Origin of the sequence: Aeromonas sp. S11(2024) (assembly GCF_041402345.1) — a bacterium.
Lineage (GTDB): Bacteria > Pseudomonadota > Gammaproteobacteria > Enterobacterales > Aeromonadaceae > Aeromonas > Aeromonas veronii.
In genome coordinates this window covers 114406-229748 of record NZ_JBGLRC010000002.1, presented here as the reverse complement: position 1 = coordinate 229748, position 115343 = coordinate 114406, and the positions used below count along the sequence as shown (strand labels likewise).

The window sequence follows — 115343 nt, the reverse complement described above, 5'->3', positions numbered from 1 at the left end:
ACCAGTTGTTTCATTTCGCGATCTTCAGAGGCAACCTTAACCTTGATCAGCTCGTGATGGTTCAGCGCCAGATCGATCTCGGCCAGTACACCTTCGGTCAGACCATGCTGACCCAGCAGGACGACAGGCTTGAGGCTATGGGCAAGGCCCTTGAGGTACTGTTTCTGTTTATTGTTGAGAATCATCGCAATTTCTTCATAAGTCAGGGTTGAAAGGGGCGTATTCTACCCCCACTTAGCCCTTAATACTAATAACCCTTGTGGTTTTTTAAAGTCGATTATCATGACCCAGAAAAAACGTTCCCCCAGTTCAACCCGCTGGTTAAAAGAACATTTCGACGATCAATACGTCAAAAAAGCCCAGAAAATGGGCCTGCGTTCTCGTGCTGTTTTCAAGATTGACGAGATCCAGGGCAAGGATCGCTTGCTGAAACATGGCATGACCGTAGTGGATTTGGGAGCAGCCCCCGGTGGTTGGTCCCAGTTCGCGGTTGAACAGGTTGGTGATTCGGGTCGCGTCATCGCATGTGACATTTTGCCGATGGATCCCATTGCTGGTGTCGATTTCCTGCAAGGAGACTTTCGGGAGGAAACTGTACTCGGCGCTTTGCTGGAGCGAGTGGGTCCCGACAAGGTTGATGTCGTGATGTCTGATATGGCGCCCAACATGAGCGGTACCCAGCAGGTGGATCAGGCTCGCGCCATGTATCTGGTCGAGCTGGCGCTGGACATGTGCAATCAGGTATTGCGTAGTGACGGCAGTTTCGTAGTGAAGGTGTTTCAGGGAGAGGGCTTTGATGCCTATCTCAATGAAATTCGTAAACTTTTCTCCGCTGTCAAAATTCGTAAACCAGACTCATCCCGCGCCAGATCACGGGAAGTCTACATTGTGGCTACCGGTTTTAAACTGTAGTACCCTAACCTTCATCGTTAACTGTCAGTCTGCGAGGTTACTGATTTGAGTGACATGGCGAAAAACTTAATCCTGTGGCTGGTCATCGCCGTCGTTTTGATGTCGGTGTTCAATAGCTTCAGCCCCAGCGATACCACCAGTCGCCAGCTGGACTATTCCAGCTTCGTTAAAGAGGTGACCCAAGAGCAGATCCGTGAAGTGCGGATGGACGGTAAGGTCATTAATGGCGTCAAGCGTACTGGTGAACGATTCACCACCATCATCCCTGCGCCGGATCCCCAGCTGCTCAACGACATGCTCAATCACAATGTCAAAGTGATGGGCGAGAAGCCGGAAGAGCCGTCTCTGTTGACCTCTATCTTCATCTCCTGGTTCCCGATGCTGCTGCTGATCGGTGTCTGGGTCTTCTTCATGCGTCAGATGCAGGGCGGCGGTGGCAAAGGTGCCATGTCGTTCGGCAAGAGCAAGGCTCGCCTGATGAGCGAAGATCAGATCAAGACTACCTTTGCTGATGTTGCAGGTTGCGATGAAGCCAAGGAAGAGGTGAAGGAGCTGGTCGACTATCTGCGCGACCCGAGCAAATTCCAGAAACTGGGTGGCAAGATCCCGACCGGTGTGCTGCTGGTGGGTCCTCCTGGTACCGGTAAGACCCTGCTGGCCAAGGCCATTGCGGGCGAGGCCAAGGTGCCGTTCTTCACCATCTCAGGTTCCGATTTCGTGGAGATGTTCGTCGGTGTCGGTGCCTCCCGGGTGCGTGACATGTTCGAACAGGCCAAGAAATCTTCCCCCTGCATCATCTTCATCGATGAAATTGATGCGGTCGGTCGCCAGCGTGGTGCCGGTCTGGGTGGTGGTCATGATGAACGTGAGCAGACTCTTAACCAGATGCTGGTCGAGATGGATGGCTTTGAAGGCAATGAAGGCATCATAGTCATTGCTGCCACCAACCGTCCTGACGTACTGGATCCGGCACTGCTGCGTCCGGGCCGTTTCGACCGTCAGGTTGTGGTCGGTCTGCCGGATGTCCGTGGTCGCGAGCAGATCCTGAAAGTGCACATGCGCAAAGTTCCGTTGGCGGATGACGTGAATCCGGCGCTGATTGCCCGTGGTACCCCCGGTTTCTCCGGTGCGGACTTGGCCAACCTGGTCAACGAAGCTGCCCTCTTCTCTGCCCGTGAGAGCCGCCGAGTGGTCTCCATGGCCGAGTTCGAGAAGGCCAAGGACAAGATCATGATGGGTGCGGAACGCCGCTCCATGGTGATGAAAGAGTCCGAGAAGGAGATGACGGCGTATCACGAAGCCGGTCACGCCATCATTGGTCGTCTGGTTCCGGATCATGACCCGGTTTACAAGGTCTCCATCATTCCGCGCGGTCGAGCACTGGGTGTGACTATGTATCTGCCGGAGCAGGATCGCTGGAGCCACTCCAAGCAGCATCTGGAGTCGATGATCTCCAGTCTGTATGGCGGCCGTCTGGCAGAAGAGCTGATCTACGGTGCCGAGAAGGTATCGACCGGCGCGTCCAACGATATCGAGCGGGCGACCGACATTGCACGCAAGATGGTGACCCAGTGGGGTATGTCCGAGCGTCTCGGCCCAATGCTCTATGCGGAAGAAGATGGCGAGGTGTTCCTCGGTCGCAGCATGGCCAAGGCCAAGCATATGTCCGACGATACCGCTCGCGTGATCGATGCCGAGGTCAAGCAGGTCATCGACCGCAACTACGCCCGTTCCAAGCAGATCCTGCTGGATAACATGGACGTGTTGCACAGCATGAAAGATGCGCTGATGAAGTACGAGACCATCGACGCCAAGCAGATCGATGATCTGATGGCGCGTCGCGAGGTACGTGCTCCGAGCAACTGGCATGACGAGCACGGTGATACCCCGCAAGGCGGTTCCACTGTAGCTGCCGAGACCAAGGCGGCCGATGAGGTTGCACCGGTGGCGGATGTCACTATCGACAAAGCCAACGACGCTCCGGCCAAATAATCGTGACTCTCCAAACCCCGGGCTTGCCCGGGGTTTTTCTTTATCAGATGGACGTGAAAATGCAGTTAACCAGCAAGGGGCTTAGCCTCTCCCTCGATCGTCCCCATGTGATGGGGATCCTCAATGTGACGCCCGACTCCTTCTCCGATGGCGGCCATTTCAACCAGTTTGAACGGGCAATGGCCCATGCGCGCCAGATGGTCTCTGACGGTGCGACCCTTATCGACATCGGTGGCGAGTCAACCCGCCCTGGTGCGCCCGATGTGAGCGAGCAGGAGGAGCTGGACAGGGTCATTCCTGTCGTAGAGCAGATGGCCCGTGAGCTGGATGTGATGATCTCCCTCGATACCTCCAAAGCTGCTGTGATGCGGGAGGGTTGCAAGGCGGGTGCCCATCTGATCAACGATGTGCGGGCACTGCAAGAACCTGGAGCACTGCAAGCCGCGGCCGAAGCGCGGGTTCCGGTCTGTCTGATGCATATGCAGGGGCAGCCGAGAACCATGCAGGTCGAGCCCCACTATGACGATCTGGTCGGGGAGGTTCGCGCCTTTTTTGATGAGCGCATTGCGGCTTGTCTGGCGGTCGGGATCCGGCGTGAAGAGCTGTTGCTGGATCCGGGATATGGCTTTGGCAAAACCCTCGCACACAACTATCAGCTGTTGGCGGCTCAACAGGAGTTGCTTGATTATGGCTTGCCGCTATTGGTGGGGATGTCGCGAAAGTCTATGATAGGCAACTTGCTGGGCCGTCCGGTGGATGACCGTCTGGCGGGCAGTCTGGCATGCGCCCTTATCGGCATGCAGCATGGGGCTCGCATCATCAGGGTACACGATGTACGGGAGACCATGGACGCATTGCGCGTCGGTTGGCTGGCAATGACGGGACAAGATTTTATTTCCAAATAATAAGTCGGTTGGCTGGCAATGACGGGACAAGATTTTATTTCCAGATAATAAAGAGAACAGACAATGGCAAGAAAGTATTTCGGTACCGATGGTGTGCGCGGCAAGGTTGGCGAATACCCGATCACCCCTGATTTTGTAATGAAATTGGGTTGGGCTGCCGGCAAGGTGCTCTCCAAGAAGGGCACCAAAAAGGTGCTGATTGGCAAAGATACCCGCATCTCCGGTTACATGCTGGAATCCGCGCTGGAAGCGGGGCTCTCTGCGGCAGGCCTCAAGGCCATTCTGATGGGACCCATGCCTACGCCGGCGGTTGCCTACCTGACTCGCACTTTCCGTGCCGAAGCTGGCATCGTCATCAGCGCTTCCCACAACCCCTTCTATGACAACGGCATCAAGTTCTTCTCCGCCGATGGCACCAAACTGCCTGATGATGTCGAGCTGGCTATCGAAGCCGAGCTGGATCACGAGCTCAAGTGTGTCGAGTCGGCCGAACTTGGCAAAGCGGTGCGCATTGATGATGCCGCCGGTCGCTATATCGAATTTTGCAAGAGCACCTTCCCCTCCCACATGAATCTGGATGGGGTGAAAATGGTGGTCGACTGTGGCCACGGCGCCACTTACCACATTGCGCCGTCGGTTTTCCGCGAGCTGGGCGCTGAAGTGATAACCATGGGCTGTGCCCCGGATGGTCTCAACATCAACGATGGTGTCGGTTCGACTGCGCCTGACGCTCTGGTTGCCAAGGTACTGGAGTACAAGGCCGATCTGGGGGTTGCCTTTGATGGTGACGGCGACCGTCTGATCATGGTTGACCATACCGGCTATCTCATCGACGGTGATGAAGTGCTCTATATCATCGCGCGCGATACCCTGCGCAATGGTCGCCTCAAAGGCGGTGTCGTCGGCACCCTGATGGCCAACATGGGTCTGGAGCTGGCGCTGCAAACCCTGGGCATTCCGTTTGCCCGTGCCAAGGTGGGTGACCGCTATGTGCTGGAGATGATGGAAGAGAAGGGCTGGCGTATCGGTGGAGAGAACTCCGGCCACATAATCTGTCTGGATCAGACCACTACGGGTGATGGCATCGTAGCCGCCTTGCAGGTGCTTACCGCCATGCGCAGTGCCGAGATGCCGCTGGCCAAGCTGCGCTCCGGCATGAGCAAGTTCCCGCAGGTTCTGGTGAATGTTCGCTTTGCCGAAGGCAAGGATCCGCTGGCCGCGGATGCTGTCATGGCTGAGGTTGCCAAGGTGGAACAGGAGCTGGCTGGCCGTGGTCGCGTACTGTTGCGCAAATCAGGTACCGAACCGCTGATCCGGGTCATGGTCGAAGGGGAGCACGAACAGCAGGTGCGTGACATGGCTCAGCGCATCGCCAAGCAGGTTGAATCGGCGTTTTAATGAACAACCAGGGCGGCTTTTTAGCCGCCCTGGTTGTATCTTGTTCAAACGATTCAAAAATTTAAAAATAGCACTTGTCAGCTGAGCATCCTCTGGATATTATCAGCCCCGCTTTCGCAAGGGAGTTGCCGATGGGACATCGCAAGCCGTTTGTAGCAGCCAACTGGAAGTTGCACGGTAGTAAGTCGCAGTTAGAGCAGTTTACGAGTCAGTGCCTAAACGGCGTTGACGGAAAAGTAGATGTGGTTCTCTGTCCTTCCCATGTGCATCTCGACTTTACCGCTTCACTGCTCAACGAGCAGAAAGTAATAAGGTTGGGGGCTCAGAATGTGAGTCAGCACGCTACTGGCGCTTACACTGGAGAAATCTCGTGTCAGATGCTGGTTGAGGCAGGGTGTCGTTACGTATTGGTAGGGCACTCCGAGCGCAGGCGTCTCTTTGGTGAGACCAGTTTTATCGTCGCAGAGAAGTTTGCGGCAGCCAGAGCGGCAGGCTTGATTCCCATCCTCTGTTTAGGTGAGTCAGGTGCGGCGAGGCAGGCGAGAAGAGCCTTCGAGGTGATCGCTGAAGAGCTGGATATCGTCATAGAGAAAAATGGCGCGATGGCTTTCGATAATGCTATCATCGCCTACGAGCCGATTTGGGCTGTAGGTACAGGTAAATGCGCCACACCCGAGCAGGCACAAGAGGTTCATTCCTTTATACGTGGTCGCTTGGCGGAGGATACTCCGGTAATAGGTGAAAAAGTTAGAATCATCTATGGTGGGAGCGTAACGCCGAGCAACGCGAGAGATTTGTTTGCACAGCCCGACATTGATGGCGGACTGATTGGTGGAGCAAGCCTCGATAGCGCTGCGTTTTTAGGAATTGTTGAAGCGGCAAAGGGTGCAAGTTAAATGTACGAGATTCTTTTAGTCGTTTATCTGCTGGTTTCACTGGCTCTGATTGGTTTGGTGATGATTCAGCAAGGTAAAGGGGCTGATATGGGCGCCTCCTTCGGCGCAGGGGCATCGAACACTGTATTCGGCTCCGGTGGTTCAGGCAGTTTCCTGACCCGAACAACAGCAATTTTGGCTACTCTGTTTTTTGTTATCAGCTTGGTGCTCGGCTCTATGTCCAGCAACAAGGTCAAGCAGGGTAGTGAATGGGAAAATCTGCAACAAACCCAACAGGTTGAGCAGACCAAAGCGCCAGTGAAGAAAGATACTGACGTTCCCGAGTAAGAGTTTTGCCGTGGTGGTGGAATTGGTAGACACGCTATCTTGAGGGGGTAGTGCTCTAGGGTGTGCGGGTTCGAGTCCCGCCCACGGCACCAATTAAGCAGTGAGCTCGGGAAACCGAGTGTATTATAGCCAGTCAGTCTTGTATCGAGAGAGTGAAGTGGCTATAATCTCGCACGATTTCGGACGCGGGGTGGAGCAGCATGGTAGCTCGTCGGGCTCATAACCCGAAGGTCGTCGGTTCAAATCCGGCCCCCGCAACCAAATTTCACGCATTTCCTACGCTCAGGAAGGCGGTCGCTGCGAGGCGACAATCAGGGTAAAGCGCCAAGCCCCGATTTGACATCGGGGCTTTTTGTTATGTGCAATTTACTCTGAATCGATATCTATCTGGGCTTTATGCCCTTTTTTTGTTTTTCGGAGGGTGACTTTGGCTACGTTGGAACAACGTTTGACCGATCTGCTCGAGGCTCCGGTCGTTGCCTTGGGTTTTGAACTTTGGGGTATTGAGTTTATCCGTGCGGGTAAACACTCCACCTTGCGTGTCTATATCGACGGCGAGCAGGGTGTGACTGTCGAGAACTGTGCTGAGGTCAGCCATCAGGTTGGCGCCATCATGGACGTCGAAGATCCCATCACCGAGGAGTACTACCTCGAGGTGTCCTCCCCCGGCCTGGATCGTCCCCTGTTCAAGGTTGCCCATTTCGAAAAATACGTTGGCCAAGAGGCGGCGGTAACGCTTCGGATGGCAACAAACAACCGCCGCAAGTTCAAAGGCGTAATCAAAGCTGTGCAAGGCGACATGATCACCCTGACAGTAGATGGTAAGGACGACGTGTTGGCTTTCACCAATATCCAAAAAGCGAACATAGTGCCGAACTTTGGTTAACGAGGCTATCGGATATGAATAAAGAGATTTTGCTGGTCGTTGACGCAGTATCCAACGAGAAAGCGGTACCCCGCGAGAAGATCTTCCAGGCTCTGGAAACCGCGCTGGCGACTGCGACCAAGAAGAAATATGAAGGCGAGATTGAAGTTCGGGTCGAAATCGATCGCAAGACCGGTGACTACGACACTTATCGCCGCTGGGTAGTCATTGCGGATCAAGCCGCGATGGAGAACCCCTACGCGGAAATCACCCTGGAAGCGGCGCAGATCGATCAGCCGGAAATCCAGATCGGTGAGTATGTTGAAGACCAGATTGACTCTGTGACCTTCGATCGTATCACTACCCAGACCGCCAAGCAGGTTATCGTGCAGAAAGTGCGCGAAGCCGAGCGTTCACAAGTAGTTGATCAGTTTAAAGATAAAGAAGGCACCATCATCAGTGGTGTGGTCAAGAAGAGCAACCGCGACAACGTCATCCTGGATCTGGGCAGCAATGCTGAAGCCGTGATCTTCCGTGATGACATGCTGCCGCGTGAAACCTTCCGCCCGGGCGACCGTGTCCGTGGCCTGCTGTATGCAGTGCGTCCGGAAGCCCGTGGTTCCCAGCTGTTTGTCAGCCGTTCCAGCCCGGACTTCCTGAAAGAGCTGTTCCGTATCGAAGTACCGGAGATCGGTGAAGAGATGATCGAAATCATGGGCGCTGCCCGTGATCCGGGTTCCCGCGCCAAGATCGCGGTGAAGACCAACGATCGTCGTATCGACCCGATCGGTGCCTGTATCGGTATGCGTGGTGCCCGTGTGCAAGCTGTCTCCGCCGAGCTGAGCGGTGAGCGTGCAGACATCGTGCTGTACGATGACAACCCGGCCCAGTACGTGATCAATGCCATGGCACCTGCCGATGTGGCCTCCATCATCGTTGATGAAGACAACCACACCATGGATATCGCCGTGGAAGCTGCCAACCTGGCTCAGGCCATCGGTCGCAATGGTCAGAACGTGCGTCTGGCCTCCCAGCTGACCGGTTGGGAGCTGAACGTGATGACCGTTGAGGACATGCGTGCCAAGCACCAGGCCGAAAACGACCGCATCATGAACCTGTTCACCAGTACTCTGGATATCGACGACGATTTCGCCGGTCTGCTGATGGAAGAGGGCTTCTCTACCCTGGAAGAGATCGCCTTTGTACCGGTCAACGAGCTGCTGGCTATCGACGGTCTGGATGAAGACATGGTCGAAGAGCTGCGCAAGCGCGCGAAAGATGCCCTGACTACCAAGGCACTGGCCAAAGAAGAGTCTTTCGATGGCGTTGAGCCGTCCGAAGAGCTGCTCAATCTGAACGGTCTGAGCCGCGAACTGGCTTACGCTCTGGCGGGCCGTGGCGTGGGCACCCTGGAAGATTTGGCTGAGCAAGGTATCGATGACCTTGCTGATATTGAAGGGCTGACTGCCGAGAAGGCAGGTGAGCTCATTATGGCTGCTCGCAATATCTGTTGGTTCGGAGAAGAGCAGTCCGAGTAAGATCAAACGGAGGAAAATGAATGGCAGAAGTATCAGTCAAACAACTTGCCACTGACATCGACACACCGGTTGATCGTCTTCTCCAGCAGTTTGTCGATGCCGGTATCAGCAAGAGCAAGGCCGACGACATGGTCAGCGAGTCTGAGAAACAGGCTCTGCTGGCACACCTGAAGAAACAGCATGGAGGTGACGAGGTCGCCGCTCCTGCCCGCATGACCTTGCAGCGCAAGACCAAGAGCACCATCAGTGTTCAGGGGACTGGCGGCAAGAACAAGGAAGTGCAGGTAGAAGTGCGCAAGTCTCGCACCTATGTAAGACGCTCGGCGCTGGAAGATGAACAGCGTCAGGCGGAAGCCGAGGAAACAGCGCGTTTGGAAGCAGAAGAAAAAGCTCGTCGCGAGGCCGAAGAGAAGGCTCGCCTCGAAGCTGAAGAGAAGGCTCGCCGTGAGGCTGAGCAGGCTCGTCGTGAAGCTGAGGAAAAGGCGCGGATCGAGGCACAATCAAAGGCTCGACAGGCTTCACAGCCCGCCAAAGCAGCCAGTAGCACAGCTCAGCAAGAGGCAGAAAAGATGGCCAAGCGCGAAGCAGAAGAACTGAAGCGCCAACAGGAACAAACAGCTTTGAAAAAAGCTGAAGAACTCGCCGCGAAGAAAGCCGAAGAGGCTCGTCTCATGGCGGAACAGAACGCAGCCCGCTGGGCTGAAGAAGAGGCCGCTCGCGCCAAAGAAAGCAGCGACTACCATCTGACCACCAACAAGCATGCGCAAGCCGCAGAAGACGAGTTGGATCGGAAAGAAGAGACCAGCCGCCGCACTGCCGCAGCTGCCAAGGCACCGAAGAAAGCCGGTCGTCGTGAAGATGATCGCGACTCTCGCAACCCGCGTGCCCGTAAAGGCAAGCGCGGCAAGGTTGCCATGCCGAACGCCATGAAGCACGGTTTCAACAAGCCGGCTGCCGTGGTGAACCGCGACGTCGTCATCGGCGAGACCATCACTGTGGCCGAGCTGGCCAACAAGATGGCCGTTAAGGGCGTTGAAGTCATCAAGGTGATGATGAAGATGGGTGCCATGGCCACCATCAACCAAGTGATCGACCAGGAGACCGCTCAGCTGGTCGCCGAGGAGATGGGTCACAAGGTTGTGCTGCGTCGTGAGAACGAGCTGGAAGAGGCGGTGCTGTCCGATCGTGACGAGACCTCCGAAGCCAAGCCGCGCGCGCCGGTCGTTACCATCATGGGTCACGTTGACCACGGTAAGACCTCGCTGCTCGACTACATTCGTAAAGCCAAGGTTGCTGCTGGCGAAGCCGGTGGTATTACCCAGCATATCGGTGCTTACCACGTCCAGACCGACAGTGGCATGATCACCTTCCTGGATACCCCGGGTCACGCGGCGTTTACCTCCATGCGTGCTCGTGGTGCCAAGGCGACCGATATCGTTGTTCTGGTTGTTGCAGCTGACGACGGCGTGATGCCGCAAACCATCGAAGCTATCCAGCACGCCAAGGCTGCTGGTGTGCCGCTGGTTGTTGCTGTCAACAAGATCGACAAGCCGGAAGCGGATCCGGATCGCGTCAAGACCGAACTGGCCCGTTACAACGTCATGTCCGAAGATTGGGGTGGAGACTGCCAGTTCGTGCACGTGTCCGCCAAGTCTGGCGAAGGCATCGACGACCTGCTGGAAGCCATCCTGATCCAGGCCGAAGTACTGGAGCTGAAAGCGGTGGTTGATGGCATGGCCAACGGCGTCGTGATCGAATCCTTCCTGGATAAAGGTCGTGGTCCGGTTGCTACCGTACTGGTACAAGAAGGTACTCTGCGTCAGGGCGACATCGTTCTGTGTGGTCTTGAGTACGGCCGAGTTCGCGCCATGCGTGACGAACTGGGTCGCGAGATCAAGGAAGCGGGCCCGTCCCTGCCGGTGGAAATTCTGGGTCTGTCCGGCGTTCCCTCTGCCGGTGACGAAGCCACCGTTGTCCGTGACGAGAAGAAAGCCCGTGAAGTGGCGCTCTATCGTCAGGGCAAGTTCCGCGAAGTCAAGCTGGCTCGCCAGCAGAAGGCCAAGCTGGAAAACATGTTCGCCAACATGACCGAGGGCGAAGTGTCCGAAGTGAACGTGGTGATCAAGGCCGACGTACAAGGTTCTGTGGAAGCGATCTGCGATGCGCTGGTCAAACTCTCCACCGACGAAGTGAAGGTGAAGATCGTGGGTTCCGGCGTAGGTGGTATCACCGAAACCGACGCGACCCTGGCTGCTGCTTCCAGCGCCATCCTGGTTGGTTTCAACGTCCGTGCCGACGCATCTGCGCGCAAGGTCATCGAATCCGAGAGCCTGGATCTGCGTTACTACTCCGTCATCTATGACCTGATCGACGAAGTGAAGCAGGCCATGAGCGGCAAGCTGGCCCCTGAGTATCGTCAGGAAATCATCGGTCTGGCTGAAGTGCGTAGCGTCTTCAAGTCTCCGAAGTTCGGCGCAGTTGCCGGCTGTATGGTTACCGAAGGTGTGGTCAAGCGTTCCAACCGTATCCGCGTTCTGCGTGACAACGTGGTTATCTATGAAGGCGAGCTGGAATCCCTGCGCCGCTTCAAGGATGACGTCAACGAAGTTCGCAACGGCTACGAGTGTGGTATCGCGGTCAAGAACTACAACGACGTGCGCGAAGGCGACCAGATCGAAGTTTACGAGACTGTTGAAATCCAACGGACTTTGTAAGCCGAGAGTTAGACAAAATAGGGGGCCGCGGCCCCCTTTTATCGCAGGATAGAATATGGCCAGAGAATTCAGCCGGACCCGTCGGGTCGGACAGCAGATCCAGCGTGAAATTGCGCTGATCCTGCAGCGCGAGGTGAAAGACCCGCGCATCGGCATGGTGACCGTTTCCGATGTGGAAGTGTCCCGTGACCTCAACTATGCCAAGATTTACGTCACCTTCTTGCAGCTGGAAAATGATGCCGAGCGCATCAAGGAAGGCTTGCAGGGTCTGACCGAAGCAGCCGGATATATCCGTAGTCTGCTGGGCAGTGCCATGCGTCTGCGCGTGGTGCCCGAGCTGCGTTTCTACTACGACCAGACCCTGGTCGAGGGGATGCGTCTCTCCAACCTGGTGACCAACACTGTGCGTGAAGACAAGCGTCGCATGGCCGAATCCGGCCGTGACGAAGAAGCTGAATCCGCACCGGATGACACGACTGAGGATAAAGCCTGAGATGACCCGAAGACGTCGTTTCAAGGGCCGTGATGTGCACGGCATTCTGCTGCTGGACAAGCCGACCGGCCTGACCTCCAACGATGTGTTGCAGAAGGTCAAGCGCATCTACAACGCCGCCAAGGCCGGTCACACCGGCGCACTGGATCCGCTGGCGACCGGCATGCTGCCGATCTGCCTCGGCGAGGCCACCAAGTTCTCCCAGTATCTGCTGGAAGCGGACAAGCGCTATGAGGTGACCGCCAAACTGGGCGAGCGCACCAACACCAGCGACTCCGACGGTGAGGTGGTCTCCACCCGTCCGGTGAACGTGGCTGTCGGTACCCTGATCGAGGCGCTGGACCAGTTCCGCGGCCCCATCATGCAGGTGCCGTCCATGTACTCCGCGCTCAAGCACAACGGCCGTCCGCTCTACGAATATGCCCGCGAAGGCATCGAGATCGAGCGAGAAGCCCGTCCCATCACCGTATTCGAGCTCAAACTGCTGAGCTTTGAAGGTGATGAAGTGCGCCTTGAAGTGCACTGCAGCAAGGGTACTTATATTCGCTCGCTGGTGGATGATCTGGGTGAAGTACTGGGCTGTGGCGCCCACGTGACCCAGTTGCGCCGTACCCAGGTGGCCAGCTATCCGTATGAGCGGATGCTGACTCTGGAGCAACTCGAGTGCATCTTCGAGCAGGCCAAGGCCGAGAGTATCCCGCCGCGCGAGCAGCTGGATCCGCTGTTGCTGCCGATGGACACCGCCGTGGCAAGCTTGCCCGAGGTGAACATGCTGGCGGTAGTCGCCGCCTATGTGAATCAGGGTCAGGCGGTGCAGGTACCGGGGGCTCCGGCCAGCGGTCAGGTTCGCATGACTGTCGGCCCGGAGCGCGAGTTCATCGGGGTTGGCGAGATTGATGACGATGGCCGCGTCGCTCCCAAGCGACTGGTGCGTTATCACGACGAGGAGTGATCCTCAGGCGGTATCAGGGAGTCTTTCCCGTTTCGCCTCTTTATCGTTGCGAAATGGGGCGGGGACGATTATGATACCGCCCTCATTTCACGGCTGAATTAGAGATTGGCTGTGAACCTTTAAACACTCTACTGGAGTATTACCATGTCTCTAAATGCTGAGATCAAAGCTCAAATCGTTGCTGACAACGCTCGTTGCGCCAACGACACCGGTTCCCCCGAAGTGCAAGTTGCCCTGCTGACTGCCCAGATCAACCATCTGCAAGGTCACTTCAAAGAGCACTCCAAGGACCACCACGGTCGTCGCGGTCTGCTGCGCATGGTTTCCCAGCGTCGTAAGCTGCTGGACTACCTGAAGCGTAAAGATTCCGAGCGTTATGCTGCTCTGATCGCCAAGCTGGGTCTGCGTCGTTAATCGACCATCAGATTTCGCGAAAAAGGGGAACCGTCAGGTTCCCCTTTTTTATTGCTCTTCAAGCCGTTGTCTGCCTCACAGAATTCGCGTCGCCGCTTACCTTTTGCATCGAATCAAGTATACTTGTGCGCGAATTTAAAGAGCCAAATTGTAAAAAGGAAATTCAAGTGAATCCTATTGTAAAGTCATTCCAGTACGGTCAACACACCGTCACTCTGGAAACCGGTGTGATGGCCCGTCAAGCCACTGCGGCCGTTATGGTCAGCATGGACGATACCTGCGTATTTGTGACCGTAGTCGGCAAGAAAGAGGCCGATCACGGCCGTGATTTCTTCCCGCTGACTGTCAACTACCAGGAGCGTACCTATGCTGCTGGTCGTATCCCGGGTGGTTTCTTCCGTCGTGAAGGCCGTCCGAGCGAAGGCGAGACCCTCATCTCCCGTCTGATCGACCGTCCTATTCGTCCGCTGTTCCCGGAAGGCTTCCTCAATGAGGTTCAGGTCGTTGCGACCGTAATGTCCGTGAATCCGGCCGTATCCCCCGACATCGTTGCCATGATCGGTGCCTCTGCTGCACTGGCCATCTCCGGTATCCCCTTTGGCGGCCCGATCGGTGCTGCTCGCGTGGGTTACATGAACGGTCAGTATGTGCTGAACCCGACCACCACCGAACTGCCGCAGAGCGATTTGGATCTGGTGGTTGCCGGTACTGCCAACGCGGTACTGATGGTTGAGTCCGAAGCGGCCATCCTCTCCGAAGAGGTAATGCTGGGTGCCGTTGTGTACGGTCACGAGCAGATGCAGACCGTGATCAATGCGATCAACGAGTTTGCCGCTGCTGTCGGCACCAAGCCGTGGGACTGGACTCCGCCTGCCGTCAACGAAGCGCTGAAAGCCAAGGTTGCCGAGCTGGCCAGCGCCGAACTGGGTGAAGCCTACCGCATCACCGAGAAGGCTGTTCGTTACGAAACCATCGCTGCCATCAAGGGTCGTGTGGTTGAGCAAGTTATCGCTTCTGGTGTGGAAGAAGATGCCAAGAAGATCGGCGAAGAGTTCCACAGCTTGGAAAGCCGCATCGTTCGTGGTCGCGTAGTACGTGGTGAGCCGCGTATCGATGGTCGCGATCCGGAAATGATCCGCGCCCTGAGCGTAGGTACCGGTATTCTGCCCCGTGCCCACGGTTCTGCCCTGTTCACCCGTGGTGAAACTCAGGCCATCGTGGTCGCCACTCTGGGGACCGAGCGTGATGCCCAGAACATCGACGAGCTGACCGGCAACCGTGCCGATCGCTTCATGCTGCACTACAACTTCCCGCCATACTGTGTCGGTGAGACCGGCATGATGGGTAGCCCGAAGCGTCGTGAAATCGGTCACGGCCGTCTGGCCAAGCGCGGCGTTGCTGCCGTGATGCCGAGCGCCGCCGAGTTCCCGTACGTGGTGCGCGTGGTCTCTGAAATTACCGAATCCAACGGCTCCTCCTCCATGGCGTCTGTCTGTGGTTCCTCTCTGGCGCTGATGGATGCCGGTGTGCCGATCAAGGCCTCCGTTGCCGGTATCGCCATGGGGCTGGTGAAGGAAGAAGAAGGTTTCGTCGTGCTGTCCGACATTCTGGGTGACGAAGATCACCTGGGCGACATGGACTTCAAAGTAGCCGGTACCACCGAAGGTGTGACCGCGCTGCAGATGGACATCAAGATCGAAGGCATCACCAAAGAGATCATGGAGATTGCTCTGAAGCAAGCTCGTGGCGCTCGTCTGCACATCCTGAAAGTGATGGATGAAGCTATCCAGGCTCCCCGTGCCCAGATCTCCGATTTCGCACCGCGTATCCACACCATCAAGATCAATCCTGAGAAGATCAAGGACGTGATCGGTAAGGGTGGTTCTGTGATCCGTGCGCTGACCGAAGAGACCGGCACCAACATCGAGCTGGACGATGACGGTACTGTACGTATCTCCGCCGTGGCCAACGAAGCCGCCATGGAAGCGATCCGTCGCATCGAGGCCATCACCGCCGAGATCGAAGTGAACCGCATCTATGAAGGTAAAGTTGTCCGTCTGGCCGATTTCGGTGCATTCGTCAACATTCTGCCGGGCAAAGATGGTCTGGTACACATCTCCCAGATCACCGACGCTCGCGTGCAGAACGTGGCTGACCACCTGACCATCGGTGACGTGGTCAAGGTGAAGGTACTGGAAGTGGACCGTCAGGGGCGTGTACGTCTCTCCATCAAGGAGGCGAACGCCCCGACCGAAGCGGCTGCACCTGCTGCTGACGCAGCTCCGGTCGCAGAAGAAGCGCCTGCTGCAGAGTAATCTGCTCGCCTGATACCGGATTGGTTCCGGTTGATGTAAAAAGTCCGGCTCTCCTTGGGGAGCCGGACTTTGTTTTATGGCAGGATCAGCGGTGGCTGGTTGACATCCGGCAGCGGTTGGCAGCTGCCATCCGGCAGACAAACCTTTCCTTGGCGACTCCTCATCTGGCGCACAAAGTTACCCCACTCGGTCAATAGCCACTGGTTGGGAGCAAACAGCAGCGACTGTTGGGCCGAGGCATCTGCACCCACTGTCGGAGGGGGGTGAGCGTGATCTGCCAGCCGATCTCCTTGCAGGAGAAGGGCTGGTTGAGGGCAACCGGCTGGTTGTTTGCAAGGCAGACCAGCGCGGGGGAAACCAGCGTGGCACTGCCCGGCAACTGACGAGCGGGGAGCAGGGTAAAGGGAGGCTTGCCCTGCATGGTGAGGCGCACTTGCAGCACATTGGCGCTGGCGCCCTGCTCGATAAGGTAGCGGGGGCCGCTCGCGTCATTGCCAGCGCAGGCCCACAGCGGCAGCAGCCACAGGGCAAACAGGGTGATATGACGACTCATAAGGGGGTTAGTGCTCCTGCTCGTAGCCCAGCAGATCGCCGGGCTGGCAATTGAGTTCACGGCAGATGGCCTCCAGAGTGGAGAAGCGCACCGCCTTGGCGTGGCCATTCTTGAGGATCGAGAGGTTGGCCTCGGTGATGTCGATGCGCTGGGCCAGCTCGCGGGCGGTCATTTTACGCTCGGCCAGCAGGGCATCGAGTCGGATGATAATGGGCATACGTTCCTCACACCGTCAGTTGCTGTTCATCGGCCAGCAGTTTTGCCTCGCGCATGACCAGTGCCAGCGCCAGTACGATCAGTCCCGCCAGCAGTACCCGGAAATCGGAGGTACTCAGCGCTATGGTACCGAGTACTTCCGGGCCTCTCATGGTGAGCACCGTATCCAGCAAGGGGGTCAGGATCAATTCGACCAGGAAGGTTGTACAGAGCAGCACTCCGATCTGCCGATAGCGGCGGATCTGCTCGAAGGTGAAGAGCAGACCGGCGCGGTAGCCACGAAACAGCTGGCGCAGTTGCCAGAGCATCATCATAAAGACCAGATCCGGCAACAGCTGTACCAGGGTGCCTAGCAGCCGGGTGGAGAAGTGAAGGGGATAGTCGGCAGGATTGATGCCGGGGCGGCTCAAGATGGTGTTGAGCTTCTCCTGCAGAAAATCGGCGCCACCGAAGGGGGTCCACACCTCCAGCAAGGTGATCAAAGGGGTCGCCAGCAGTGCCAGCAGTAGCAGCCATTCGATCAGCATGCTCGAGCGTTCGAGTTTGTTGGAGATCATCTCATTCCTCACTGTGATGGTTTTATCTGAAAGGTAAAGTTTATCGTTTATCAATATTTACATCGGCAATATTTATTGTTTTACGATATACAGTCAAGATGAAACTTATTGAAAAACGATAATTTCAATCTCTCCGAAGGGGATGACTTTTGGCTGCAGCCTCTCTAGACTGGCGAGGTTGTATACAAAAACTCAACATGGACAAGGAGTTATCGATGCACCAGGGATGGCTGCTGATCGGATTGTCGCTCACCTATCTGGGGCTGCTGTTTCTGATCGCCTTCGTGGCTGACAAGCACAAACGGCACCGTCTCAAGGGGCAACCGCTGCTCTACAGCCTGTCGCTGGCGGTCTACTGCACCTCCTGGACCTTCTTCGGCACCGTGGGGCAGGCGAGTGAATCGCCCTGGTCGCCGGTGCCCATCTACCTTGGCCCCATGCTGGTCTTTCTGTTTGGCTGGCGGCTGCTGGCCCGCCTTATTCTGGTGGCCAAGCGCGAGCACATCACCTCCATCGCCGACTTTATCGCCGCCCGTTACGGCAAATCCCAGCGGCTCGCCATGGTGATCGCCCTCATCGCCATCATGGGGATCCTCCCTTATCTGGTGTTGCAGCTCAAAGCCATCGTCACCGGGCTGGATCTGCTGATGGTCAACAGCGGCGGCATCAGCCCGACCAGCAATACCAGCGAGCTGGCGCTCGGGGTCACCCTGCTGCTGGCGCTGTTCAGCATCCTGTTCGGTACCCGCCATCTCGATGCCACCGAGCACCACAGGGGGATGGTGGTGGCCATCGCTTTCGAGTCGGTGGTCAAATTGCTGGCCTTTATCGCGGTGGGGGGCTTCGCCCTCTGGCTGATCCTGAGCAAACCGGGCGAGGCTTACGAACAGGTGACCCGCGACTTCTTTGCACAGGTGGTGGCGGTGAGCCCCGGCAACCTGCTGGAGCTTGCCATCTATACGGTGCTGGCGATGTGCGCCGTTATCTGCCTGCCGCGCCAGTTTCATGTGACTGTGGTGGAGAACAATCAGGGGCAGGATCTGCACTGGGCGCGCTGGATCTTCCCGCTCTACCTGTTCGTGATGGGGCTCTTTATCTGGCCGCTGGCACTGGCGGGCAAACAGTGGGTGGGGGCTGACATGGCCTCCGACACCTATGTGATCAGTCTGCCGATGGCCCTCGGTTTCGATGGCATGGCGATGCTGGCGTTTCTCGGCGGCACCTCGGCGGCCACCGGCATGGTGATCGTCTGCACCATCGCGCTGGCGATCATGGTGAGCAACGATCTGGTGCTGCCGGTGCTGCTGCGCCGCTTCTGGCGGCAGGGGCGCGACGAGCGGCTGGTGCGGCTGCTGCTGCAGGTGCGCCGTGGCGCCATCCTGCTGATCTTGCTGGCGGCCTGGGGGCTCTACCTCTGGCTCGGCGATCTCACCAGCTTGTCGCGCATCGGTTACCTCTCCTTTGGCGCGGTGGCCCAGTTTGCGCCCGCCCTGCTGCTCGGCCTCTACTGGCGTCACGGCAATCGCAAGGGGGTCTATCTTGGGTTGAGCCTCGGGGTGAGCCTCTGGTTCGTCACCCTGCTGGTGGAGAGCGGGCTGTTGGCCGGTTCACCGCTGGCCGAGCTGCTGGCGCCGCCGGACTGGCCCGCATTTCGCGAGCTGAGTCTCGGGGCCTGGTGCATCTTCCTGAGCCTGCTCTTCAACCTGCTCGGCTATGTGGCAGGCTCGCTGCTCTCCCGTCCGGCGGTGAGCGAGCGGCTGCAGGCGGCCAACTTTGTCGGCAAGCCGAGCCGCGATACCGCCGCCCTCTATCAGGCGCGGGTCTCGGTCAAGGAGCTGGAGATGCTGGCGGCCCGCTTTGTCGGCTCAAGCCGGGTCAAACGCGCCTTTGGTCGTTTCGCCGGTGAGCGCGGCGGCACCTTGGCGCCCCAGATGCAGGCCTCGGCCGAACTGATTGCCCACACCGAGCGGCTGCTGGCGGGGGTGTTTGGTACCTCGTCGGCACGGCTGGTGCTTGCCTCTGCCCTGCAGGGGCGCAACATGCAGCTCGAGGAGATCGCCACCATAGTCGATGAGGCTTCCGACGTGTTTCGCTTCAACCGCGGCCTGCTGCAGGGGGCGATCGAGCATATCGGCCAGGGGATCTCGGTGGTGGACAGGGAGCTTCGGCTGGTGGCCTGGAACCGCCGTTACATCGAGCTGTTCCACTATCCGCCGGGGCTTATTCAGGCTGGGCGTCCCATCGAGGAGATCATCCGCTACAACGCCCAGCAGGGGCTCTGTGGCCCCGGCGATATCGAGGATCACGTGGCGCGGCGGGTCGCCTTTATGAAGCGCGGTAGCGCCCATATCTCGGCGCGGGAGCGCCCGGACGGGCGGGTGATCGAGATGCAGGGCAACCCCATGCCCGCCGGCGGTTTTGTCATGACCTTTACCGACATCACGCCGTTTCGCGATGCGGAGCGGGTGCTGCGCGAAGCGAACGAACATCTGGAGGCGCGGGTGGCCGAGCGCACCCGTGAGCTCTCCGAACTCAACCGCCAACTATTGCTGGTGAACCAGCAGGTGGAGCGGGCCAATCAATCCAAGAGCCGTTTTCTGGCGGCGGTCAGCCATGATCTGACCCAGCCCCTCAACGCAGCCAAGCTCTTTACCTCCTCCCTGCTGGAGATGTTGCCCGATGCTGGCGAGCAGGCCCGCATCGCCCGCCATATCGACGATGCGCTGGGGGCGACCGAGGATCTCATCACCGATCTGCTCGATATCTCGCGGCTCGAAGCGGGCAAGTTCAAGGCCAAGAAGCTCGACTTTGCCCTGCGCGATCTGCTCGACAACCTCAAGGCGGAGTTTGGCGTGCTGGCCCAGGCGGGGGGGATCCACTTCTCGGTTGTGGAGAGCAAGCACGCGGTGCACAGCGATGTGCGGCTACTGCGCCGGGTGCTGCAGAACTTCCTGACCAATGCGTTTCGCTACAACCCGGGCGGCAGGGTGCTGCTTGGTTGCCGCCGGATGGGGGACAAGATCCGCATCGAGGTGTGGGATAACGGCCCCGGCATCCCGCAGGACAAGCAGGAGGCTATTTTTGACGAGTTCTCCCGTCTCGATCACTCCCGTACCGCCAAGGAGCAGGGGCTGGGTCTGGGGCTCGCCATCGCCCGCGGCATCTCGCTGGTGCTCGGTCATCAGCTCACATTACAAAGCTGGCCGGGCAAGGGGTCGGTCTTTGCGGTGACCCTAAATCTGGCAACCCGGCCGGTCACGGCCCATCATCTGGCGGCGCCGGTGGTGCGTGACAGCCAGCTGGAAGGTGTAGCCGTGCTCTGTATCGACAACGAGCGGGACATTCTGACCGCCATGAGCACACTGCTCGGCCGTTGGGGCAGCGAAGTGCGCTGCGCCGTTGATCTGGCCGAAGCCGAGGCGCTGATAGCAGAGGGGTTTGTGCCGAGACTGGTGCTCTCTGACTACCACCTCGACGATGGCAAGACCGGGTTGGAGGCGCTGGCTGCCCTGCAGCGGGTGTGTGGCGACGAGCTGGGAGGCATCATCATCAGCGCCGATCGCAAGAGCGAGCTGCAGGCGCAGATCCGCGAGCGGGGGTATGGCTACATCAGCAAACCGGTCAAACCGCTCAAACTGCGGGCCCTGATGAACAGCCTGCTGCTGCGCTAGTCGCAGCCGGGGCGGCTAGCCGTGAACCGGCTCACAAAACCGTAGAATGATCCTGTGGCCCGTGGTCATGGATGAATGCCGAAAACAGAGATTTATTGGCGAAGATCTCTTCATCTCCCTGCGCAATCGCCGCCAGTTACAGTATTGGCTTGCCACTGTCGGTGAACGCCGACAGTGGCAGACCGGATTGGCTCACTCTATAGTCGGGATGCGATTTTTTGCATCGCAAATGAAGTAACCGAAGGGCAAACCGATCGCAAGATCGGGACGCAAAGCTTCCGGTCCAGGGATGAGCCGTACTTGAGATAGCGGGGCCACCACAGGTTGTTGTGCACCTTTGCCAAGAGGCCGCACTGCCGTCTGCGTTACCTGTCAGGGCGTAGCCCTTTTCGTTGCCAACATAACGAAATAGGGAAATATAAAAATGCTAAGTCCAAAGCCTACCATGCTGGCCCTTGCGGTCGGTCTGTGCTGCGCCTCGTCCGCTTATGCTGCGGCGCCCGGCAAGCCGACCATCGGATGGGGCCCCACCAAGTTTTCCATCGTTGAAGTCGATCAGGCGGCCACTGCCTACAACAATCTGGTCAAGGTAAAGGATGCCGCCGATGTGGAGGTGAACTGGAACCTCTGGAGCGGCGATCTGGGCCAGAGTGCCAAGGTACTGCTCAATGGTCAGGAGGTGTGGTCCGGCCCCTCGGCCGCAGCGGGCAGCGCCAAATTCAAGGTGAAGAAAGGGGGGCGCTACCAGATGCAGGTGGCGCTGTGCAACGCCGATGGCTGTACCCTCTCTGATGCCAAGGAGATCGTGGTCGCCGATACCGATGGTAGCCATCTGGCGCCACTCAAGGCGCCGCTGCAGGAGAACAACAAGCCCTACGCCAACAAGTCCGGCAAGGTTGTGGGGACTTACTATGTGGAGTGGGGGGTCTATGGCCGCAAGTTTACGGTGGACAAGATCCCGGCCCAGAACCTGACCCATATCCTCTATGGTTTCACCCCCATCTGCGGCGGGGATGGCCTCAACGACAGCCTCAAGGAGATCGAAGGGAGCTTCCAGGCGTTGCAACGGGCGTGCGCCGGTCGCGCCGACTTCAAGGTGGCGATGCACGATCCCTGGGCCGCCATCCAGATGCCGCAAGGCAACCTCACTGCCCATGACGAGCCCTACAAGGGCAACTTTGGCGCCCTGATGGCGCTCAAGCAGGCCTATCCGAACCTCAAGATCCTCCCCTCGGTCGGTGGCTGGACCCTCTCCGATCCCTTCTACTTCCTCGGTGACAAAACCAAGCGCGATGTGTTTGTCGGCTCGGTGAAAGAGTTCCTGCTGACCTGGAAGTTCTTCGATGGTGTGGATATCGACTGGGAGTACCCGGGCGGACAGGGTGCCAACCCGAAACTGGGCAGCCCGAGTGATGGTGCCACCTACGTGGCCCTGATGAAGGAGCTGCGGGCCATGCTCGACGAGCTGGAGGCCGAGACCGGTCGCCAGTATGAGCTCACCTCGGCCATCGGGGCGGGGGGCGACAAGATCCAGGATGTGGACTACAAGGCGGCCCAGCCCTACATGGATCACATCTTCATGATGACCTATGACTACAACGGTGCATGGAGCAACACCGAGCTGGGCCACCAGACCAACCTCTATGCAGCGAGCTGGGACCCCGCAACCAAGTACACCACCGACAAGGCGGTGAATCAGCTGCTGGCGCAGGGGGTTGAACCGGGCAAGCTGGTGGTCGGTGCCGCCATGTATGGCCGTGGCTGGACCGGCGTGAGCGGTTATCAGGGCAACAACCCCTTCACCGGCAAGGCGACCGGCAAGGTGAAAGGCACCTGGGAGGACGGGGTGGTGGATTACCGCGACATCGTCAACAACCGGATGTGGGCGGGCTGGGAGAAGGGCTACGACGAGGTGGCCGAGGCGCCCTATCTGTTCAAGGCGGCGACCGGCGACCTCATCACCTATGACAACGAGCGCTCGGTCAAGGCCAAGGGGCAGTATGTGCTGGCCAACAAGCTCGGTGGCCTCTTCTCCTGGGAGATCGATGCCGACAACGGCGACATCCTCAACGCCATGCATGAAGGGCTGGGCCACGGCGAGGGGACGACTCCACCAGCCAACAAGCCGCCGCTGGCCAACGCGGGCAGTGACCTCAAGGTGACCGGCCCGACCGAGGTGACGCTGGATGGGTCAGCCTCCCACGATCCGGAAAACAGCGCGCTCAGCTACAGCTGGAAGCAGATCTCCGGCCCGCAGGCTGCCCTGCTCGATGCCACTCAGGCCAAGGCCCGTGTTGTACTCGATGCCGTGTCCGCCGACATCAATCTGGTGTTCGAGCTGACAGTGACCGATGACCAGCAGTTGAGTGCCAAGGATCAGGTGGTGGTGACCAACAAGGCGCCGCAGGCCAATCTGGCGCCGGTGGTGAGTCTACCTGCCACGGCCTCTGTGGAGGCGGGCAAGCAGGTGACCATCAAGGCGACCGCCTCTGATCCGAACGGTGATCCGTTGACCTATCAGTGGAGCGTGCCGGCAGGCATCACCGCAACGGGTCAGAACAGCGCCACTCTGGTGGTCACCGGCCCGAGCGTCACCAGCGACACCGGCTATGACCTCAGCGTCACCGTCTCCGACGGCGGGCTGGATGCCAGCGCGGCAACCCATCTGACGGTCAAACCGGCCAGCAGCGGCGGTGGTTGCACGGCGACCGATCCGGATGCGGTCAATTGGCCAGTCTGGAAAGCGGCCAGCACCTATAACAGCGGCGACAAGGTGAGCCACAACCAGCTGGTATGGCAGGCCAAGTACTGGACCCAGGGCAACGAGCCGAGCCGCACCGCGGATCAGTGGCTGCTGGTGAGCAAGGTGCAACTGGGTTGGGATGCCAATGTGGCCTACAACGGTGGCGAGCTCACCACCCATAACGGCCGTCAGTGGAAGGCGCAGTACTGGACCAAGGGCAATGAGCCCGGCAAACACGACGTCTGGCAGGATGTGGGAGCCGCCAGCTGTAAATAAGCATTGAATGATGGCGGGGCATGCCAGTCATGCCCCGTTTTTTCTCCCCGCTTCGCCACATTCTGGCGGGTCTGCCAATCGGTTTCCCCAGCTTCTCTCGTGTCCCTGCAAAGTGCTCACTCTTGCCTAGTGATTAATGCTCTCCCCGATAGCTGGCATCTGTGCCGCACGCTGCCCTTTGCCAGCCATTGAGGCTGTTGATAAGCCAGATCATCCCGGCCAGTGGCAAGGCATAAATCGTCAAACGAACAAATTTGTCGTATCTGGATAACCGGGTGCGTGAGGGCAATTCGCTGGGCATGAAGACACCTGCTGGCCATGCAAAGCGGCGATTATAAATTCATTAGTTGCGATACAGATGGGTCTTTTGTCGCATATTGTTCTTACTCATTGATTTTTCTCAATTTGGTGTGATGCAGATCAAAAAAATGGTGTGAGGTATCTGGTTGGAGGTGATGAGATTAGGTCTGCATATCTGGCTGTTTTTTAAATATTAATTTCTTGAAAGTGGGTAATTATCGGGGTTGGAAACCGGTGGGCTGGCAATGGTTCGATTTGCTTACTTATCAGAATTTCCCTACAGTCAATCGGCGATTATTTTGCGATTATTTATCGCCAGAAATAACGTTGTGACAAGGGCAAACCGATTGAAAAGTCGGGACGCAAAGCTTCCGGTCTAAGGGTCAAGACGACCTAGGATAGCGGGGCCACCACAGTAGAATGCAGGCTGCCTTTGCCAAGGGGTGGCCGTTTTTGTGTCACCTGTCGTGTTGCGTTGCCCTTTCGTTTTTCCCATAACGAAACGAAAAGGAAAGCAATATGCTAAGTCCAAAACCTGCACTGCTGGCCATGATGGTCGGTACCCTGCTCGCCTCCTCAGCCGCTTATGCGGCAGCTCCCGGCAAACCCGCTATCGGTTGGGGCCCCACCAAGTTTGCCATCGTCGAAGTCAGCCAGTCCGCGACCGCTTATAACGAGCTGGTCAAGGTGAAGGATGGCGCCGATGTGACCGTCACCTGGAATCTCTGGAACGGCGATATCGGCCAGAGTGCCAAGGTGCTGCTGGATGGCAAGGAAGTCTGGTCCGGTCCCTCTTCCGCCGCGGGTACCGCCACCTTCAAGGTGCACAAGGGGGGCCGCTATCAGATGCAGGTCGCGCTGTGCAACGGCGATGGCTGTACCCTGTCTGATTCCAAGGAGATCGTGGTCGCCGATACCGACGGCAGCCACCTCGCACCGCTCAAGCCTGCCCTGCAGGAGCACAACAAGCCTTACGTCAACAAGTCCGGCAAGGTGGTCGGCACCTACTATGTGGAGTGGGGGGTCTATGATCGCAACTTCACCGTGGACAAGCTGCCGGCCCAGAACCTGACCCATATCCTCTATGGCTTCACCCCGATTTGTGGCGGTGATGGCCTCAACGACAGCCTCAAAGAGATTGCCGGTAGCTTCCAGGCGCTGCAACGTGCCTGTGCAGGGCGCAAGGATTTCCAGGTCGCCATTCACGATCCCTGGGCCGCGCTGCAAAAAGGGCAGGGGTCACTGGTTGCCTGGGATGAGCCCTACAAGGGCAACTTCGGCAACCTGATGGCCCTCAAGCAGGCTTATCCGGACCTGAAGATCCTCCCCTCCGTCGGTGGCTGGACCCTCTCCGACCCCTTCTTCTTCATGCATGACAAGGCCAAGCGTGACGTGTTCGTCGCCTCGGTCAAAGAGTTCCTGCAGACCTGGAAGTTCTTCGACGGTGTCGATATCGACTATGAGTTCCCGGGCGGCGACGGTGCCAACCCCAATCTGGGGGACAAGACCAAAGATGGTGAAACCTATGTGCTGATCATGAAGGATCTGCGCGCCATGCTCGACGAGCTGGAGGCCGAGACCGGTCGCACCTATCAGCTCACCTCCGCCATCGGTGCCGGTTACGACAAGATTGAGGATGTGGATTACAAGGCTGCCCAGCAGTACATGGACCACCTCTTCGTGATGAGTTACGACTACAACGGTGCCTGGAGCAATACCTCCCTGGGTCATCAGGCCAACCTCTATCAGGCTACCAACGGCTCGGCCAACAAGCGCTACAACACTGATGCAGCGGTGCAGCAACTGCTAGCGCAGGGGGTCGACTCCGGGAAGCTGGTGATCGGTGCCGCCGCCTACGGTCGCGGCTGGAAAGGGGTGAGCGGTTATCAGGGCAATGACCCCTTCACCGGCACCGCCACCGGCAAGATCAAGGGCACCTGGGAAGATGGCGTGCTGGACTATCGTCACATCGTCAACAGCCATATGGGCGCAGGCTGGGAGTACAACTACGACGAGACTGCCGAAGCGGCCACCCTGTTCAAGCCATCCACCGGCGAGCTGATCACCTATGACGACGAGCGCTCGGTCAAGGCGAAAGGCCAATACGTGCTGGCCAACAAGCTGGGCGGGCTCTTCTCCTGGGAGATCGATGCCGACAACGGTGACATCCTCAACGCCATGCATGAAGGTCTCGGTCACGGTGAAGGGGTTACTCCGCCAGCCAACAAGCCGCCAGTAGCCAACGCGGGCAGCGATCTGAGTGTCACCGGTCCGACCGAGGTGACGCTGAACGGCTCCGCCTCCCACGACCCGGAAAATGGCACCCTCACCTATAGCTGGAAGCAGGTCTCCGGCCCGCAAGCCACCCTGCATGATGCGACTCAGGCCAAGGCCCGGGTTGTACTCGATGCCGTGTCCGCCGACATCAATCTGGTGTTCGAGCTGACGGTGACCGATGACCATCAACTGACCGCCAGGGATGAGGTGGTGGTGACCAACAAGGCGCCACAGCCCAACCTGCCTCCGGTGGTGACTTTGCCTACCAGCGTCAAGGTGGAAGAGGGCAAGCAGGTGAGCATCACCGCCAAGGCATCCGACCCCAATGGCGACGAGCTGATCTACCAGTGGCAAGTGCCTGCCGGTATCACGGCGACCGGCCAGAACAGCGCCACCCTGGTGGTCACCGGCCCGGCGGTGGATGTCGAAACCGGTTATGACCTCTCTGTGACCGTCTCCGATGGCGCACTCGATGCCAACGCGGCCACCCGTCTCACCGTCACGCCAATCAACGAAGGTGGTGAGGGTGGCTCTTGCAACACCACAGATCCGGAAGCGGCGAATGTTCCCGCATGGCAGGCCAGCAAGGTCTACAACGGCGGTGACAAGGTGAGCCACAACCAGCTGGTATGGCGTGCCAAGTACTGGACTCAGGGCAATGAGCCGAGCCGCGCCGCCGATCAGTGGGCGCTGGCGAGTCAGGTTGATCTGGGTTGGAACGCAGCCGTTGCCTACAACGGCGGGGATCTCACCAACCACAACGGCCGTCAGTGGAAGGCCAAGTGGTGGACTCAAGGCAATGAGCCGGGCAAGCACGATGTCTGGCTGGATGTCGGGGCGGCAAGCTGCCCCTAGGTTGAGTCCATGATGAAGATGGCGGAGTCTGTTCAGGCGGGCTCCGCCTTTTGCCACAAAACCATAGAGAGCAACAATAATGAAAAAAAACCGCATCACCCTTCTGCTTGCCAGCATGATGCTGAGCGGCCACCTGTGGGCGGCCGAGGCATATGACATCAACAAATCCTATCCGGGCGGCAGCCAGGTCAATTACAACGGCCAGGTTTTTGAGGCCAAGTGGTGGGTCAACCCGGGTCAGACTCCCGGCATGGCGGCCGCCAATGAGTGGGATACCCCGTGGAAGCTTGTCGGCGAAGAGGAAGTGACCCCGCCGGATACCGGTGGCGATGACAAGCCCAATCCGCCGACGCCAACTCCGCCGGATGGCAGCACCACCCCCGTCTATATGAGCCAGGCCGAGCTGGATGCCAAAGAGAAGGCGCTGACCGACTTCCCGGCGATGGAAGCGGTCAAGGCCTCCATCGCGACCCGGGACAATCTGGTGGTCGAGGCGGTGCAGCCGGGCCGTGCCGACAACCCGGGCAACGTCAAGCGGGTCGAAAGCCTGCTGAGCGAGGGTCAGTTCAACTACCTCTTCTCGCTGCGCGCCCCCGAGTACACCTATCGCGGTCTGCTGCAGGCGGCGGCCAAGTTCCCGGCCCTGTGCAGCGATTACAGCGATGGCCGCGATGCCGATGCTATCTGCCGCAAGACGTTGGCGACCATGTTCGCTCACTTCGCCCAGGAGACCGGTGGCCATGAAAACTGGCGCCCGGAGGCCGAGTGGCGTCAGGCGCTGGTCTACGTGCGCGAGATGGGATGGAATGAGACCATGCGCGGTGGTTACAACGCCGAGTGCCGCCCCGATGTGTGGCAGGGTCAGCAGTGGCCGTGCGGTACGTTCGACAATGGCGAGTTCAAGAGCTACTTTGGTCGCGGCGCCAAACAGCTCTCCTACAACTACAACTACGGCCCCTTCTCCGAGGCGATGTTCGGTACGGTGCGCACCCTGCTCGACCGTCCCGATCTGGTGGCCGACACCTGGCTGAACCTCGCCAGCGCGGTGTTCTTCTATACCTATCCGCAGCCGCCCAAGCCCTCCATGCTCCATGTCATCGATGGCACCTGGCAGCCAAATGACCATGACAAGCAGAACGGTCTGGTGCCGGGCTTCGGGGTCACCACCCAGATCATCAATGGTGGGGTGGAGTGCGGCGGCCCGGTCGAGCACGCCCAGTCCCAGAATCGCATCAACTACTACCGCGAGTTTGCCAACTACCTCGGGGTGGCGGTGCCATCCGATGAGGTGCTGGGTTGCAAGAACATGAAGGTGTTTGACGACAATGGCGCCGGTGCCTTGCCCATCTATTGGGAGCAGGACTGGAGCTATGTGGCAGAGAACCCCAACGGCGGCAAGAGTTACGCTTGCAAGCTGGTGGGCTACCAGACCCGTTTCAGTGCCTTCAAGGCAGGGGATTACAGCCGCTGCGTTCAGCACTTCTATCCGGAGGTGGTGATCGAGGATAACGGCGGTGGCACCAACCTGCCGCCGGTGGCCAATATCACCGGCCCGGCGCAGGCCGAAGGCGGCAGCAAGGTGACCCTCTCCGGCCAGCACTCCAGCGATCCGGAAGGTAAGCCACTGACTTATGCCTGGACTATTTCGGCTGGAGCTTCTGCCCCGGCACTGGATCAGGTGACCTTGGAGTTGACCCTGCCCAAGCCGGCCAGCGATACCAAGCTGGAGATCAAACTGACGGTGACCGATGAAGGGAGCTTGAGCCGTAGCGCTACCCATAGCCTGCTGGTGAAAGGGGAGGAGGGGGGCGTAACGCCGCCTGACTATCCGGCCTACAAAGAGGGGACTCCCTACAAGGCGGGCGAGCGGGTCAGCAACGGCGGTGCCAGCTACGAGTGCAAACCGCACCCCTACACCGGCTGGTGCGCAGGTGCCGCCTGGGCCTATGAGCCGGGCAAGGGTACGGCCTGGGCCGATGCCTGGATCAAGCTCTGAGCCGTTTCAGGGTTACAAGGTTTGCCGACAAGCCAGCTGACAATCCGGAGCAATAAAAGATGGGGCCTGCGGGCCCCATTCTTGTTTGGTGGAGTTCAGGTTTGGCCGTGGAACATCTGGCCCGGACAGGACAGCGCCTCGAAAGGGCTGTGTGATGATGTGTGTTGTTGTTTTATTACATTTTCCGTGAAAGGCTTTCAGCAATTATTTGCCGTAGCGGAAGTAGTATTCACGGGTGGAGGGGGCATAGGCATCTTTCTCTACAACGCCGTTCTTGGTGGTTGCACCGCGCAGGTGGAACAGGACTGCCAGATTCTCAAACATGGTTTACCTCATCGCTCTGTCATTTATGTTTATGGTGTGTGACCTGGGTCACGGTTTGATCCTATGGTCATTTGTGAGCCAGATCAACTTTCTGTGTTGTAAATTTACAAAAATCATGGAAAGGGTTTTCAAATGCAATGCCCTTTATGGAAAGGCTTTCCCGAGGTGACGGGGGAGAAGCTGACGATCAGCCTGCAAAAGATGCCTGAGAGCGGGGGCGTTGCACGGGGAAAAAGGCTTGCTGCACGGCCTCTCCTGTATAGGTGCTTGAGCCGATTTGTGACATAAAACAGAGAGATAGCACGCGTCTTGCTGGTAAAAACAGCGAACTGCTGCAATTTTGACTAAACGAATCAGTCGTGGTTATTTTAGGGTTGACAGCAAAGCGGGTGATGCCTATTATGCGCCTCCGTTGCCGGAGATAACTTCGTCAGCGCCGAGGTGAGTTGGGGTTATAGCTCAGCTGGGAGAGCGCTTGCATGGCATGCAAGAGGTCCGCGGTTCGATCCCGCGTAGCTCCACCAAATTCTCCTCGAACAATCTGGAATCAAAGGGGTTATAGCTCAGCTGGGAGAGCGCTTGCATGGCATGCAAGAGGTCCGCGGTTCGATCCCGCGTAGCTCCACCAGGTTCCTGATTGACATGAAGTACCCAGGGCAGTGTGGTGTGTATCACCCAAGCCGACCTTTGTGGGGTTATAGCTCAGCTGGGAGAGCGCTTGCATGGCATGCAAGAGGTCCGCGGTTCGATCCCGCGTAGCTCCACCATTATTTAGGATGAATGGCCGCCAGAACCATTCATTCAGTACCGAATTTGGGGTTATAGCTCAGCTGGGAGAGCGCTTGCATGGCATGCAAGAGGTCCGCGGTTCGATCCCGCGTAGCTCCACCAAATTCAGAGTGACTACTGTCATTCACACAAATCGGGGTTATAGCTCAGCTGGGAGAGCGCTTGCATGGCATGCAAGAGGTCCGCGGTTCGATCCCGCGTAGCTCCACCAAATTCTTGTTACAAGAAGCAATAAGGCCACCGCATAGCGGTGGCCTTTTTGTTTTCTCCATCATTTATTTTCTCCATACGTCCGCGCCTTTCATTTGTAAATCCAATGACCTGAATGAAAAAGCCCGCGAGAGTCGCGGGCTTTGCTTGCACTATTCAAATTCGCCTGTGGTTAACGGCGACGTCGCCAGGCCAGTGGCAACAGGGCCAGCAGGCCGAGTCCCAGTGCACCACCGCCTGAGGAGGTGTCCGGTTTGGTGGCATCGCTCTCCAGTCTCAGATCGACGATGATGGGGTCATGGTCGGAGGCACTGAAGGGGTTGTCAGACTTGAGCAGGGAGCCTGTGTACTGGCTGCCGTATTCGAACAGGGAGCTTTCGAAGGAGTTGATGTGCCAGTCGGCGACACCTGCCACCTTGCTGGCCAGCGCCGGGTTGGCGAGGGCGTAGTCCAGGGTGCCCAGCTCCCCGTCGTAGCTGTAGGAGATGGCTTTCTCCTTGTTGAATTTGACGTTGAGATCGATCAGGCCGTAGCTGCGAGTCACTTCGCGACCGAGCTGTTCATAGGACTGCTCACCGATAAAGGTGTGGGAGGCCGATACGATCTTCCGCTCGCTGGTGGCCGGGTTGTAGTCGGTCAGTACCCGGATCGGATCTTCCTTGGCGTAGGAGTTGAAGTCGCCCACCAGCAGCACCTGGCCCGGCAGTTTGCTGACAGCCTCACCCAGCACCTTGGCGGCAGAGACCCGGAACTCGGTGCACTTGCCCTGCAGGTCGGCCGGTTCTGTCTTGCCATCGCCATTTTCGTAGCAGCCTGACCCCTTGGATTTGAGGTGGTTGACCACCAGCGTCAGCGGCTCCTTGCTCTTGGCGAGGGTGAAGGTCTGAACCAGAGAATCGCGCTGACCAGCTGTCTTGGCCACACCACCTGTGGTGTAGCGCTGCTCCGGCAGCTTGATGACGCTGGCATCTCCGCTGGGGGTGAGCAGGGTAGGGCGGTAGATCATCGCCACCATGATGGCGTCGCCGCCGAAGAACTTGCCATCGGTAAGGGCAGTGACCGGCAGACGCACATAGGCGTAGTGTTTGCTCGCATCCTTCTGCTGTTCGTTGAGGCGGGTCACCAGATTGTGGAGGGCCGAGTTATCCTCGAAGCCGTTGTTCTCCATCTCCATCAGGCCAAGCAGATCGGCATCCATTGCGGTAATGGCATTGACGATCTTGGTGCGCTGCTTCTCGAACTCGGGCTGGCTCTTGGCACCCCGGTTGCAACCTTTGGCGTTATCGGCATCCGCCTGATCCTTGCACAGGATATTGAGTGCGCCGCCAATGCTGGAGTGGCTGGTGAAGTAGTTGAGCACGTTGAAGCTGCCGATCCGCAGATCGCTACCAGCGAGGCGAGCCGGCGCGTCTTGACGATCCTCTTCAGGGCTGCGCAGCAGAGCACCGGCAGTCAGGGTGATATCGCTCGGTACCACCAGACGGAAGGCATCCTTGTTGTATACGATCACCCCCTCCAGCCCGGTCAGTTGATCACCGATGCGCAGATAACCCTGATCGGCATCCCAGCTCGGGAACCAGGGCAGTACGCCATCCGGCGCTTTGTAATCAGACTCGACCACCAGACGGTTGCTGCCATTTTTGGTGGCTAGTGCGACAGCGTCCGCACTGCTGGCAACATGAAGTTGGGTCGGTTTGAGCAGCGGGGTTTTGTGGGCCAACTCTACGTTGTTGCGATAGACCTTGTAGTCGAAGCCGTAGTTGCGGGTCAGGTGCAGGTCACTGCTGCTGTCGAGACGTACCCGCATCCCTTCGTGGCGATTGAGCGCTTGCGCCAGCGTCTCCCCTTCATTGACCTGCAATACGCTGGTCGGCACATTCAGCCCTTGTGCGGTGACTTGCAAGTGGGCTTTTTTGGTGGCCTTGTCGACTAACGGGGTCAGCTGGGTGCCGCCGTAAAACTCTTGCACCTGTGCTTCCAGACAGACTTCGCTCCCCGGTTTGACGTCTTTATATTTGGTCGCGAAGTCCTTGTCGTTCAGATAGACAAAGATGCCATCAGAGGTGGCCGGATTGCCATCGCCCACCGGGTCGGTCAGATAGAAACCCTTGGTCAGGCTTTGGCCCAGCGTCGTCACGATACCGCGAACGTTGAAGGTGCCCGTGCTGATTTTGCCGGTCACATTGCCGTTCTTGTCGGTCACGGTCTGGGTAGCCAGCGTGCTGGCGGAGCCTGTGCCCTGAATGGTCGGGATGGGGGTGAGTTGAGCCGGATCGGACGGGCAGACAAATGCCGCATGGGCGCCTGAGGATGCAAGTGCCAGCCCCACGGCCAGCGACAGCAGGGTACGAGTACCTTTCATAGGTGTTCCTTTTTTATTTTTGCCAGTGATTCCATAGCCTTGGCTCGTTGACCAAGGGCGCGCATTGTCACATTTCTGGCATGTCATACCAGTGAGCCAACGCACATTAAATGAATCTGGGAAGGTGCGGGAAAGCGTTTTCATGATCCCAGTAACGATATGATTTTTTTGATAATTAAATCAATTTTAACCCTGTGATCATGACGCTTTCGTGGCAGGGGATAATTCTCTTTGAGAATAAAGATTGAGGGGATCTTGTCGCCTTCCTATACTGGGTTCGTTCCTCACGGAACCCAGGTAAAGGGCAAACCGGCAGTGATGCTGGGGCGCAATGCTTCCGGTCTCGATCGTGGATCCAGATAGCGGGGTTTCCCTGGGTGAGGGGTGGTTTTTGTGGCAGGTCCATTGCCAGTTGTCTGCGCCCATCATGCAGGTTGCGATTGTTCTTTGCCTTGGTGACCAAGCCAAGACAAAACAAGGAAGATAACAATATGCAACAGCTCTTCAGACCCAGCAGGCTTGCCATGCTGGTCGCCCTTGCGGCTGCGCCCGTGTTGGCTCATGCCGCTTATCCCGCCTATAAATCCGGTACTGCCTACAAGGCTGGCGATATCGTCAGCAACGTCGGTGCCCTCTACGAGTGCAAAGAATTTCCCTATTCAGGCTGGTGCGGGGCATCCCCCTATCACTATGAGCCGGGTGTCGGGGTGGTCTGGGCAGATGCCTGGAAGCCCTATGGTGGCGAGGTGCCTCCTCCTGCACTCGGCGTAGCCATCAGCTCACCGGCTGCCGGTTCCAGCTTCAACGAAGGTACCAGCGTGGCGCTGGCGGTGAGCCTGAGCGGCCCGGTAACGGCCTTGGCCCGGGTGGAATATCTTGTCGACGGCAAGCTGGTCGCCACGGCGAGCGCCTCCCCCTGGAGTGCCAGCTGGAGCGCCGCCGGAGTGGGGGCCCATACCCTCAAAGCTCGCGCGCTGGATAAAGATGGCAAGGTGCTGAGCGAGGCGGATTCGAGCTTCAACGTCGCCGCCGTGGTCGCGCCAGAGGCGCCCAAGGCGAACATTAGCAGCCCGGCCAATGGCGCCAAGGTGACGCTGGGTCGCAGTGTGGCGGTGAGCGGTAACGTCACCGATGCCAACAACGATGTGGCCAAAGTCGAGCTCTATGTCAACGGCAAGAAGGTGGGCGAAGATACCACTGCCCCCTGGCAGGTGAACTGGACACCGGATGCCAAAGGCAGTGCCGCCCTCAAGCTGGTGGCCACTGACAAGACCAATCTGAGCGGTGAGTCGGCGGCGGTGACCGTCAATGTCGAGGAGGCCGCGCTGCCGCCCACCGGTGGCAACCTCTCTTGTGACATTCGCCAGATCTATCGCCCGGATGGCTACGAGTGCATGGGGGATGACCATGCCCGCCGGGTCATCGGCTACTTCACCTCCTGGCGCACCGGCAAGAACGGCCTGCCCGCCTATCTGGTGAGTGATATTCCATGGAACAAGATCACCCACATCAACTACGCCTTCGCGGCGGTGGATGAGCAGAGCCACACCATCAAGGTGGACGATGCAGCCACCAAGATGACCTGGGATGGCGTGCCGGGTGCCGAGATGGATCCTGAATTTGCCTACAAGGGCCACTTCAACCTGCTGTCGAAGTACAAGAAGCAGTATCCGGACGTGAAGACCCTCATCTCGGTCGGGGGCTGGGCCGATACCCGCGGCTTCTACACCGCCACTACCAAAGGCGACTGCTCGGTCAATACTGCCGGTATCAACACCCTGGCTGACTCGGCGGTGAGTTTTATCCGCCAGTACGGCTTTGATGGGGTCGATATCGACTACGAATACCCCACCTCGATGAAGGATGCGGGCAATCCCAACGACTTCCCGCTCTCCAACCAGTGCCGGGCCAAGCTGTTTGCCAACTACGAGGTGCTGATGAAGACCTTGCGGGCGCGGCTCGACAACGCCGGTAACGAAGATGGCCGCAAGTATATGCTGACCATCGCCTCACCGGCCTCGGCCTATCTGCTGCGCGGGATGGAGAACTTCCAGGTCACCCAGTACCTCGATTACGTCAACCTGATGACCTATGACTTCCACGGTGCTTGGAACCACTTTGTCGGTCACAATGCGGCCCTGTTCGACAACAATGCTGACCCCGAGCTCTCCCATTGGGGCGTCTATACCCAGACCCAGTTTGGCGGTATCGGTTACCTCAATGCCGCCTGGTCTGCCCACTACTTCCGCGGTGCGCTGGCGGCTGGCAAGATCAACGTTGGCGTGCCCTATTACACCCGCGGTTGGCAGGGGGTGAGCGGTGGCAGTCACGGGTTGGGTGGCAAGGCAGCCCTGCCGAGCCAGAACGAGTGCCAGCCGGGCACTGGTGGCAGCACCATTCCGTGCGGCAACGGGGCGGTCGGCATCGACAACATCTGGCATGATCTCGACAAGAACGGCAAAGAGATCGGCGGTGGCGCAGTGCCCATGTGGCATGCCAAAAACCTGGAGCATGCAGCCAGCCTCGGCATCACCACGCTGCCGAGTTATGGCACAGCCTGGGGTCTGGATCCCAACAATCCGGCTCACGTGATGCAGGGCAAGTATGTGCGTTACTACGATGAGAAGGCTCACGCGCCCTGGCTGTGGAATGAAGAGAAGAAGGTGTTCCTCTCAACCGAAGATGAAGAGTCCATGGGCCACAAGCTCGACTACATCATCAAGCGCGGTCTGGGTGGCGTGATGTTCTGGGAGATGGCGGGTGACTACGCCTTCGATCCGGCCAAGAACGAGTACGGCATGGGCAGCACCCTGACCACCCTGGCTTACGAGAAGTTTGCCAAGGCAACTCCGTACAACACCAAGCAAAACGATCTGGCCGCGCCGAGCGCCCAGCTCGACATCCAGGTCAGCCTCTCCGGCTTCAAGGAAGGAGACTCCAACTACCCGATCAACCCGAAACTCAAGCTGATCAACAAGTCGACCCAGACCATTCCGGGCGGCGCGCGCATCGAGTTTCTGGTGCCCACCTCCACCTCTGATACCATCACGGATCAGAGTGGCATGGGGCTGAAAGTGGTGGAGAGCGGTGGCAACGACAACTCGGAAGGCATTGCCAACGAGAAGGACTTCCACAAGGTCGCCATGAACCTGCCGGGATGGCAGACTCTGGCACCGGGGGCCGAGATTGAAGTCGCCATGACCTACTACCTGCCCGCAGCTGGCGTGCCGAGCGGTATGCGCATCATCAGCGGCAGCCAGACAATTGGTCTCAAGGCCGAGTTCCCGACCTTGCCGGAGGCCGTGTTGGGCTCGGGTGGTGGCGAGAATCCGGGTACCAGCTGCAGCAGCCAGAACGTCAATCCGGCGGCCTACAAGGCCTATCCGAGCTGGCCGCAGGGGGATCATGCCAATGGCGGCGATCGCATCACCCATAACAAGGTAGTGTGGCAGGCGAACTGGTGGACCAGCAGCGAGCCCAAGGCAACCGATGGCAGCTGGAAGTCTGTCTGTAGCTATTGATTTTAAAATCAATGAGATAAGTGAGGCTTCGGCCTCACTTTTTTTGTCTGGTTGGTCGCTCTGGTTGAAAATGCGCCTGCCTTTCCTGGCGGGCAGCCTCTATAATAGAGTCGATTAATAATCAGATGGATATCAGCGTATGGCGAGTATATTGGATTCCGTTGATCAACGAACTCAACTGGTGGGTGAAAACCGCCTCGAGTTGTTGATGTTTCGTCTCGGCACCCGTCAGATGTTCGCCATCAACGTCTTCAAGGTACGGGAAGTGGTCAAGTTGCCCCATCTGAGCAAGATGCCGGGCTCCCATCACAATATCAGCGGGGTGGCCAATATCCGCGGCACTTCGATCCCGGTGATCAACCTGCGTAGCGCCATCGGTATGCGTCCCATGCCCATCGACAGTGAATCCAACCTCATCATCACCGAGTACAACCGCACCATTCAGGGCTTTCTGGTGGGGCAGGTGGCCAATATCGTCAACATGACCTGGAAGGATATCCTGCCGCCGCCGCGCTCCGCCGGGCGCGCCAACTACCTCACCGCCATCACCCGCATTCCCGAAGATGGAGTGGAGCAGATCGTCGAGATCATCGATGTGGAGAAGGTGCTGGCGGAGATCATCACCTATGACATCCGGATCTCTGAAGAAGTGCTGGACCGGGAGATCCTGCCCGAGATGCATGGACGCAAAGTGCTGATCGTCGATGACTCCAGCACCGCCCGCAATCTGGTGCGCGAGACCCTGGGCCAGCTTGGGCTTGAGGTGATCGAGTGTCAGGATGGTTTGCAGGCGCTGACCCTGCTCAAGGGATGGTGCGATGCTGGCAAGAAGGTGACAGACGAGATCCTGCTGGTGATCACCGATGCCGAAATGCCGGAGATGGACGGCTACCGCCTGACCCATGAGGTACGCAGCGATCCGCGTATGTCCGACCTCTTTATCACCCTCAACACCTCTCTGAGTGGCAACTTCAACGAAGCCATGGTCAAGAAGGTGGGGTGCGACCGCTTTATCTCCAAATTCCAGCCCGACTTGCTGGTCGGCGTGGCCCAGGAGCGGCTGCGCCAGGTACTGGAAAGCTGAGAAGCTGCCTGCCGGTTATGCTAAATCAATAACAACACATCCCGCTTCGGCGGGATGTGTTGTTATTGGGTATTGGCGATGGATTGGTTGAATCAAGGTGCCACGCAGAGATCGTCGACCGCTCAAAACATCCGATTTTGGCGGGATATTTTGTTATGGGATATTGGTCATAGACGGCGGGCTTATTGGCTGAGCAGCGGTTCCATAAAGCGGGCGACTTTATCGCGGATTTGGGGCTGGGCCGCCGGGGTGGGATGAATGCCATCGTTCATCATAAGTTCAGGGCGCAGCGCAATATCATCCATAAAGAAGGGCAGCAGCGGCAGATCGTTAGCCTGGGCCAACTCGGGAAAGATCTGTTCGAACTGGCGCAGATAGCGGGCACCGTAGTTGCGGGGCAGCTGGATTTGGGTCAACACCACACGGGTCTGCTGCTCCTTGGCGAGCGCGATCATGCTGGCCAGATTCTGGCGGGTAATGGTCGGTGCGAAGCCGCGCAGGCCATCGTTGCCCCCCAGTTCGATCAGCAGCCAGTCCGGCTTGTGTTCCTTCAGCAGAGCAGGCAGACGGGCCAGCGCCCCCTGGGTCGTTTCACCGCTGATGCTGGCATTGAGCAGGGTGTGTTTGCCCCCCTCCTCCTGCCATTTCTGGTTGAGCAGGGCGGGCCAGCTCTGCTCAACCTGCATTTGATAGCCTGCGCTCAGGCTATCTCCCAGTACCAGCAGGGTCTGGGCCTGAGCCGACGAGAGCTGGCTGCCGAGGCCAACGAACAAGGCAAACAGAATACGCACCATCAATTCAACTCCCGCTATGGATTGTCATCAAGGGATTGGAACAAAGGATACAGAGCATGAGTTCAACCCCCATTATTGTCGTCAAGGGCCTCGGCAAATCGGTTCGCCTCGGCCAGGAAAGCCTCACCATCCTTGAAGGGATCGATCTGCAAGTCAATAGCGGCGAGACGGTGGCGCTGGTCGGTGCCTCCGGCTCCGGCAAGTCCACCCTGCTGGGGCTGCTGGCCGGGCTCGATCTGCCGAGTCAGGGGGATATCGAAATCCTCGGCAAATCCTTGGGCGAGCAGGATGAAGAGGGGAGGGCCAGATTGCGCGCCGAGCAGATCGGCTTTGTGTTCCAGTCGTTCCTGCTGCTCCCGACCATGACGGCGCTGGAGAATGTGATGCTGCCTGCCGAGCTGCGCGGGGAGCGGGATTGCGAACCAAGAGCCCGCGAGCTGCTGGCGGCGGTCGGACTTGGCGAGCGGTTGCATCATCTGCCGCCACGGCTCTCCGGCGGTGAGCAGCAGCGGGTGGCCATTGCCCGCGCCTTTATGACTCGTCCCAGCCTGCTGTTGGCGGACGAGCCGACCGGCAACCTCGACAGCAAGACCGGCGAGAAAGTGATCGAGCTGCTGTTTGAACTCAATCGCAAGCACGGCACCACGCTAGTGGTAGTGACCCATGACCATCAGCTGGCCGAACGCTGTCAGCGACAAGTGGTCATGACGGCGGGTCGGCTGGATCGCGAGGTGACCCATGATGTGGTGTAACGGGGTGAGCTGCGGGTCAGGTGGGAGATGCAAGGGATGATGCAGTGGCGATTGGGATGGCGACTGCTGCGCCGGGAAGGTTTTAGCGGCGAGCTGCGCTGGTTTGTGCTGGCGCTGGCCCTGAGCGTGGCGTGCGTCTTGAGTGTGGCGCTGGTAGCTGATCGGCTCGATGCCGGACTCAAGGCGTCGGGCCGCGACTTTATCGGGGCGGATCGGGTGCTGCGCACTGCCGCTGCGCTGCCGAATGGTTGGCTGGAACGAGCGAAACAGGATGGCTTGGCGGTGCAGACCACCGTCAGCTTCAACAGCATGCTGTTTCACGGCGACGCGCTGCAGCTCGCCTCCATTCGGGCGGTGCCCGACGGTTTTCCCTTCTACGGCAAGCTCACTCTGGAACCTGCCCGTGCCCCGGCTCCCGGCGAGATCTGGCTCTCCGCCCGGGTGATGCAGCTGCTCAAGGCCAAAACGGGGGATGAGCTGGAGGTGGGCAATACGGTGCTCAAGGTGGCGGGCCTGCTTGGCGAGGAGCCGGATCAGGGCTTCAGCCCCTTCCTGCTGGCGCCGCGGGCGCTGATCCACAGTGCCGATATCGAGGCGACCGGCGCCCTGCTTCCCGGTAGCCGCCAGCAGTGGCGCTATCTGTTCAAAGGGCCGAGAGAGGCGCTGGCCCGTTACGAGCAATGGTTGTTGCCGCAATTGCAGGCCGGACAGAAGTGGATCAAACCGGATGACAGCGAATCCCAAGTGGGTCGCTCGCTGGCCAATGCCGAGCGTTTCTTCCGGCTTGCCTCGCTAAGCGGGGTGTTGCTGGGGGCGTTGGCGATGGGGATTGCGGTGCGCCACTTTGCCGAGCGCCAGACCAATATGGTGGCGCTGCTCAAGACCCTGGGGGCATCCCGTCGCTCGCTCTGGCAACTGATGGGAACCCTGCTGCTGTCGCTGACGCTGATCGGTGCGCTGCTGGGTCTGGTGGCGGGCACAGCCATGCAGTGGATCACCTTGCAGCTGCTGGGGGACCTGCTGCCGCCGGATCTGCCGCCCCCCTCCTGGCGCCCTTTTGCGCTGGGGGTGGCGGTGGCGCTCTTTATCACCCTGCTGCTCGCTTTTGTGCCCTTCTTGCGGCTGCTGAAGGTGCCGCCGCTGCGGGTATTACGCCGGGAGTTGGAGGCGGGGATTCCCCCCTGGCTGGCCCTGCCGGTCGGCCTGTTCGGGCTGTTTGCGCTGGTCTGGGGCTTTACCGCCGATGTACGGCTGGCGCTGGGTCTGGTGGGTGGCATGGGCTTGCTGATGGGGCTGCTGGCCCTGCTGGCGGCGCTGATGTTGCGGCTGGGAGCGAGAGTGAGCGGGCCTCATGCCTTGCGGCTGGCGCTGGCCCACCTGTCGCGCGAGCGCAGCAGCGGCCTGTTGCAGCTGGCGGGCTTTGCGCTGGCATTGATGCTGTTTGGTCTGTTATGGGCGGCCCGGGTCGATCTGCTGGATGAGTTTTCGGCCCGTCTCCCGGTTGATGCGCCCAACCGTTTTCTGGTCAATGTGGCGGAGAACGAGCGGGAGGGGATCCTGAGCGAACTGGCGGCAGCCGGGGCCAACACTTCCGATTTCTATCCCATGGTGCGTGGCAGGCTGACCCATATCGCCGGTGAGGCGGTGGGCGAGGGGGCCAGCAGTGGCCGCGAGGGGGTCGATCGGGAGCTCAACTTCACTACCACGGCAACCCTGCCAATCGACAACAAGTTGGTGGCCGGGAAATGGCTCGCTGGGCCCGGCGAGGTGTCGGTGGATAGCGAGTTGGCCAAGCGACTCGATATCAAGCTGGGGGACATGCTCGCCTTTACCATCGAGGGGCGCAGCTTCGGCGCCAGGGTCACCAGTTTGCGCAGCATCAAGTGGGACAACATGCGCCCCAACTTCTACATGATCTTCTCCGAGGATCTGCTGGCACCCTTCTCCCGAACCTGGCTTGGTAGTTACCGATTGCCCGAGGCGGGGCGCTCTGCCGAGGTGGAGTTGATCCGCCGTCACCCCACGGTGAGCCTTATCGATGTGGATGACCTGATTGCGCGGCTTACTCAGGTATCGGAGCAGGTGAGTAGGGCGCTGGCGCTTATGCTGGGGCTGGTGACAGTGGCGGCGCTCTTGGTGCTGCTGACTCAGACTCAGGCCAGCATGGCCCAGCGTCGGCGCGAGCTGCTGCTGATGCGCACTCTGGGTGCCAGCAGCGATCTGCTCAGGAAGATGCTGCGCTGGGAGCTGGTGGCCAGTGGTGCGCTGGCGGGGCTCTGTGCCGCCATGGTGGTGGAGCTTTGCTCCTTTGGCCTGCAATGGTGGTGGTTCGAGGGGCAGTGGCAGTTCCACTGGGCTATCTGGCTCGGCCTGCCGACGCTGGGGGCACTGCTGGTGACGCTGGCGGGGCAGGGGATGCAGCGCCAGCTGCTGGCTGGCACCCTGAGCGATCGGCTGCGAGGGCTGGGTCAGGGGTTGTTGTAATCCCGCCAACGCGAGCCGATGCACACAAGGTGCAATAGCGCAGCCACCATAAACAAGCAGCCCGGCCATTGGCCGGGCTGCTTGCTATGCGAGGTGCTGACGAGTGGACGCAGCGAGCGGGTGTGAGTTAGCGGGGCTCACGCAGCAGATTGGTGAGGGCGCTCGGCAGATCGGGATAGCTGAAGTGAAAACCGGCCTGTTGCAGCCGTGCTGGTATCACCTTTTGTCCGGTCAGCAGCAGATCGGCCGCTTCACCCATCACCAGTTGCAGCAGGGGGGCTGGCACGAAAAAGAGGTGCGGGCGGTGCAGCGTGGTGGCAAGGGTCTGGCTGAACTCCCGGTTGCTGACCGGATGGGGCGCAGTGCCGTTGAAGATGCCGCTGCACTCTTCGTGATCCAGCAAGAACAGCATGGCGCGCACCAGATCCTGCACATGGATCCAGCTCATCATCTGGCTGCCTGACCCCATGGGGCCGCCGAGTCCGAGTCGGTAGGGAGGGAGCATTTTGGGCAGGGCGCCGCCATCCATGCCAAGCACCAGCCCGATCCGCACGATACAGACCCGGGTTTGGCGGCTCTGGGCCTCCTGCGCCAGGGTCTCCCACTGCTGGCACAGCTGGTGGGTGAATTCGTCGTTGGGAGAGCGGCACTGCTCGTCGAGGGTTTCTGTGCCTTGTCTGCCATACCAGCCGATGGCGGAGGCGTTGATCAGCACCTTGGGCGGCGTGCTGGATAGCTTGATGAGGTCCACCAGTTGCTCGGTCAGTAGCCAGCGGCTATCGCAGAGCAGCTGTTTGCGCGACTCGCTCCAGCGTCCGGCGGCGATGGGTTCACCGGCCAGATTGATCACTGCGTCCACGTCATTGAGGTCATCAAGCCGGTCGAGGTTATCCAATACCTTGATATCGTGACCGAGCTGGGAGTAGGCGCGGCTCCCCTGCCTGCTCAAGACCACGACCTCGTGATTGACCTTGAGATGGGCAACCAGCTTGCGGCCGATAAAGCCGGTTCCTCCGGTAATAAGAATCTTCATCGCTGCATGCTCCTGCTGCCGTTTGCTCAACTTTAATGGTGTGGCTTCCCTTCAACAAGTGAGACGTGCTTCGGGAGTTTTCTGTTTGACGTTTGTTAACTCTATCCTCTTCTTACGACATATTGTTGAACAATAGTTTGAATTGATTGATTTTTGTTGGGTGGACATTTGTTGAACAATCGCTATTATGGCGACCCTTTTCGCCTGTCCACCGAGGCTGTCACCCATTATCCGAGCATCAAAGAGGCCGCCATGCCATTTCGTCGTTTGAAACTTCGCCAGCTTTACTCGAGGATTCTGTTGGCGCTGCTGATGGGGGGCGGGATCCTGCTGCTGGGGGTTATTGCCGTTATCTGGCAGACGGTGACGGAGACAGAGCGTGATGCCGATTCACGGTTGCAGCATGCCCGTGTGATGTTTGAGCGCTCCATCGGCCATGCCCAGCAGGCGGCCATCAATGTGAAGGGGATGCTTGGTCACTCGTGCAAGGAGGCGGCACAACTGCTGCGCGAACAGGTGGCCACGGTGCCTTATGTCCGTTCCGCCAATCTGGCTGTAGGCAGCCACATCTATTGCACCTCGCTCTATGGTGACTACGATGGCCTCTTCAATCCCGACCGCTATGTGGATGGCAGGTTGCAACTGCTGCCAGGCAATGAGGTCACTCCGGATCGCCCCTTGATCGTGCTGCGTCATGAAACGGACAAGGGGAGTGTGCTGATCGGTGTAGATGGCTACTACCTGCGCAATACCCTGGAGATCTCCAGCAAGAACTCCCCGATGGCTCTGGTGGTGGGGCAGAGGGCACTGTTTGGCTCAGGTCAGGTCGGGGCGGCGCCCTCTCCGACAGAAGAGGGTTATATTGCCCTCGCTTCGGCCGATTTCCCCTATCAGGTCGTCACCCGGGTCACGGTGCATGACTACTGGAGCCACGCATGGCGATACTCCAGATATACCTTGTTCCTCTCTCCGTTGCTGGCGCTGCTGATTGGATTCGGCACCTTCAGGCTGATGGGGCGTAGCAGCTCACCAGCGGAAGAGCTAAAGCGGGCGTTGATCGAGGAGGAGTTTATCCCCTATCTGCAGCCGGTGGTCTCCGGTGAGGATGAGCAGTGGCGTGGCTGTGAGGTGCTGATGCGCTGGCAGCATCCCAAGCAGGGGATGATCTCGCCGGATCGCTTTATTCCGCTGGCGGAAGATAGCGGGCTTATCGTGCCCATGACCAGCCTGTTGATGGCGCAGGTGCGCGACCACTTCTCCCCTTATGCCCGCAAGCTGCCGGCAAAGTTTCATTTTTGCTTCAATATCAGCGCCAAACACTTTCAGGATCTCGACCTGTTGGCTGACTGCAAGGCGTTTCTCGACGCGTTTAAGGACAATCCCGTTGATTTGGGGCTGGAGCTGACTGAGCGTGAACTGCTGGTGGCTGATGAGACAACGGCCCGGATGTTTGCCGAGTTGCGCAAACTGGGCGTGTTGATCTCTATCGATGATTTTGGCACCGGTCACTCCAGTCTCACCTATCTGCAACAGTTTCAGGTCGATGCAATCAAGATTGACCGGAGCTTTGTAGAGATGATCGGCACGGATGCACTCTCCAGTCATATCGTTGAAAACGTGATTGATCTGGCGAAGCGACTTGAATTGATCCTGATCGCGGAGGGGGTCGAGAAGCAGTCGCAGGCGGACTACCTGCGGGCGCGCCACGTTGACTATCTGCAAGGGTATCGTTACAGCCGCCCCATTCCGATGAAGCAGTTTTGCAAGACCCTGTTTGGCTGAACGGTTGAATGGGGAGCATAAAAAACCAGCGATCACTCGCTGGTTTTTTTGTTGATACGGTTTGGCTTGGGCGATCAGAGCATGCGCTGGAGGGCGCGGGCCAAGCGTTTGACCCCCTCCTCGATGGTCGCTTCATCGACGCAGGAGAAGCTCAGGCGCAGGGTGTTCTTGATCTCGGGTCGCACGTAGAAGGGGGCGCCGGGTACGAAGGCCACCTTCTCCTTGATCGCCTCGTCAAACAGCGCCATGGCACTGATGCGGGCTGGCAGGGTCAGCCAGAGGAACATACCCCCTTCCGGTCGGGTGTAGCTGACGCCGGGCGGGCAGTGACGGGCCAAAGCGGCCTCCATGGCAGCGCGCTGGCGGCCATAGACCTCCTTGATCTTCTCCAAGTGAGCGTCGAGGGAGTTGTCGGTCAGGAAGCGGTGCAGCACCTGCTGGCTGAAGGCGTTGCTGTGCAGATCGGTCGCCTGCTTGGCTATGGTCACCTTCTTGCGCAGCCACTCCGGCATCACCATCCAGCCCAGACGGAAGGCGGGCACCACGGTTTTCGAGAAAGAGCCGAGCAGCACGGTATTGTTTGGCGCCAGCTTGGCAATGGGGGGGAGATGCTCCCCTTCGAAACGCAGCTCGCCGTAGGGATCATCTTCCACCATCAACAGCTCGTGGCGCACCAGTCGCTCGGCCAGTGCCTCGCGGTTGGCACGGCTATAGGAGACACCGCTCGGGTTCTGGAAGTTGGGCACGCCGTAGAGCAGTTTGGCACTGGATCCGCTTGCCAGCAGCGCATCCAGCGCCGCCAGATCCAGTCCCTCTTCTTCAAGGGTGATCGGCTTGAAGGTGGGCTGGTAGACAGAAAAGGCCTGAATGGCGCCAAGGTAACCCGGCTCTTCGATGATGAGATCCTGACCCTCGTCGATCAGCACCTTGCCCAGCAGATCCAGCGCCTGCTGGGAGCCGCTGGTGATCAGGATGTTGTCCGGATTGACCTGCATGCCGTGGCGGGTCAGATAGCGGTCGGCAATATACTGGCGCAGCGGGGCGAAGCCCTCGGTCGCCGCATATTGCAGGGCGGCAGCCCCCTGTTCGCGAAGTACATCCTGACAGGCCTGATCGATCGCCTTGACCGGAAACAGGTGGGGATTGGGCAGGCCACCGGCGAAGGAGATGATCTCCGGATTGGCGGCAACTTTGAGGATTTCACGGATAAAGGAAGGCTCGACCTTCTTGAAGCGCTGGGCAAAAAACGGCTGCATAGACAATTCTCTCGGCATGTGGGCGGTCGCTCCATTCGACCGCCAGGTTATCCGTTTGTATCAGATTTCAGAAATGAGGCAATGATTGTCACAAAAATCGCCAAAAAAGGGCTGGAACGACTCTACTGCGGATTATATTGGACGGTTAGTCGGTGTGGTGATGCCAGTGAGGGGGCAGGGAAGTGGATGGCCGGAATATTTGTTGCGCGAAACACTTGCGCCTTGGGCCTATCTTGGGATAATTCGCTCCCCTGTTTTCGCGGGTCGATGAAATGCCGAGCCGCGAGCGGTCCCGCTCGGGATCGAACACAAGATGTATTACCCGGATTGATGAAATAACGAGACCATTATGCCTGTGACCCAAGATGTATTTAACGAAGACGGCAAGTTCATGCGCAAGATCCGCAGCTTTGTCCGTCGCGAAGGCCGCCTGACCAAAGGGCAGGAGAAGGCCCTGGAAGAGCTCTGGCCGGTCATGGGCATCGATTTCGAGCCAAAGCAGCTCGATCTGGTCGCACTGTTTGGCCGTGAAGCACCTGTGGTGCTGGAGATCGGCTTTGGCATGGGCGCCTCTCTGGTGGAGATGGCCAAGAATGCCCCCGAGAAGAACTTCATCGGCATCGAAGTGCACTCCCCGGGCGTGGGCGCCTGTCTGGGTACCGCTCAGGAAGCGGGGGTCACCAATCTGAAGGTGATCTGCCACGATGCGGTCGAGGTGCTGGAGCACATGATCCCGAACGGCTCACTCTCCTGCCTGCAGCTCTTCTTCCCGGATCCCTGGCACAAGAGCCGTCACCACAAGCGCCGCATCGTACAGCCTGCGTTTGCCCAGGATATTCGCCAGAAGCTGGCCATCGGTGGCGTGTTCCACATGGCGACTGACTGGGAAAACTATGCCGAGCACATGCTGGAAGTGATGAGCGCCGCCGAGGGTTACGAGAACACCTCTGCCACCGGCAACTGGGTGCCTCGTCCGGACTGGCGTCCGCTGACCAAATTTGAACAACGTGGCCACCGTCTTGGCCACGGGGTTTGGGATCTGATTTTCAAGCGTGTCAGCTAAGCTGGCACGTCAACACACCTAGCGTATCAACTAACTTGAGGAGCTATCATGGCCAATCGTAGCCGCCGCCTGCGCAAGAAACTGCGCGTCGATGAATTCCAGGAAATGGGTTTCGACATCAGTTTCAACTTCCCGGTCGGCACTGCCGAAGAGACCATCGATGCGGTAGTCGATGCGATGATCGATGAGGTTGTTGAACCCCGTAAACTGGCTTTTGCCGGCTCCGGTCACCTGGCCTGGGAAGGGATGATCTGCACCCAGCAACTGGGCAAGTGTACCGAAGAAGACCGCGCTGCCGTCAAATCCTGGCTGGAAGGCAAGGGGATGGAAGCCGTGGTCGTTACCGAGCTGTTCGACCTCTGGTACGGTGAACCGGCCTGATACAAGGCTGCCGCATCTGGCGCCTTGTTGTGGGTAACTGAAAAATCCCGCCGCTGGCGGGATTTTTGTCAGTGGGGATGGGATCTCCACCGCTGTTTTAGTCATGGAATCGCTTATTGCTTATGGTGTTGTCATCCGAATTACTGGCCAGCATCCTTGAAGAGGTGCGCCCGTTGCTGGGACAAGGCAAGGTGGCCGACTACATTCCGGCACTGGCTCAGGTGCCTGCCGATCGGCTCGGTATCGCAGTCTGTACCGTCGAGGGGGAGCTGTTCACCGCCGGTGACGCTTTTGAACCCTTCTCCATCCAGAGTATCTCCAAGGCCCTGAGCCTGACCCTGGCACTCACTCTCTATCAGGAGGAGGAGATCTGGGCCCGGGTTGGCAAGGAGCCCTCCGGCCAGCCCTTCAACTCGCTGGTGCAGCTCGAGTTCGAGCAGGGAATTCCCCGCAACCCCTTTATCAATGCCGGAGCGCTGGTGGTGAGCGATCTGCTGGAGACCCGCCTCACTGCGCCGCGTCAACGTACCCTCGAGCTGGTGCGCCGCCTTTCCGGCAATCCGGCCATCATGGCGGATCAGGTCGTCGCTCGCTCCGAATATCAGCACTCTGCCCGCAACGCCGCCATCGCCTATCTGATGAAGGCCTACGGCAACTTCGAAAACGAAGTGGACAAGGTGCTGCAAAGCTACTTCAATGCCTGTGCCATTCGCATGAGCTGCGTCGATCTGGCGCGGGCATTCATCTATCTGGCCAACCGTGGTGTGCCATTGGGCGAGAGCGTGCCGCTGCTGCCCGCCCGCACCACCAAGCAGGTCAACGCCCTGCTCGCCACCTGCGGTCTCTATGATGAGGCGGGGGATTTTGCCTATCGGGTCGGCATGCCGGGCAAATCGGGGGTCGGTGGCGGTATTATCGCCCTGATCCCGGGCGAGCTCTGCGTCTGTGTCTGGTCGCCCGAGCTCAACAAAGCCGGCAACTCGCTGGCGGGCACGGCGGCGCTGGAGCTGCTGGCCGAGCGACTGGGTCGCTCCATTTTTTAACCATGTTCACTATGAATCGAGAAATCACCATGAAACGACATCTTTGCTTCCTGCAGGCCGCGCTGGCGACCTTACTGCTCTGGTGTGCCCTGCCCGCCGTGGCAGGGGAGTTGCCACCGCTCTCGCTGGCCGATGCCAAGGCCAAACAGGCTGTCATCCTGGATACCCGCGCCAGCTACTTCTATCAGGGGTGGCCGATGGAAGGGGAGAAGCAGGGCGGTCATGTGGCTGGTGCAGAGAACCTCTCCGCCGAGTGGAAATACAGCGATGAAGAGTGGCCCAAGGCGCTCGAGATCAAGGGGTTGAAGGCCGATCGTCCGGTTGCCCTCTACGGTGCGTCCCGCGAAGTGGCCGAGGTGGCGCGTCTGCTGCGCAAGCAGGGGATCAAGCAGCTGTTCGAGCTGCAAGGGTGGCAAGCCGCACCGCGCGAGTCGCTGGCACGCTGGCAGCAGCTGGTCTATCCGCGCTGGTTGGCGGATCTGCAGGAGGGCAAGCCGGTCGCCGCAGCGCCCAAGGGCGACTGGAAGCTGTTTGAAGTGGATTGGGGTTCACCCAAGGCCTACCTCATCAGCCACATCCCGGGGGCCGGCTATATCGATACCAACAGCCTCGAAGAGGAGCCGCTGTGGAACAAGGTCTCTGACGAAGCGCTCAAGAAGCTGCTGCTGGATAACGGCATCCGTTACGACACCACCGTCATCCTCTATGGTCGAAACACCATGGCGGCCGCCCGTGCCGCGCACCTGATGATGTATGCGGGTGTGGAAGATGTGCGCCTGCTGGACGGTGGTCTGGATGCCTGGTTTATCCAGCACCTGCGCACCGAAACCGGTCTGCCCAACAAATATGAGCCGGTGAAGGAGTTTGGCGTTGCCATTCCCGCTCACCCCGAGTACTACACCACGTTAAGTCAGGCAAAGGAGCTGCTCAAGCAGCCCGATAGCGCACTGGTCAGCGTGCGTACCTGGGACGAGTTTGTCGGTAACACCTCAGGTTACAGCTACATCAAGCCGAAGGGCGATATCCCGGGGGCCAAGTGGGGTCACGGCGGGGTGGATGCCAACAGCATGAGCGATTTCCACAACCCGGACGGCACCATGAAGCCGGCCCGCGAGATCCTCGCCATGTGGGACCAGTGGAACATAGAGCCAACTCAGCAGGCTGCGTTCTATTGCGGTACCGGCTGGCGCGCCTCCGAGGCTTTCTTCTACGCTTGGCTGATGGACTGGAAACAGATCAGCGTCTACGACGGCGGTTGGTACGAGTGGAGTTCAGATCCCAAGAACCCGACCGTGACCGGTGAGCGTCAGCCCGCCAAGTCATGATTGCGTTCTTGCGCTTGAAAGAAGAGGCCGGACAGAGATGTCCGGCCTTTTTCATTGCGCTCGCCACCCGGCCAGATAACTAGGCTAAGTCGCTGATTATTGACGGCGATCCCGCTTTGCTCATCGCACCATCCCGTGCCGTGCGATTGAACTAGGCTTCAAGAAACATCCTCGTGGTGAGGATGATCGCAGAAGAGGCCGCAATGAAAAAACTGATGATGATCCTGGTGTGCGCGCTGGGGCTGGTGGCATGCAGCTCCCAATACATCATGAGCACCAAGGATGGCAAGATGATCACCACAGAGAGCAAGCCCAAGCTGGACGAGAGTACTGGCATGTATCGCTATTACGATCATGAAGGGCGCGAGGTGATGATCAAGAAAGATGACGTGACCCAAATCATGGAGCGCTAAGCGCTCTCTTGTCGCAAAGGCCGCTATCTGCGGCTCTTCTCTTTTTGCCGAAAAGTAGTACTGTTTTCTCTGTTGACCCCCGCACATTCGCAGCAAATTCAGCTGTGATACAGCTTCCGTTATGGTTTAGCCCTTATCATCACACTCCATTTTTAATTGGAGGTGTTATGTCCTTGATGTCTATCTGGAATTCCCGTTTTTCTGCACGCAGCTTGCTGGGTGGTGCCTTGCTGGTGGTGGCGTCAGCCAGCCATGCCGGTGACGATCAGTTCACGCTGGGGCGGACTATTTTACTGGGAGCCGGTGATCATGGTGCGACAATTCCTTTGGTGGTTTGCCGTCAGACCAAATATATCAAGGTGAAGGCGGAGCGTGATTTGACCCTGGATCGGGTGGTGGTGACCTATGGTGGTGATCGTACCAAGACCATTCGTTTCGATCGGGAAATGAGCAGCGATAAAGAGACCGAGTGGAAATCACTGGGCTCGCGCCGTTGTGTGAAAAAAATCGAAGTGTACGGTCATTCAGAGCGCAGCAAAGCGGGCGTAAAAGTATTCGGCCGCAAATAATTGATGCGGTTTTTCTGCGCAGACAGATGAGTTAAAAATAATGGCGAGCCGTGGCTCGCCATTATTTTTTATGGTCGGGTTCGCTATTTTTTCGGCCGAAATGGCTTGATGACAGTTTCATCGCACTCGAGATACGGCCCTTCCATCAAATCGATGCAGTAGGGGATGGCGGGGAAAACTGCATCCAGACATTCGCGGATTGATTTGGGCTTGCCCGGCAGATTGACGATCAGGGTATCGTCGCGCAGTCCGGCAGTCTGGCGCGACAGAATGGCAGTCGGCACAAACTTGAGGGATTCGGCCCGCATCAGCTCGCCAAAGCCAGGCATCATGCGATCACATACCGCCTCGGTCGCTTCCGGCGTGACATCCCGCTTGGCCGGACCGGTGCCGCCTGTGGTGACGATGAGACAACACTGCTCCTCATCCGCCAGCCGGATCAGGGTCGCTTCAATCTGATCCTGCTCATCGGGGATCACCTGATAGACAGGTTCCCACTCCGAGGTCAGATAGGCGTTCAGGGTGTCGATGATGGCCTTGCCGGAGAGGTCTTCATAGATGCCCGCGCTGGCGCGATCGCTGACGGTGACGATACCGATTTTTGCCTTGCTCATGGTCTGCTCTTGAATGTCCGATAAAAGTGGCAATTAAAATAACATAATCAGTGAGATATGTTAAACCGTCAGGAGATGACGCGGGTCGGTGAGGGAAGAATAAAGTGTCGAATGAAGCAAAATAAGGCCACCCGGATTTTTATTTGCAATAAAAAACAGAAAATCACAACCTAAAATGTATAAGTGTTTTATCTCGCCTGAATTAAAAACAATCGCTTGTTTCCAAACACAATTAAAATAGATAGACACCCTCGTAGTGACCATTGTCCGGTTTAGTCGCCAGTGGATGGATTGAACCCTTTTTAGCCGCGTCGTATATACAGATTTATATGGCTGGGACGTGATGGTGTGGTACCGCAGTGTGTTGCCAGCAATAGTCGCCAAGGAGGGCATATGGAGTTGCCTGATTTTGACACCCTGAAGGAGTTGGCTGCGAGTGAGCCCTCCCGGCTGGATGCGATTCTGGAGCAGCAGATCGACCAGTTGATGGCCCGTGCGAGCCCCGATCAGCAGCGCCGTCTGCGCGGGTTGCAGTTCAAGATTGATGGTCAGCGCCGTCTGGCGAAAAACAATCTTGATAGCTGTATCCGAATTACCAACATGATGCGGGAATCTTTTTATTTGATGCGCAGCGAAATGAGCCAGTTCAGAGAAGAGGGGGACCCTCCGCCTGAAAGCGATGGCAGTGGTAAAATAATCCATCTGACGGACTATCGACGTCGCAAATAATCTGCAATAACCCCCTTGGTTGATATTTCAGCTAAATCGGTGAGGCCATAATAAGGAGAATTGCTGGCGACCTGATTGTTATGGTTTTTAATGTTAGTCGTAATGTATTTGTGATGTAATCTCTTTTCTCCTTCTTGTAATAACTTATTAGTCAGGTTGTGATAGGGGTGGATGAATAACAGTAAAAGTTAGGCTAATATGGCCGAAATTTTTATTGCTACGACTCGAAGGGATTATGAGAAGTATCACACCAAGACGGGTGTTGTCGCGGGAGCAACAGACAGAGATCACCCGCATTATCGTCAAGGTGGGTCAGATGTTGGCCCAGTTCGGGGCGGAGAGCCGGATCATCGAGCAGACCACGGTGCGGCTGGGGATGGCGCTGGGGCTGGAGAGTGTCGAAATGGCCATCTCTTCCAGTGCCATCGTGCTCACCAGTCTCTATCAGGGGGGTTGCGTCACCACTACCCGGCGGGTGCGCGAACATGGCATCAATATGCAGGTGGTGTGCGAGATCCAGCGGATCTGCATCATGGCGGAAAAAGAGCTGATCGGTGCCCGTGAAGTGCGTCAGCGCCTCGAAGCCATCGTCCCCTTCCACTATCACCCTTGGTTGGTGGTCCCCATGGTGGGGTTCTCCTGTGGTGCCTTTAGCCTGCTGTTTGGCGGTGACTGGCCCATCTTCCTGGTGACCTGCTTCTCATCTGCCGTGGCGATGCGGGTGCGCCAGCTGATGGCTCGCCATCACCACAGCCCGCTCATCAACTTTGCCGCCACCGGCTTTATTGCCACCCTGATCTCCTCCAGCGCCACCTTCTTCAACTGGGGTGACCAGCCTTATCTCGCCATGGCGGCCAGCGTGCTGCTGCTGGTGCCGGGCTTTCCGCTGATCAATGCGGTCTCCGACATGGTGAAGGGCTACTTCAACATGGGGCTGGCCCGCTGGGGGACAGCGACCCTGCTGACCATCAGCGCCGCCATAGGTATCATTTTGGCCATGTCGGTCACGGGGATCTGGGGGTGGAAAGTATGATGGATTTGCTCTGGCTACTGGCCAAGGATGCCTTCTGGTCCTCCATCCCGGCGGTGGGGTTTGCCATGCTGTTCAACGTGCCGCCACGGATGCTGAAGTATTGCGCCATGGGCGGCGCGCTGGCTCACAGTCTGCGTACCCTGCTGATCCACTATGGCATGCCCATCGAGTGGGCGACGCTGGCGGCGGCGACCACGGTCGGCTTTGTCTGCGTCTACTGGTCGCGCCGTCTGCTGGCGCCGCGTCCGGTGTTCAGCGTTGCCTCGATTATTCCGATGATCCCGGGCAGTTATGCGTTCAAGACCATGATTGCGGTGGTGGAGCTCAACATCAACGGCGTGACCATGGAGTTGATCCAGAGTGCGGTGGAGAACGGCCTCAAGGCGCTCTTTATCGTCGGTGCCCTCAGTTTCGGTTTGGCGATCCCCTCTCTGGTCGTGTACCGTAACCGCCCCATAATCTGACAGACGGTGAGAGGCCCCATGAAGATTTCCATGATTGCCGCCATGGCCCACGACAGGGTGATAGGCAAGGACAACCAGATGCCCTGGCATCTGCCTGCCGATCTGGCTCACTTCAAGCGTGTCACCCTCGGCAAACCGGTATTGATGGGGCGCAAGACCTTCGAATCCATCGGTCGACCTCTGCCCGGACGGCGCAATCTGGTGATCAGCCGCAATCCCGATTATCAGGCTGAGGGCATTGAGGTGGTGGGCTCCGTCGAGGCGGCGCTGGCTCTGTTGGCTGGTAGCTCGGTGGAGGAGTTGATGGTGATCGGTGGTGGTCATCTCTATGCCGAGATGTTGCCGAGCGCGGATTGCCTCTACCTGACGCAAATCGATCTGGCGGTGGAGGGAGATACCCGTTTCCCCGCTTTTGACGATGGCCAGTGGCAACGCGTTGATTGCGAGAGCCACCCTGCCGATGAGAAGAACCCGCACCCCTATAGCTTCGAGACCTGGCAGCGCCGCTGACGGACGAATGCTAATGGGCAAATAACAACAAGGGCATCTTCGGATGCCCTTGTTGTTCTGTTGGGTTTTCAAGACGGGATTAGATGCCTGAGCCGTCGTTCTCGCCATTCTCCTCGTGCAAACCGCACTCGCGCTTGAGGCCGAAGAAGCGGGTCTGCTCCTCGCTCATGCCCGGCTCCCACTTGGCGGTGGTGTGGACATCGCCCACCGACAGGTAGCCCTGCTCCCACAGCGGGTGGTAGGGGAGGTCGAACTCCTTGAAGTAGTAGAAGACATCCTTGTTGCTCCAGTCGATCACCGGCAGGAACTTGAAACGGCCGCGCTGGATGCCCAGCACCGGCAGCTTGCCACGGCTGCCGGACTGCTCCCGGCGCAGGCCGGAGAACCAGGTCTGGGCCCCCAGCTCACGCAGGGCACGGTCCATCGGCTCCACCTTGTTGAGCTGGTTGTAGCGGGTGATCCCCTCTACCCCCTGCTCCCACAAGAGACCAAATCGCGCCTCCTGCCAGGCAGGGCTGAGCTCGGCCCGATAGATTTTCAGGTTGAGCGCGAGGCGCTCGGTCAGCTCGTCGATGAAACGGTAGGTCTCCGGGAACAGATAACCGGTATCGGTCAGCACCACGGGCACGTCGGCCCGCTCGCGGCTTACCAGATGGAGCATCAGCGCCGCCTGAATGCCGAAGCTGGATGAGAGCACATGCTCCCCCGGCAGATTTGCCAGGGCCCAGCGCACCCGCTCGGGGGCACTCATGGTATCCAGCTCCCGGTTGAGGGGGGCCAGCGCCTCGACTTGCTCCTCACGGCCGAGGGCCAGCAGTGCCTGCAGGTCAAGGCGGCCATCTTCAGTGACATTAAGCGGCAGATTAAGCGGCATAGAAGTCCCTCGCAGAATCGATAACGGGCGCAATCACCCCAACCCGGATCACGAAGTCGCCGAAGCACTCACCCTGATTTCGCTCGGTGGCCCAGCGGCCGATCAACGCGTCGAGTTCGGCCACAATCTGCGGCTCGGTGATGTTCTCCTGATAGAGGCGCGGAATGCGGGTGCCTTCCAGGTTGCCCCCCAGATGGAGGTTGTAGCGGCCAGGCGCCTTGCCCACCAGACCCACTTCCGCCAGCATGGCGCGGCCGCAGCCGTTGGGGCAACCGGTGACCCGGAAGATGATGGCGTCATCCGCCAGCCCATGTTTGGTGAGCAAGCCCTCGATGTCGGTGACAAACGCCGGCAGCATGCGCTCCGCTTCAGCCATCGCCAGCGGGCAGGTAGGCAGTGCCACACAAGCCATGGACTGCTTGCGCTGCTCGCTCACGCCGTCATCCAGCAGGCCGTATTGGCGCGCCAGCCCTTCGATGCGGGCTTTTTCGCTGGCAGGTACCCCGGCGATGATCAGGTTCTGGTTGGCGGTCAGGCGAAAATCCCCCTGATGCACCTTGGCGATCTCCAACATGCCGGTTTTGAGCGGCTTGCCCGGGAAGTCAAGCAGGCGGCCATTCTCGATAAACAGGGTGAGGTGATGCTTGCCGTCGATCCCCTCGACCCAACCGAAGCGATCGCCACGGCTGGTGAATTCATAGGGACGAACCGGCCCGAACTGGATGCCGGCGCGGCTCTCGACCTCTGCCTTGAAAGCCTCGACGCCAACGCGCTCCAGGGTGTACTTGGTCTTGGCGTTCTTGCGGTTGACCCGGTTGCCCCAGTCGCGCTGGGTGCTGACGACGGCGGCCGCCACCTCCAGCACGTGAGAGAGCGGAATAAAGCCAAAGTCGCTCGCCTTGCGCGGGTAGGTGCTGGTGTCGCCGTGGGTCATGGCCAGACCCCCGCCCACCAAGACGTTGAAGCCAACCAGCTTGCCATGCTCGGCAATGGCCACGAAGTTGAGATCGTTGGCGTGGATATCCACGTCGTTGTGAGGCGGGATCACCACGGTCGTCTTGAATTTGCGCGGCAGGTAGTTGGAACCCAGGATCGGCTCCTCATCCTGCCCCAGTTTTTCACCGTCCAGCCAGATTTCCACGTAGGCGCGGGTCTTGGGCAGCAGATGCTCGGAGATCTTCTTGGCCCACTCGTAGGCCTCCTGATGCAGCTCGGACTCCACCGGGTTGCTGGTGCAGAGCACGTTGCGGTTCACGTCGCCTGCGGTGGCGATGGAATCGATGCCGGTGCTGTTGAGGGTCTGGTGCATCAGCTTGATGTCGCGCTTCAATACCCCGTGGAACTGGAAGGTCTGACGGGTGGTCAGGCGGATGCTGCCGTAGAGGCTGTGCTCTTCGGCGAACTTGTCGATGATCTGCCACTGGGCCGGGGTGATGATCCCACCCGGCAGGCGGGCACGCAGCATGACGTTGTGCAGCGGCTCCAGCTTCTGGGCGGCGCGCTCCGGGCGGATGTCGCGGTCATCCTGCTGGTACATGCCGTGAAAGCGGATCAGCTGGAAGTTGTCGCCGTTAAAGCCGCCGGTGAGCGGGTCCTGCAGATCTTGCTCTATGGTGCCGCGCAGGAAGTTGCTCTCGCGCTTGAGGCGCTCGTTGTCGGCCAGCGGCCCTTCGACCGGTCCCGCTTTTGGGTGAGAAAGAGGTTGTTTGCTCATCAATAGACATCCCTTTGATAACGTTTGGCACGACGCAATTCGCTCAAATACTCTTCTGCTTCCTCACGGCTCTTGTGGCCGTGTTCGGCAATTACATCCAGCAGGGCCTCCTGCACATCCTTGGCCATTTTGTTGGCGTCACCACACACATAGAAGTGAGCGCCTGCTTCCAGCCACTGGTAGAGCTCAAGCCCTGCCTCGCGCAGGCGGTCCTGCACATAAATCTTGTTGGCCTGATCCCGGCTGAAGGCTAGCGAGATCTTCGACAGCAGCCCCGATTTCACATAACGCTGCCACTCCACCTGATAGAGGAAATCCTGGGTAAAGTGGGGGTTGCCGAAGAAGAGCCAGTTCTTGCCTTCCGCGCCCTGCGCTTCCCGCTCCTGCATAAAGGCGCGGAACGGGGCGATGCCGGTGCCCGGGCCCACCATGATGACGGGGGTGTCGGGGTTTTGCGGCAGGCGGAAGTTGTCGTTGTGCTCGATGAATACCCGCACCTCGCCATCCTCAATCAGCCGATCCGCAAGATAGGAGGAGGCTGCGCCAGAGCGCACAGTGCCATCTTCCTGTGGATAGCGCACCACGCCGACGGTCAGGTGCACCTCCTCTTCCACCTCGCTCTGGGCGGAGGCGATGGAGTAGAGGCGCGGGGTGAGGGGTCGCAGCAGGCCAACCAGCTGCTCGGCTGTGAGGGTGGTCGGGAAGCGTTTGAGCACATCCACCACCTGGGCAGAGGCCACCAGTGCATTGACCTGGGCCTTGTCACCGGCCAAGTCTTTCAGCGCCGCGTTCTCCGATATGTCAGCGAGTCCTGTGATAAAGCCGCCGTGCAGCCGGGTCAGTTCGAAGTGACCGGTCAGGGCGGCGCGCAAGGTGCCGTGGGCCGTGGCTTCATCACCAGAGAGGCCGGTCAGGGCCAGCACTTCGCCCACCAGTTCGGCGTCATTGTCGAACCAGACACCGAGGGCATCCCCCGGCTGATAGGTGAGGCCGGAGTCGGCCAGATTGATCTCGATATGGCGGATATCCTTGGTGGAATCCCGGCCGGTGATCTTCTGATTGACCGACAGGCGGGCAGGGAAGGGGTTCTCCTTGCTGTACTGGCTGTGGCCAACCGCCTGCTGCACCGCGCTGGCTACGCTGCTGCTGGCCGCTCCGGTAGAGAGGGTCGCGGTGATGGCGTTGAGCGCCTGTTCGCCCCAGCTCTTGGCTGCATCCTGATAATCCACATCGAGGCTGGCGAGCTCATAAATGCGCTCGGCCCCTGCTTTGGCGAGGAAGTCGTCAAAATCTTTGCCGGTCTGGCAGAAAAATTCGTAGGAGCTGTCACCCAGCCCCAGTACCGCGAACTTGAGCCCGTCCAGCTTGCCAATCTTGCCTTTTTTAAGCTGCTCGAACAGATCGACGGCGCTCTCCGGCGGTTCACCCTCCCCGTAAGTGCTCACTACCACCAGCAGGTGGCTCTCTTTCTTGAGCTGCTTGGGTTTGTAGTCGGCCATCGACGCTAGGGTGACGGGTAGGCCGCGGGCCTCGGCCTGCGCCTTGATGGCAGTGGCGACCCCTTTGGCGTTGCCGGTCTGGGAGCCGTAGAGAATGGTCAGGCTGCCGCTGGGAGCCGCGACTTCTGCGCCTGCGGTCGCAACGGGCTGGACGACCGCCTGGGAGAGGCCGTAGAGATAACCGCTCACCCAGGCCAGTTGCTGGGTATTGAGGGTCGAGAGTACCTGGCCCAGCTGACGTTGCTGCTCGTCAGAGAGAGGGGAGAGGTTGAATGGGGAATCCTTCAATTGCATCACACGCGTCTTCCATGGTCTGATTTTTGGCCAGATTAAAGGGCGTGTTGGCTAACAACAAAGAATAAAAATATCTTCTTTATTCCATTATTGAATTTATAAAGTGATTTGGCGGTAAAGAAGATAGAAAAACGCCCCGCTGTTGCGGGGCGTTTTCAAGCTATCGCGCTCGGGATGGATCCCGGCGGGCATGAACCTTACTTCTGCGGACGCAGGGCCGGGAACAGAATGACGTCACGGATGGTGTGGCTGTTGGTGAACAGCATCACCAGACGGTCGATACCGATACCCTGACCGGCAGTCGGCGGCAGGCCGTGTTCCAGTGCGGTGACAAAGTCGGCGTCGTAGAACATGGCTTCGTCGTCGCCTGCTTCTTTCTGATCAACCTGATCCTGGAAGCGCTTGGCCTGGTCTTCTGCATCGTTCAGCTCGGAGAAGCCGTTGGCCAGCTCGCGGCCACCGATGAAGAATTCGAAGCGGTCGGTTACGTCCGGGTTCACGTCGTTGCGACGAGCCAGCGGAGAAACGGCAGCCGGGTACTCGGTGATGAAGGTCGGTTGCAGCAGCATGTGCTCCACGGTCTCTTCGAAGATCGCGGTGATCACGTGGCCCAGCTCCCAACCCTTCATCAGCTCGATGTGCAGACGCTTGGCAACGGCCTTGGCGCTCTCGAGGGTAGCCAGATCGTCCAGAGTTACGTCCGGGTTGAACTTCAGGATGGACTCGACCATGGTGAGGCGCTGGAACGGCTGACCGAAATCGATGGTCAGGCCCTCTTCGCCCTCTTTGGCGTAACGGATCTTGGTGTCGCCCAGGATGTCCTGCGCCAGGGTGCGCAGCAGCTCTTCGGTCAGGTCCATCAGATCGATGTAGTCGGCGTAGGCCATGTAGAACTCGATCATGGTGAACTCGGGGTTGTGACGCACCGAGATACCTTCGTTACGGAAGTTGCGGTTGATCTCGTAGACACGCTCGAAACCACCGACCACCAGACGCTTCAGATAGAGCTCCGGAGCGATACGCAGGTACATGTCGATGTCCAGCGCATTGTGGTGAGTGACGAACGGACGCGCGGAGGCACCACCCGGGATGACTTGCATCATCGGGGTTTCCACTTCCATGAAGCGCTTTTCATTGAAGAATTTACGGATACCGGCAACCACCTGGGTGCGGATCATGAAGGTCTTGCGGGACTCTTCGTTGGCGATCAGATCCAAGTAGCGCTGGCGGCAGCGAGCTTCCTGGTCGGTCAGGCCTTTGTGCTTCTCGGGCAGCGGACGCAGCGCCTTGGTCAGCAGGCGGATATCGGAAACGTGAACGGAGAGCTCACCGGTCTGGGTCTTGAACAGGGTACCTTCGACACCCACGATGTCGCCCAGATCCCACTTCTTGAACTGCTCGTTGTAGAAACCTTCCGGCAGGTCGTCACGGGTGACGTAGACCTGGATCTTGCCGGCCATGTCCTGCAGGGTGGCGAAAGAAGCCTTGCCCATGATCCGGCGGGTCATGATGCGACCGGCAATCTTCACCCGTTTACCCAGGCTCGTCAGCTCCTCGGCGCTTTTGTCGTCGAACTCTGCGTGCAGATCGCCAGAGAGGCTGTCGCGACGGAAGTCGTTGGGGAAAGGATTACCCTGGGCGCGCAGGGCGGCCAGCTTGGAACGACGCTCGGTCATCTCGTTGTTGAGTTCGAGAGTTTGGTCGACTTCCGGAGTGATGGTTTGTTCAGACATGGTGATTCCTGCTTGTTTACAGACCTGATTTCAGGCTGGCTTCGATAAACTTGTCCAAGTCACCGTCGAGCACCGATTGGGTATTACGGGTTTCGACGCCGGTGCGCAGATCCTTGATACGGGAGTCATCCAGCACATAGGAACGGATCTGGCTGCCCCAACCGATATCAGACTTGGTCTCTTCCAGGGCTTGTTTCTCAGCGTTCTGCTTCTGAATTTCCAGCTCGTAGAGCTTGGCTTTCAGCTGCTTCATACACTGGTCTTTGTTTTTGTGCTGGGAACGGTCGTTCTGGCACTGTACCACGACACCGGTCGGAACGTGGGTAATACGCACCGCGGATTCGGTTCGGTTAACGTGCTGACCACCGGCACCGGAGGCACGGTAGACGTCGATCCGCAGATCCGCCGGGTTGATCTCGATATCGATATCGTCGTCGATCTCGGGGTAGACGAACACAGAACAGAAGGAGGTGTGACGGCGGCCACCGGAATCGAACGGAGACTTGCGAACCAGACGGTGTACGCCGGTTTCGGTACGCAGCCAGCCGAACGCATATTCGCCGGTGAACTTGATGGTGGCGGATTTGATACCAGCCACGTCGCCTTCGGAGCATTCAATCAGCTCGGGCTTGTAGCCGTGGGCATCGCCCCAGCGCAGGTACATGCGCAGTACCATGTTGGCCCAATCCTGTGCCTCGGTACCACCGGAGCCGGATTGAATATCGATATAGCAGTCGGAGCCGTCGTGCTGACCGGAGAACATGCGGCGGAACTCGAGATCCACCAGCTTGGCTTCCAGTTGTTCGGATTCGGCGATGGCTTCGTTGAAGGTCTCTTCGTCTTCCCCTTCCACGGCCAGGCTCACCAGCATCTCGACATCATCCACGCCCTGGGTCAGGGTGTCGATGGTGCCGACCACGTTTTCCAGCGCGACGCGCTCTTTGCCCAGCGCCTGTGCGCGCTCGGGCTCATTCCATACGTCCGGCTGTTCCAGCTCGGCGTTGACCTCTTCTAGACGCTCTTTCTTGGCGTCATAGTCAAAGGTACCCCCTAAGAAGCTCGGTCCGCTCAGACAGCTCCTTAAGTTTATTTAATACGGGATTAACTTCGAACATCGTGAAAACTCTCAGGGTCGATGTGATTTAAAAACGGGATATTCTAGCCAATTGTGGAAGGAATAAACAGGGTTGCCTTGGCTTGTGCGGCTCATGCCGTCAATTTCTGGTGCACTTTTCTCCACCTCGGTAGAAAATATCGCCCGCCGACCCATTTTCAGGTTCAGTTTTGGCCATTCGGGTCGCTAATGACTACGTGTAGTGTTGTGCAATTTAGGGAAAACCCGCTCCTCACCTCAATAAGAAGAACACATGATGAAAAACCTGTCACTCAAGCAGAAGATACTGTTGTCAGTGGTGATCGCCCTTTCGTTGGTGATTTTGTTGCTCTCCTGGCAGAGCTATAGCAGCCAGAAGTCCCTGTTGCTGCAAGGCAGCCAGGAGCAGTTGCAACGGCTGGGTACCCAGCAGGCCGAGCGTGTCAGCGACTGGCTCGCCGCCCGTCGCGACGTGATCCAGGCGCTCGGCAACAAGGCCGGTGCCGAACCCCTCAATGCCTTGCAACAGGCACAAGTTTCCGGCCGTTTCCAGCTCACCTATTTCGGTGAGAGCAGCGGCAAGATGAATGACTCCGATCCTTCCATCAACCGCGATGGCTACGACCCGCGTTCCCGTGGCTGGTATCAGGAGGCGATGAGCAAAGGTGGCCTGATTGTCACCAAACCCTATCTCGACGTGGCTTACAACATCATGGTGGTGACCCTGGCCCAGCCGGTTTCTGGCGGGGTAGTCGGTGGTGACCTCTCCATCGCTTCGCTGGTGGAAGACGTGACCAAGATGCAGCTGCCTGCCGACGGTTTCGCCATCATGATGCACAAGGATGGCACCATCATCGCCTACAAGGATGCCGCCAAGGCGATGAAACCGGCCAGCGAGATCGACAACGATCTGACCAATGCGCTGATCGAGCAGAGCAAGACCAGCAACAGCCTGGTGCCGGCCTACTTCGACAACGAAGGGCGCGACAAGCTGCTGTGGGCGGCTGATATCCCTGACACGGATTGGGAGCTGGTGCTGGTGCTGGACAAGGCCGCGCTGGAAGCGCCGCTCTCCTCCCTGCTGATGACCCAGCTGGGGATGGCGCTGCTGGTGCTGGTGGGCAGCATCCTCGCTATCTCCTGGCTGGTCAGCATGCTGCTGGGCCCGCTCACCAAGGTATCCCAGGCGTTGGCCCGCATTGCCGATGGTAACGGTGATCTGACTCAGCGCATCAAGATCGACGCCAACGACGAAGTGGGCCAACTGGCCAACAGCTTCAACCGTTTCGTCGGCAGCCAGCATCAGCTGATCGGCAATATCCGCCAGCTGGCCAACGAGTTGAACGCCGATGCCGAGCGCAGTCTGGTGACCAACCAGGCTGCGGTGGACGAGCTGCAGCGTCAGCAGCAGGAGGTGACCATGGTCGCCACGGCGGTCACCGAGATGGCGAGCGCCACCATGGAGATCGCCGGTAACGCCGAGAACACCGCCGCCGCTGCCCAGCAATCTGCCCAGAGCAGTGAGCAGGGCAAGATGCTGGTCAACAAGACCCGCCAGTCCATCAATGGTCTGGCCGAAGAGGTGGGGCAGGCGACCGAGGTGATCGGCGAGCTGAGCCGTCACGCACAGGCCATCACCAGCATCCTCTCCACCATTCAGGGGATTGCCGAGCAGACCAACCTGCTGGCGCTGAACGCAGCCATCGAAGCGGCTCGCGCCGGTGAGCAGGGGCGTGGTTTTGCGGTGGTTGCTGACGAGGTGCGGGTGCTGTCGCGCCGTACCCAGGACTCCACCCAGCAGATCCAGTCCACCATCGAGACTTTGCAGCAGACCACCGCCCGTGCGGTGAGCCTGATGCAGACCAGTCAGGGGCTGGCAGACAACAGCGTGCAGGATGCGGATCAGGCGGTGCGCGCACTGGAAGAGATCACCAGCGCCATCTCCCTCATCTCCGACATGGCGGGCCAGATCGCCACCGCCGCCGAGGAGCAGACTCAGGTGACCGGCGAGATCACCCAGAACACCACCGCCATCAAGGATGTGAGTGACGAGATCACCGCCGCCGCCATGCGCGATCTGGATCAGGCCCACAGCCTCAAAGGGCGTGCAGCTGACCTTAACCAGCAGGTGTCGACCTTTATCCTGTAAGGTGCAACTCACGGCCTGTTCCGGCTGAGATAAACAAGCCCCGCCCTCTGTCGAGTGCGGGGCTTTTTGTTGTTCGGGGGATTCTGGGTAGTTCGGGTTGCTCGCGGGTCATCCTGGTGCCGGATACGAGCCCCGGCTCTGCCTGCGTCAGCTGGCGAGTAGAGAGCAAGCAAAGAGCCCACCGAAAGGTGGGCTCTGATCATATACGTCTGACGGAAAGGGAATTACAGGAATGGCATCGCCATAAACAGCTTGATCACCATGGCGTTGATGATGTCGATAAAGAAGGCGCCCACCATGGGCACCACCAGAAACGCCAGGTGGGAGGGACCGAAGCGCTGGGTAATGGCCTGCATGTTGGCGATGGCTGTCGGGGTGGCCCCGAGGCCAAAGCCGCAGTGACCTGCCGCCAGCACGGCCGCATCGTAATTTTTGCCCATCACCCGGAAGGTGACGAAGATGGCGTAGAGCGCCATTGCCACTGTCTGGGCGGCCAGCAGGATGAAGATGGGCAGCGCCAGGCTGGCCAGATCCCACAGTTTTAGGCTCATCAGTGCCATGGCGAGGAACAGCGACAGGCTGACGTTGCCCAGCAGGGAGACCTCGCGATCGCTCACTTCATGCCAGTTCAGCAGGGTCAGGACGTTGCGCAGTAACACGCCGACAAACAGCACGCAGACGAAGATCGGCAGCTCGAAGGCGCCTCCTTTGAGGGAAGCAGAGAGCAGCTCGCCGCCCTTGAGGCTGATGGCGATCAGCGCCAGCGTCTCGATGACGCTGAAAGTGGTGAGGGGGCGCTCCATATCGGGCATTTCGAAGCCCTGGGGGGCCTCATCCTGATTGTGCTCCTCACCGGGCACCTGCACTTTCTTCACCAGATAGCGAGCGACGGGACCACCGATCAGGCCGCCCAGCACCAGACCGAATGTGGCACAGGCGATGGCGAGCTCAGCGGCGGATTGCACGCCGTATTTCTCGGAGAAGGTGGCACTCCAGGCTGCCCCGGTGCCGTGGCCGCCGGAGAGAGTGATGGAGCCGGCCAGCAGCCCCATGTGGGGATCCAGACCGAGCAGGGTCGCCAGACCTACGCCCAGACTGTTTTGTACCAGCAGCAGGCCGGTGACCACCATCAGGAAGGTAACCACCGCCTTGCCGCCGCGTTTCAGGCTGGCGAGATCGGCGGAAAGACCGATGGAGGCGAAGAAGGCCAGCATCAGCGGGGTTTGCAGACTGGTATCAAATTGCAGCTCCATCTGCAGGGTGGAGCGCAGCAGTAGCAGTACCAGCGCGACCACCAGGCCGCCGGCTACCGGTTTGGGGATGTTGAAGGTACGCAGCAGCCCGACTCGGGTAACCAACACCCGGCCAAGCAGCAATACCAGAGTGGCAGCGACCAGCGTTGCGTAGGAATCAAGTTGTAACATTCAGTACTCCCATGTTGATTGGCTGTGTCTTTCATAGCAAAAGACTTACAGATTCAGCCGGGATGAAAACAGTGTGGCTTATGTGCCAGCAAAGAAGGGGAAACATCTCCCCGCCCCAGGAAAGATGGGGCTTGTGCGGGCCTGAAATGCTCAGGCATCCAGATGAGATTTTAGTAAAATCCGGCGGATTGTAGCAAAAAGCATCGTTTAATTCCATCTTTGTCGTATTAATGCTCGTTTTAGTCGTTTATTGTGACATTTAACACTATGTAGGTAGAGGGCAGAAAAGCCGAAAAGGGTGCATGGAACGGCTGTCATTTGGGGCGCCAGTCTCTATAATTCGCCGGTTTCCGCTGCACGCAGAGGCGCTGGCGGGCGTTGACATTGTGGTTCACCCCGACATGGTTCATGTTTTGGCGGTGTTCACTTCATCAAGAGGAGAGGGTGTGAAGAAGTCTATCTACATTGCCTACACAGGCGGCACCATTGGGATGCAGCGTTCCGATCACGGCTACGTGCCGATGGCGGGCTTTATGGAAGACTGTCTGGCGCGGATGCCCGAGTTCCACCGCCCCGAGATGCCGGATTACCATATCCACGAATATGCGCCCCTCATCGACTCCTCCGACATGACCCCGGTGGACTGGCAGCGTATCGCCGAGGACATTCGCGACAACTACGAGAAATACGATGGCTTCGTGATCCTGCATGGCACCGACACCATGTCGTTCACCGCCTCGGCGCTCTCTTTCATGCTGGAAGATCTGCACAAGCCGGTCATCATCACCGGCTCCCAGATCCCGCTGGCCGAGTTGCGCTCCGACGGTCAGCAGAACCTGCTCAACGCCCTCTATATCGCGGCCAACTACCCGATCCACGAGGTGACGCTGTTCTTCAACAACCAGCTCTATCGCGGCAACCGCAGCAAGAAGGTGCACGCCGATGGCTTCCACGCCTTCGATTCGCCCAACTATCCGCCGCTGCTCAATGCCGGGATCGCCATTTCGCTGGAGGCGGGCGAGCTGGGCGTGCCGTCCGAGCGGCCGCTGGTGCTGCATGACATCACCCCCCAGCCCATCGGCGTGGTGACCCTCTATCCGGGGATCTCCAGCGAGGTGATCGCCAATATCCTGCAACAGCCGGTGAAGGCGCTGATCCTGCTCTCGTTCGGGGTCGGCAATGCGCCGCAAAACCCGGCCATGCTGGCGCTGCTCTCCGAGGCCTCGGCCCGCGGCGTCATCATCGTCAACCTGAGCCAGTGCTTGCACGGCAAAGTCAATATGGGGGGTTATGCCACCGGCAATGCCCTGTCGCGGGCCGGGGTGATCTCGGGCTTTGACATGACCGCCGAAGCGGCGCTCACCAAGCTGCACTTCCTGCTGAGCCAGGACTTGCCATCCCACCGTATTCGCGAGTTGATGCAGCAGTCCCTGCGCGGGGAGCTGACTCCCTGAGAAACTGTCCGCGACCTTACTGCGAAGCCGTGATCAAGGCTCATGTGCTGCTCGGAATCCTCACGTATATCTATACGCTCCGGGTCCTGCGCGGCTCTTCACCTTGCTGACGTCTTCTCGCTACAGGTCGTGAACAGCTTCTGACCTCCCCACCATGGGGAGAGTGGAAAAAGAGGGGAGCCATCATGGCTCCCCTCTCTGTTGTGGCCGCTGCGAGCGGCCTGCCGGGTCAGGTTCAGTGGTTGAGGTCGACCCGCACTATCTCTTCCTCGTCGCGATACTGACGCTTGAGCTCGCTCTTGCTCTTCATCACGATCTCGCCGTCGCGGCCGATGTTCATATGCTCCGGGTTGTCGAGATGCATCGCCTGCCAGGCCATCACGGCTTGCAGGGAGGTGGCCTTCTGCTCGTCGGTGAGGGGCTTGCCATCGGGCCACTTGCCCAGCTCGACTGCGGTTTTGAGCCGCTCGTACACCTCTTCGGGCATCTGCCTGATTGCTTGCAAAAACTCACCCTGTTGAAACGACATCCGGCCTTCTCCTTGAACTATTGAGCCATAAACTTCGGGGTCAGCCCGGCAGATCCTGGCGGGCTATGCAGGCAGATCCTGGCGGACTACGCCAGCCATCTGCTCCATCACCCGCACTACCTGACAACTGTACCCGAATTCGTTGTCATACCATACGTAGAGCACACAGTGATCCCCCTCGGCGATGGTCGCCTGGGAGTCGACGATGCCCGCATAACGGGAACCTACCATGTCGGAGGAGACCAGCTCGGTACTGGCGCTGAAGTCGATCTGGCGGTGCAGGGCCGAGCTTAGCGCCATCTGCTGCAGATAGGCGTTGAGGCTCTCCCGATCGGTGGCCTGCTCCAGCGACAGATTGATAATCGCCAGCGACACATTGGGGGTCGGCACCCGGATGGCGTTGCCGGTCAGCTTGCCCTTGAGTTCGGGCAGCGCCTTGGCCACTGCCTTGGCGGCGCCGGTGCTGGTCATCACCATATTGAGGGCCGCGCTGCGACCGCGGCGCTCGCCTTTGTGGTAGTTGTCGATGAGGTTCTGATCGTTGGTGTAGGAGTGGACCGTCTCCACGTGGCCGTGGCGGATGCCGAACCGCTCCTGCATTACCTTGAGCACCGGGGTGATGGCGTTGGTGGTACAGGAGGCGGCGGAGATGATCCTGTCATCCGGGCCTATCACCTCATGGTTGACCCCGAACACCACGTTCTTCATCTCCCCCTTGCCGGGAGCGGTCAGCAGCACCTTGCCAGCACCGCGCGCTTTCAGGTGCTCGGAGAGGCCTGCCTCGTCACGCCAGACGCCGGTGTTGTCGACGATCAACGCATCGTGAATGCCGTAGGCTGTGTAGTCGATGTCGGCCGGGCTATTGGCGTAGATCACCTGAATGAAGGTGCCGTTGGCGATGATGGCGCTGCGCTCCACATCCACCTCGATGGAGCCATTGAAGGGGCCGTGCACCGAGTCGCGGCGCAGCAGGCTGGCACGTTTCTCCAGATCTCCGTCGCGACCACCGCGTACCACGATGGCGCGCAGACGCAGCGGATTGGCAGCGCCGGTGCGCTCGATCAGCAGGCGGGCCAGCAGGCGGCCGATACGGCCAAAGCCGTAGAGCACCACGTCGGTCGGCTGCGGCATCTGGCTGCGGCCAAGGGCCGGTGCCAGTCGCGCTTGCAGATAGTCCTCGATCCCCGCTTCATCCTGATGATCCTGCCAGTAGCCGACTGCTAGCTTGCCAAGGTCAACCTCGGCGGCGGTGGGTTTGAGGGCAACGATGGCCTGAAGCAGGGGGAAGCTTTGCTGGATGGGGAGGGGGGCGCCCTGGTGGCGGCGGACGACCCGGTGGGCCTTGAGGATATCGATGGTGGAGGCGTTTTGCAGCGGGCGGCCGTAGAGGGTGATCTCGACCCCTTGTTGTCGGTAGAGGCGACCAATCAAGGGCTGCATGGCTTCGGCGAGCTCCTGGCTCTCCTGCCACGCTTGCAAGTAGTGCTCGTGGGTCATTGACCAGATCCTTTATTTCACGTTGTTGGTGTAAATAGAAAATTCGTCGAATGCAGATCAGTGTAGGGGTGTATATTTCGTTATATTATTCTGCAATCGCGGCCTTATATGGCGCGCGCATTGTAATGGATATGTAACCGGTTTGCTAGCCGGAGGTGGCCCGTAAAGGCGCCAGTTGTTACCAACCCGCGTTACCAACAAGATGTGAACCATGGCCAATTTCCCCCTGCGACAGACCTCCATCATGCTTTCAGTCGGCCTTGCCGTGGCTGGCTGCAATGACGACCGGATCCACAACATCTGTGGCAATCATCCCGAGCTCTGCCAGGATCTGGTGGACGATGGCTGGTGTCGCTACGAGCGTACCGATGTGATCCGCAGTCGCTTCTATCTCAAGGAGGAGGGGACGGATCGGCGCAAGTACGAGCTGATGCGCAACCTTGAGCGCTATCTCAAATGTGCCGAGCGCTCCACCAGCATTGAATACAAGAATGCCCGCGAGCAGAAGAGTCCAAGGGTCGAGGGCATGCTGGCGGCCGGGGATCAGCTGGCCCAGCTCGATGCGGCGACTCGCAATTCACAAGATCCCTACCTGTTGCTCTGGCACTGGACCAACAACACCAACGAGCTGGCTCGCCAGCAGTTTATGGCTCTGGAAGGCACCAAGGCGCTGGATGAACCCGAGCTGCAACTGGCGCTCGGCGGTATCTACGCCAAGAGCGACCCGGAAAAGGCCATTGCCACCCTGCAGCACGGGCTCTCCCTCTATCAGGAGGGGGACAAGATAAACAGCCGCCTGCTCACCTCCCTCAGCACCCTCTATATGGGCCAGAAACAGTACGGGTTGGCCTATCTGTGGGGCAAGGTGAGCGAATCGTTTCAGGATGCGCCAGAGGTCTCTGCCAAGCGTTTTGGCATCTATCACTCCCTGAGCAAGACTGAGCAGGATGGTTACGATGTGCGGGCTGCCGAAATTGTCGAGCAGCTCAAGCATGGCAACTACCGGCCCTGAGGCAGTGATGACGACGTTCTCTCCGGCCAGCTGCTGGCCCAATCCGTTCGATCTCTCTTTCGTTCATGGCGAGGTACTTACCGATGGCCGTACTCTGGAGCGCCTCACGGTGCGCGCCGTGGTGCCCCGTGGCGACGAGCTGCTGCTGGTTCACTCCCGGGTCAACGGCGATCTGATGTTCCCCGGGGGCGGCATTGAAGCGGGGGAGAGCCACCATGTGGCGCTCGCTCGCGAGCTGCTGGAGGAGTGCGGTGCCGAGCTGCGGGAAGTGGGGGGCTTGCTTGGCGAGACCCGTGAATATCGTGCCGCCCGCGAGCCGGGGTTCGATGCCTACTGTATCCGCTCGCTCTACTACTTGTGCCGGATTGGCGATCAGCTGGTGGCCCCGCAGCCGCAGCCCTACGAGATCCGCCTTGGCTTCGTGCCCGGCTGGTTTGCCCTCGACGAAGCGCTGCAGACCAACAAGACTCAGCTGGCGGGACCCTGTCCCCAGTGGACGGCGCGAGAGACCCGGGTGCTGGCCCAGCTGCAACGCTGGCATCAGCAGGGAATCTTCGACCACGGCTACTGAAGTAGATCAAGCCGCAACGGTCAGTGATACCAACAAAAAGAGCGCCAATAGGCGCTCTTTTTCATTGCGAGGGAGGAAGTTATTTGGCCTCCCTGTCGTACGAGATCATTTGACCTCTTCGCCCTTGGCTTGCAGATCAGCATGGTAGGAGGAGCGAACGAAAGGACCGCAGGCGGCGTGGGTAAAGCCCAGCTCCATGGCGACATCTTTCAGCTCGTCAAACTCTGCGGGCGGCACGTAGCGCTTGACCGGCAGGTGGTGGCGGCTCGGCTGCAGATACTGACCCAGGGTCAGCATGTTGACGCCGTGGGCGCGCAGATCCTTGAGCACCTCGACGATCTCTTCGTTGGTCTCGCCAAGGCCCATCATCAGACCGGACTTGGTCGGTACGTGGGGGTGCATCTCTTTGATGCGGCGCAGCAGCTCCAGCGACCACTTGTAGTCGGCACCCGGGCGGGCGACGCGATACATGCGCGGCGCGGTTTCCAGGTTGTGGTTGAAGACATCCGGCGGGGTTTCGCGGAACACCTCCAGCGCCTGCTCCATCCGGCCACGGAAGTCCGGAGTCAGGATCTCGATGCGGGTCTGCGGGCTGTGCTCGCGGATCTCGCGGATGCAGTCGGCGAAGTGCTGGGCACCGCCGTCGCGCAGATCGTCGCGGTCCACCGAGGTGATCACCACATACTTGAGGTTCATCTCCTTGATGGTCAGTGCCAGCTTCTTCGGCTCTTCTGGATCGAGTGCCAGCGGGCGGCCGTGGGCCACGTCGCAGAAGGGGCAGCGACGGGTGCAGATGGCGCCCATGATCATGAAGGTGGCGGTGCCGTGGTTGAAGCACTCCGCCAAGTTGGGGCAGGAGGCCTCTTCACACACCGAGTGCAGCTTGTTCTTGCGCAAGGTGCTCTTGATGTGTTCGATCTTCTGGCTGGAGGGGGGCAGCTTGATCCGCATCCAGTCCGGCTTGCGAAGGAGTTCTTCGTTGGGATCCGGCATGAATTTCACCGGGATCAGGGCCATCTTGTCGCCATCGCGCAGCTTGACGCCCGGCTCCATACGAACGGGTTTGCTCATGATTCACTCTCGGTGTTTGTTATTGTTTGATAGCCAATCAGGCGGGCCAGCTCGGCCACCAGAATGGATTGCGCCTCGGCCACGCTCTGCGGGCCGCCCAGGGCGCTGGTCTGGGTCATGGCCATGCCCGCATAGCCGCACGGATTGATGTGCAGGAAGGGGGTCATGTCCATGTTGATATTGAGGGCCAGCCCGTGGAACGAGCACCCCTTGCGGATGCGCAGACCCAGCGAGGCCAGTTTTGCCTCCATGCCAAGGTCATTTTTCACATAGACCCCGGGGGCATCGGCCTTGGCATAGGCCTGGATATCGCTTTTCGCGAGGGTGTTGATGATGGCTGTCTCCAGCGCGGTCACCAGCTCGCGAACCGAGAATTTGCAGCGGCGGACATCCACCAGTACGTAGAGCACCAGCTGGCCCGGGCCGTGATAGGTCACCTGACCGCCGCGATCGCTCTGCACCACCGGGATATTGCCCGGATTGAGCAGGTGTTCGGCCTTGCCGGCCTGGCCCTGGGTGTAGACGGGATCGTGCTCGACCACCCAGAACTCGTCCGGGGTGTCGCTGGTGCGGTTGTCGGTGAAGGCTTTCATGGCGTCCCATACCGGCTGGTAGGGGCGGCGACCCAGCTGCCTGACAATCAGGCTGGACTGGGCGGGGATCTGGGATGACATGGCGTCCTCGCGGCGTGCTGCGGCCAAAAACAGTCGCCCCGCAGAACGGGGCGAGAGAGAAATTACAGTACGTATTTCACCAGCTCGATCTTGCCAAGGGCGTGGTACATCGCTTCGATGTGCTCTTTGCTCTGGGCAGTCACGGTCACGCGGACCGAGTGGTAGTTGCCCTTGGAGCTGGGCTGGACGGTCGGGCTGTAGGTGCCGGGGGCGTGCTGCTGCAGCACTTCAACCACCATTTCCGGCAGTGCCGGGTCGGCAACGCCGAGTACCTTGAACGGGAATTTGCAGGGAAATTCCAGCAGTTCATCAAACTTGGTATTCATTTACTCACCTTTTGCGTCATCACCGGGATGACTTCATCTTGGATGGCTAGTGGCCGATGGCCCGTGGAGGCCGCCATTTCAAGTCTATATGGGCACGGCTCATAACTATATGGGCGCTGCCCGGACCGGGATCAAGGCCAGGATCGGTCAGACAAGGATGGAAGTGCTGCTTTTTACCACAAATCAGGGTGAGGCGGAACCTGCAGTTTACAGGGTTATTCACTGCCTTTGCCGGTCACAGACAGCAGCGGCGCCTGTTGGCGCCGCTGTTTGGTGAGGATTGTGCGTTGGATTACTTGAACCAGCTGGTGACCAGCAGTACCAGATAGTCCCACAGACGGCTCATCAAGCCACCTTCCTGCACCTCTTCCAGGGCTACCAGCGGCACCTGCTTGATCTCTTTGTCACCCTGTTTCAGGAACACGGTACCGACGCGCTGACCCTTGGCCAGCGGCGCTTTCAGCTCGCTGTCGAGCTGGAAATCAGCCTTCAGGTTGTTGCCCTGACCGCGGGTGACCAGCACGGAGACATCTTTATCGACGCCCAGTTTCACTTCCGGTTTGTCGCCCATCCAGATCTTCTGGGTGACCAGCTCGGTGCCTGCCTTGTACGGGGTCAGGCTTTGGAAGAAGCGGAAGCCGTAGGTGAGCAGTTTTTTGCTCTCGGCGGCGCGGGAGGCTTCGCTGCTGGCGCCCAGTACCACGGCGATCAGGCGCATGCCTTCGTTGTTGGTGGCAGAGGAGACCAGGTTATAGCCGACCTGGCTGACGTGGCCGGTCTTGATGCCATCCACTTGCAGGGATTGATCCCACAGCAGGCGGTTGCGGTTGTGCTGGGTGATGCCGTTGAACACGAAGGATTTCTGGGAGTAGATCTTGTACTCCTCCGGCAGGTCGCGGATCAGCGCCTGACCCAGACGGGCCATGTCGTGAGCGGTACTGTAGTGACCTTCCGCATCCAGACCGTGCGGGTTCATGAAGTGGCTGTCGTTCATGCCGAGCTTGGCGGCCCAGCTGTTCATCAGGCTGGCGAAGGAGTCGGTGCTGCCCGCCAGGAACTCGGCCATGGCGACGCAGGCATCGTTGCCGGACTGGATGATGATGCCCTTGTTGAGATCATCGACGGAGACCTGCTTGCCCACCTCGATAAACATCTTGGAGGAGTCAGAGTAGTTCTTGGACCAGGCGTTCTGGCTGATGGTCACCATATCGGTGCGCTTGATGTTCCCCTTCAGCAGCTCCTGGCCGATGATGTAGGAGGTCATCATCTTGGTCAGACTGGCGGGCGGCAGACGCTCTTCGGCGTTCTGCTCGGCCAGCACCTGACCTGAGTAGTAGTCGATCAGAATATGGGCCTTGGCGGAGATCTCCGGCGCGGCGGGAACCACCATGGGCATGGCATTCGGGGTCGGTGTCGGCACCGGCGTATTGGCCTGGGCGGTTACGCTGATCAGTGAGGCCAGAAGAACTGAACGGGCAAATTTGGACATCTTGAAATTCCTGCGAGCCAGATGGGGATAAAATGCGGGCCTAACTATACCAGATGCGCCCGCAGGTTATAGCCCGAGATGGCAATCAGAACTGGTTTTTTATCCATCACTCCCTGTCATCACGCCATAAAACGACGTGATGACAGTGAGTAAGCGGTTAGTCACATCCGCGGCAAAAGGGGGCGATCAGGGCACGATAAAGGCCTGTTCCAGTCCGCCCTGACGTACTTTTTCCAGCACACTTGTCTGCTGGTCGGCGGCGACCGGGCCAATCAGCACCCGGAAAATGGCGCCATGGGCATCGATCCGGTAGGGCACGCCGTAACGCTGGGTCATCACCTTGCCCATTGCCTCGGCCCGATCCCGGGAGCCGCTGGCCAGTACCTGGATCATCTTGCCATCCCCACTGCTGGCGGGCGCTGCAGCCTTGGCTGGTGCTGGCTTGACAGGTGCTGCTTTGGCGGGCTTGGCGGCGGGTGCCTTGACGGGAGCGGGTTCGGCAGCGGGAGTGGCCATCGCCAGTGCGGTCGGTTCACCCAGGAAGCCATCTTGCGACAGCGTGTTGGAGGCCGCAGCCGGAGTGGTTGGAGTCATTTCGATGGGCTTCATCGGCTCCATGATCACCATCTGATCCGGGGTGTCGCTGATCAGCTCCAGCCGTACTCGGGCCTCACCGCTATCGACCATCTCCAGCTGCTTGGCCGCTGCGTAGGAGAGGTCGATCAGGCGCGGGCTGTTGAACGGGCCGCGGTCGTTGATCCGCACTATGGTCTCCAGCCCGTTGTCCAGATTGGTGACCCGCACATAGCTAGGGATGGGCAGGTTGCGGTGGGCGGCACTGAACAGCTTGCTGTCCAGCACATCGCCGTTGGCGGTCTTCTGGCCGTCCAGATCCGGCGACAACCAGCTGGCGGTGCCCTCTTCGCTGTAGTGTTTGATGTCGCGCCACACCTCGTGCTTCTGCTTGCCGATCCAGTAGTCCCGGTTGCCGCTGGCACTCAGGGGCTCGGGGCGCGGAATGGCGCCGGTGGCTTGCGGGATCTCGATAACGGGTGGTTTGCTGACCGGTGCTTGCGGCTCGATGGGGGCGCTCTGTTCCGGCTGGCTGCTACAGGCGGCCAGCAACAAGCTCAGGCTGAGCGGGAGGAGTTTGTGACGAAGATGCATACGCTTCCTGAATGGCTTGGCTAAGTTGATACACCGCCATCGCATAGAGTGGGCTGCGATTGTAACGGGTGATCACATAAAAGTTATGCCGTGCGACCCAGTATTCCGGTCCATCGGCTTGGGCAAACGCCAGCAACTTGACCGGCGTCTGTGGGGCCAGCGGCGTGGCGAGCTCAATCCCTGCCGCCGCCAGTTCTGACCACTGTTGTGTTAACTCGGGCTCAGGCCTGAGTAGAGGTTCGACTGCCATCAACCCGATCTGGGCCGGTTCCACCACGGATTCACCCCAGCGCCACTGGTGGCTGGCAAAATAGTTGGCCACGCTGCCGATGGCATCGACCGGGTTGGCAAACAGATCCCGCTTGCCATCCCCGTCAAAATCGACGGCGTAGTGGCGATAGCTGGAGGGCATGAACTGCCCCATCCCCATGGCGCCGGCATAGGAGCCCTTGAGGGCATCGAGTTGCCACCCTTCCTCTTTGGCCAGCACCACCAGCTGGGCAAACTCCTTGGCAAAGAAGTCGCTGCGTTCCGGGTAGTGGAACCCCAGGGTGTATAGGCTATCGAGCACCGGATGATGGCCCATCTGGCGACCGTAGAAGGTCTCGACCCCTATGATGGCCACGATGAGCGAGGCGGGCACCCGATAGGTCTGCTCAGCGCGGGCCAGCGTCTGGGCATGTTGCTGCCAGAACTGCTGGCCATCACGGATGCGATCCGGGGTAACGAACAGCGGCCGGTAGCGATGCCAGGGTTTGGCCTCCCACGGCTTGCTGATGGTGTCGAGCACCTCCTGCCGTAACTGAGCGCGGGCGACGGCAGCCTGCAGCTCCGCCAGCGGCACCTGCTGCTGGTCGGCGAGCAGGGCCAACCGATCCGGCGCCACGGCGGCGGTCGCCATCGTGGTGGCGAGCGAGAGCAGCAATCCAACCCGTCTCATCAGGCGAGCAGTCTTCTATGAGTCTGGATGGACATCAGGATACCGAATCCGGCCATCAGGGTCACCATGGAGGTGCCGCCATAGCTCACCAGCGGCAGGGGCACCCCCACCACCGGCAAGATGCCGCTCACCATGCCCATGTTGACGAACACATAGACGAAGAAGGTGAGGGTGATGGCGCCACCCAGCAGTCGCTCGAAGCTGTTCTGGGCCTGCATCGAGATAAACAGGCAGCGGCTGATGACGTAGAGGTAGAGCACCAGCAGCAGGGCAACCCCTACCAGACCGAACTCCTCGCTGAATACCGCGAAGATGAAGTCAGTATGGCGCTCGGGCAGGAACTCCAGCTGGGACTGGGTCCCTTGCAACCACCCCTTGCCAAAGACGCCGCCGGAGCCGATGGCAATCTTGGACTGGATGATGTGGTAGCCGCGGCCGAGCGGGTCTTTCTCCGGGTCGAGCAGCATCAGCACTCGCTGGCGCTGGTAGTCGTGCATCAGGAAGAACCAGAGCACCGGCATAAAGGCCAGCATCAGCAGGACCGCCAAGCCGATCAGCCACCAGCTGAGCCCCGCCAGGAAGATGACGAAGAAGCCGGAGGCGGCCACCAGAATGGAGGTGCCAAGGTCAGGCTGGGCGGCGATCAGCAGGGTGGGCAGCAGCACCATGATGAGGGCGATCACCACATGGCTGAACTTGGGTGGCAGCGAGTGGCGACTGAGCCAGGCGGCCACCATGATCGGCATGGAGAGCTTCATCACCTCGGAGGGCTGGAACTTCATAAAGCCCAGATCGAGCCAGCGCTGGGCCCCCTTGCCGATATGGCCGAATACGTCCACCGCAATCAGCATCAGCACCACCACGGCGAACAGCGGCACCGACCAGCGGGCGTAGAGGGAGGGGGGCAGCTGGGCCAGGCCGATCATCAGAGCAAAGGCGAGACCGCCGCGCACCAGCTGGCGCACGATGGAGTCCATATCCTGACCGGAGGCGGAGTAGAGCACCACCATGGAGAGGGTCATCACGGCCAGCAGACCGAGCAGCAGGGGCAAGTCGATATGCAGCTTGTACCAGATGCTCTGCTGGCGGGCAGAATTACTCATTGGGAGCGACCTCACTCGGTTGGGACGGCTTTTCCGGTGCCGGTGGCAGTTGCGGATCAGGGGGCAGCAGATAGGCATCCAGCATCTGGCGAGCAACGGGGGCCGCATTGGTACTGCCACCACCGGCGTTCTCCAGCACCAGAGCTACGACTGCCTTGGGGGTTTCATAGGGAGCAAAGGCGACAAACAGGGCATTGTCGCGGTGCTCCACTTTCATGGCTTTGGCGTTGTAGACCTGATTCTCTTTCATGTTGACCACCTGGGCGGTGCCGGACTTGCCTGCCGCCACATAGGGGGTGTTGGCAAAAGCGCGACGGCCGGTACCCTCGTGGCCGTTGATCACTCGCCACATCCCCTCACGCGCCACCTGCCAGTAGCTGTCGCTCTTGGTTTTGAGCGCCATGTTCGGGTTGATCGGAGCATCGACCACTCCCGCTTGAGAGGCGGTGCTCTTGAGCAGGTGCGGGGTCACATCGTGGCCATTCTGGGTCAGGATGCTAATCGCCTTGGCCAGCTGGATTGGCGTGGCGCTCCAGTAACCCTGACCGATACCGATGGAGATGGTGTCCCCCTGATACCAGGGCTGGCGCCAACGGGCCATTTTCCAGTCACGGGACGGCATGACCCCCTTGGTCTCTTCATAGAGGTCGACGCCACTGTACTGACCGAAGCCGAACTTGGTCATGTAGCTGTGGATCTTGTCGATGCCGACACGATAGGCGAGATCGTAGAAATAGGTATCTGCCGAGACCTCGATGGCGCGATAGACGTCGAGCCAGCCATGACCCCAGCGGCGCCAGTCGCGAAACTTCTTGGTGGTGCCGGGAATGGAGAAGCTCGGGCCGCCGAAATAGCGGTAGCCCGGGGTAATGGCCCCCTCGTTGAGCCCCATTACCGACATCATGGGTTTGACGGTGGAGGCGGGGGCATAAATGCCCTGAGTGGTGCGGTTCACCAGCGGCCGCGCCGGATCGTTGAGCAGCGCCGAGTAGTTGGCGCTGGAGATGCCGGTCACGAACAGGTTGGGGTCATAGCTGGGGCTCGACTCCATGGCGATGATGGCGCCGGTTCTCGGGTCCATCATCACGATGGCGCCGCGCTGGCCGGCCAGCAGTTGCTGGGCCTTGAGCTGCATCCGGACGTCGATATTGAGGTAGATATCCTTGCCGGGAATAGGCGGCTGGAACTTGAGGGTACGGACAATCCGGCCGCGGTTGTTCACCTCGACCTCCTGATAGCCCGCCACACCGTGCAGCTCATCCTCGTAATACTTCTCCACCCCCTGCTTGCCGATATCCTTGGTGGCTGCATAGTTGGCGAGTTTTTCTTCCTTCTCGAGGCGCTCCACGTCACGGGTATTGATCTTGGCCACATAGCCCAAAGCGTGGGTGAGGGTGTCACCAAACGGGTAGTAGCGCTTGAGGTAGGCCTCGATGCTGGCGCCCGGGTAGTTATGCTGATTGACCGAGAAGAGGGCCACCTGATATTCGGTCAGCTTCTCGTAGAGGGGGACCGGCTTGAAGCGGCGCTGGCGCTTCACTTCGGCGAGGAACTTCTCCTTGGTGCCCTCCGGCAGACCCAGCAGGGTGATCAGCTGGTCGGCGGTTTTTTCGAGATCTTTGGTCTCTTCCGGCACAATTTCCAGACTGTAGACCGGGCGGTTTTCCGCCAGCAGCACGCCGTTGGCGTCATAGATGAGGCCCCGTGGTGGCGCCACCGGTACCACGCGGATACGGTTGGAGTTGGAGCGAGTCTGGTAGGTGTCGTAGGACTCGACCTGCAGATAATAGAGATTGCCCAGCAGCACCAGCATCAGCACGACGATACCGATGTAGGCTACCAGGGTGCGCCGGAAGAACAGATTGCCCTCGGCACTGTGATCGCGCATTTCGATGCGTTGTTTCAGCATGCCTTTACCTCAAGACCCTTGGGGGCAATAAGAGCAGGAACTGCATTGTTCACTCTCTGTGATAGGGGTGAATATGAGAGGTGAGACTCCAGAGACGCATGGCTCACTCTCTATGATACGGATGATTGGTGGTGATGCTCCAGGCCCGATAGAGGCTCTCTGCCACCAGCACCCGTACCAGTGGATGGGGCAGGGTGAGCGGTGACAGTGACCAGCTCTGTTCAGCGGCAGCCTTGCACTCGGGGGACAAGCCTTCCGGCCCGCCTACCAGCAGCGCGACATCGCGGCCATCGAGTTTCCACGCCTCCAGCTGGGTAGCCAGCTGCTCCGTGGTCCAGGGCTTGCCCGGAATGTCGAGGGTGACGATGCGCGAACGCCCCGCAGCCGCCAGCATGGCTTCCCCTTCCTTCTGCAGGATGCGGGGAATGTCGGCATTTTTGCCCCGTTTGCCTGCGCCGATCTCGACGAGTTCAAACGGCATGTCTTTGGGGAAGCGGCGACGATACTCTTCGAAGCCATGCTCTACCCAGGCGGGCATCTTGGTGCCCACCGCAATCAACTGGATCTTCATGGTCGTTACACTTGTGCTCTTATTGCGTATTCATTTGAGCGGCACCGCTCCACAGCTTTTCCAGTTGGTAGAAGTCACGATGTTCATCCTGCATCACATGCACGATCACCGAGCCCATATCTACCAGCACCCATTCACCGCTCAGTTGTCCTTCCACGCTCAGCAGATCCAGACCCGCGTGGCGGGCCTCGCTGGCCAGATGGTGGGCAATGGCGCTGACGTGACGACTGGAGTTGCCGGAACAGATGATCATGGTGTCAGTAATGCTGGATTTGCCGCGAACATCGAGGGTGATGATGTCGCGGCCTTTCATGTCATCGATCTTGTCGATGATAAAGGCATGCAATTCTTGGCCTTGCAATGAGTCTCTCCTGTATTCCGGCGCGCAGCGTTTGCGTCAGGGCGGCGGATTATATCATGGTCACTCCCGTTTCCCATCGGATGGGGCGGGATTACGACAGGGGCTAGCAGCGGTTGGCGCGGTAGAGCCCCTGTTGATCAATATAGTGCGCAACCGACTCGGGCAAGAGGTAGCGGGTGTCTTGTCCCGCATCCAGCAAGGCTCGCAGTCGGGTGGCTGACAGTTCGATAGGCTGGTTGTCCGCCAGCCAGATATGACCGGCCAGACGCAGATGCAGCGCGTTGGCATCCGCGGTGTGATGGCGCGCCAGCAACTGCGCCACCTCGGCCGGATAATCCGGTTGCCAGCCCGGCCGCACGCTCACCACCAGGTGGGCATGGTCGAGCAGCTCCTGCCAGCGGTGCCAGCTTGGCAGGTTCAGCAGGGAATCCATCCCCATCAGAAAACAGAGCGGCGTATCGGGCAGTTCATGACGCAGCTCGATCAGGGTATCGATGGTGTAAGAGGGCTTGTCCCGTCTCAGCTCCCGCTCATCTACCACAAAGTGGTGGTTCTCCGCCGCCGCCAGTTTGACCATGGCAAGGCGCTGTTCGCTGGAGCAGAACGGATTGGCGCGGTGGGGCGGGATATGGTTCGGGATCAGCCGCATTTCGGCCAGCCCGAGGGAATCGCGCGCTTCGATGGCCGGGCGAAGATGACCGATATGGATGGGGTCGAAGGTGCCGCCAAGCAAACCGACAGGCGCCTTCAGCACGGGCTGCTCTCCATCACCAGCGGCAGCGGGGTGCCATCACGAAAGCCGAGGGCAATGGTCTGCAGCATCAGCCACGCCTGTTCGGTATCGAAGCGGCGCTGGGCATCGTCCAGCTGGGCCATCAGTTGCCACAGTTGCTGCAACTTGGCAAACGGCAGTCGGGTCAGTGCTTGCTGAATGAGCTGCTGGCGGCTCTGCCAGATGCGCAGGCGGCTGAAGTGCTCCCCCAGTGGCTGGCCGTTGCGCATCGCCAGCGACAGCTCGGTCAGCTGCTCCAGCTCGCGGCAAAGGGTCCAGGCCAGCATCCCCGGCTCGGTGCCTTCGGCCCGCAGGGCGGCCAGAATGCGCTGGGCCCGGTTCACCTTGCCCTCCAGCAGGGTATCGAGCAGCTGGAACGGGGTGAAGTGGGCGTGGCGGATAATGGTCTCTTGCAGATAGGTGACGCTGATCGGCTGGGGCGGCGAGAGCAGGGTCAGCTTCTCGATCTCCTGACTGGCGGCCAGCAGGTTGCCCTCGTAGGAGTGGCACATGAAGTTGATGGCATCCGGCAGCGCCTTGAGGCCGAAACGCGCAAAGCGGGTACTCATCCAGCGCGGGAAGAACTTGGGCTCCGGATGGTTGACCGGCACATAGGTGCCAATCTGGTAGAGCTTGTCGAACCAGGCTGCCTTCATCTGGGTCTGGTTGAGGCGACCGCCACTCAGCACCAGCAGCAGGTCGGGATGAAGCTGTTTGCCAATTTCGCTGATGCGGGCGGCCAGATCCTTGTCCACCTTGGCGGGCAGCTCCAGCTCGATGATCTGGCGGGCGGAGAAGAGGCTCATGGCCTGACAGGCATCGTAGACCTGATTCCAGTCCAGCCCCTGTTCCACCACGAAGGTGTGGCGCTCATCGAAACCCTGCTTGCGGGCGACCTGACGGATGGCATCGATGGCCTCCAGTCGCAACAGGGGCTCGTCGCCAAAAACGAGATAGCAGGGCCGAAGCCCTGCTTTGAGGTGGTCACCAAATTGTTCCGGGTAGATCCGCATCAGAAGCTGACCTGACTCAACTGCCGGATCACCTGATTGGCCGCCTGCTCCTGCATCTCGCGGTTGAGCTGCTCCTGCTCACGGGAGGAGGCGAGCGCTGCATCCGGCTTGTTGAGGAAGCTGCGGTTGAAGTTGATGGGGAAGACCTGAGTCGGCTTGCCCGGTACCGAGATGGTGAACTGGGTACCAAAGCCCAGCACATATTCGGTGTCCGTCCCCAGCGCGTTGACCGAGGCGACCTGACTGGTGCTGCCTACGCCGCCCAGAGTGAGCACCGGAATGCCCTCCTTGTCGGCCAGGGTCACGCCAGAGGCCTTCAGGCGGGTGGTAACCATCCGGTAGAAGTCGCTCTTGTTGTCGCCCACGACCTTCATGGTCATCAGCTCGCTCGGAATGCCGTTGCCGCGCATGTGAAAGCCGCAGCCTTGCAGCAGCAGACCAGCCAGCACGATGGCCATCCAGCGGGTGAAGATGGTGCCCATAGAAAATCCTCTTTGCATTAAGGGAAAGCGGCGGGCGCAGGGCCCGCCGTTATCATCCGTTTGCTGTTACAGATTGGCAATGATCAGTTGGTAACCAATCAGTTGGCAGCCAATTAGTTAGCGACAATATTGAGCAGCTTGCCAGGTACATAGATCACCTTGCGCACGGTCAGCCCGTCGGTGAACTTCTGTACCGAGGCATCGGCCATCGCCAGCTTCTCGACGTCGGCCTGGCTGATCTCGGCCGGAACGGTCAGTTTGCCGCGCATCTTGCCGTTGATCTGCACCACCACCAGCTTCTCGGTCTCGACCATGGCCGCTTCATCGGCCACCGGCCAAGCTGCGTGATCGATGTCGTCGCCCTTGCCCAGCATCTTCCACAGCTCGAAGCCGATGTGCGGGGTGATGGGGTAGAGCATAACAACGACAGCTTCCAGCGCTTCCTGCATCAGGGCGCGGTCCTGCTCGTCGTTGCCGAGCTTGGCCAGATTGTTCATCAGCTCCATGATGGCGGCGATGGCGGTGTTGAAGGTCTGACGGCGACCCACGTCATCACTCACCTTGGCGATGGTCTTGTGCAGTTCACGGCGGACCGCTTTCTGCTCGTTGGTGAGAGCCGCCACATCGAGTGCGGCAACGGAGCCACCGGAGACGTGTTCGAAGGTGACGCGCCACAGGCGACGCAGGAAGCGCTGGGCACCCTCTACGCCGGAGTCGGACCACTCCAGGGTCATCTCGGCCGGAGAGGCGAACATCATGAACAGACGGACGGTATCGGCGCCATAACGCTCGACCATCAGCTGCGGGTCGATGCCGTTGTTCTTGGACTTGGACATCTTGGTCATGCCGGAGTGCATTACCTCACGGCCTTCGTTGTCGATGGCCTTGGTGATACGACCCTTCTCGTCACGCTCTACCTTGACGTCAGTCGGGCTGACCCAGACGTTGCCGCCCTTCTCGTCTTTGTAGTAGAAGGCGTCGGCCAGCACCATGCCCTGGCAGAGCAGGCGCTTGAACGGCTCATCGCTGTTGACCAGACCCGCGTCACGCAGCAGCTTGTGGAAGAAGCGGGCGTAGAGCAGGTGCATACAGGCGTGCTCGATACCGCCGATGTACTGATCCACCGGCAGCCAGTGGTTGGCAGCCGCCGGATCCAGCATGCCCTTGTCGTAGTCCGGGGAGCAGTAGCGCGCGTAGTACCAGGAGGACTCCATAAAGGTGTCGAAGGTATCGGTCTCGCGGAACGCTTCCTGACCGTTGTAAGTGGTCTTGGCCCACTCGGCATCAGCTTTGATCGGGCTCTGGATACCATCCATCACCACATCTTCCGGCAGCAGCACCGGCAGTTGGTCTTCCGGCGTCGGCACCACTGTGCCGTCAGCCAAGGTCAGCATCGGGATGGGGGCACCCCAGTAACGCTGACGGGAGACGCCCCAGTCACGCAGACGGTAGTTGACGGTGCGCTTGCCTTTGCCCAGCCCTTCCAGCTTGCTGGCGATGGCATCAAAGGCGCCCTGGAAGTCGAGACCGTCAAACTCGCCAGAGTTGAACAGCACGCCCTTCTCGGTGTAAGCGGCTTCGCTCACGTCGACGTCGCCATCAACCGGCTTGATCACCGCCTTGATGTCGAGGCCATATTTGGTGGCGAACTCGAAGTCACGCTGATCGTGGGCCGGAACCGCCATTACGGCGCCGGTGCCGTAGTTCATCAGCACGAAGTTGGCGACCCAGACCGGTACCTTGCAGCCATCCAGCGGGTGAATGGCATAGAGGCCGGTGGCCATGCCCTTCTTCTCCATGGTGGCCAGTTCCGCCTCGGCTACCTTGGTGTTCTTGCACTCTTCGATGAAGGCGGCCAGCTCAGGATTGTTCTGGGCTGCTTGCAGCGCCAGTGGGTGACCGGCGGCGATACCGACATAGGTGACGCCCATGAAGGTGTCCGGACGGGTGGTATAGACCTCCAGCTGCTCAGCCTGACCCTCGATATTGAAGCTGATGTTGACCCCTTCGGAGCGGCCAATCCAGTTGCGCTGCATGGTCTTGACCATCTCCGGCCAGCCTTCCAGATTGTCGATGTCGTTGAGCAGCTCTTCGGCGTAGTCGGTGATCTTGATGAACCACTGGGGGATCTCTTTCTGCTCCACCGGGGTGTCACAGCGCCAGCAGCAGTTGTCGACCACCTGCTCGTTGGCCAGCACTGTCATGTCGTTCGGGCACCAGTTGACGGAGGAGGTCTTCTTGTAGACCAGACCCTTCTCGTAGAGCTTGGTGAAGAACCACTGCTCCCAGCGGTAGTAATCCGGCTTGCAGGTGGCGACTTCACGATCCCAGTCATAACCCAGACCCAGCATCTTCAGCTGGTTCTTCATGTATTCGATGTTTTCGTAGGTCCAGGGCGCCGGCGCGGTATTGTTTTTGATCGCGGCGTTCTCGGCCGGCAGACCGAATGCATCCCAACCTATGGGTTGCAGCACGTTCTTGCCATTGAGGCGTTGATAACGGGAGATCACATCACCTATGGTGTAGTTACGAACGTGCCCCATGTGTAGTCGACCAGACGGATAGGGGAACATGGACAGGCAGTAGAACTTCTCCTTGTCTACCTTCTCCACGGCCTTGAAGGTTTTCTTGGCATCCCAGTGCTTTTGCACTGCTGGTTCGATTGATTGGGGAACGTATTGCTCTTGCATTGGTGACATCCGGATCTGTGAAATGAATAGATAAATCAGCTGGGAAATCGCAATAGAATACCCATATCCTGCGGCGGCAACAACCGCCAGCGTCCCTTGGGCCTTAAGCCGGGCCAGATCAGGGTTTAGTAGAGGAGTTAGAGCCATGGACAAACGTCAAAAAGGGTACGAAGCCTTCATTGCCGAGCTGCAAAAACAGTGGCAAGAGACTGAAGAGTTCCAGGGGGAGCGCCTCAACCGGATGATTGCCAAGGTGCAGGCCTATCTGGAGGCGGCCAGCGACCTGACTCAGGACGAACTGGCGCTGATCGCCGAGTACGTGAAGCGGGATCTGGGCAACTATGACGAGGGGCGCCATGAAGATAGTGCGCAGGTGGAAGAGTCTGCCTTTATGCTGGCCCTCAAAGACACAGCCTGGTCCTGGCTGGCGGATGTGACCGACCGCGCCCAGGTGGAGTGGCGGGAGCTGGCCGACGAGCTGGAGCACAAGGGTGTTTACGAAGCGGGTGACTGGGTGGGGCTCGGGGTCATGGTGTGCGACCAGTGCGGCTGGCGTCATACCGTGCTGCATCCCCAGCAGCTCGATACTTGCCCCGAATGCGGCTGCGCCGAGTATCATCGCGAGCCGCTCTCGCCCTGAGTCATGCCATCAATGCGGACGAGATAACGAGCAAAAAGGCGCCATCAGGCGCCTTTTTCTTGCTTGCAGGTTTCGTCGGGGCGTTTACTTGCCCGCGACGGAGAGACCGCCAAAACGGATCTGCGGGGCGTAGAAGCCCTTGCCATCGTTGTGGTGCAGGGTGTCACCGACCGCTTCCAGCTCGCCCAGCAGGCGGTAGAAGTTGCCTGCTACCGTGATGCCGCGCACCGGCTGCAGTCGCACCCCATCGCGGCAGAGGAACCCTGACGCGCCAAAGGAGAAGTCGCCGCTCACCGCATCGGCACCCGAATGCAGGCCATCCAGCTTGACCAGCTCCAGATAGTCGCCGCTCTGCACTTCCGCTTCGCAGTGGGGGCCCGCGCCAAACACCAGATGGCGAGCGATCACATCGAGGGCGCTGCGGGCACCGCGAGCGGCCGAGCCGTTGCTGGCGACGCCAAAGTGGCGGGCCGTGGCGCTGTTGTGGAGCAGGGTCTTCAGCTCCCCTTCGCCAATCAGCAGCAGATCCGAGCTGGCCGCCCCCTCGCCATCAAACGCCTTGATGTTCATGCCGCCAGGCATATAGACCCGGCTTTCCAGAGTGAGCCAGCGTGACGCCACGCTCTGGCCGACCTTGCTGCGCCAGGGGTTGATCCCCTGCTGGGCCCACTTGCCCGACAGCACGCCCTGAAAGCAGCCAAACAGGCTGGCGAAGCAGTTGGTACTGAAGATGACGCTGTAGCGACCGCTCGGCACCGCTTCACCGGGCAGCAGACCATCGGCGATGGCGTAGATCTGCTCGATCAGGGCCTGACTATCCAGCTCGTCGAAGCGACGGCCATACTGCCCCTGCGAGTGCATCGACTGGCGGCCATCCCGTTCCACCAGCGCCGAGGTGTAGCAGCCGACGCTGAACTCGCCGTGCTGGCAGAGGGTGCCCTGACTGTTGGCGAGCCAGAGCTGGCTCTCACCTTCGAAGAAGCTGTTGTAGGGGGCGCCGCTCACATCGGGCATGGCCAGCATGTCTGATTCGAGGCGTAGGGCCAGAGCGATCTTCTCCTCAACGGGCGTGGTATCGGGCTGGTTGATCTCGGCGCAATCTGTGGTGATCCGGCTATTGGCCACCGAGATGCGCTGGTCCGCATCCACCTTGGCAAAGCGGCTGGCATCGAGCGCATCCTGCAGCATGGCATCCAGCGCCAGCTCATCGAGGGATTCCGAGTAGGCGATGCCGACCCGACCCTCTTTTATCAGGCGAATACCGAGTTGCTGGCTGCTGGTGACCTTGTATTCACCCAGCTCGCCCTTGTCTGCCTTGAGGGAGAAGGCTCTCTCCTGATTGGCGATGATGTCTGCCTCGGCACCGAGGTCGGCCACTTTATCCAGCAGGCGGGTGAGCAGTTGATTCATGTCGAGCTGGCTCATCATGCGTTCCCTCCCACCAGAATATTGTCCACTTTCAGCGCCGGCTGGCCCACCGAGGTGGGGACCGAGCCCGAGACCGAGCCGCACATACCGGCGGCCAGCGCCAGATTGCGGCCCACCATGGAGATCTCTTTCAGCACCTGCGGGCCGGTGCCGATCAGGGTGGCTGACTTGAGCGGTTTGGTTATTTTGCCGTGCTCGATGAGGTAGGCCTCCTGCACATTGAAGTTGAATTCACCGGTGCCGGGCTGTACCGAGCCGCCCCCCATCTTCTTGGCGTAGATGCCATGTTCGACGGTGGCCAGCATATCGTCGAGGCTGTGGTTGCCCGGTTCGATATAGGTGTTGCGCATGCGCGAGGTGGGGGCGTACTTGTAGGATTCGCGCCGCCCCGAGCCGGTGCGGGCGTAGCCCGTCTTGAGGGCCCCCATTCTGTCCACCAGAAAGCCGGTCAGAACGCCGTCCTTGATGAGCTGGGTATGCTGGGTCGCCATCCCCTCGTCATCGACGTTGATGGAGCCCCAGGCGTTGCTCTGCAAGCCTTCATCCACCGCATTGACCACCGGATTGGCGATGAGCTGGCCCATCTTGTCGTGAAACACCGACGCCTTCTTGGCCACCGAGGTGGTCTCCAGCAGATGACCGCACGCCTCGTGGAAGATGACGCCGCCAAAGCCGTTCTCCATGATGACCGGTAGGGTGCCGCTCGGGCAGGGAGCCGCCCCCAGTTTCACCAGTGCCTGACGGGTGGCGGTGAGGGCCAGCTCGCGCGGATCGATGCGATCGGCATGCTCCCACCCCATCAGGGCGCCGGGGGCCTCGTAACCGACGCTCTGCTCGCTCCCTTCCATGGCGATAGTCTGGGCCATGATGCGGTTGTAGTGGCGGCGATCGGCCACTTGCACTCCTTCGCTGTTGAAGATTTCCACCTCCTGCTCCCAGCCCAGCACGTTGCCGGAGAACTGGCTCACCTTGTCGCTCTCGGCGCGGGCCGCCGCATCCATGGCGTGCAGATAGGCGATCTTCTGCTCCAGCAGCTTGTCTGCCGAGAGCGGCAGCGCCACCGGGTTGCGATCGCTCAAGCGGGTGAAATCGAAGGCGGTGGCGGTCACCACGGGGTCGCGGCGGTCTTTGGCCGCCAGCAGGGTGACAATGCGCAGCAGCTCGTGGCGGCTGGCCAGATTGGTGTAGCCGTAGAGCACCTTGTGGCCGTAACAGAGGCGCACGCCGATACCGAAATCGAGGCCGCCGCTGATGTTCTCTATCTGGCTGGAGAGTAGGCTGAGCTGGCTGCGGCGCTTGCGCTCCACAAACAGCTCGGCAAAATCGGCACCCAGCGCCAGCGCGTGATCGAGCACGTCACGGGCGATGGCGGGGGCCAATAGGGAGAATGGAGTCATAGAATATCCTTTTCTGGTCTGTCCGTTTGCTTCCGACATCCGGCTCTGATTGTTATGGGATGTCGAGTCCATTGTTGCAGACCAGCACAAAAAAGTCGCTATAGCGTCATGCGATGATACCGATTGAGAAAATCGGTGCGATAACTGCGCCCGGCGGCCAGGGCCAGGCGCTCAGGGTCGTTTTGCCAAAACGTGGGAAAGATCAGAGCAGGGCGTGGATTTCGCTCAGGATCTGCTCGACCCACTGCTCGATGCGCGGATCGGTCTGGTCATATTGGTTGGCATCATCGAGGGCCAGCCCGACGAAGTGACGGCCATCATCGATCAGTGCCTTGGAGGCATCGAATTCGTACCCTTCGTTGGGCCAGTAGCCCACCAGCTTGACCCCTTTTGGCACCAGCTGATCGTGCAGCATGCCGAGGGCGTCCTGGAACCATTCGCCATAACCGAGCTGATCGCCGAGGCCAAACAGTGCCACGATGCGTCCCTCCAGATGGAGATCGGCGATATCTTCCCAGCGGGACTCCCAGTCCTCCTGCAGTTCGCCAAAATCCCAGGTGGAGATGCCGAGGATCAGGATCTCGTAATCCTCCATCCGGCGCAGGGAGACATCCTTGATATTGTGAATATCCACCAGCTCGGGGCCGATGAGGGCGCGGATCTTCTCGGCAGCCATCTCGGTGTAGCAGGTGGTGGAACCGTAAAACAGACCAATCTTCATCGCTCTACTCTCTGTTGGCGCTTTCTCGCTTGCTTTTGGCGCGTTCTCGCATGCTCGTGTGGGCTGCGCCATGTTGGCAACACGATGGGTAACGTAAGGGGAGGGCGCCAGTCTAGCAGATTGCCATTCGACCTTCACCGCCCGGCAAGGGGTGTGGCAAACGTGCCTTATCTTTCCAATGAAAGTGCCTTGTCTTTCCAAGGAGTTGGCGCGTTACAATGGGCCATCTTTCCCCTTATTGCAGCGCACCATGAGCAAGCCTGACCCCCATCCCTTGATTGAACCCTTCCTCGATGCCCTCTGGCTGGAACGGGGATTGTCTGACAACACGGTCAGCTCCTATCGCAGCGATCTGGAGAAGTTCTCCCTCTGGCTCGACGAGCAGGGGAGCTCGCTGCTGCTGGCGGGGATGGACGAGATCCAGCACTACCTCGCCTGGCGGGTCGATCACCAGTTTGCGGCCAGCAGTACGGCCCGCTTCCTGTCGGCCCTGCGCCGTTTCTATCAATATCTCAACCGTGAGAAGCTGCGCAGCGATGATCCGACCGTGCTGCTGGAGGGGCCCAAGCTGCCGAAAAAACTCCCCTCCGATTTAAGCGAAACGGAGGTGGATGCGTTGCTGAGTGCGCCGCTGGTGGATGACCCGCTGGAGTTGCGGGACAAGGCGATGCTGGAGCTGCTCTACGCCACCGGGCTGCGGGTTTCCGAGCTGGTGGGGCTCACTGCCGAGCATGTTAGTTTGCGTCAGGGCTTGGTGCGCGTAGTGGGCAAGGGCAACAAGGAGCGGCTGGTGCCGATGGGCGAGGAGGCGATGCACTGGCTGGAGCGTTACTACCGGGAGGCCCGCACCCTGCTGCTGGGGGGCACCAGCTCGGATGTGGTGTTTCCCTCCAAGCAGGCCCGTATGATGACTCGCCAGACCTTCTGGCATCGCATCAAGCTCTATGCCCTGCGGGCCGGGATTAACGGCGAGCTATCCCCCCATACCTTGCGCCACGCCTTTGCCACCCATCTGCTCAACCACGGCGCAGACCTGCGGGTTGTGCAGATGCTGCTGGGTCACGCGGATCTCTCCACTACCCAAATCTACACCCATGTGGCCAACGAGCGACTCAAGGCGCTGCACGGGGAGCATCACCCCAGAGCTTGAGTGGCTGGCCTCCCAAAAACAAAAAACCGCCAGCAGGCGGTTTTTTATCTCTACACGACAGGAGATGGCGCTTATTTCCCTTGCTGGGATTTCAGCAGATCACGGATCTCGGTCAGCAGCTCCTGATCCTTGGTTGGGCCTGCCGGGGCGGCGGCTTCCTCTTCCTGCTTCTTCTTGAGGGTGTTGATGGCCTTCAGTCCCATGAAGATGGCAAAAGAGATGATCAGAAAGTCGATGATGGTCTGGATGAACTTGCCATAGGCGATAACTACGGCGGGTGTTGCACCTTCTGCGGCCTTCAGAGTGACCGCCAGGTCGCTGAAGTCCACGCCGCCCAGGATCAGGCCGATGGGCGGCATGATTACGTCACCGACAAAAGAGGAGACAATTTTGCCGAAGGCGGCACCAATGATGATACCGACCGCCATATCGATGACGTTGCCGCGGGCGGCAAAGGCTTTGAACTCTTGAATCAGACTCATTATTTCCTCCGAAATTAAACAAGATAGCGCGTTGATTACCCTTGCCAAAGGGCGAACTCTTGTCAGGAAAAACAGAGGCTAAGCCGCGTTGTTCCTGTCGTCCTGACTAGCTTGCGGGCGTTATGAGTCCTTGGCAATCGGGGGGAACCATTTTTTTGGTACAAAGTGATATTAATTTTTTGGTAAGTAGCTGGTTGAATGATGAGCTGTGCTGCTGTAGTTTGCTGGGTCGATTCATTCATACCACGTGAGTAAACAAGTGAAGTATTTACTACTGGGAATGATGCTTTTGTGCACATTTGCTGCCAGAGCGGGGATGGATACCCAAGCCTTGAAACAGACCATCACAGCCCGGCTGGGGGTTCCCGTCTATCTGGTTGAACCGACCCCGATCGCGGGGTTGTATATGCTGGGCACCTCGCAGGGGGTGCTCTACAGCGATGCCAAAGGGGATTATGTGGTGCAGGGGGTCATGCTGGATATGACCCGCGACATGAAGAACCTGACCATCTCGGGTATGCGCGAGCAGCGCCGACTTGGCTTGGCACAGGTGGCCCATGCCCCCATCGTGCTCAAGGCTCGGGATGAGCGTCACCGGGTTGCGCTGTTTCTCGGTGAGCAGGATGCCAAACGTCGTCAGCTCTCCGGCACCTTGCAACACCTGCAGGCATCCGGGGTGAGCGTGGCACTCTATCCGGTGATTGATCACGCCGAACGGGCCGCCGACTGGTGCAGCGATCCCCTGCTGCAAAATGATCCGTTAAAAGCCTATTTGCCTCAAACGGCATGTAGTGAGACCCTTATCCAAAATATTGGCCTGAGCCAATGGTTGGGGGTCAAGGTACTGCCGGCCTGGGTCTCCTCCGACGGGGATCTGGTGCGCGGGTATCAGAGCCCCGAACAGCTGCTCAAGATACTGGATCATATTGATGTCCCTGCAAATCCGTCGTCGTCCGCGAGTTGATGATTCCCATCTGCCTGCCACCCTGCATCCCCTGCTTCGCCAAATCTTCGCCAGCCGTGGCGTAGAGGATCCCGCCCTGCTGGAGCGCAGCGCCAGCCAGCTGTTGCCGCCCCAGCGCCTCTATGGGATGGAGCAGGCTGTGCCGCTGCTGGCGGATGCCCTGACTGCCCAGAAACGGCTACTGATTGTCGGCGATTTCGACTGCGATGGCGCCACCAGCTCTGCCCTGTGCGTGCTGGCCCTGCGCGCCATGGGGGGGCGCCATATCGATTTTCTGGTGCCCAATCGCTTCGAGTTTGGCTACGGTCTCACCCCCGAAATTGTCGAGCTGGCGGTGGCCCGTGGCGCCGAGTTCCTGATCACGGTGGATAACGGCATCTCCAGCATCGCCGGGGTGGCGGCTGCCAAGGCGGCCGGCATGCAGGTACTGGTTACCGATCACCATTTGCCGGGTCAGGAGCTGCCTGACGCCGATGCAATCGTCAACCCGAACCAGCACGGCTGCGATTTCCCCTCCAAGTCCCTGGCCGGGGTGGGGGTAGCCTTCTACCTGATGGCGGCCCTCAACACCCATCTGCGTCAGCTTGGCTGGTACGAACGGCAAGGGTTGCGCGCCCCTAATGTGGCGGATTATCTCGATCTGGTGGCGCTTGGCACGGTGGCCGATGTGGTGGCGCTCGATGGCAACAACCGCATTCTGGTCCATCAGGGCTTGCAGCGGATCCGGGCCGGGCGTTGTCGCCCCGGCATTCAGGCTCTGGTGGATGTGTCGGGCCGCGATGGTCGCCGCCTCACCGCCGCCGATCTCGGTTTTGCGCTGGGGCCGCGCCTCAACGCGGTGGGGCGCCTCGATGACATGTCCCTCGGGGTCGCCTGCCTGCTCTGCGATGATCTCAATCTGGCGCGCCAGCTTGCGGCCGAGATGGATAGCCTCAATCAGGAGCGCAAGGAGATTGAGCAGGGGATGCAGCAGGAGGCCCTCGCCACTCTGGAGCAGATCCGGTTTCGCGATGGCGAGGTGCCGTCGGGCATAGTGCTGCACCGCAACGAGTGGCATCAGGGGGTGGTGGGGCTGGTGGCCTCCAAGGTGAAGGAGAAATACTACCGCCCGGTCATCGCGTTTGCCGAGAGCAGCGAGACCGAGCTCAAGGGCTCCGGCCGCTCCATCCCCGGGGTGCATCTGCGCGATGCGCTGGAGCTGCTCGATACCCGTCATCCAGGCCTGATGGGCAAGTTTGGCGGCCACGCCATGGCCGCGGGGTTGACCCTGCCCAAGGCCAATATCGAGGCGTTCGGTCGGGCCTTTGAGGCGGTCATCAGCGAGCTGGTGACACCGGAGCTTTTGACCGGGGTGTTGCTCACCGATGGCGAGTTGTTGCCAGACGAGCTCAACCTCGAGCTGGCGGAGCTGATTCGCGCCTCCGGCCCCTGGGGTCAGGCCTTCCCCGAGCCGCTGTTCGACGGCGAGTTCGTGCTGGTGCAGCAGCGGCTGGTGGGTGAGAAGCACCTCAAGATGATGCTGACAACCGATTCTGGTCACGCGGTGGATGCCATCGCCTTTGGCGTCGATCTCAAGCGCTGGCCCGATGCCTCGGTCAAGCGGGTGCGGCTTGTCTACCGGCTTGATGTCAACGAGTGGCGCGGCAACCGCAGCGTACAGCTGCTGGTGGAACATCTGGAGGCAGCTGGTCTCTGAGCCGGGAGCATCGCTGCTCTGATCGCTGACAACGGCCACCCTCGGGTGGCCGTTTTTGTTGGCGGATCTCTGGAAAAGGGCGTTGACCTGTCTATAGCTTCACAGTTTAAGCTCATCTCTATCGGGTCATCTGAGGGCCCGCACCGTGAGTGATTGCCATGAAAATATCCGAACTGGCCCGCCGCTGCGGTCTCGCCCGCTCCACCCTGCTCTATTACGAGAAACTGGGGGTGATTGCCGGTACCCGGGCCGCCAACGGCTATCGCCACTATGACGAGGGGGATCTGCAGCGACTGCAGATGGTGCAGGCCCTGCAGGCAGGTGGTCTCAGCCTCAAGCAGTGCCTCGCCTGTCTGGCTGGCGAGATAGATCAAGCGGCATTGCAGGCCCGGGTCAGGGAGCTCGATGAGGAGCTGGCGCGGATGCAGCGCGCCCGGGATCTGTTGGCGGATCTGGCAGGGTTGCGTCCGCGCTCCGGTGAGGAATTCAAGGCCTGGCAGCTGCAACTGCAGCGCGAGGCACCGGAGGCCTACTTCGCGTGGGTGATGAAACAGGGTTTTAGCGAGAAAGATCGCTACCACTTGCAATGGTTGAGCAAAGACATGAATGAACATGAGCGTTACATCAAGGACTTTATCAAGCTGCTGGATGGCATGAGTTACTGGGGGCCGGGGGATCGCGCCTTCACCCAGCAGCAGTTTGCCGCCTTGCCCATCCGGCCGCGCCGGATCCTCGACATGGGCTGCGGGCGCGGTGCCTCGACCATGGCACTGGCTCAGGTGACCGATGCTGACATTGTGGCCATCGATCTGGAAGAGGAGGCACTGGCCGCCGTGGCGCACTCCGCCCGTGCTGCGGGCTTTGAGCATGTCTCCACCCTCTGCGCCAACATGGCGGCACTGCCGGACGATCTGGCCCCGGCCGACCTCATCTGGGCAGAGGGGAGCGCTTACGTGATGGGAGTTGCCAATGCGCTGAAGGCGTGGCGTCCGCTGCTCGCGAGCCCGCAGGCTTGCATCGTGCTGAGTGATGCGGTCTGGCTTACCGATAACCCGCCCGAGGAGGCGTTGGCATTCTGGCAGCAGGATTATCCCGCCATGCAGACGCTGGCGGGCCTGCTTGAAACGATACAAGCGGCAGGCTACCGCTGCCTGTCACATACTCCCTTGCCGATGAGCGCCTGGAACAACTATCTGGACCCTATCGAGGTCAATCTGGTGCGCTATCGAGACGAGCTGGGGGAGAGTGCTGCCTGGCAGGACTTGAGCCGGGAAGTAGCCATCCACCGCCAATATCTGGGCAGTTACGGCTATGTGATCTGCTGCCTGCAAAAAGATGCGTGATAAGTTGTCGTAAAAAATGAGGCGCCTGCGGGCGCCTCGTTGTTTATCAGGGATTGCGGATGGCCATTACAGCTCGCGGGCCCAGGGGTGAGCCTTGGGGCGCAGCGCCAGCGCCAGACCCAGCAGCAGCACGGTCAGGCCGTAGAGGGGCCAGCTGCCAAAGCGCAGGTAGGGGGTCTCGCCGTGGGCGGGACGTACCTCGCTGCGCAGCACGCCCGCTTCAAACTGCGGGATTTGGCCGATGATGCTGCCATCGATCTCGGTCACGATGGTGATGCCGGTGTTGGTGTCGCGCAGCAGCGGACGAGCCAGCTCCAGCGCGCGCATCCGGGCGATCTCCATATGTTGCCACGGGCCGATGCTGGTGCCGAACCAGGCATCGTTGGAGACGGTCAGCAGGAAGTCGGTATCGGTATTGACGTTGCGGCGCACCTCCTCCGGGAAGATGATCTCGTAGCAGATGGCGGCGGCAAACTTGAGCCCCTTGGCGATCAGGTTGGGCTGCACCTCGTCACCCCGGCTGAAGGAGGACATCGGCAGGTTGAAGAAGGGGGCGATGGGGCGCAACAGATCTTCAAACGGCACGAACTCGCCGATGGGCAGCAGGTGGTACTTGTTGTAGCGGTTGGAGTGGTTGTAGAAGTAGGACTCCTTGCCATCCGCATCCTGCACCCCCATGCCGAGCACGGTATTGTAGAAGCGCTGTTGCTGCTCGTCGTAGTGAATGATCCCCGCCAGCAGGCCGGTATCGTTCACCTTCATCGCCTTGTCCAGATTCTCCAGATAGGGGCCCATCGCCTTCTCGATGGCCGGGATCGCCGATTCTGGCCAGATGATGATGTCGGCATCCTGATTCTCGCGGCTCAAGTCCTGATAGGTGCGCACCGTGGGGGCCAGCGCCTCTGGATCCCACTTGAGGGACTGGGCGATATTGCCCTGCACCAGTGCCACCTTGACCGGCTCGCCACGGGTCACCCAGTTGAGCTGCATCAGACCGTGAGCACCTGCCACCAGCAGGGCAGGCACCGCCAGCCAGAGCGGGGAGCGGGATTTCCACACCAGCCAGATAGCGGAGGTGGACAGCAACAGGGCGAGGGTGATGCCCTGCACCCCGAGAATGGGGGCAAAGCCCTTGAGGGGGCCGTCGATCTGGCTGTAACCAAACCAGAGCCAGGGGAAACCGGTCATCGCCCAGCCACGTAGCCAGTCAGCCACCAACCACAGGGCCGGGAAGGCGAGCAGCCAGCGGCTCCAGTGACGGCCGCCAAAGAAGCGGGCAAAGACCCAGCAGGCGAGCGTCGGGTAGAGTGCCAGATAGGCGGAGAGCCCGGCCAGCAGCACAAAGGCGACCGGCAGCGGGATGCCGCCAAACTCGGTCATGCTGACATGGATCCACCACAACCCCGGCAAAAAGAGTCCCATGGCGTAGCCAAAACCGCGCCAGGCAGCCTGTTTTGGCGTGGCTTTGTCCAGCAGGGCGTAGAGGCCAAGCAGGGAGGGGATCACCAGCGGCCAGTAGCCGAAGGGGGAGAAGGCCAGCACGGCGATGGCACCAGAGGCCAATGCACTAAGGCTTAACAGAATTTTGGAAGTAACAGGGGATAATCTCACGGGCGATGGTGCTCGTCTTGGTGTGCAACTGGGGTCGAATGGCCGGTATCTTAACCTGTAAGCGGGGCAACGGCGAGCCTCGATGCCGGTGGCAGAGAGCACAACGCCCCGAGGTCGGGGCGTTGTTTCACACATCGAGCGGATCTGCCTATTGCGGCTCGGATTGCGCCGCCGCGTGGTGCTCGGGGATCTTCACCTGCAACTGCTGCAGACGACGCCGGTCGGCATGCATCACCTTGAACAGGTAGCCGTCCAGCTCGATCTCCTCGCCCTTCTTGGGCAGGTGGCTGAATGCGTGCATCACCAGACCGCCTACCGTATCCACCTCTTCATCGCTGAATTTGGTGCCGAAGAAGTCGTTGAAATCCTCGATCTCGGTCAGGGCACTGATGGAGAAGACCCGCTTGCTGAGGCGGCGGATTTCGTCCGGCTCATCCTCGATGTCGTCAAACTCGTCGTCGATCTCGCCCACGATCAGTTCCAGTATGTCTTCGATGGTCACCAGACCGGAGACGCCACCAAATTCGTCGACCACAATGGCCATGTGGTAGCGCTCTTCACGGAACTCCTTGAGCAGACGGTCAACCCGTTTGCTTTCCGGCACGATCACCGTGGGGCGCAAGATTTTCTCGAGCTGCAGCGGCTCGCTGGCGTGATGGCCGCCAAACCCGAAGGGGAGCAGATCCTTGGCGAGCAGAATGCCCTCCACATGATCCTTGTCCTCGTTGATCACCGGGAAGCGGGAGTGGCCGGACTCGATGATCACCGGCAGGATTGCATCCACCGGCTGGGACTTCTCGATGGTCACCATCTGGGAGCGGGGGATCATGATATCGCGCACGCGAAGATCGGCGATCTCCAGCACCCCCTCGATCATGTCCTTGGTGTCCTGATCGATGAGGTCGCGCTCTTCGGCATCGGCTATCACGTCTACCAAATCATTGCGGTCTTTTGGCTCGCCCTGGAAGAGTTGGCTGAGTTTGTCGAGCCAGGTTTTCTTCGGCGAGCCGGTACTAGGGTGATCGTCGGTCATTTTTTCTCTTGGTTACTCGTATGAACACACTTGAAATAGTTCGGGTTATATAAGGATGGCCATCTGCTGTTTCAAGACGATGACCATCCGGTTCTTTACTCTTCGTCGTTCAGATAAGGATCGGCAAAACCGAGCTCCTGCATGATGTCGCGCTCAAGCGCTTCCATCTCTTCGGCTTCCTCATCCTCGATATGGTCATAACCTAGCAGATGCAGACTGCCGTGCACAACCATGTGGGCCCAGTGGGCTATGAGGGGCTTGCCCTGCTCCTGTGCTTCCCGTTCCACCACCTGACGGCAGATCACCAGATCGCCGAGCAGCGGCAGCTCCAGACCGGGTGGCGCCTCGAACGGGAAGGAGAGCACATTGGTGGGCTTGTCCTTGCCGCGATAGGTGAGGTTGAGCTCGTTGCTCTCCGCCTCGTCGACGATGCGCACCGTCACTTCTGCCTCTTGCTGGAAGCCGAGAATGGTGCCGTCGAGCCAGCCTTGCAGTTGGGCTTCGGTGGGCAGGCTATCAGTGCTGGCACTGGCCAGCTGCAGATCCAGGGTTACGCTCATTGCTCGCTCTCTTTGCTGGAGTTTGTTTGGCCGGCCACCTTCTCGGCTGCCTGTTTGGCGTCGAACGCCTCATAGGCCTGCACGATGCGGGCCACCACCGGGTGGCGAACCACGTCTTTGGACTCGAAGAAGTTGAACGACAGACCATCGACCCCTGGCAGCACTTCCAGCGCGTGGCGCAGGCCGGATTTGGCGTTGCGCGGCAGGTCTACCTGGGTGATGTCACCGGTGACCACAGCCTTGGAGTTGAAACCGATGCGGGTCAGGAACATCTTCATCTGTTCGGTGGTGGTGTTCTGGGCCTCATCGAGAATGATAAAGGCATCATTGAGGGTACGACCACGCATGTAGGCGAGCGGCGCCACCTCGATGATGTTGCGCTCCATCAGCTTCTCGACCCGCTCAAAGCCCAGCATCTCGAACAGGGCGTCGTAGAGCGGGCGCAGGTAAGGATCCACCTTCTGGGAGAGATCCCCGGGCAGGAAGCCCAGCTTCTCGCCCGCTTCCACCGCCGGACGGGTCAGCAGAATGCGGCGAATTTCCTGACGCTCCAGCGCATCCACTGCTGCTGCGACCGCCAGGTAGGTCTTGCCGGTACCGGCCGGGCCTATGCCAAAGCAGATATCGTGGCGCACGATATTGGCGATGTACTGGGCCTGATTGGGGCTGCGTGGCTTGATGAGACCGCGCTTGGTCTTGACCGTCACCTCCTTGCCATAGGGGATGCTCGGCGCAGGTTCGTCATCCTGCTCCAGCACCCGCGACTCCTGAATGGCCAGATGGACCATGTCGGGGGTGATGTCGGTCACCTTGCCACCCTTGAGGGGCTGGGTTTCCACATAGAGGTGTTTGAGGATGACGGCGGCGGCATCCAGCTGGGCCGGTTTGCCCACCAACTGGAAGTGGCTGTCACGGTAGCTGATCTCGACGCCGAGGCGGCGCTCCAGCTGCTTGATGTTGTCATCGAAGGGGCCGCACAGGCTGGCAAGGCGCTGGTTGTCGGCGGGCTCCAGATGCAGATTCAGGGTCGAGATGTGTCGGCTCAAAATATCCTCGTCTCAAGGCGCTCCCCATCCGCCGGGCGAATGGGGAGGAGGGGATTAATGGGGAGTGAAGGCGGCAACGCCCAGCTCGTCCGGCACGTTATCCGGGCGACGGGCCAGGATCTCGCTCGGGGCGGTGGCGATCCGCAGGTTCATCTCGCTCTCGCCGCGGATGAACTTGCCGCGCAGGGAGTTGGGACGTACCTCGGTGATCTCCACGTCGGCAAAACCGCCGATCAGGGTGTGCTGGCCTTCGAAGTTGACCACCCGGTTGTTCTCGGTGCGACCACACAGCTGCATCGGGTCGAGCTTGGAGGGCCCTTCCACCAGGATGCGCTGGGTGGTGCCCAGCATGGCGCGGCCAATCTGCATCGCCTGGTTGTTGATGACGTGCTGCAGGCGGGCCAGACGGGCTTTCTTCACTTCCATGTCGACATCGTCGGGCATGTCGGCGGCCGGGGTGCCCGGGCGCGGACTGAAGATGAAGCTGAAGCTCATGTCGAAACCCACATCCTCGATCAACTTCATGGTCGCTTCAAAGTCTTCGTCCGTCTCGTTCGGGAAGCCAACGATGAAGTCGGAGCTGATGGTGATGTCGGGACGGGCGGCACGCAGGCGACGGATCTTGGATTTGTACTCCAGGATGGTGTGCGGGCGCTTCATCATGGTCAGGATGCGATCAGAGCCGCTCTGCACCGGCAGGTGCAGGAAGCTGACCACTTCCGGGGTGTCTTTGTAGACTTCGATGATGTCGTCGGTGAACTCGATCGGGTGGCTGGTGGTGTAGCGAATGCGATCGATACCGTCGATGGCGGCCACCAGACGCAGCAGCTCGGCGAAGGTGCAGATGCCGTCATCAAAGGTCGGGCCGCGGTAAGCGTTGACGTTCTGACCGAGCAGGTTCACTTCGCGCACGCCCTGCTGGGCGAGCTGGGCGATTTCGTAGAGCACGTCGTCCAGCGGTCGGCTCACCTCTTCACCGCGGGTGTAGGGCACCACGCAGTAAGTACAGTATTTGGAGCAGCCTTCCATGATGGAGACGAACGCGGTAGCCCCTTCGGCGCGCGGTTCGGGCAGGCTGTCGAATTTTTCGATCTCGGGGAAGGCGATATCAACCTGGGCACCACGGCCCTCTTGCACTTCCTTGATCATGGCGGGCAGGCGATGCAGGGTCTGCGGGCCGAACACGATATCCACATAGGGAGCGCGCTGGCGGATGGCATCGCCCTCCTGAGAGGCAACGCAGCCACCCACGCCGATCACCAGACCGGGCTTGTTGGCCTTGAGCTTTTTCCAGCGTCCCAGCTGGTGGAACACCTTCTCCTGCGCCTTTTCGCGGATGGAGCAGGTATTGAGCAGCAAGACATCTGCCTCTTCGGGCTCTTCGGTAAGGGTGTAGCCATTGCTGGCATCCAACAGGTCGGCCATTTTGGACGAGTCATACTCGTTCATCTGGCAACCCCAGGTTTTAATGTGAAGTTTCTTGCTCATTGCTTCTCTTGACTTGTTTTGAAATCGGCATGGTCAAAGGACCGCGCATTTTACTCCGCAATCTGGATACTGCCTAGCTAATATCCAGCTGGCAATGGTGCTCACCCGATACCTGTTGCCAGCAAGCTCAATAAGCTTTCTCCTTGATTTGACGCAGCAATTCCCCGTTTGTCTCACTGTTTATCAGCCGCCCTTGCGCTATCATGCTGCCATCCGGTTCACGTCCGGGCGCTGTCGCCGGACGCACCCTTTCAGGAATAAATGTATGGAACAGTGTGATATCGCCATCGTCGGCGCCGGCATGGTGGGCGCCGCCACTGCCTGTCTGCTGGCGGCTCAGGGTCTCTCGGTGCGGGTCATCGAGACCCAACTGCCGGAGCATTACGCGCCGGAGCAGCCGCTGGATCTGCGGGTCTCCGCCATCAGTCAGGCCTCGGTGGCGCTGCTGGAGCAGGCCGGTGCCTGGCACCATCTGCAGCAGATGCGGCTCTGCCCCTACCGCCGGCTGGAGACCTGGGAGCTGGACGGCTTTGCCACCCGCTTCAATGCCGCCGATCTCGGTCTGCCCCAGCTCGGCTACATCATCGAAAACCGGCTGGTGCAGCTCGCCCTGCTCAAACGGATGGAGGATTTTCCCACCATCCAGACCCACACCCCGGCGGCGGTGACCAGCCTGCGCCAGAGTGCAGATGACGCTGTGCTGACTCTGGACGACGGCACTGAGCTGGCGGCCCGCTGGGTGCTGGCTTGCGATGGTGCCGAATCCCACACCCGCAAGCTGGCGGGTATCGACGTATCGCGCTTCGAGTACCGCCAGCACTGCATGCTGATCAATATCGACACCGACTTTGCGCAGGAAGATATCACCTGGCAGCAGTTCACCCCGAGCGGCCCGCGCGCCTTCCTGCCGCTGCCCGGTCAGCACGGCTCTCTGGTGTGGTATGACAGCCCGGCCCGGATCCGGGCGCTGGCAGCCATGAGCAACGAAGGGCTTGCCGCCGAAGTGCGCCGCCACTTCCCGAGTCGGCTCGGTGGATTTACCGTCACCGGCAAGGGGAGCTTCCCGCTGGTGCGCCGCCACGCCAACGACTATCACGCCGGTCGGGTGGTGCTGCTTGGCGATGCTGCCCACACCATCAACCCGCTGGCGGGGCAGGGGGTCAACCTCGGCTTCAAGGATGTGGCCTGCTGGGTCGACTTGCTGCAAGGAGCTGGCGCCGACTGGCATCAACTGGCGTTGGCCGAGCGTTACGAGCGGCGCCGTTGCCCCGACAACCTGCTGATGCAGTCGGGGATGGATCTCTTCTACGGGGTGTTCAGCAACGAGATTGGCCCCCTCAAGCTGGCCCGCAATCTGGCCCTCAATCTGGCGGATAAAGCTGGCCCCTTAAAGGAGATGGCACTGCGCTATGCACTGGGGCTGGTTTGACAGGTAGGAACCAGATAACACGGGCTGAATGCGCGAAGGAGCAAAGGTGATGAACAAGGCACTGCTGGTGATCGATTTTATCAACGACATCGCCCACCCCGATGGGCGCATCGCCGCCTCCGCAGCCCATGTGCTGGAGCAGGATGCCATTGCGCATGCCAATCAGGCGCTGGCCCATGCCCGCGCCAACGGCTGGCTGGTAGTGCTGATCAAGGTCGGCTTTGACGGCGGCTATCAGCTGCAACCCAAGGGGTCTCCCATGTTTGGTCGCGCTCACCAGTTGGGGGCGCTCTCTTTGGCTGACAGCGGCACCGACTTTCATCCTGATCTGGATGTGCAACCCGGTGATCTGGTGCCGACCAAGCCCAGAGTGAGCCCCTTCTATGGCACGGCGCTGGAGCCTGCGCTGCGGGCCAATCACATCGACCACCTCTATCTGTGCGGGGTGAGCACCAGCTGGGCCATTCAGGCTGCGACGCGGGATGGTCACGATCGCGACTACGCCATCACCATTCTGGAGGATGCCTGCGCCGCCGCAGATGCCACAGAGCATCACACCTCGCTGCGGATGCTGGGTCGCATCGCCGAGATCATCAAGGTGTCCCGGCTGGCTTGATCCTTAACGCAGGCAGCATCCGAGCACCGTGTTGAGATTGACTCTGCGGCCCCCTGTCGGGCCGTAGCGCTTTTGGGCAACATGATTGTCGGGCAAGATAGTCTTCACATGGATAACAACAAGGATGGACAGATGCGTTATCAGGGACGGATCGCGAGCTGGAACGAGGCGCGCGGCTTTGGATTTATTACGCCGGAGCAAAATGGCGCCGAGCAGGCAATGAATGGAGCACGCAGTGCAGGGCTGTTTGTGCATGTTACGGCGCTGCAATCAGATGGCCGCGTGCCAGAGCCGGGGGAGCGTGTCACCTATCTGATCGGCAGTGGCCAGGATGGCAAACCGAGGGCGTTACAGGTCTTTTTCCCCGATCGCCCGCTCACGTTGGCGGATGCCGTGCCGTCGGCCGCATCATCAGCGGCACCATCGTTTCGGGCAGCAAGTCAGCCGCCACGCCCCACCTCGACCAGAGAGAGAAGTAACCCCTATCGACGTCGCAAGAGCAGCTGGAGTGGCAAATTGATCCCCCTGCTGGTGCTCGTCGGCCTCTTTTCCATCTATTCCCGTTTCTCGGCCGAGTCGATGGCGCCATTGCCGGTCTCCTCTTTCAATCAGGAGGAGGTCAGCACCTCGGTCAGCACGCCACAGACAACGACCTTTATTCGTCAGTGTGATGGTCGGCAGCATTGCTTCCAGATGACCTCCTGCGAGGAGGCAACCTGGTTTTTACAAAACTGCCCTGGTACCAAGATGGATGGGGAAGGAGATGGCATCCCCTGTGAAAATCAGTGGTGTGGTCATTAAATGTGACTTATCAGATACATATGATCATGATGTGCTCTTGTTATCCGGAACAGGGAAACTGGCCTGAAACCTTGCCGGATGATGTTCGATGGTGAAATTTGGTCTCAGTTGGCTAAGTGGGAATGGGGTGCTTTACTCTATCTGCTGACTTAATTGTTAATAGGTGGCGGTATGCCACTTTTGCCACAGGATGGCCACCATGGCGGATGAGATACAGACGCGGCAGAGTCACTTCGCCGAGCGAGCCCATCATCTGGCTGCGCTGCTGGATTCGCTGGAAGACCAGATATCGGTGATAGATCGGGATGGCGTGATCCATTACACCAATCTCGCCTGGGATCTGTTTGCCGAGCAAAACGGCATGCCCAAGGGATATAACTGGATTGGGGTCAATTACATGGGGGCTTGTGACGCTGAATCCGAGCCCTCTGGATTGGCTGCCGTGGAGGGGATCCTTCGGGTCATCCGTCATCAGCAGGAGAAGTTCTATCTGGAATACCCCTGCCACAGCCCCGACACCCAGCGCTGGTTTATGATGCGAGTAGCGCCGGTACCCGGGCTTGATGCCGAGTTTTTTTCCATCGCCCATATCAATATCACCGAGCGCAAGCTGCTGGAGCTGGAAGTTGCCAGCCTCTCCCAACATGATCCCTTGACCGGACTGGCCAATCGGCGGCTATTCAACAGCTTTTTGCATAACGAGTGGCGGCGCAGCATGCGTGAACATACTCCGCTCTCCCTCATCATGCTGGATCTGGATAACTTCAAGGCGTGCAATGACCATCTTGGTCATCAGATGGGGGATGGCTCCCTCCAGCTGGTGGGCCATCTTCTGCAATCCTTCTGCCAGCGTCCGGCGGATCTGCCCTGCCGTTTTGGTGGTGACGAGTTTGCTCTGATCCTCGGCAATACCGATCGAGATGCGGCCCAGCGGATTGGAGAGGAGATCCGCCAGGCCATCAACGATCTAGACATCGTGGTGGCAAATAATATTCAGCTTAGCGCCAGCATTGGCATTGCCACCTACACGGCTGAGCAACTGCTGGAGGGGGAAGGTGCGTTGCTGGCCGCGGCCGATGCGGCGCTTTATTGCGCCAAGGGGGCGGGTAAAAACCGTAGCCACTGCGCCAGCTGTTGAGCCGCATTGCCGCTTTTGTCCTGCATGCGCCCCCTTGATGGGGGCGCACTGTTTTGACGTGGCACGATGTTAGCTACCAGCAAGGGTTGGTTTCAGCGCTCGGGCGTGGCTGACACCGGCAGGGGATGGCTGGCGATCACCTGCCTGACGAAGTGATCCCGGATGGGGTCGGCAAAGTCCGGATTCCATACCATGCTGACCTCCCACTCGGAGCTGGGACCAGAGAGCGGATAGAGGGTGACATCGGGCCCTGCGATAAAGCTGACGCTGCGCGGCAGGATGGCGTTGCCTATGCCCGCCGCGACCAATGCCACCAGCGTCTGGATATCCTCGGCCTCCTGGACCATGCCGGTCAGCCGATTGGCGCCGAGAAAACCGGCGATCTGCTGGCTGAGCCCAGGGCAGCGGTGGCCCACCATCTGCAACAGGGGTTGACTGATCAGTGCCTGCTGGACGTCGAATGCGGCCGGGTCTGGCTCGGTCATCCGTGTCGGCACCGCCAGCACCAGCCGGTCGATCAGCAGTCTGTGCTCCTGCAACTGGGGCATCTGAGGTCTGCGCATAAAGCCAAGCTGCAACTGGCCGGAGAGCAACTGCTCCTGCTGGATGGCGGAGGGCATATCCTGCAGATGGACCATCACGTCCGTGACCTGCTGTTTGAAGCGGGCCACCAGCGCAGGGGCCAGTGCGAAACTCGACAGACCGAAGCCAATTTTGAGTCGACCGGCCACGCCGCTCGCCACCGCCAGCGCATGGCTTTCGAACTCCCGACCGTGCTCGACCAGCGCACTCGCCTGAGTGAGCAGTTGGGCACCGAGTGCTGTCAGCTCGGCACCGTGGCGGCCCCGTTTGAACAGGGTGCAGCCCAGCGTCTGCTCCAGCCCCTGGATCTGCTTGGTGAGGGCCGGCTGGGTGATAAAGAGGCGGCTGGCCGCTTCCCGGTAGTTAGCGGTGTCGGCCAGCGTCACAAACGCCTGCAGTTGCCTCAAGTCGAATCTCATTCCAATTGGTTATCCAAAGTGGCGATTTATTGATTATAAATTATCTAATCGCCTTGTTCTAATGGCTCTGCAAGGGGGGAATAGCCCTCCTCTGAACCGGAACAAGGAGCCATATCATGTCCACTCAACGTTATCTTTTTTTGATCAAGGGCACGCTGGTGCTGGCCCAGCCATTGGCGGCCCCGGAGACGGGGGAGCTGCTCGCCAGCCTGCTGCAACAGGGTTTTGTGGTCGGCCCCTTGCAGGTGTGGGCTGGCAGTGCCGAGCACGCGCTGGCCTGTTATGAGCGTGCAGCCCAGCAGCAGGCCTTTGCCGATGCGCTCTCTGGCTCTCTGCCCGAGCTGGCCGGGGTGCCTGTATGAGTGTCAGTATGAGTGGTGGCATGAACACGATCACCCTGTCGGTATCCGCCCTGCTGCTCGATATGGATGGCACCTTGGTCTGCTCTACCGGCGATGTGGAGAAGGTGTGGCGGCTCTGGTGCCAGTATCATCAGCTTGCCCCAGAGCCGGTGTTGGCTATGTGCCACGGTATGCGCTCACGTGAGGTAATCCGGGCGTTGGCCCCGCAGCTGGATGTGGAGCGGGAGGCGGCGCGGCTCGACGAGCTGGAGATGCTGCATACCGGTGGCGACGGCATCTTTGGGGCTGGCGAGTTGCTGCGCCGCTTGCCGCCAGAGCATTGGGCCATTGTGACCTCCGCCAGTGAGCGGGTTGCCCGCCATCGCCTGAGTTGTGCCAGTTTGCCGCTGCCCCACGTACTGGTGGGGGCCGAAGCAGTGATCAATGGCAAACCCGATCCCGAACCCTATCTGCTGGGGGCTGAACGGCTTGGCGTGTCGCCCGATTGTTGTCTGGTGTTCGAGGATGCCCCGGCCGGTATCGAGAGCGCCCTGCGCGCAGGTTGCACCGTGGTGCAGGTAGGGGGCGATGCGCCGCTCAATCCGGCGGTGGTGGCGGTGATCCGCGACTGGCGCGAGGTGAAGGTGGCGTTGGGGAAAGTCGAGTCCCTGCTGGTGACGCTGCTCACCTGAGCGGTGGAACGAGCGTATTACGACCGCAGATTGTGGTATGAACCATCGCCATCAACACTGTATGCCGCAATAAAAACGCCCCCGAGATGCGGGGGCGTTTTGCTTTCTCAACAGTTATTTGAAAACGCGGAAACGGGTGGCATCGTCGATAAAGGTCTTGTCACCGGCCGGTTGCTTGATGCTGCCAAAGGGCATCTGGGCGCGCAGCAGCCAGCTGGCGGGCAGGTTCCACTCCTTGCGTACCGCCTCGTCGATCAGCGGGTTGTAGTGCTGCAGGGAGGCACCGACTTTCTCCTGCGCCAGCGTCGTCCAGACCGCAAACTGGGCGATGCCGGTGGCATGTTCCGACCAGATGGGGAAGTTGTCTGCGTAGAGGGCGAATTTTTGCTGCAGATCCTTGATGACGTCGGTGTCTTCGAAGAACAGCACGGTACCAAAGCCTGCGCGAAAGCTGCCATCTACCTTGGCCTCACTCTGGGCGTAGGCCTCCGGCGGCACAATCTTTTTCAGCTCGGCTTTGACGATATCCCACAGCTTGTGGTGCTGGGCGCCAAACAGGATGACGGCACGGGAGCTCTGGGAGTTGAAGGAGGAGGGGCTGTGCCTGATGGCATCCTGGATCAGGGCCGTCAGCTGCTCCGGTGTATGGGACACCTGGTCGCCCAGGGCATAGATGGTACGACGTGCTTTGATCTGTTCGATAAACGGACTGCTCATAACATCTCCTTGTTCTGCTTGGCGTTGCAGCCGGTGATGGACGGTTTGTCCAGCGCCTGCCGAATCAGGTATAGACTATAACACCCGCGATGCAGAGCGGGGTTAACCCGGGGTAACTAGCGTTTTTCCTGTCAGTTGATATTCGTTTGCGAACCTTGACGTTTCGTTAGTGTTGGAAGTGTCATTTAAGGGGCGCGAAAGTGATATTAATCAATGATTCACTCTCCTTTCTCTCCCACAATCCCCGTATGTTTTCTTGGTTCGGATGTGATGTGAGCCGTTCGTATCTCAATAAACGCTACTATGTGCTGGTCCCCCTCTCTGCATTAATTGGTTTGATGATCCTGATAGTGACGATCATCATGGCTATTGCCAGCTATCTGAGGGATATCGACATGACGGTATCCGGTTTCGGCCACATGGCATCCTCCGTTGAAGCGTCCCTGATCCACGAGATGGTGAAGGTCAATGAGCGGCAACTGGCGGTGCTGGAGGCCTCGCTCGACAAGGAGAAGATCGCTCGCGGCGGGCTGGCCGACTCCCCCATCTGGGCCATTGCGCACAAGATCAAACCAGGCAACCACTACATCTACTTTTACAACCTGAACGCGGATCGTATCGACAGCTACCCGGACTGGCTACCGCCCCCCGGTTATCAGGCGGCGCTGCGACCCTGGTATCAGGTGACCACCATGCCGGGCGACGAGCTCGTCTGGTTTGGCCCCTACCCTGAATACAATACCAATGAACTGATACTCAGCCTGATTAAACGGGTGCGGGACGATCAGGGGCAACTGCTGGGGCTGCTGATGGTCGACATGTCGTTCGACTCGCTGCAGCAGGCGCTACAGCGGACGGTTGGTGGCAATCAGGCCGCACTCTATCTTACCTTGCGCGACAGCGGCCAGCTGGTGGTGGGCAGCAATATGGATCTGCTGGCAGATCATCCCATCGAGCAACATCAGGGCCAGCAGTGGCTCGGTCTGGATGTGTTGTGTCATGGCACTTTCCTTAAGCGCGAGCTGGCGGATATTGGCTGGGATCTCAATATCTATCTGCCGCCCGTGCTGTTTCGTAACAGCCTCTATGAGGCGCTGCAGATGGTGGTTTTGCCATTGATCTCCCTGTTTGCCATCTGGTGTTGCACGCTGAGTCTGCTGGTGCGGATCTTCCGCCAGGAGCAGGCGCTGGTGTCGGGGTCACTGACCGGTATCGTGCGCAATCTGGAGAGTTCTCCCCCTATCACCAAGGCCAATACCTGGTTTGTGCGACGCAGCCTGAACGAGATCGATCAGGTCAGGGCCAGCTTCCTCAAGGGGCAGGATGCGCTGTTGCGGGACCCTCTGACCGGTATCATGAACCGGCGAGCCTTCGAGCAGCACAAGAGCGCGCTGGAGCTGAGGGGGGAGCGCTTCTGGCTGCTGCTGTTTGATATTGATCACTTCAAAGGACTCAATGACAGTCGGGGTCATGCCTTCGGCGATCAGGTGCTGTGTCGGGTGGCCAACTGTCTTGCTGATGTGCTGGGGGTGAGCACGGTTTACCGGATTGGTGGCGATGAGTTTGCCGCTCTGCTGCAACAGCCACAGGATGAGTTGGCGGAGAAGCTCAATTGTCTGCTTGACGTGGTGCGACATCAACAGTGGCGTGAGCACAAGGGGCAGGTCACCTTGAGTATCGGCGGCGCCTGCCATTCACCCCTTGCCGACCCCATCTTCGAGCGTGCTGATGCAGCCCTTTATCGTAGCAAGGAGGCTGGCCGGGACTGCTGGCATTTGGCGGATGAGGCTGCTGACTGACAGCTTTTGTCCCAGCGCGGCGGGCCTGTGCCGGGACACGACAACCCGATTGTGGGTCACCCTGCCGTAATATTATGGCTTTTTGGTGATTTTAATCTTTAAATTCAATTGCTTGATTTTACTCTTCCATTCTGGGCGGTGGCCGTGCGGCCATTGACTGTCGCATCCCTCATTTCTGCCGGCTGGCGAACCCCGTGGCACTTTGTATAGTGCCGCTGAATATTAATCAGGTTTGACAGGAGTACCCATGGAGATGAATTCGCGTGCTCTTCGCGCACTGGCACTGCTGGGCGCCTTGCTGGCTGGCAGCACGACCGTGCACGCCTCCGAGACCCTCAATACCATTTTGGGTGGCGGCGCAGGTGGTGTGGCGGGCACCATGATCGGCAAGGAGCTGGGTGGCGATACCGGTGCGCTGGTGGGGGCTGCGTTGGGCGGTGCTGCTGGTGGGGCTGCGACGGCCAACAAGGGCAACAAGAATGAAGCGGCCCTTGGCGGCGCGGTGGGGGCGCTGGGCGGTGCCGCCATCGGCAAGAGTGTCGGTGGTGATACCGGTCAGCTGATCGGCGCCGGGGTCGGCGGGGCGAGCGGTTCGGCCATCGGTGCCAAGACGGGCGATGGCCACAAGAGCCAGGATCGCTATTACGATGATGACGACGATCATCACCATCACAAGCACCACAAGAAGTACAAAAAGCATAAGAAGCACAGATGGCATGACGACGATTGATGTGCGCGCAGTGAGTGCGAAAGATGCAAAACGGGGCCAACAGGCCCCGTTTTGCATGGTGTGGTCACTCGATTTTGCGGTTACTCGCTTGTGCGGTTACACCAGCCGGTGCTGGCGGCGACCGGCGGCAAAGGCGTTGATGTTGTCGATCAGCTGATCGGCGAGACGCTGCATCGACTCTTCGCTGGCCCAGGCCACATGGGGGGTCAGAATGAAGTGGGGGTATTGCAGCGCTTTCATCAAGGGATGGTCGGGGGGCGGGGGTTCGACGCTCGCCACATCGAAACCGGCGCCACCGAGGCGGCCGTTGGCCAGCGCTTGCAGCAGCGCCTCCTCATCCACCAGCCCGCCACGGCCGACGTTGATCAGCAGGGCGCCCGGTTTCATCAGATCCAGCTCCCGCTCGCCAATCAGGTTGCGGGTGTAGGGGGTGAGCGGGCAGTGCAGGCTGATGACGTCCGAGCTTTGCAGCAACTCGTCGAGGGGCAAGCGATCCTCGTCGTGACTGGTGCCGACCTGGCTCTGGGCGTAACGCACTGTCATCCCCATCCCTTTGGCCCGCTCGCCGAGCGCCTGACCGAGCGTCCCTTTGCCGATGATGCCAAGCTGCTTGCCGTGCAGATCCATGATGTTATGGTCGAAAAAGCAGAACTGGCCGCTCTGTTGCCAGCGTCCCTCCAGCAGCGACTGGCGCCAGCAGAAGAGGTTGCGCGACAGGGCCAGCATCAGCGCCATGGCGTGCTCCGGCACCGAGGGGCCCGAGTAATTGCGGATATTGCACACCCCGACGTTGGCGGCGCGGCACGCTTCCAGATCCACGTTGTCGCTGCCGGTTGCGGCCAGGGCGATGAGTTTGAGCTCAGGCAGCTGGGCCAGTTCGGCGGCGCCGATCCGTACTTTGTTGATGATAGCGATGCTGGCATCTTTGAGCCGTTCCACCACCTGTTCCGGGGTAGTACTTGGATAGCTCTGCCAGTGGTGGGGGAAGTCGGGGTGATGCAGGGTGATGCCCGCATCCAGGGTATCGCTGTCGAGAAACACAATCTGCTGCATGGGCCTTCCTGCCATTGTTCAGGTTCGAGAGGCCATGATGCCAAAGAGGATGCAGTCAGAGCCAGTCTATCGTCGTGGCAGGGTTGGGCTTTATCCGGCAGATGTGAGCTGGCGCGCGCTTTATTGCGCCACGGTGACGGCTGGTTTAGAGCCAGCCCAGATGGTTGAGCCAGCCCTGAATGCGGGTGGGGGTCTCCTCCAGCTCCATCAGGGCGTAGGGGCGATAGTTGAGCTTGTTGCTGCGCCGGCTCTCGCTTCTGCGGGCCTCGGCGGCCAGCAGGGGCCAGCGACCGCCATCCTCCTGATAGAGGTCCAGGGTGGGGATGGCCGCCTGAGCCACCTGTTTGGCCAGGGTCTGGTTGCTCTGCTGGTTGGGGAAAAAACCATCGAGCAGCACCAGTGCATCGGGGGCGGGCAACTGTTCGCTGGCGATGAGGTTGGCAGTCCAGGCGGCGCCGGTACCTTGCGCCAGGATCAGCTTGAAGCCCCCCTCCTGCAGCTTGGCATCGGCCAGCTTGCTGATCCGCTCGGCAAACTGCTTGCGAAACTCATCGCTGTTTTTCGCTTTTTTCTCAGCGGCTGGGTCCAGTTCGGTCTGCTGGGGGGAGGGGAGCAGCAGCAGGGTATCAAAGCCCAGCCGACCGAGAGCGCGAGTCAGTTGCCAGAGCTGGCCGCTGCGCTGCCAGTCGGGCAGTAAAATGGCGAGCCCCAGATAGTTTTCACTGTCGTGTTTGGCAAACAGCACCGTCTGCTTGTCGATCTGGGTGGCATCGGGTAGCCCTTTCCAGTCGCTCGCTTGCCAGTGGTCGAGGGGCATAGGTTCGGCAACGGGGGGCGCAACCTCGCTCGCCTCTGCCCCATGGCCAGCCAGCAAGGTCAATAACAGCAGTGATAAGGATAATCTGGCCATAGTGTGTTCCCCCGGTTAACAGGGTTAGCGGCGGCGGCGGGATTTTCTGAAGGCGGGTGGTGCGATGACAACTCGGAGGCAATAAAAAAGCGAGCCGGTGGCTCGCTTTTTTGCAATCAATTCAAAGCGGTCAATTAGTTGACGCGACGCTTGAATTCACCGGTGCGGGTATCGATTTCGATCTTGTCACCGATCTCTACGAAAGCGGCAACAGCCAGCTCGTAGGTAGTGCCTTTCAGACGGGCAGGCTTGGTCACTTTACCGGAGGTGTCGCCACGGGCAGCCGGCTCGGTGTACTCAACTTCGCGCACGATGGTGGTCGGCAGTTCTACGGAGATGGCTTTCTCGTTGTAGAAAGTCACTTCGCAGATGTCTTCCATGCCGTCTACCAGGTAGTTCAGCACGTCACCCAGGTTGTCTTTCTCTACGTCGTACTGGTTGTACTCGGTGTCCATAAAGACATACAGGGGGTCGGAGAAGTAGGAGTAGGTGCACTCTTTACGTTCCAGCTGAACAACGTCCAGCTTGTCGTCGGCCTTGAAGACGGTCTCGGTAGCGCTGCCGTTCAGCAGGCCCTTCAGCTTCATTTTGACCACGGCGGAGTTACGGCCGGATTTGTTGAATTCAGCCTTCTGAACCACCATCGGCTCGGTGCCGATCATGACTACGTTACCAGCGCGGATTTCCTGTGCGGTTTTCATGTAAAAAATTCCTGTTCGTGAAACGGACGGATAAAAACTGCCAGATTATATACGGCTTTCTAAAAATTTCACCAACCGTGTGACGAGATCCCCGTCCCGGAGCAACTTCTGTGACCAGCTTCGCCCATGTTGCTGCCAAATGGCGCTATATCGGGGCCATTGGGCCCAAAGTTCGCTGCAATCTTCGCCACAGTTGAGAGCCAGATTAAAGCGGCGCAGCCATTGGCCGCACTCGGCGGGTAGATCGTATAAGTAGTGGTCAAGGAACTGCTCCAGCTTGACCAGATGGGCCTCTTCTTCCTGCTGGTAGATGTGCCAGAGGAAAGGACGAGCCGCCCACTGTGCCCGTACGAAGGAGTCCTCCCCACGCACCAGATTGAGATCGCAGCTCCACAGCAGTCGATCGTAACCGGCCTGATCGGTCATCGGCAGCAGCTTGATGGTGAGGTTGCCCGAGTGGAGCAGATCCCCCGCTTTGGCTGCAGGGATGGCATCAGTCAGACCGGCACCGGTGAGCACATCGTTGAGAGAGCGCCCCAGCGGCAGCAGCAGGGTGACGGGCGTGGCGCTCTGGCACCAGCTCTCGATCAGGCTTTGCAGCGCATCGCTCTCGTAGGTAAAGAGGCTGACCCGCAGCTCGTGCTCTTGTCTGGGCGGCAAACCGAGACTGGCCCAGTAGGCGGTAAGTCCCGCATCATCTTGCTGCCACAGCTCCCGTTCGGTGATGAGGTCGTGCTCGCACAAAAGGCCGCCGGTTTTAGCGGTAAAGCCCGGGAAGAAGAAGTATTTGTTGAGGCTTTTATTGCCAACACGCTGGGGCGAGGCGAGGCCGTGGCAATCCTCGACCCAGCTCTCTGCCGAGAGGTACTCCAGATTGATCCAGCAGGGGGGCTTGGGTTGGCTCGCCATCTGCTCGGCTATTCGTTCAATGAAGGGGGTGGGCAGCTCGCAGGCAAAGGCCTCGATCACCACCCTGGCCGGTGTCATGTCGCTCGGCAGGGTCTCATGCCAGTGCTGGATATAGATGCCCTCGACCCACTGGCCATCCTGCGCCGGGTCGAGCCCGGGGCAGATGCGGGCGAAACTTGCCAGATCGTCCACCCAGAGCCGCACCTGAACCTCATCGCCATGTGCCGCTATATTCCCCTCCCGTTTTAGTTGGCGGGCGAGTCGCCAGGTGACGCCGATGTCGCCGAAGTTGTCGACGACGCAGCAGAAGATGTCCCAGTCAAACGGGGGCAGGGGAGTTGTCATGGCTCAGGATCCCGGATGCAAAAAAACCGGTGCGCAGGGTAGCACACCGGTTGACTGGCTTCTAACCGTCAGCGCGTGACGGCGGTCTGTGGCAGGTTACTCCTTGCCGTAGACGTTGTTCTCTTGCTCGCGAACTCGGATGAAGGTAGTCCGTTTTGTCAGCTCTTTCAGCTGGCTGGCACCGACGTAGGTACAGGTGGAGCGCACGCCGCCCAGAATGTCGCGCACGGCGTTCTCGACCGTGCCGCGGTAGGGCAGCAGCACGGTTTTACCCTCGGAGGCGCGGTATTCGGCGACGCCGCCAGCGTGCTTGTCCATGGCGCTGGAGGAGCTCATGCCGTAGAACTTCATGAAGGGCTCACCGTCTACATCGACGATCTCGCCACCGCACTCTTCGTGGGCTGCCAGCATGCCGCCCAGCATGACAAAGTCGGCACCGCCGCCGAATGCTTTGGCGACGTCGCCCGGGCAGGTGCAGCCGCCGTCACCGACGATCTGGCCGCCGAGGCCGTGGGCCGCATCGGCACACTCGATGATGGCGGAGAGCTGCGGATAACCGACACCGGTCTTGACGCGAGTGGTGCAGACCGAGCCCGGGCCAATACCGACCTTGACGATGTCGGCGCCGGAGAGGATCAGCTCTTCGACCATCTCACCGGTCACCACGTTGCCCGCCAGAATGACGTGGTTGGGGCAGGCTTCACGAATTTTGCGCACGAACTCGACGAAGTGTTCGGAGTAGCCGTTGGCCACATCGACACAGATGAAGCGCAGCGCTTCGGACATGGCGAGGATCTGGCGGGTCTTGGCGAAATCTTCAGCCGAGGTGCCGGTGGAGACCATCACATGGCCCAGCAGCGCCGGGTCGGTCTCGTTGACGAAAGCTTGCCACTGCTCAAGGCTGTAGTGCTTGTGTACCGCGGTCATCATCTCGAAACCGGCCAGCGTGCGCGCCATTGCAAAGCTGCCGACGGTATCCATGTTGGCGGCGATAACGGGTACGCCTTGCCATTGGGTCTGGGTGTGTTTGAAGGTGAACTGACGGGTCAGGCTTACTTGGGAACGGCTCTTGAGAGTAGAGCGCTTGGGGCGGAACAGGACATCCTTGAAACCGAGCTTCAAGTCTTCTTCGATACGCATTACAAATTCCTTATTGAGCCTTGTTGAAAGTCACTTTTGCAGTGGCAAATTTTCGGCAGGCGCAAAAAAACCGGTGGTTTTCAGGCCCTCCGGTTTACAACAGTGTAGGCAAAAATCCATTCAGAACAAGACTGATAATTTGTAAATCCTTGTGGTAGCCTTTGGCGTCACAACCTGAGGTTAACCACCAGTTTCATCCAGCACCGTTCGGTGCCTTTCTCTCCTACGATATTCCCGCCCGCTTGGGCCGTCGTTCGGCCACTCTTTGTCGTCTCTCTCCTGACCCGCCAGATATTATCCAAGTAGCTGAAATAAATCGGATTGACCCACAATGGGACTGTGGTAGATCTGGGCGCAGGATTGACAAGGCAGGGCAGTAAAATGGGCAAGATGATGGTGGGGATCACCCTGATGCTGGCACTGTGTGGCAGTGCGCTGGCAGAGACCCCGACCAGCTATGGCTGGATCGAGAAGGGACTTATTTTGCCCACCGGCGTGGCGGTGAAGATGAAACTCGACACCGGGGCGCTCACCTCTTCCCTCGATGCACGCTCCATCACCAGATTCAAACGGGATGGCAAGCCCTGGGTGCGTTTCAGGCTGGTGGTGACCGATGCCGACAGCGGCAAGCTGGTCAAACAGCAGTTCGAGCGGCGGGTCGAGCGCAGCGTGACGGTGCGCGGGGCGGGCGGTATGGAGCAGCGGCCAACGGTGACCATGTCCATCTGTCTGGGGGACAAGGTGTATGAGGAGTGGTTCACCCTGAGGGATCGCAGCAAGATGATCTATCCGGTGCTGCTGGGCCGACGTCTGCTGGCGGAGCTGGGCCCGGTGGATGCCAGTCGAACCTTTACCGTGCAGCCAGATTGTCATTGAAAGTAAAGAGCCCGCATCGCGGGCTCTTTACTTATCGCTTATCTTGCCGGCGGCAGCGGGAGTAACACGCTCACCTCCAGCCCCCCTTCCGGCCGGTTGTGGACATCGAGGTCGGCGCCGTGCAGTTGGGCGATGCGCGAGACGATGGCCATGCCGAGCCCCACGCCATCCCCCTGCTGGGGATTGACCCGAAAGAAGCGTTCATACAGCCGGGGCAAGGCACTGGCGGGAATGCCGGGGCCATTGTCGCTCACATCCACCCTCACCCGGTTGCCCTCTCGCTGAACCCGCACCCTGATCTCGCCCTCTGGCTGGGTGTAGCGCAGCGCATTGTCGATGAGATTGCTGAACAGCAGCTCGAGCAGGGTGGCCTGCCCCATCACCAGCTGCGGCAATTCACATTCCAGCGACAGCTGCTGATCCTTCTTGAGCGCGATGGGTGCCAGGGTCGCGAGGGTGCCTTGCAGCAGGTGGC

98 protein-coding genes, 7 tRNA genes, 1 pseudogene and 3 riboswitches (2 of these 109 only partly in view) are annotated in these 115343 nt (G+C 59.6%); of the genes and pseudogenes, 57 read left to right on the top strand and 49 right to left on the bottom strand.

The window, feature by feature from the left end; translation table 11 throughout:
* Positions 1–185, bottom strand: partial view of a ribosome assembly RNA-binding protein YhbY gene (gene yhbY / locus ACB040_RS02875; RefSeq protein WP_005338829.1) — the 5' portion only. 112 nt of this gene lie to the left of the window's left edge; only the first 185 of its 297 coding nucleotides appear in the window; the start codon lies at positions 183–185; its stop codon lies off the left edge, out of view.
* Positions 186–282: 97 nt separating this feature from the next.
* On the opposite strand from yhbY, the gene rlmE reads away from it, so the two are divergent.
* The 15 genes from rlmE to pnp all read left to right on the top strand — a co-directional run bounded on the left by rlmE (position 283) and on the right by pnp (position 15721).
* A complete protein-coding gene (rlmE, locus tag ACB040_RS02870) occupies positions 283–912 on the top strand; it encodes a 23S rRNA (uridine(2552)-2'-O)-methyltransferase RlmE (RefSeq protein ID WP_005338828.1) in 630 nt (209 codons plus the stop codon).
* 45 nt (positions 913–957) lie between these two features.
* On the top strand, positions 958–2904 hold the full coding sequence (gene ftsH / locus ACB040_RS02865; RefSeq protein WP_371153149.1) for an ATP-dependent zinc metalloprotease FtsH: 1947 nt from the start codon (positions 958–960) through the stop codon (positions 2902–2904).
* Positions 2905–2963: 59 nt separating this feature from the next.
* The gene (gene folP / locus ACB040_RS02860) at positions 2964–3809 is read left to right on the top strand and encodes a dihydropteroate synthase (protein ID WP_021230374.1); all 846 of its coding nucleotides are present in this window, start codon (positions 2964–2966) and stop codon (positions 3807–3809) included.
* A gap of 63 nt (positions 3810–3872) precedes the next feature.
* Positions 3873–5207, top strand: a complete 1335-nt coding sequence (glmM, locus tag ACB040_RS02855) for a phosphoglucosamine mutase (protein WP_021230373.1) — start codon at positions 3873–3875, stop codon at positions 5205–5207.
* Positions 5208–5338: 131 nt separating this feature from the next.
* Positions 5339–6103 carry a triose-phosphate isomerase gene (gene tpiA / locus ACB040_RS02850; protein ID WP_021230372.1) on the top strand — a complete coding sequence of 255 codons (765 nt, stop codon included), beginning with the start codon at positions 5339–5341 and terminating at the stop codon, positions 6101–6103.
* Positions 6104–6430, top strand: coding sequence for a preprotein translocase subunit SecG (gene secG, locus ACB040_RS02845; protein WP_005338811.1), 327 nt, complete (start codon positions 6104–6106; stop codon positions 6428–6430).
* Between the two features lie 7 nt (positions 6431–6437).
* Positions 6438–6522, top strand: a tRNA-Leu gene (locus ACB040_RS02840).
* A 92-nt stretch (positions 6523–6614) separates the two neighbouring features.
* A tRNA-Met gene (locus ACB040_RS02835) sits at positions 6615–6691 on the top strand.
* 166 nt (positions 6692–6857) lie between these two features.
* Positions 6858–7316, top strand: coding sequence for a ribosome maturation factor RimP (rimP, locus tag ACB040_RS02830; protein WP_005338809.1), 459 nt, complete (start codon positions 6858–6860; stop codon positions 7314–7316).
* A gap of 14 nt (positions 7317–7330) precedes the next feature.
* Positions 7331–8833 carry a transcription termination factor NusA gene (gene nusA / locus ACB040_RS02825; protein WP_005338808.1) on the top strand — a complete coding sequence of 501 codons (1503 nt, stop codon included), beginning with the start codon at positions 7331–7333 and terminating at the stop codon, positions 8831–8833.
* A gap of 20 nt (positions 8834–8853) precedes the next feature.
* Positions 8854–11547, top strand: a complete 2694-nt coding sequence (gene infB / locus ACB040_RS02820; RefSeq protein ID WP_005338806.1) for a translation initiation factor IF-2 — start codon at positions 8854–8856, stop codon at positions 11545–11547.
* Between the two features lie 55 nt (positions 11548–11602).
* Entirely contained in the window at positions 11603–12040 is a 438-nt protein-coding gene (gene rbfA, locus ACB040_RS02815; protein WP_005338799.1) for a 30S ribosome-binding factor RbfA, read from the top strand.
* 1 nt (position 12041) lies between these two features.
* A complete protein-coding gene (gene truB, locus ACB040_RS02810; protein WP_216951945.1) occupies positions 12042–12992 on the top strand; it encodes a tRNA pseudouridine(55) synthase TruB in 951 nt (316 codons plus the stop codon).
* 144 nt (positions 12993–13136) lie between these two features.
* A complete protein-coding gene (gene rpsO, locus ACB040_RS02805) occupies positions 13137–13406 on the top strand; it encodes a 30S ribosomal protein S15 (protein WP_005338797.1) in 270 nt (89 codons plus the stop codon).
* 167 nt (positions 13407–13573) lie between these two features.
* Complete coding sequence (pnp, locus tag ACB040_RS02800) at positions 13574–15721, top strand: polyribonucleotide nucleotidyltransferase (protein ID WP_201937376.1); 2148 nt, start codon at positions 13574–13576, stop codon at positions 15719–15721.
* Between the two features lie 77 nt (positions 15722–15798).
* Here the strand turns inward: pnp and ACB040_RS02795 are convergent.
* From ACB040_RS02795 to ACB040_RS02785, 3 genes and pseudogenes are all read right to left on the bottom strand, one after another.
* Positions 15799–16274: pseudogene (locus tag ACB040_RS02795) on the bottom strand (hypothetical protein); the annotation flags it as partial.
* Positions 16275–16281: 7 nt separating this feature from the next.
* Positions 16282–16491, bottom strand: a complete 210-nt coding sequence (locus ACB040_RS02790) for a helix-turn-helix transcriptional regulator (protein WP_201949611.1) — start codon at positions 16489–16491, stop codon at positions 16282–16284.
* A 7-nt stretch (positions 16492–16498) separates the two neighbouring features.
* A complete protein-coding gene (locus ACB040_RS02785) occupies positions 16499–17047 on the bottom strand; it encodes a DUF2975 domain-containing protein (RefSeq protein WP_115521890.1) in 549 nt (182 codons plus the stop codon).
* A gap of 215 nt (positions 17048–17262) precedes the next feature.
* Here ACB040_RS02785 and ACB040_RS02780 point away from each other — a divergent pair, with 215 nt between their 5' ends.
* Positions 17263–20718, top strand: coding sequence for a NahK/ErcS family hybrid sensor histidine kinase/response regulator (locus tag ACB040_RS02780; protein ID WP_371153141.1), 3456 nt, complete (start codon positions 17263–17265; stop codon positions 20716–20718).
* Positions 20719–20952: 234 nt separating this feature from the next.
* Positions 20953–21040: riboswitch (cyclic di-GMP riboswitch) on the top strand.
* A gap of 102 nt (positions 21041–21142) precedes the next feature.
* Positions 21143–23737, top strand: a complete 2595-nt coding sequence (locus ACB040_RS02775) for a glycosyl hydrolase family 18 protein (RefSeq protein ID WP_371153139.1) — start codon at positions 21143–21145, stop codon at positions 23735–23737.
* A gap of 133 nt (positions 23738–23870) precedes the next feature.
* Here ACB040_RS02775 and ACB040_RS02770 read toward each other — a convergent pair whose 3' ends face one another.
* Positions 23871–24038 carry a hypothetical protein gene (locus ACB040_RS02770; RefSeq protein ID WP_234916379.1) on the bottom strand — a complete coding sequence of 56 codons (168 nt, stop codon included), beginning with the start codon at positions 24036–24038 and terminating at the stop codon, positions 23871–23873.
* A gap of 326 nt (positions 24039–24364) precedes the next feature.
* A riboswitch (cyclic di-GMP riboswitch) is annotated at positions 24365–24452 on the top strand.
* Positions 24453–24556: 104 nt separating this feature from the next.
* Between ACB040_RS02770 and ACB040_RS02765 the strand changes: the two genes are divergently transcribed.
* The 7 genes from ACB040_RS02765 (at position 24557) to ACB040_RS02735 (ending at position 30489) form a co-directional block, all read left to right on the top strand.
* Positions 24557–27169, top strand: a complete 2613-nt coding sequence (locus tag ACB040_RS02765; protein ID WP_371153137.1) for a glycosyl hydrolase family 18 protein — start codon at positions 24557–24559, stop codon at positions 27167–27169.
* Positions 27170–27248: 79 nt separating this feature from the next.
* Positions 27249–29165, top strand: coding sequence for a glycoside hydrolase family 19 protein (locus ACB040_RS02760; RefSeq protein WP_338772341.1), 1917 nt, complete (start codon positions 27249–27251; stop codon positions 29163–29165).
* Positions 29166–29937: 772 nt separating this feature from the next.
* Positions 29938–30013, top strand: a tRNA-Ala gene (locus ACB040_RS02755).
* Positions 30014–30041: 28 nt separating this feature from the next.
* Positions 30042–30117 (top strand) — tRNA-Ala (locus ACB040_RS02750).
* Between the two features lie 63 nt (positions 30118–30180).
* Positions 30181–30256, top strand: a tRNA-Ala gene (locus ACB040_RS02745).
* A gap of 48 nt (positions 30257–30304) precedes the next feature.
* Positions 30305–30380, top strand: a tRNA-Ala gene (locus tag ACB040_RS02740).
* 33 nt (positions 30381–30413) lie between these two features.
* Positions 30414–30489: transfer RNA gene (locus ACB040_RS02735), tRNA-Ala, on the top strand.
* A 171-nt stretch (positions 30490–30660) separates the two neighbouring features.
* Here ACB040_RS02735 and ACB040_RS02730 read toward each other — a convergent pair.
* Positions 30661–32850, bottom strand: coding sequence for an ExeM/NucH family extracellular endonuclease (locus tag ACB040_RS02730; protein WP_338772338.1), 2190 nt, complete (start codon positions 32848–32850; stop codon positions 30661–30663).
* A gap of 293 nt (positions 32851–33143) precedes the next feature.
* Positions 33144–33226: riboswitch (cyclic di-GMP riboswitch) on the top strand.
* A 115-nt stretch (positions 33227–33341) separates the two neighbouring features.
* Here ACB040_RS02730 and ACB040_RS02725 point away from each other — a divergent pair.
* Both ACB040_RS02725 and ACB040_RS02720 read left to right on the top strand, forming a co-directional pair.
* A complete protein-coding gene (locus ACB040_RS02725) occupies positions 33342–36371 on the top strand; it encodes a glycosyl hydrolase family 18 protein (RefSeq protein WP_371164845.1) in 3030 nt (1009 codons plus the stop codon).
* Positions 36372–36510: 139 nt separating this feature from the next.
* The gene (locus ACB040_RS02720; RefSeq protein WP_338772337.1) at positions 36511–37455 is read left to right on the top strand and encodes a chemotaxis protein CheV; all 945 of its coding nucleotides are present in this window, start codon (positions 36511–36513) and stop codon (positions 37453–37455) included.
* Between the two features lie 182 nt (positions 37456–37637).
* Here ACB040_RS02720 and ACB040_RS02715 read toward each other — a convergent pair whose 3' ends face one another.
* Positions 37638–38249, bottom strand: coding sequence for an arylesterase (locus ACB040_RS02715; RefSeq protein WP_338772335.1), 612 nt, complete (start codon positions 38247–38249; stop codon positions 37638–37640).
* 56 nt (positions 38250–38305) lie between these two features.
* On the opposite strand from ACB040_RS02715, the gene ACB040_RS02710 reads away from it, so the two are divergent.
* Entirely contained in the window at positions 38306–39001 is a 696-nt protein-coding gene (locus ACB040_RS02710; RefSeq protein WP_338772334.1) for an ABC transporter ATP-binding protein, read from the top strand.
* Between the two features lie 36 nt (positions 39002–39037).
* On the top strand, positions 39038–41485 hold the full coding sequence (locus tag ACB040_RS02705) for an ABC transporter permease (protein WP_371153219.1): 2448 nt from the start codon (positions 39038–39040) through the stop codon (positions 41483–41485).
* A gap of 127 nt (positions 41486–41612) precedes the next feature.
* Here ACB040_RS02705 and ACB040_RS02700 read toward each other — a convergent pair whose 3' ends face one another.
* Positions 41613–42518, bottom strand: coding sequence for a TIGR01777 family oxidoreductase (locus tag ACB040_RS02700; RefSeq protein ID WP_338772332.1), 906 nt, complete (start codon positions 42516–42518; stop codon positions 41613–41615).
* Positions 42519–42770: 252 nt separating this feature from the next.
* On the opposite strand from ACB040_RS02700, the gene ACB040_RS02695 reads away from it, so the two are divergent.
* Positions 42771–44300: an EAL domain-containing protein gene (locus ACB040_RS02695; protein ID WP_338772331.1), complete on the top strand. Its 1530-nt coding sequence runs from the start codon at positions 42771–42773 to the stop codon at positions 44298–44300.
* 74 nt (positions 44301–44374) lie between these two features.
* Here ACB040_RS02695 and ACB040_RS02690 read toward each other — a convergent pair whose 3' ends face one another.
* Entirely contained in the window at positions 44375–45556 is a 1182-nt protein-coding gene (locus ACB040_RS02690; protein WP_338772329.1) for a PLP-dependent aminotransferase family protein, read from the bottom strand.
* A gap of 349 nt (positions 45557–45905) precedes the next feature.
* Here ACB040_RS02690 and trmB point away from each other — a divergent pair, with 349 nt between their 5' ends.
* From trmB to ACB040_RS02660, 6 genes are all read left to right on the top strand, one after another.
* Positions 45906–46619 (top strand): tRNA (guanosine(46)-N7)-methyltransferase TrmB, encoded by a 714-nt coding sequence (trmB, locus tag ACB040_RS02685; protein WP_005335228.1) that lies wholly within the window; start codon positions 45906–45908, stop codon positions 46617–46619.
* A gap of 48 nt (positions 46620–46667) precedes the next feature.
* Positions 46668–47000: a YggL family protein gene (locus ACB040_RS02680; protein ID WP_005348158.1), complete on the top strand. Its 333-nt coding sequence runs from the start codon at positions 46668–46670 to the stop codon at positions 46998–47000.
* 122 nt (positions 47001–47122) lie between these two features.
* Entirely contained in the window at positions 47123–48043 is a 921-nt protein-coding gene (gene glsB / locus ACB040_RS02675) for a glutaminase B (RefSeq protein WP_005348151.1), read from the top strand.
* A gap of 29 nt (positions 48044–48072) precedes the next feature.
* Positions 48073–49368 carry a sulfurtransferase gene (locus ACB040_RS02670; RefSeq protein ID WP_338772328.1) on the top strand — a complete coding sequence of 432 codons (1296 nt, stop codon included), beginning with the start codon at positions 48073–48075 and terminating at the stop codon, positions 49366–49368.
* A 203-nt stretch (positions 49369–49571) separates the two neighbouring features.
* The gene (locus ACB040_RS02665) at positions 49572–49781 is read left to right on the top strand and encodes a YgdI/YgdR family lipoprotein (RefSeq protein ID WP_005335219.1); all 210 of its coding nucleotides are present in this window, start codon (positions 49572–49574) and stop codon (positions 49779–49781) included.
* Between the two features lie 167 nt (positions 49782–49948).
* Positions 49949–50350 carry a DUF2541 family protein gene (locus tag ACB040_RS02660; RefSeq protein WP_338772327.1) on the top strand — a complete coding sequence of 134 codons (402 nt, stop codon included), beginning with the start codon at positions 49949–49951 and terminating at the stop codon, positions 50348–50350.
* Positions 50351–50433: 83 nt separating this feature from the next.
* On the opposite strand, the gene mog is transcribed toward ACB040_RS02660, so the two are convergent.
* Entirely contained in the window at positions 50434–50964 is a 531-nt protein-coding gene (mog, locus tag ACB040_RS02655; RefSeq protein WP_005354170.1) for a molybdopterin adenylyltransferase, read from the bottom strand.
* Between the two features lie 393 nt (positions 50965–51357).
* On the opposite strand from mog, the gene ACB040_RS02650 reads away from it, so the two are divergent.
* From ACB040_RS02650 to folA, 4 genes are all read left to right on the top strand, one after another.
* A complete protein-coding gene (locus ACB040_RS02650) occupies positions 51358–51693 on the top strand; it encodes a DUF3135 domain-containing protein (RefSeq protein ID WP_047438081.1) in 336 nt (111 codons plus the stop codon).
* A gap of 235 nt (positions 51694–51928) precedes the next feature.
* Complete coding sequence (locus tag ACB040_RS02645) at positions 51929–52726, top strand: threonine/serine exporter family protein (protein ID WP_338772324.1); 798 nt, start codon at positions 51929–51931, stop codon at positions 52724–52726.
* Positions 52723–53190: a threonine/serine exporter family protein gene (locus tag ACB040_RS02640; RefSeq protein WP_026035076.1), complete on the top strand. Its 468-nt coding sequence runs from the start codon at positions 52723–52725 to the stop codon at positions 53188–53190. The genes ACB040_RS02645 and ACB040_RS02640 overlap by 4 nt, the downstream gene beginning before the upstream one ends.
* Positions 53191–53208: 18 nt before the next feature.
* Entirely contained in the window at positions 53209–53700 is a 492-nt protein-coding gene (folA, locus tag ACB040_RS02635) for a type 3 dihydrofolate reductase (RefSeq protein WP_139473628.1), read from the top strand.
* Positions 53701–53779: 79 nt separating this feature from the next.
* On the opposite strand, the gene ACB040_RS02630 is transcribed toward folA, so the two are convergent.
* The 5 genes from ACB040_RS02630 to prfB all read right to left on the bottom strand — a co-directional run bounded on the left by ACB040_RS02630 (position 53780) and on the right by prfB (position 60929).
* Positions 53780–54574 carry a phosphoadenylyl-sulfate reductase gene (locus ACB040_RS02630; RefSeq protein WP_005335204.1) on the bottom strand — a complete coding sequence of 265 codons (795 nt, stop codon included), beginning with the start codon at positions 54572–54574 and terminating at the stop codon, positions 53780–53782.
* On the bottom strand, positions 54564–56288 hold the full coding sequence (cysI, locus tag ACB040_RS02625; RefSeq protein WP_338772322.1) for an assimilatory sulfite reductase (NADPH) hemoprotein subunit: 1725 nt from the start codon (positions 56286–56288) through the stop codon (positions 54564–54566). Before cysI ends, ACB040_RS02630 begins: the two co-directional genes overlap by 11 nt.
* Complete coding sequence (locus ACB040_RS02620; protein WP_371153217.1) at positions 56288–58081, bottom strand: assimilatory sulfite reductase (NADPH) flavoprotein subunit; 1794 nt, start codon at positions 58079–58081, stop codon at positions 56288–56290. The genes cysI and ACB040_RS02620 overlap by 1 nt, the downstream gene beginning before the upstream one ends.
* Positions 58082–58278: 197 nt before the next feature.
* Positions 58279–59814, bottom strand: coding sequence for a lysine--tRNA ligase (gene lysS / locus ACB040_RS02615; RefSeq protein WP_005335201.1), 1536 nt, complete (start codon positions 59812–59814; stop codon positions 58279–58281).
* A 16-nt stretch (positions 59815–59830) separates the two neighbouring features.
* A protein-coding gene (gene prfB, locus ACB040_RS02610) for a peptide chain release factor 2 (RefSeq protein ID WP_100645262.1) occupies positions 59831–60929 on the bottom strand; the annotation gives its coding sequence in 2 pieces (ribosomal slippage) (positions 59831–60853 and positions 60855–60929; 1098 coding nt in all).
* Between the two features lie 255 nt (positions 60930–61184).
* On the opposite strand from prfB, the gene ACB040_RS02605 reads away from it, so the two are divergent.
* Positions 61185–63056 carry a methyl-accepting chemotaxis protein gene (locus tag ACB040_RS02605; RefSeq protein WP_371153215.1) on the top strand — a complete coding sequence of 624 codons (1872 nt, stop codon included), beginning with the start codon at positions 61185–61187 and terminating at the stop codon, positions 63054–63056.
* 224 nt (positions 63057–63280) lie between these two features.
* On the opposite strand, the gene gltS is transcribed toward ACB040_RS02605, so the two are convergent.
* Positions 63281–64480: a sodium/glutamate symporter gene (gene gltS / locus ACB040_RS02600; RefSeq protein ID WP_005348115.1), complete on the bottom strand. Its 1200-nt coding sequence runs from the start codon at positions 64478–64480 to the stop codon at positions 63281–63283.
* 446 nt (positions 64481–64926) lie between these two features.
* On the opposite strand from gltS, the gene ansA reads away from it, so the two are divergent.
* Positions 64927–65934, top strand: coding sequence for an asparaginase (gene ansA / locus ACB040_RS02595; protein WP_371153127.1), 1008 nt, complete (start codon positions 64927–64929; stop codon positions 65932–65934).
* A 235-nt stretch (positions 65935–66169) separates the two neighbouring features.
* Here ansA and ACB040_RS02590 read toward each other — a convergent pair whose 3' ends face one another.
* Together ACB040_RS02590 and ACB040_RS02585 are read right to left on the bottom strand one after the other, a co-directional pair.
* Positions 66170–66463 carry a YeaC family protein gene (locus ACB040_RS02590; RefSeq protein ID WP_005335194.1) on the bottom strand — a complete coding sequence of 98 codons (294 nt, stop codon included), beginning with the start codon at positions 66461–66463 and terminating at the stop codon, positions 66170–66172.
* Positions 66464–66526: 63 nt separating this feature from the next.
* Positions 66527–67960 (bottom strand): glyceraldehyde-3-phosphate dehydrogenase, encoded by a 1434-nt coding sequence (locus ACB040_RS02585; protein WP_021229728.1) that lies wholly within the window; start codon positions 67958–67960, stop codon positions 66527–66529.
* 211 nt (positions 67961–68171) lie between these two features.
* Between ACB040_RS02585 and ACB040_RS02580 the strand changes: the two genes are divergently transcribed.
* Both ACB040_RS02580 and ACB040_RS02575 read left to right on the top strand, forming a co-directional pair.
* Entirely contained in the window at positions 68172–68972 is an 801-nt protein-coding gene (locus ACB040_RS02580; protein ID WP_371153124.1) for a DUF2989 domain-containing protein, read from the top strand.
* 7 nt (positions 68973–68979) lie between these two features.
* Entirely contained in the window at positions 68980–69543 is a 564-nt protein-coding gene (locus ACB040_RS02575; protein WP_371153122.1) for an NUDIX domain-containing protein, read from the top strand.
* A 105-nt stretch (positions 69544–69648) separates the two neighbouring features.
* On the opposite strand, the gene lipA is transcribed toward ACB040_RS02575, so the two are convergent.
* From lipA to leuS, 14 genes are all read right to left on the bottom strand, one after another.
* A complete protein-coding gene (gene lipA, locus ACB040_RS02570) occupies positions 69649–70614 on the bottom strand; it encodes a lipoyl synthase (protein WP_005335190.1) in 966 nt (321 codons plus the stop codon).
* On the bottom strand, positions 70611–71288 hold the full coding sequence (gene lipB / locus ACB040_RS02565) for a lipoyl(octanoyl) transferase LipB (protein ID WP_040066806.1): 678 nt from the start codon (positions 71286–71288) through the stop codon (positions 70611–70613). Before lipB ends, lipA begins: the two co-directional genes overlap by 4 nt.
* Before the next feature lie 62 nt (positions 71289–71350).
* The gene (gene ybeD, locus ACB040_RS02560) at positions 71351–71614 is read right to left on the bottom strand and encodes a DUF493 family protein YbeD (RefSeq protein WP_005335178.1); all 264 of its coding nucleotides are present in this window, start codon (positions 71612–71614) and stop codon (positions 71351–71353) included.
* Positions 71615–71906: 292 nt separating this feature from the next.
* Positions 71907–73103, bottom strand: a complete 1197-nt coding sequence (locus ACB040_RS02555) for a D-alanyl-D-alanine carboxypeptidase family protein (protein WP_005335176.1) — start codon at positions 73101–73103, stop codon at positions 71907–71909.
* 186 nt (positions 73104–73289) lie between these two features.
* On the bottom strand, positions 73290–74270 hold the full coding sequence (locus ACB040_RS02550) for a septal ring lytic transglycosylase RlpA family protein (protein WP_371153119.1): 981 nt from the start codon (positions 74268–74270) through the stop codon (positions 73290–73292).
* The gene (gene mltB, locus ACB040_RS02545) at positions 74212–75210 is read right to left on the bottom strand and encodes a lytic murein transglycosylase B (protein WP_371153117.1); all 999 of its coding nucleotides are present in this window, start codon (positions 75208–75210) and stop codon (positions 74212–74214) included. The genes ACB040_RS02550 and mltB overlap by 59 nt, the downstream gene beginning before the upstream one ends.
* Positions 75210–76313 (bottom strand): rod shape-determining protein RodA, encoded by a 1104-nt coding sequence (gene rodA / locus ACB040_RS02540; protein ID WP_005335170.1) that lies wholly within the window; start codon positions 76311–76313, stop codon positions 75210–75212. The genes mltB and rodA overlap by 1 nt, the downstream gene beginning before the upstream one ends.
* Entirely contained in the window at positions 76306–78222 is a 1917-nt protein-coding gene (mrdA, locus tag ACB040_RS02535) for a penicillin-binding protein 2 (RefSeq protein ID WP_129503437.1), read from the bottom strand. Before mrdA ends, rodA begins: the two co-directional genes overlap by 8 nt.
* 103 nt (positions 78223–78325) lie before the next feature.
* Positions 78326–78793, bottom strand: a complete 468-nt coding sequence (gene rlmH, locus ACB040_RS02530; RefSeq protein ID WP_005335166.1) for a 23S rRNA (pseudouridine(1915)-N(3))-methyltransferase RlmH — start codon at positions 78791–78793, stop codon at positions 78326–78328.
* Between the two features lie 19 nt (positions 78794–78812).
* Positions 78813–79154, bottom strand: a complete 342-nt coding sequence (gene rsfS / locus ACB040_RS02525; protein WP_005335165.1) for a ribosome silencing factor — start codon at positions 79152–79154, stop codon at positions 78813–78815.
* 103 nt (positions 79155–79257) lie between these two features.
* On the bottom strand, positions 79258–79908 hold the full coding sequence (gene nadD / locus ACB040_RS02520; protein WP_371153113.1) for a nicotinate-nucleotide adenylyltransferase: 651 nt from the start codon (positions 79906–79908) through the stop codon (positions 79258–79260).
* Positions 79902–80939, bottom strand: a complete 1038-nt coding sequence (gene holA / locus ACB040_RS02515; RefSeq protein WP_371153111.1) for a DNA polymerase III subunit delta — start codon at positions 80937–80939, stop codon at positions 79902–79904. The genes nadD and holA overlap by 7 nt, the downstream gene beginning before the upstream one ends.
* Positions 80939–81421, bottom strand: coding sequence for an LPS assembly lipoprotein LptE (gene lptE, locus ACB040_RS02510; protein WP_005335160.1), 483 nt, complete (start codon positions 81419–81421; stop codon positions 80939–80941). Before lptE ends, holA begins: the two co-directional genes overlap by 1 nt.
* Positions 81422–81534: 113 nt before the next feature.
* Positions 81535–84111 (bottom strand): leucine--tRNA ligase, encoded by a 2577-nt coding sequence (gene leuS / locus ACB040_RS02505; protein WP_371153108.1) that lies wholly within the window; start codon positions 84109–84111, stop codon positions 81535–81537.
* 145 nt (positions 84112–84256) lie between these two features.
* On the opposite strand from leuS, the gene ACB040_RS02500 reads away from it, so the two are divergent.
* On the top strand, positions 84257–84751 hold the full coding sequence (locus ACB040_RS02500; protein ID WP_058059281.1) for a zinc ribbon-containing protein: 495 nt from the start codon (positions 84257–84259) through the stop codon (positions 84749–84751).
* Positions 84752–84835: 84 nt separating this feature from the next.
* On the opposite strand, the gene ACB040_RS02495 is transcribed toward ACB040_RS02500, so the two are convergent.
* From ACB040_RS02495 to fldB, 3 genes are all read right to left on the bottom strand, one after another.
* Positions 84836–86176, bottom strand: coding sequence for a TldD/PmbA family protein (locus tag ACB040_RS02495; protein ID WP_371153213.1), 1341 nt, complete (start codon positions 86174–86176; stop codon positions 84836–84838).
* Entirely contained in the window at positions 86176–87576 is a 1401-nt protein-coding gene (locus ACB040_RS02490; RefSeq protein ID WP_371153106.1) for a TldD/PmbA family protein, read from the bottom strand. The genes ACB040_RS02495 and ACB040_RS02490 overlap by 1 nt, the downstream gene beginning before the upstream one ends.
* Before the next feature lie 202 nt (positions 87577–87778).
* The gene (gene fldB, locus ACB040_RS02485; RefSeq protein WP_005335151.1) at positions 87779–88297 is read right to left on the bottom strand and encodes a flavodoxin FldB; all 519 of its coding nucleotides are present in this window, start codon (positions 88295–88297) and stop codon (positions 87779–87781) included.
* A 250-nt stretch (positions 88298–88547) separates the two neighbouring features.
* Between fldB and xerD the strand changes: the two genes are divergently transcribed.
* Positions 88548–89447, top strand: a complete 900-nt coding sequence (gene xerD, locus ACB040_RS02480) for a site-specific tyrosine recombinase XerD (protein WP_088868661.1) — start codon at positions 88548–88550, stop codon at positions 89445–89447.
* Positions 89448–89518: 71 nt separating this feature from the next.
* Here the strand turns inward: xerD and mscL are convergent, their stop codons facing one another.
* Positions 89519–89929 (bottom strand): large-conductance mechanosensitive channel protein MscL, encoded by a 411-nt coding sequence (gene mscL, locus ACB040_RS02475; RefSeq protein ID WP_047438040.1) that lies wholly within the window; start codon positions 89927–89929, stop codon positions 89519–89521.
* Positions 89930–90245: 316 nt separating this feature from the next.
* On the opposite strand from mscL, the gene ACB040_RS02470 reads away from it, so the two are divergent.
* The 3 genes from ACB040_RS02470 (at position 90246) to ACB040_RS02460 (ending at position 93932) form a co-directional block, all read left to right on the top strand.
* On the top strand, positions 90246–90893 hold the full coding sequence (locus ACB040_RS02470) for a disulfide isomerase DsbC N-terminal domain-containing protein (RefSeq protein ID WP_005335146.1): 648 nt from the start codon (positions 90246–90248) through the stop codon (positions 90891–90893).
* On the top strand, positions 90859–92589 hold the full coding sequence (gene recJ / locus ACB040_RS02465) for a single-stranded-DNA-specific exonuclease RecJ (protein ID WP_371153102.1): 1731 nt from the start codon (positions 90859–90861) through the stop codon (positions 92587–92589). The genes ACB040_RS02470 and recJ overlap by 35 nt, the downstream gene beginning before the upstream one ends.
* A gap of 158 nt (positions 92590–92747) precedes the next feature.
* A complete protein-coding gene (locus tag ACB040_RS02460) occupies positions 92748–93932 on the top strand; it encodes a MerR family transcriptional regulator (RefSeq protein ID WP_371153100.1) in 1185 nt (394 codons plus the stop codon).
* A gap of 66 nt (positions 93933–93998) precedes the next feature.
* Here the strand turns inward: ACB040_RS02460 and lnt are convergent, their stop codons facing one another.
* The 5 genes from lnt to miaB form a co-directional block, all read right to left on the bottom strand.
* The gene (gene lnt / locus ACB040_RS02455) at positions 93999–95543 is read right to left on the bottom strand and encodes an apolipoprotein N-acyltransferase (RefSeq protein ID WP_371153098.1); all 1545 of its coding nucleotides are present in this window, start codon (positions 95541–95543) and stop codon (positions 93999–94001) included.
* Positions 95544–95691: 148 nt separating this feature from the next.
* Entirely contained in the window at positions 95692–96576 is an 885-nt protein-coding gene (gene corC / locus ACB040_RS02450; RefSeq protein ID WP_005354092.1) for a CNNM family magnesium/cobalt transport protein CorC, read from the bottom strand.
* Between the two features lie 95 nt (positions 96577–96671).
* On the bottom strand, positions 96672–97136 hold the full coding sequence (ybeY, locus tag ACB040_RS02445) for an rRNA maturation RNase YbeY (protein WP_371153096.1): 465 nt from the start codon (positions 97134–97136) through the stop codon (positions 96672–96674).
* A complete protein-coding gene (locus ACB040_RS02440; RefSeq protein WP_005354086.1) occupies positions 97133–98182 on the bottom strand; it encodes a PhoH family protein in 1050 nt (349 codons plus the stop codon). The genes ybeY and ACB040_RS02440 overlap by 4 nt, the downstream gene beginning before the upstream one ends.
* 54 nt (positions 98183–98236) lie before the next feature.
* Positions 98237–99670: a tRNA (N6-isopentenyl adenosine(37)-C2)-methylthiotransferase MiaB gene (miaB, locus tag ACB040_RS02435; RefSeq protein ID WP_042082727.1), complete on the bottom strand. Its 1434-nt coding sequence runs from the start codon at positions 99668–99670 to the stop codon at positions 98237–98239.
* Between the two features lie 265 nt (positions 99671–99935).
* Between miaB and ACB040_RS02430 the strand changes: the two genes are divergently transcribed.
* The 4 genes from ACB040_RS02430 to ACB040_RS02415 all read left to right on the top strand — a co-directional run bounded on the left by ACB040_RS02430 (position 99936) and on the right by ACB040_RS02415 (position 103654).
* Entirely contained in the window at positions 99936–101099 is a 1164-nt protein-coding gene (locus ACB040_RS02430) for an FAD-dependent oxidoreductase (RefSeq protein WP_371153094.1), read from the top strand.
* A gap of 49 nt (positions 101100–101148) precedes the next feature.
* Positions 101149–101715 carry a cysteine hydrolase family protein gene (locus ACB040_RS02425; RefSeq protein WP_139477366.1) on the top strand — a complete coding sequence of 189 codons (567 nt, stop codon included), beginning with the start codon at positions 101149–101151 and terminating at the stop codon, positions 101713–101715.
* Between the two features lie 132 nt (positions 101716–101847).
* On the top strand, positions 101848–102516 hold the full coding sequence (locus ACB040_RS02420) for a cold shock domain-containing protein (protein ID WP_371153211.1): 669 nt from the start codon (positions 101848–101850) through the stop codon (positions 102514–102516).
* Positions 102517–102715: 199 nt separating this feature from the next.
* A complete protein-coding gene (locus tag ACB040_RS02415; RefSeq protein WP_103250756.1) occupies positions 102716–103654 on the top strand; it encodes a sensor domain-containing diguanylate cyclase in 939 nt (312 codons plus the stop codon).
* A gap of 92 nt (positions 103655–103746) precedes the next feature.
* Here the strand turns inward: ACB040_RS02415 and ACB040_RS02410 are convergent, their stop codons facing one another.
* A complete protein-coding gene (locus ACB040_RS02410; RefSeq protein ID WP_040066838.1) occupies positions 103747–104655 on the bottom strand; it encodes a LysR family transcriptional regulator in 909 nt (302 codons plus the stop codon).
* A gap of 116 nt (positions 104656–104771) precedes the next feature.
* On the opposite strand from ACB040_RS02410, the gene ACB040_RS02405 reads away from it, so the two are divergent.
* Together ACB040_RS02405 and ACB040_RS02400 are read left to right on the top strand one after the other, a co-directional pair.
* The gene (locus ACB040_RS02405; RefSeq protein WP_335841269.1) at positions 104772–105017 is read left to right on the top strand and encodes a hypothetical protein; all 246 of its coding nucleotides are present in this window, start codon (positions 104772–104774) and stop codon (positions 105015–105017) included.
* Positions 105018–105037: 20 nt separating this feature from the next.
* The gene (locus tag ACB040_RS02400) at positions 105038–105688 is read left to right on the top strand and encodes an HAD-IA family hydrolase (protein WP_338775011.1); all 651 of its coding nucleotides are present in this window, start codon (positions 105038–105040) and stop codon (positions 105686–105688) included.
* Between the two features lie 114 nt (positions 105689–105802).
* Here ACB040_RS02400 and ACB040_RS02395 read toward each other — a convergent pair whose 3' ends face one another.
* Positions 105803–106405, bottom strand: a complete 603-nt coding sequence (locus tag ACB040_RS02395) for a nitroreductase family protein (RefSeq protein ID WP_005348028.1) — start codon at positions 106403–106405, stop codon at positions 105803–105805.
* A 248-nt stretch (positions 106406–106653) separates the two neighbouring features.
* Here ACB040_RS02395 and ACB040_RS02390 point away from each other — a divergent pair, with 248 nt between their 5' ends.
* Together ACB040_RS02390 and ACB040_RS02385 are read left to right on the top strand one after the other, a co-directional pair.
* Positions 106654–108204, top strand: coding sequence for a sensor domain-containing diguanylate cyclase (locus ACB040_RS02390; RefSeq protein WP_042082705.1), 1551 nt, complete (start codon positions 106654–106656; stop codon positions 108202–108204).
* A gap of 247 nt (positions 108205–108451) precedes the next feature.
* Positions 108452–108934: a YMGG-like glycine zipper-containing protein gene (locus ACB040_RS02385; RefSeq protein WP_005354064.1), complete on the top strand. Its 483-nt coding sequence runs from the start codon at positions 108452–108454 to the stop codon at positions 108932–108934.
* 96 nt (positions 108935–109030) lie between these two features.
* On the opposite strand, the gene ACB040_RS02380 is transcribed toward ACB040_RS02385, so the two are convergent.
* From ACB040_RS02380 to ACB040_RS02360, 5 genes are all read right to left on the bottom strand, one after another.
* Entirely contained in the window at positions 109031–109987 is a 957-nt protein-coding gene (locus tag ACB040_RS02380) for a D-2-hydroxyacid dehydrogenase (protein WP_021229760.1), read from the bottom strand.
* A gap of 145 nt (positions 109988–110132) precedes the next feature.
* Complete coding sequence (locus ACB040_RS02375; protein WP_144714433.1) at positions 110133–110897, bottom strand: DUF3530 family protein; 765 nt, start codon at positions 110895–110897, stop codon at positions 110133–110135.
* Between the two features lie 134 nt (positions 110898–111031).
* Positions 111032–111598, bottom strand: coding sequence for an elongation factor P (gene efp / locus ACB040_RS02370; RefSeq protein WP_005362323.1), 567 nt, complete (start codon positions 111596–111598; stop codon positions 111032–111034).
* 45 nt (positions 111599–111643) lie between these two features.
* On the bottom strand, positions 111644–112852 hold the full coding sequence (gene earP, locus ACB040_RS02365) for an elongation factor P maturation arginine rhamnosyltransferase EarP (protein WP_371153093.1): 1209 nt from the start codon (positions 112850–112852) through the stop codon (positions 111644–111646).
* A 96-nt stretch (positions 112853–112948) separates the two neighbouring features.
* Positions 112949–113992: a GMP reductase gene (locus ACB040_RS02360; RefSeq protein WP_371153092.1), complete on the bottom strand. Its 1044-nt coding sequence runs from the start codon at positions 113990–113992 to the stop codon at positions 112949–112951.
* A 381-nt stretch (positions 113993–114373) separates the two neighbouring features.
* On the opposite strand from ACB040_RS02360, the gene ACB040_RS02355 reads away from it, so the two are divergent.
* Complete coding sequence (locus ACB040_RS02355; protein ID WP_371153091.1) at positions 114374–114868, top strand: ATP-dependent zinc protease; 495 nt, start codon at positions 114374–114376, stop codon at positions 114866–114868.
* Positions 114869–114906: 38 nt separating this feature from the next.
* Here ACB040_RS02355 and ACB040_RS02350 read toward each other — a convergent pair whose 3' ends face one another.
* Positions 114907–115343: the 3' end of an ATP-binding protein gene (locus ACB040_RS02350; RefSeq protein ID WP_371153090.1), read on the bottom strand. Its footprint extends 1000 nt past the window's final position; only the last 437 of its 1437 coding nucleotides appear in the window; its start codon lies off the right edge, out of view; it ends in the stop codon at positions 114907–114909.

What these genes read in the sequence shown, in the direction of transcription:
- rlmE (WP_005338828.1), top strand. Translation starts at nt 283, where the DNA reads ATGACCCAGAAAAAACGTTCCCCCAGTTCAACCCGCTGGTTAAAAGAA.
- folP (WP_021230374.1), top strand. Translation starts at nt 2,964, where the DNA reads ATGCAGTTAACCAGCAAGGGGCTTAGCCTCTCCCTCGATCGTCCCCAT.
- glmM (WP_021230373.1), top strand. Translation starts at nt 3,873, where the DNA reads ATGGCAAGAAAGTATTTCGGTACCGATGGTGTGCGCGGCAAGGTTGGC.
- tpiA (WP_021230372.1), top strand. Translation starts at nt 5,339, where the DNA reads ATGGGACATCGCAAGCCGTTTGTAGCAGCCAACTGGAAGTTGCACGGT.
- secG (WP_005338811.1), top strand. Translation starts at nt 6,104, where the DNA reads ATGTACGAGATTCTTTTAGTCGTTTATCTGCTGGTTTCACTGGCTCTG.
- nusA (WP_005338808.1), top strand. Translation starts at nt 7,331, where the DNA reads ATGAATAAAGAGATTTTGCTGGTCGTTGACGCAGTATCCAACGAGAAA.
- infB (WP_005338806.1), top strand. Translation starts at nt 8,854, where the DNA reads ATGGCAGAAGTATCAGTCAAACAACTTGCCACTGACATCGACACACCG.
- rbfA (WP_005338799.1), top strand. Translation starts at nt 11,603, where the DNA reads ATGGCCAGAGAATTCAGCCGGACCCGTCGGGTCGGACAGCAGATCCAG.
- truB (WP_216951945.1), top strand. Translation starts at nt 12,042, where the DNA reads ATGACCCGAAGACGTCGTTTCAAGGGCCGTGATGTGCACGGCATTCTG.
- rpsO (WP_005338797.1), top strand. Translation starts at nt 13,137, where the DNA reads ATGTCTCTAAATGCTGAGATCAAAGCTCAAATCGTTGCTGACAACGCT.
- ACB040_RS02790 (WP_201949611.1), bottom strand. Translation starts at nt 16,491, where the DNA reads ATGCCCATTATCATCCGACTCGATGCCCTGCTGGCCGAGCGTAAAATG.
- ACB040_RS02785 (WP_115521890.1), bottom strand. Translation starts at nt 17,047, where the DNA reads ATGATCTCCAACAAACTCGAACGCTCGAGCATGCTGATCGAATGGCTG.
- ACB040_RS02780 (WP_371153141.1), top strand. Translation starts at nt 17,263, where the DNA reads ATGCACCAGGGATGGCTGCTGATCGGATTGTCGCTCACCTATCTGGGG.
- ACB040_RS02775 (WP_371153139.1), top strand. Translation starts at nt 21,143, where the DNA reads ATGCTAAGTCCAAAGCCTACCATGCTGGCCCTTGCGGTCGGTCTGTGC.
- ACB040_RS02770 (WP_234916379.1), bottom strand. Translation starts at nt 24,038, where the DNA reads ATGCCCAGCGAATTGCCCTCACGCACCCGGTTATCCAGATACGACAAA.
- ACB040_RS02765 (WP_371153137.1), top strand. Translation starts at nt 24,557, where the DNA reads ATGCTAAGTCCAAAACCTGCACTGCTGGCCATGATGGTCGGTACCCTG.
- ACB040_RS02760 (WP_338772341.1), top strand. Translation starts at nt 27,249, where the DNA reads ATGAAAAAAAACCGCATCACCCTTCTGCTTGCCAGCATGATGCTGAGC.
- ACB040_RS02730 (WP_338772338.1), bottom strand. Translation starts at nt 32,850, where the DNA reads ATGAAAGGTACTCGTACCCTGCTGTCGCTGGCCGTGGGGCTGGCACTT.
- ACB040_RS02725 (WP_371164845.1), top strand. Translation starts at nt 33,342, where the DNA reads ATGCAACAGCTCTTCAGACCCAGCAGGCTTGCCATGCTGGTCGCCCTT.
- ACB040_RS02720 (WP_338772337.1), top strand. Translation starts at nt 36,511, where the DNA reads ATGGCGAGTATATTGGATTCCGTTGATCAACGAACTCAACTGGTGGGT.
- ACB040_RS02715 (WP_338772335.1), bottom strand. Translation starts at nt 38,249, where the DNA reads ATGGTGCGTATTCTGTTTGCCTTGTTCGTTGGCCTCGGCAGCCAGCTC.
- ACB040_RS02710 (WP_338772334.1), top strand. Translation starts at nt 38,306, where the DNA reads ATGAGTTCAACCCCCATTATTGTCGTCAAGGGCCTCGGCAAATCGGTT.
- ACB040_RS02705 (WP_371153219.1), top strand. Translation starts at nt 39,038, where the DNA reads ATGATGCAGTGGCGATTGGGATGGCGACTGCTGCGCCGGGAAGGTTTT.
- ACB040_RS02700 (WP_338772332.1), bottom strand. Translation starts at nt 42,518, where the DNA reads ATGAAGATTCTTATTACCGGAGGAACCGGCTTTATCGGCCGCAAGCTG.
- ACB040_RS02695 (WP_338772331.1), top strand. Translation starts at nt 42,771, where the DNA reads ATGCCATTTCGTCGTTTGAAACTTCGCCAGCTTTACTCGAGGATTCTG.
- ACB040_RS02690 (WP_338772329.1), bottom strand. Translation starts at nt 45,556, where the DNA reads ATGCAGCCGTTTTTTGCCCAGCGCTTCAAGAAGGTCGAGCCTTCCTTT.
- trmB (WP_005335228.1), top strand. Translation starts at nt 45,906, where the DNA reads ATGCCTGTGACCCAAGATGTATTTAACGAAGACGGCAAGTTCATGCGC.
- ACB040_RS02680 (WP_005348158.1), top strand. Translation starts at nt 46,668, where the DNA reads ATGGCCAATCGTAGCCGCCGCCTGCGCAAGAAACTGCGCGTCGATGAA.
- glsB (WP_005348151.1), top strand. Translation starts at nt 47,123, where the DNA reads ATGGTGTTGTCATCCGAATTACTGGCCAGCATCCTTGAAGAGGTGCGC.
- ACB040_RS02670 (WP_338772328.1), top strand. Translation starts at nt 48,073, where the DNA reads ATGAAACGACATCTTTGCTTCCTGCAGGCCGCGCTGGCGACCTTACTG.
- ACB040_RS02665 (WP_005335219.1), top strand. Translation starts at nt 49,572, where the DNA reads ATGAAAAAACTGATGATGATCCTGGTGTGCGCGCTGGGGCTGGTGGCA.
- ACB040_RS02660 (WP_338772327.1), top strand. Translation starts at nt 49,949, where the DNA reads ATGTCCTTGATGTCTATCTGGAATTCCCGTTTTTCTGCACGCAGCTTG.
- mog (WP_005354170.1), bottom strand. Translation starts at nt 50,964, where the DNA reads ATGAGCAAGGCAAAAATCGGTATCGTCACCGTCAGCGATCGCGCCAGC.
- ACB040_RS02650 (WP_047438081.1), top strand. Translation starts at nt 51,358, where the DNA reads ATGGAGTTGCCTGATTTTGACACCCTGAAGGAGTTGGCTGCGAGTGAG.
- ACB040_RS02645 (WP_338772324.1), top strand. Translation starts at nt 51,929, where the DNA reads ATGAGAAGTATCACACCAAGACGGGTGTTGTCGCGGGAGCAACAGACA.
- ACB040_RS02640 (WP_026035076.1), top strand. Translation starts at nt 52,723, where the DNA reads ATGATGGATTTGCTCTGGCTACTGGCCAAGGATGCCTTCTGGTCCTCC.
- folA (WP_139473628.1), top strand. Translation starts at nt 53,209, where the DNA reads ATGAAGATTTCCATGATTGCCGCCATGGCCCACGACAGGGTGATAGGC.
- ACB040_RS02630 (WP_005335204.1), bottom strand. Translation starts at nt 54,574, where the DNA reads ATGCCGCTTAATCTGCCGCTTAATGTCACTGAAGATGGCCGCCTTGAC.
- cysI (WP_338772322.1), bottom strand. Translation starts at nt 56,288, where the DNA reads ATGAGCAAACAACCTCTTTCTCACCCAAAAGCGGGACCGGTCGAAGGG.
- ACB040_RS02620 (WP_371153217.1), bottom strand. Translation starts at nt 58,081, where the DNA reads ATGCAATTGAAGGATTCCCCATTCAACCTCTCCCCTCTCTCTGACGAG.
- lysS (WP_005335201.1), bottom strand. Translation starts at nt 59,814, where the DNA reads ATGTCTGAACAAACCATCACTCCGGAAGTCGACCAAACTCTCGAACTC.
- ACB040_RS02605 (WP_371153215.1), top strand. Translation starts at nt 61,185, where the DNA reads ATGAAAAACCTGTCACTCAAGCAGAAGATACTGTTGTCAGTGGTGATC.
- gltS (WP_005348115.1), bottom strand. Translation starts at nt 64,480, where the DNA reads ATGTTACAACTTGATTCCTACGCAACGCTGGTCGCTGCCACTCTGGTA.
- ACB040_RS02590 (WP_005335194.1), bottom strand. Translation starts at nt 66,463, where the DNA reads ATGTCGTTTCAACAGGGTGAGTTTTTGCAAGCAATCAGGCAGATGCCC.
- ACB040_RS02585 (WP_021229728.1), bottom strand. Translation starts at nt 67,960, where the DNA reads ATGACCCACGAGCACTACTTGCAAGCGTGGCAGGAGAGCCAGGAGCTC.
- ACB040_RS02580 (WP_371153124.1), top strand. Translation starts at nt 68,172, where the DNA reads ATGGCCAATTTCCCCCTGCGACAGACCTCCATCATGCTTTCAGTCGGC.
- ACB040_RS02575 (WP_371153122.1), top strand. Translation starts at nt 68,980, where the DNA reads ATGACGACGTTCTCTCCGGCCAGCTGCTGGCCCAATCCGTTCGATCTC.
- lipA (WP_005335190.1), bottom strand. Translation starts at nt 70,614, where the DNA reads ATGAGCAAACCCGTTCGTATGGAGCCGGGCGTCAAGCTGCGCGATGGC.
- lipB (WP_040066806.1), bottom strand. Translation starts at nt 71,288, where the DNA reads ATGTCATCCCAGATCCCCGCCCAGTCCAGCCTGATTGTCAGGCAGCTG.
- ybeD (WP_005335178.1), bottom strand. Translation starts at nt 71,614, where the DNA reads ATGAATACCAAGTTTGATGAACTGCTGGAATTTCCCTGCAAATTCCCG.
- ACB040_RS02555 (WP_005335176.1), bottom strand. Translation starts at nt 73,103, where the DNA reads ATGTCCAAATTTGCCCGTTCAGTTCTTCTGGCCTCACTGATCAGCGTA.
- ACB040_RS02550 (WP_371153119.1), bottom strand. Translation starts at nt 74,270, where the DNA reads ATGCATCTTCGTCACAAACTCCTCCCGCTCAGCCTGAGCTTGTTGCTG.
- mltB (WP_371153117.1), bottom strand. Translation starts at nt 75,210, where the DNA reads ATGAGACGGGTTGGATTGCTGCTCTCGCTCGCCACCACGATGGCGACC.
- rodA (WP_005335170.1), bottom strand. Translation starts at nt 76,313, where the DNA reads ATGAGTAATTCTGCCCGCCAGCAGAGCATCTGGTACAAGCTGCATATC.
- mrdA (WP_129503437.1), bottom strand. Translation starts at nt 78,222, where the DNA reads ATGCTGAAACAACGCATCGAAATGCGCGATCACAGTGCCGAGGGCAAT.
- rlmH (WP_005335166.1), bottom strand. Translation starts at nt 78,793, where the DNA reads ATGAAGATCCAGTTGATTGCGGTGGGCACCAAGATGCCCGCCTGGGTA.
- holA (WP_371153111.1), bottom strand. Translation starts at nt 80,939, where the DNA reads ATGCGGATCTACCCGGAACAATTTGGTGACCACCTCAAAGCAGGGCTT.
- lptE (WP_005335160.1), bottom strand. Translation starts at nt 81,421, where the DNA reads ATGGGCACCATCTTCACCCGCTGGATGGCCATCGTGCTGGCTGGTCTG.
- leuS (WP_371153108.1), bottom strand. Translation starts at nt 84,111, where the DNA reads ATGCAAGAGCAATACGTTCCCCAATCAATCGAACCAGCAGTGCAAAAG.
- ACB040_RS02500 (WP_058059281.1), top strand. Translation starts at nt 84,257, where the DNA reads ATGGACAAACGTCAAAAAGGGTACGAAGCCTTCATTGCCGAGCTGCAA.
- ACB040_RS02495 (WP_371153213.1), bottom strand. Translation starts at nt 86,176, where the DNA reads ATGAGCCAGCTCGACATGAATCAACTGCTCACCCGCCTGCTGGATAAA.
- ACB040_RS02490 (WP_371153106.1), bottom strand. Translation starts at nt 87,576, where the DNA reads ATGACTCCATTCTCCCTATTGGCCCCCGCCATCGCCCGTGACGTGCTC.
- fldB (WP_005335151.1), bottom strand. Translation starts at nt 88,297, where the DNA reads ATGAAGATTGGTCTGTTTTACGGTTCCACCACCTGCTACACCGAGATG.
- xerD (WP_088868661.1), top strand. Translation starts at nt 88,548, where the DNA reads ATGAGCAAGCCTGACCCCCATCCCTTGATTGAACCCTTCCTCGATGCC.
- mscL (WP_047438040.1), bottom strand. Translation starts at nt 89,929, where the DNA reads ATGAGTCTGATTCAAGAGTTCAAAGCCTTTGCCGCCCGCGGCAACGTC.
- ACB040_RS02470 (WP_005335146.1), top strand. Translation starts at nt 90,246, where the DNA reads ATGGATACCCAAGCCTTGAAACAGACCATCACAGCCCGGCTGGGGGTT.
- recJ (WP_371153102.1), top strand. Translation starts at nt 90,859, where the DNA reads ATGTCCCTGCAAATCCGTCGTCGTCCGCGAGTTGATGATTCCCATCTG.
- ACB040_RS02460 (WP_371153100.1), top strand. Translation starts at nt 92,748, where the DNA reads ATGAAAATATCCGAACTGGCCCGCCGCTGCGGTCTCGCCCGCTCCACC.
- corC (WP_005354092.1), bottom strand. Translation starts at nt 96,576, where the DNA reads ATGACCGACGATCACCCTAGTACCGGCTCGCCGAAGAAAACCTGGCTC.
- ybeY (WP_371153096.1), bottom strand. Translation starts at nt 97,136, where the DNA reads ATGAGCGTAACCCTGGATCTGCAGCTGGCCAGTGCCAGCACTGATAGC.
- miaB (WP_042082727.1), bottom strand. Translation starts at nt 99,670, where the DNA reads ATGAGCAAGAAACTTCACATTAAAACCTGGGGTTGCCAGATGAACGAG.
- ACB040_RS02430 (WP_371153094.1), top strand. Translation starts at nt 99,936, where the DNA reads ATGGAACAGTGTGATATCGCCATCGTCGGCGCCGGCATGGTGGGCGCC.
- ACB040_RS02425 (WP_139477366.1), top strand. Translation starts at nt 101,149, where the DNA reads ATGAACAAGGCACTGCTGGTGATCGATTTTATCAACGACATCGCCCAC.
- ACB040_RS02420 (WP_371153211.1), top strand. Translation starts at nt 101,848, where the DNA reads ATGCGTTATCAGGGACGGATCGCGAGCTGGAACGAGGCGCGCGGCTTT.
- ACB040_RS02415 (WP_103250756.1), top strand. Translation starts at nt 102,716, where the DNA reads ATGGCGGATGAGATACAGACGCGGCAGAGTCACTTCGCCGAGCGAGCC.
- ACB040_RS02410 (WP_040066838.1), bottom strand. Translation starts at nt 104,655, where the DNA reads ATGAGATTCGACTTGAGGCAACTGCAGGCGTTTGTGACGCTGGCCGAC.
- ACB040_RS02405 (WP_335841269.1), top strand. Translation starts at nt 104,772, where the DNA reads ATGTCCACTCAACGTTATCTTTTTTTGATCAAGGGCACGCTGGTGCTG.
- ACB040_RS02400 (WP_338775011.1), top strand. Translation starts at nt 105,038, where the DNA reads ATGAACACGATCACCCTGTCGGTATCCGCCCTGCTGCTCGATATGGAT.
- ACB040_RS02395 (WP_005348028.1), bottom strand. Translation starts at nt 106,405, where the DNA reads ATGAGCAGTCCGTTTATCGAACAGATCAAAGCACGTCGTACCATCTAT.
- ACB040_RS02390 (WP_042082705.1), top strand. Translation starts at nt 106,654, where the DNA reads ATGTTTTCTTGGTTCGGATGTGATGTGAGCCGTTCGTATCTCAATAAA.
- ACB040_RS02385 (WP_005354064.1), top strand. Translation starts at nt 108,452, where the DNA reads ATGGAGATGAATTCGCGTGCTCTTCGCGCACTGGCACTGCTGGGCGCC.
- ACB040_RS02380 (WP_021229760.1), bottom strand. Translation starts at nt 109,987, where the DNA reads ATGCAGCAGATTGTGTTTCTCGACAGCGATACCCTGGATGCGGGCATC.
- ACB040_RS02375 (WP_144714433.1), bottom strand. Translation starts at nt 110,897, where the DNA reads ATGGCCAGATTATCCTTATCACTGCTGTTATTGACCTTGCTGGCTGGC.
- efp (WP_005362323.1), bottom strand. Translation starts at nt 111,598, where the DNA reads ATGAAAACCGCACAGGAAATCCGCGCTGGTAACGTAGTCATGATCGGC.
- earP (WP_371153093.1), bottom strand. Translation starts at nt 112,852, where the DNA reads ATGACAACTCCCCTGCCCCCGTTTGACTGGGACATCTTCTGCTGCGTC.
- ACB040_RS02360 (WP_371153092.1), bottom strand. Translation starts at nt 113,992, where the DNA reads ATGCGTATCGAAGAAGACTTGAAGCTCGGTTTCAAGGATGTCCTGTTC.
- ACB040_RS02355 (WP_371153091.1), top strand. Translation starts at nt 114,374, where the DNA reads ATGGGCAAGATGATGGTGGGGATCACCCTGATGCTGGCACTGTGTGGC.